Origin of the sequence: Dokdonella sp. (genome assembly GCF_019634775.1) — a bacterium.
Classification (GTDB): domain Bacteria; phylum Pseudomonadota; class Gammaproteobacteria; order Xanthomonadales; family Rhodanobacteraceae; genus Dokdonella.
Genome location: NZ_JAHCAS010000003.1, coordinates 1 through 115,343 on the forward strand (window position 1 = coordinate 1; position 115,343 = coordinate 115,343).

General features: G+C 66.6%; 100 protein-coding genes, 3 tRNA genes, 1 other RNA gene and 1 pseudogene (1 of these 105 running past the window's edge). 36 read left to right on the forward strand and 69 right to left on the reverse strand.

What is annotated here, in order from left to right; translation table 11 throughout:
• Positions 1-1,347 (forward strand): S8 family serine peptidase (locus tag KF907_RS13820; RefSeq protein WP_291221272.1); only part of this gene is annotated, 1,347 nt, incomplete at its 5' end.
• Positions 1,348-2,559: 1,212 nt separating this feature from the next.
• Here KF907_RS13820 and KF907_RS13825 read toward each other — a convergent pair.
• The 3 genes from KF907_RS13825 to KF907_RS13835 form a co-directional block, all read right to left on the reverse strand.
• On the reverse strand, positions 2,560-2,913 hold the full coding sequence (locus KF907_RS13825) for a carboxymuconolactone decarboxylase family protein (protein ID WP_291221274.1): 354 nt from the start codon (positions 2,911-2,913) through the stop codon (positions 2,560-2,562).
• Between the two features lie 151 nt (positions 2,914-3,064).
• Positions 3,065-3,415, reverse strand: a complete 351-nt coding sequence (locus KF907_RS13830) for an ArsR/SmtB family transcription factor (RefSeq protein ID WP_291221275.1) — start codon at positions 3,413-3,415, stop codon at positions 3,065-3,067.
• Positions 3,416-3,417: 2 nt separating this feature from the next.
• Positions 3,418-3,807: a rhodanese-like domain-containing protein gene (locus KF907_RS13835; RefSeq protein ID WP_291221277.1), complete on the reverse strand. Its 390-nt coding sequence runs from the start codon at positions 3,805-3,807 to the stop codon at positions 3,418-3,420.
• A gap of 156 nt (positions 3,808-3,963) precedes the next feature.
• Here KF907_RS13835 and KF907_RS13840 point away from each other — a divergent pair, with 156 nt between their 5' ends.
• The 3 genes from KF907_RS13840 (at position 3,964) to KF907_RS13850 (ending at position 8,510) form a co-directional block, all read left to right on the forward strand.
• Positions 3,964-4,167 carry a YgaP family membrane protein gene (locus tag KF907_RS13840; protein ID WP_291221279.1) on the forward strand — a complete coding sequence of 68 codons (204 nt, stop codon included), beginning with the start codon at positions 3,964-3,966 and terminating at the stop codon, positions 4,165-4,167.
• Positions 4,168-4,275: 108 nt separating this feature from the next.
• Positions 4,276-5,256: an efflux RND transporter periplasmic adaptor subunit gene (locus tag KF907_RS13845; RefSeq protein WP_291221281.1), complete on the forward strand. Its 981-nt coding sequence runs from the start codon at positions 4,276-4,278 to the stop codon at positions 5,254-5,256.
• The gene (locus KF907_RS13850) at positions 5,253-8,510 is read left to right on the forward strand and encodes an efflux RND transporter permease subunit (RefSeq protein ID WP_291221283.1); all 3,258 of its coding nucleotides are present in this window, start codon (positions 5,253-5,255) and stop codon (positions 8,508-8,510) included. Before KF907_RS13845 ends, KF907_RS13850 begins: the two co-directional genes overlap by 4 nt.
• 214 nt (positions 8,511-8,724) lie before the next feature.
• Here the strand turns inward: KF907_RS13850 and orn are convergent, their stop codons facing one another.
• Positions 8,725-9,303, reverse strand: a complete 579-nt coding sequence (gene orn, locus KF907_RS13855) for an oligoribonuclease (protein WP_291221285.1) — start codon at positions 9,301-9,303, stop codon at positions 8,725-8,727.
• Between the two features lie 94 nt (positions 9,304-9,397).
• On the opposite strand from orn, the gene sbcB reads away from it, so the two are divergent.
• The 3 genes from sbcB to KF907_RS13870 are packed head-to-tail and all read left to right on the forward strand — an operon-like array spanning position 9,398 to position 12,721.
• Entirely contained in the window at positions 9,398-10,828 is a 1,431-nt protein-coding gene (gene sbcB, locus KF907_RS13860; protein WP_291221287.1) for an exodeoxyribonuclease I, read from the forward strand.
• Positions 10,829-10,850: 22 nt separating this feature from the next.
• Positions 10,851-11,540, forward strand: coding sequence for a DUF2461 domain-containing protein (locus KF907_RS13865; protein WP_291221288.1), 690 nt, complete (start codon positions 10,851-10,853; stop codon positions 11,538-11,540).
• Positions 11,537-12,721, forward strand: a complete 1,185-nt coding sequence (locus KF907_RS13870) for an MFS transporter (protein ID WP_291221290.1) — start codon at positions 11,537-11,539, stop codon at positions 12,719-12,721. The genes KF907_RS13865 and KF907_RS13870 overlap by 4 nt, the downstream gene beginning before the upstream one ends.
• A gap of 132 nt (positions 12,722-12,853) precedes the next feature.
• Here the strand turns inward: KF907_RS13870 and KF907_RS15460 are convergent.
• Both KF907_RS15460 and epmA read right to left on the reverse strand, forming a co-directional pair.
• Positions 12,854-12,946: pseudogene (locus KF907_RS15460) on the reverse strand (amino acid--tRNA ligase-related protein); the annotation flags it as partial.
• Between the two features lie 170 nt (positions 12,947-13,116).
• Positions 13,117-14,073: an EF-P lysine aminoacylase EpmA gene (epmA, locus tag KF907_RS13880; RefSeq protein WP_291221292.1), complete on the reverse strand. Its 957-nt coding sequence runs from the start codon at positions 14,071-14,073 to the stop codon at positions 13,117-13,119.
• A 153-nt stretch (positions 14,074-14,226) separates the two neighbouring features.
• On the opposite strand from epmA, the gene ahpC reads away from it, so the two are divergent.
• Together ahpC and ahpF are read left to right on the forward strand one after the other, a co-directional pair.
• Positions 14,227-14,790: an alkyl hydroperoxide reductase subunit C gene (gene ahpC, locus KF907_RS13885; RefSeq protein ID WP_291221294.1), complete on the forward strand. Its 564-nt coding sequence runs from the start codon at positions 14,227-14,229 to the stop codon at positions 14,788-14,790.
• A 149-nt stretch (positions 14,791-14,939) separates the two neighbouring features.
• Positions 14,940-16,520, forward strand: coding sequence for an alkyl hydroperoxide reductase subunit F (gene ahpF / locus KF907_RS13890; RefSeq protein ID WP_291221296.1), 1,581 nt, complete (start codon positions 14,940-14,942; stop codon positions 16,518-16,520).
• 145 nt (positions 16,521-16,665) lie between these two features.
• Here the strand turns inward: ahpF and ligA are convergent, their stop codons facing one another.
• Positions 16,666-19,029 (reverse strand): NAD-dependent DNA ligase LigA, encoded by a 2,364-nt coding sequence (gene ligA, locus KF907_RS13895; RefSeq protein WP_291221298.1) that lies wholly within the window; start codon positions 19,027-19,029, stop codon positions 16,666-16,668.
• 84 nt (positions 19,030-19,113) lie between these two features.
• Between ligA and KF907_RS13900 the strand changes: the two genes are divergently transcribed.
• Genes KF907_RS13900 through KF907_RS13920 form a run of 5 tightly spaced genes read left to right on the forward strand, consistent with a single transcriptional unit; the run spans position 19,114 to position 23,922 of the window.
• On the forward strand, positions 19,114-19,956 hold the full coding sequence (locus tag KF907_RS13900; RefSeq protein WP_291221300.1) for a tetratricopeptide repeat protein: 843 nt from the start codon (positions 19,114-19,116) through the stop codon (positions 19,954-19,956).
• Between the two features lie 49 nt (positions 19,957-20,005).
• Positions 20,006-20,599, forward strand: a complete 594-nt coding sequence (locus tag KF907_RS13905) for an RNA polymerase sigma factor (protein WP_472843882.1) — start codon at positions 20,006-20,008, stop codon at positions 20,597-20,599.
• Complete coding sequence (locus tag KF907_RS13910; protein WP_291221302.1) at positions 20,596-21,510, forward strand: hypothetical protein; 915 nt, start codon at positions 20,596-20,598, stop codon at positions 21,508-21,510. Before KF907_RS13905 ends, KF907_RS13910 begins: the two co-directional genes overlap by 4 nt.
• On the forward strand, positions 21,507-22,109 hold the full coding sequence (locus tag KF907_RS13915; protein WP_291221305.1) for an IMPACT family protein: 603 nt from the start codon (positions 21,507-21,509) through the stop codon (positions 22,107-22,109). Before KF907_RS13910 ends, KF907_RS13915 begins: the two co-directional genes overlap by 4 nt.
• A 52-nt stretch (positions 22,110-22,161) precedes the next feature.
• The gene (locus tag KF907_RS13920) at positions 22,162-23,922 is read left to right on the forward strand and encodes an ABC transporter transmembrane domain-containing protein (RefSeq protein WP_291221307.1); all 1,761 of its coding nucleotides are present in this window, start codon (positions 22,162-22,164) and stop codon (positions 23,920-23,922) included.
• A 34-nt stretch (positions 23,923-23,956) separates the two neighbouring features.
• Here KF907_RS13920 and KF907_RS13925 read toward each other — a convergent pair whose 3' ends face one another.
• From KF907_RS13925 to rlmD, 4 genes are all read right to left on the reverse strand, one after another.
• On the reverse strand, positions 23,957-24,697 hold the full coding sequence (locus KF907_RS13925; protein WP_291221309.1) for an S-methyl-5'-thioinosine phosphorylase: 741 nt from the start codon (positions 24,695-24,697) through the stop codon (positions 23,957-23,959).
• Between the two features lie 13 nt (positions 24,698-24,710).
• The gene (locus tag KF907_RS13930) at positions 24,711-25,250 is read right to left on the reverse strand and encodes a hypoxanthine-guanine phosphoribosyltransferase (RefSeq protein ID WP_291221311.1); all 540 of its coding nucleotides are present in this window, start codon (positions 25,248-25,250) and stop codon (positions 24,711-24,713) included.
• Between the two features lies 1 nt (position 25,251).
• Entirely contained in the window at positions 25,252-26,268 is a 1,017-nt protein-coding gene (nagZ, locus tag KF907_RS13935) for a beta-N-acetylhexosaminidase (RefSeq protein WP_291221312.1), read from the reverse strand.
• 89 nt (positions 26,269-26,357) lie between these two features.
• Complete coding sequence (gene rlmD, locus KF907_RS13940; RefSeq protein ID WP_291221314.1) at positions 26,358-27,665, reverse strand: 23S rRNA (uracil(1939)-C(5))-methyltransferase RlmD; 1,308 nt, start codon at positions 27,663-27,665, stop codon at positions 26,358-26,360.
• 145 nt (positions 27,666-27,810) lie between these two features.
• On the opposite strand from rlmD, the gene KF907_RS13945 reads away from it, so the two are divergent.
• Positions 27,811-28,539, forward strand: a complete 729-nt coding sequence (locus KF907_RS13945) for a response regulator (protein WP_291221316.1) — start codon at positions 27,811-27,813, stop codon at positions 28,537-28,539.
• Here KF907_RS13945 and recO read toward each other — a convergent pair.
• The 12 genes from recO to KF907_RS14005 form a co-directional block, all read right to left on the reverse strand.
• Positions 28,505-29,215, reverse strand: a complete 711-nt coding sequence (recO, locus tag KF907_RS13950) for a DNA repair protein RecO (protein WP_291221318.1) — start codon at positions 29,213-29,215, stop codon at positions 28,505-28,507. The two genes, KF907_RS13945 and recO, sit on opposite strands and share 35 nt — an antisense overlap.
• Before the next feature lie 12 nt (positions 29,216-29,227).
• Positions 29,228-30,127, reverse strand: coding sequence for a GTPase Era (era, locus tag KF907_RS13955; protein WP_291221320.1), 900 nt, complete (start codon positions 30,125-30,127; stop codon positions 29,228-29,230).
• On the reverse strand, positions 30,124-30,801 hold the full coding sequence (rnc, locus tag KF907_RS13960) for a ribonuclease III (protein ID WP_291221322.1): 678 nt from the start codon (positions 30,799-30,801) through the stop codon (positions 30,124-30,126). Before rnc ends, era begins: the two co-directional genes overlap by 4 nt.
• Before the next feature lie 4 nt (positions 30,802-30,805).
• On the reverse strand, positions 30,806-31,195 hold the full coding sequence (locus tag KF907_RS13965; protein ID WP_291221324.1) for a DUF4845 domain-containing protein: 390 nt from the start codon (positions 31,193-31,195) through the stop codon (positions 30,806-30,808).
• Between the two features lie 14 nt (positions 31,196-31,209).
• Positions 31,210-32,121, reverse strand: coding sequence for a signal peptidase I (lepB, locus tag KF907_RS13970; RefSeq protein WP_291221326.1), 912 nt, complete (start codon positions 32,119-32,121; stop codon positions 31,210-31,212).
• Between the two features lie 44 nt (positions 32,122-32,165).
• Positions 32,166-33,956, reverse strand: a complete 1,791-nt coding sequence (lepA, locus tag KF907_RS13975) for a translation elongation factor 4 (protein WP_291221328.1) — start codon at positions 33,954-33,956, stop codon at positions 32,166-32,168.
• A 152-nt stretch (positions 33,957-34,108) separates the two neighbouring features.
• The gene (locus KF907_RS13980; protein ID WP_291221329.1) at positions 34,109-35,542 is read right to left on the reverse strand and encodes a DegQ family serine endoprotease; all 1,434 of its coding nucleotides are present in this window, start codon (positions 35,540-35,542) and stop codon (positions 34,109-34,111) included.
• 93 nt (positions 35,543-35,635) lie between these two features.
• Complete coding sequence (locus tag KF907_RS13985) at positions 35,636-36,601, reverse strand: MucB/RseB C-terminal domain-containing protein (protein ID WP_291221331.1); 966 nt, start codon at positions 36,599-36,601, stop codon at positions 35,636-35,638.
• 31 nt (positions 36,602-36,632) lie between these two features.
• Positions 36,633-37,280, reverse strand: a complete 648-nt coding sequence (locus tag KF907_RS13990) for a sigma-E factor negative regulatory protein (RefSeq protein ID WP_291221333.1) — start codon at positions 37,278-37,280, stop codon at positions 36,633-36,635.
• A complete protein-coding gene (gene rpoE / locus KF907_RS13995; protein WP_291221335.1) occupies positions 37,277-37,873 on the reverse strand; it encodes an RNA polymerase sigma factor RpoE in 597 nt (198 codons plus the stop codon). Before rpoE ends, KF907_RS13990 begins: the two co-directional genes overlap by 4 nt.
• A 91-nt stretch (positions 37,874-37,964) precedes the next feature.
• Positions 37,965-40,544 carry a GGDEF/EAL domain-containing response regulator gene (locus tag KF907_RS14000; protein WP_291221337.1) on the reverse strand — a complete coding sequence of 860 codons (2,580 nt, stop codon included), beginning with the start codon at positions 40,542-40,544 and terminating at the stop codon, positions 37,965-37,967.
• Positions 40,541-41,029, reverse strand: coding sequence for a hypothetical protein (locus KF907_RS14005; protein WP_291221339.1), 489 nt, complete (start codon positions 41,027-41,029; stop codon positions 40,541-40,543). The genes KF907_RS14000 and KF907_RS14005 overlap by 4 nt, the downstream gene beginning before the upstream one ends.
• A 129-nt stretch (positions 41,030-41,158) precedes the next feature.
• On the opposite strand from KF907_RS14005, the gene KF907_RS14010 reads away from it, so the two are divergent.
• The gene (locus KF907_RS14010; RefSeq protein WP_291221341.1) at positions 41,159-43,210 is read left to right on the forward strand and encodes a 3-hydroxyacyl-CoA dehydrogenase NAD-binding domain-containing protein; all 2,052 of its coding nucleotides are present in this window, start codon (positions 41,159-41,161) and stop codon (positions 43,208-43,210) included.
• A gap of 57 nt (positions 43,211-43,267) precedes the next feature.
• Here the strand turns inward: KF907_RS14010 and panE are convergent, their stop codons facing one another.
• The 13 genes from panE to KF907_RS14075 all read right to left on the reverse strand — a co-directional run bounded on the left by panE (position 43,268) and on the right by KF907_RS14075 (position 54,775).
• Entirely contained in the window at positions 43,268-44,179 is a 912-nt protein-coding gene (gene panE / locus KF907_RS14015) for a 2-dehydropantoate 2-reductase (RefSeq protein WP_291221342.1), read from the reverse strand.
• Positions 44,179-44,529, reverse strand: a complete 351-nt coding sequence (locus tag KF907_RS14020; protein ID WP_291221668.1) for a PilZ domain-containing protein — start codon at positions 44,527-44,529, stop codon at positions 44,179-44,181. Before KF907_RS14020 ends, panE begins: the two co-directional genes overlap by 1 nt.
• Before the next feature lie 13 nt (positions 44,530-44,542).
• A complete protein-coding gene (gene holB, locus KF907_RS14025) occupies positions 44,543-45,505 on the reverse strand; it encodes a DNA polymerase III subunit delta' (RefSeq protein WP_291221344.1) in 963 nt (320 codons plus the stop codon).
• Positions 45,502-46,140 carry a dTMP kinase gene (tmk, locus tag KF907_RS14030; RefSeq protein WP_291221346.1) on the reverse strand — a complete coding sequence of 213 codons (639 nt, stop codon included), beginning with the start codon at positions 46,138-46,140 and terminating at the stop codon, positions 45,502-45,504. Before tmk ends, holB begins: the two co-directional genes overlap by 4 nt.
• Positions 46,137-47,177, reverse strand: a complete 1,041-nt coding sequence (gene mltG / locus KF907_RS14035) for an endolytic transglycosylase MltG (protein WP_291221348.1) — start codon at positions 47,175-47,177, stop codon at positions 46,137-46,139. The genes tmk and mltG overlap by 4 nt, the downstream gene beginning before the upstream one ends.
• 605 nt (positions 47,178-47,782) lie before the next feature.
• A complete protein-coding gene (locus KF907_RS14040) occupies positions 47,783-49,117 on the reverse strand; it encodes an aminodeoxychorismate synthase component I (RefSeq protein ID WP_291221350.1) in 1,335 nt (444 codons plus the stop codon).
• A 44-nt stretch (positions 49,118-49,161) separates the two neighbouring features.
• Positions 49,162-50,400: a beta-ketoacyl-ACP synthase II gene (fabF, locus tag KF907_RS14045; protein ID WP_291221352.1), complete on the reverse strand. Its 1,239-nt coding sequence runs from the start codon at positions 50,398-50,400 to the stop codon at positions 49,162-49,164.
• Positions 50,401-50,563: 163 nt separating this feature from the next.
• Positions 50,564-50,803 carry an acyl carrier protein gene (gene acpP, locus KF907_RS14050; protein ID WP_291221354.1) on the reverse strand — a complete coding sequence of 80 codons (240 nt, stop codon included), beginning with the start codon at positions 50,801-50,803 and terminating at the stop codon, positions 50,564-50,566.
• Positions 50,804-50,931: 128 nt separating this feature from the next.
• Positions 50,932-51,675: a 3-oxoacyl-ACP reductase FabG gene (fabG, locus tag KF907_RS14055; protein ID WP_291221356.1), complete on the reverse strand. Its 744-nt coding sequence runs from the start codon at positions 51,673-51,675 to the stop codon at positions 50,932-50,934.
• Positions 51,676-51,851: 176 nt separating this feature from the next.
• On the reverse strand, positions 51,852-52,793 hold the full coding sequence (fabD, locus tag KF907_RS14060) for an ACP S-malonyltransferase (RefSeq protein ID WP_291221358.1): 942 nt from the start codon (positions 52,791-52,793) through the stop codon (positions 51,852-51,854).
• 164 nt (positions 52,794-52,957) lie between these two features.
• A complete protein-coding gene (locus KF907_RS14065) occupies positions 52,958-53,923 on the reverse strand; it encodes a beta-ketoacyl-ACP synthase III (protein WP_291221360.1) in 966 nt (321 codons plus the stop codon).
• A gap of 73 nt (positions 53,924-53,996) precedes the next feature.
• On the reverse strand, positions 53,997-54,194 hold the full coding sequence (gene rpmF, locus KF907_RS14070; protein ID WP_291221362.1) for a 50S ribosomal protein L32: 198 nt from the start codon (positions 54,192-54,194) through the stop codon (positions 53,997-53,999).
• Between the two features lie 68 nt (positions 54,195-54,262).
• Positions 54,263-54,775 carry a YceD family protein gene (locus KF907_RS14075; protein WP_291221364.1) on the reverse strand — a complete coding sequence of 171 codons (513 nt, stop codon included), beginning with the start codon at positions 54,773-54,775 and terminating at the stop codon, positions 54,263-54,265.
• Positions 54,776-54,930: 155 nt separating this feature from the next.
• Between KF907_RS14075 and KF907_RS14080 the strand changes: the two genes are divergently transcribed.
• Positions 54,931-55,356, forward strand: coding sequence for a hypothetical protein (locus tag KF907_RS14080; protein WP_291221366.1), 426 nt, complete (start codon positions 54,931-54,933; stop codon positions 55,354-55,356).
• Between the two features lie 97 nt (positions 55,357-55,453).
• Here the strand turns inward: KF907_RS14080 and KF907_RS14085 are convergent, their stop codons facing one another.
• Complete coding sequence (locus tag KF907_RS14085) at positions 55,454-57,085, reverse strand: ArnT family glycosyltransferase (RefSeq protein WP_291221368.1); 1,632 nt, start codon at positions 57,083-57,085, stop codon at positions 55,454-55,456.
• A gap of 22 nt (positions 57,086-57,107) precedes the next feature.
• Between KF907_RS14085 and KF907_RS14090 the strand changes: the two genes are divergently transcribed.
• Genes KF907_RS14090 through KF907_RS14105 form a run of 4 tightly spaced genes read left to right on the forward strand, consistent with a single transcriptional unit; the run spans position 57,108 to position 61,600 of the window.
• Positions 57,108-58,067, forward strand: a complete 960-nt coding sequence (locus KF907_RS14090) for an AAA family ATPase (RefSeq protein ID WP_291221370.1) — start codon at positions 57,108-57,110, stop codon at positions 58,065-58,067.
• Positions 58,064-59,047, forward strand: coding sequence for a DUF58 domain-containing protein (locus tag KF907_RS14095; protein ID WP_291221372.1), 984 nt, complete (start codon positions 58,064-58,066; stop codon positions 59,045-59,047). The genes KF907_RS14090 and KF907_RS14095 overlap by 4 nt, the downstream gene beginning before the upstream one ends.
• Positions 59,034-61,010, forward strand: coding sequence for a transglutaminase TgpA family protein (locus KF907_RS14100; protein ID WP_291221374.1), 1,977 nt, complete (start codon positions 59,034-59,036; stop codon positions 61,008-61,010). Before KF907_RS14095 ends, KF907_RS14100 begins: the two co-directional genes overlap by 14 nt.
• A 26-nt stretch (positions 61,011-61,036) precedes the next feature.
• Positions 61,037-61,600: a Slp family lipoprotein gene (locus KF907_RS14105; protein ID WP_291221376.1), complete on the forward strand. Its 564-nt coding sequence runs from the start codon at positions 61,037-61,039 to the stop codon at positions 61,598-61,600.
• Positions 61,601-61,694: 94 nt separating this feature from the next.
• Here KF907_RS14105 and KF907_RS14110 read toward each other — a convergent pair whose 3' ends face one another.
• From KF907_RS14110 to dnaX, 4 genes are all read right to left on the reverse strand, one after another.
• Positions 61,695-62,039, reverse strand: a complete 345-nt coding sequence (locus tag KF907_RS14110; protein WP_291221377.1) for a histidine triad nucleotide-binding protein — start codon at positions 62,037-62,039, stop codon at positions 61,695-61,697.
• 11 nt (positions 62,040-62,050) lie between these two features.
• A complete protein-coding gene (gene recR / locus KF907_RS14115) occupies positions 62,051-62,650 on the reverse strand; it encodes a recombination mediator RecR (protein ID WP_291221379.1) in 600 nt (199 codons plus the stop codon).
• A 170-nt stretch (positions 62,651-62,820) separates the two neighbouring features.
• Positions 62,821-63,144, reverse strand: a complete 324-nt coding sequence (locus KF907_RS14120) for a YbaB/EbfC family nucleoid-associated protein (protein WP_291221381.1) — start codon at positions 63,142-63,144, stop codon at positions 62,821-62,823.
• Positions 63,141-64,769 carry a DNA polymerase III subunit gamma/tau gene (dnaX, locus tag KF907_RS14125; protein ID WP_291221383.1) on the reverse strand — a complete coding sequence of 543 codons (1,629 nt, stop codon included), beginning with the start codon at positions 64,767-64,769 and terminating at the stop codon, positions 63,141-63,143. Before dnaX ends, KF907_RS14120 begins: the two co-directional genes overlap by 4 nt.
• 632 nt (positions 64,770-65,401) lie before the next feature.
• Between dnaX and KF907_RS14130 the strand changes: the two genes are divergently transcribed.
• Positions 65,402-65,494 (forward strand) — tRNA-Ser (locus KF907_RS14130).
• Positions 65,495-65,612: 118 nt separating this feature from the next.
• Positions 65,613-65,709, forward strand: an RNA gene (gene ffs, locus KF907_RS14135) — signal recognition particle sRNA small type.
• A gap of 195 nt (positions 65,710-65,904) precedes the next feature.
• On the opposite strand, the gene KF907_RS14140 is transcribed toward ffs, so the two are convergent.
• Genes KF907_RS14140 through KF907_RS14165 form a run of 6 tightly spaced genes read right to left on the reverse strand, consistent with a single transcriptional unit; the run spans position 65,905 to position 69,637 of the window.
• A complete protein-coding gene (locus tag KF907_RS14140) occupies positions 65,905-66,339 on the reverse strand; it encodes a molybdenum cofactor biosynthesis protein MoaE (protein WP_343214762.1) in 435 nt (144 codons plus the stop codon).
• Positions 66,336-66,575: a MoaD/ThiS family protein gene (locus KF907_RS14145; protein ID WP_291221385.1), complete on the reverse strand. Its 240-nt coding sequence runs from the start codon at positions 66,573-66,575 to the stop codon at positions 66,336-66,338. Before KF907_RS14145 ends, KF907_RS14140 begins: the two co-directional genes overlap by 4 nt.
• Positions 66,572-67,090 (reverse strand): cyclic pyranopterin monophosphate synthase MoaC, encoded by a 519-nt coding sequence (moaC, locus tag KF907_RS14150; RefSeq protein WP_291221387.1) that lies wholly within the window; start codon positions 67,088-67,090, stop codon positions 66,572-66,574. Before moaC ends, KF907_RS14145 begins: the two co-directional genes overlap by 4 nt.
• Positions 67,090-68,133 (reverse strand): GTP 3',8-cyclase MoaA, encoded by a 1,044-nt coding sequence (moaA, locus tag KF907_RS14155; RefSeq protein WP_291221389.1) that lies wholly within the window; start codon positions 68,131-68,133, stop codon positions 67,090-67,092. Before moaA ends, moaC begins: the two co-directional genes overlap by 1 nt.
• Positions 68,133-68,903, reverse strand: coding sequence for an MBL fold metallo-hydrolase (locus KF907_RS14160; protein WP_291221390.1), 771 nt, complete (start codon positions 68,901-68,903; stop codon positions 68,133-68,135). Before KF907_RS14160 ends, moaA begins: the two co-directional genes overlap by 1 nt.
• Positions 68,900-69,637 (reverse strand): 3-deoxy-D-manno-octulosonic acid kinase, encoded by a 738-nt coding sequence (locus KF907_RS14165; RefSeq protein ID WP_291221392.1) that lies wholly within the window; start codon positions 69,635-69,637, stop codon positions 68,900-68,902. Before KF907_RS14165 ends, KF907_RS14160 begins: the two co-directional genes overlap by 4 nt.
• Positions 69,638-69,696: 59 nt before the next feature.
• On the opposite strand from KF907_RS14165, the gene KF907_RS14170 reads away from it, so the two are divergent.
• From KF907_RS14170 to mfd, 3 genes are all read left to right on the forward strand, one after another.
• The gene (locus tag KF907_RS14170) at positions 69,697-70,767 is read left to right on the forward strand and encodes a glycosyltransferase family 9 protein (protein WP_291221393.1); all 1,071 of its coding nucleotides are present in this window, start codon (positions 69,697-69,699) and stop codon (positions 70,765-70,767) included.
• 194 nt (positions 70,768-70,961) lie between these two features.
• The gene (locus tag KF907_RS14175; protein WP_291221395.1) at positions 70,962-71,495 is read left to right on the forward strand and encodes a GNAT family N-acetyltransferase; all 534 of its coding nucleotides are present in this window, start codon (positions 70,962-70,964) and stop codon (positions 71,493-71,495) included.
• 80 nt (positions 71,496-71,575) lie between these two features.
• Positions 71,576-75,052 carry a transcription-repair coupling factor gene (mfd, locus tag KF907_RS14180; protein ID WP_291221397.1) on the forward strand — a complete coding sequence of 1,159 codons (3,477 nt, stop codon included), beginning with the start codon at positions 71,576-71,578 and terminating at the stop codon, positions 75,050-75,052.
• 162 nt (positions 75,053-75,214) lie between these two features.
• Here mfd and KF907_RS14185 read toward each other — a convergent pair whose 3' ends face one another.
• From KF907_RS14185 to KF907_RS14195, 3 genes are all read right to left on the reverse strand, one after another.
• A complete protein-coding gene (locus KF907_RS14185) occupies positions 75,215-76,075 on the reverse strand; it encodes a dimethylarginine dimethylaminohydrolase family protein (RefSeq protein ID WP_291221399.1) in 861 nt (286 codons plus the stop codon).
• A 74-nt stretch (positions 76,076-76,149) separates the two neighbouring features.
• Positions 76,150-76,887 (reverse strand): sulfurtransferase, encoded by a 738-nt coding sequence (locus KF907_RS14190; RefSeq protein WP_291221401.1) that lies wholly within the window; start codon positions 76,885-76,887, stop codon positions 76,150-76,152.
• A gap of 65 nt (positions 76,888-76,952) precedes the next feature.
• Positions 76,953-77,222, reverse strand: coding sequence for a DUF2024 family protein (locus tag KF907_RS14195; protein ID WP_291221403.1), 270 nt, complete (start codon positions 77,220-77,222; stop codon positions 76,953-76,955).
• Positions 77,223-77,449: 227 nt separating this feature from the next.
• Between KF907_RS14195 and KF907_RS14200 the strand changes: the two genes are divergently transcribed.
• Together KF907_RS14200 and KF907_RS14205 are read left to right on the forward strand one after the other, a co-directional pair.
• Positions 77,450-77,536 (forward strand) — tRNA-Leu (locus KF907_RS14200).
• Between the two features lie 170 nt (positions 77,537-77,706).
• Positions 77,707-78,390, forward strand: coding sequence for a 2OG-Fe(II) oxygenase (locus KF907_RS14205; RefSeq protein WP_291221405.1), 684 nt, complete (start codon positions 77,707-77,709; stop codon positions 78,388-78,390).
• A 9-nt stretch (positions 78,391-78,399) separates the two neighbouring features.
• On the opposite strand, the gene dapB is transcribed toward KF907_RS14205, so the two are convergent.
• From dapB to hrcA, 5 genes are all read right to left on the reverse strand, one after another.
• Positions 78,400-79,176: a 4-hydroxy-tetrahydrodipicolinate reductase gene (dapB, locus tag KF907_RS14210; protein WP_291221407.1), complete on the reverse strand. Its 777-nt coding sequence runs from the start codon at positions 79,174-79,176 to the stop codon at positions 78,400-78,402.
• 76 nt (positions 79,177-79,252) lie between these two features.
• Positions 79,253-80,380, reverse strand: coding sequence for a molecular chaperone DnaJ (gene dnaJ, locus KF907_RS14215; protein WP_291221409.1), 1,128 nt, complete (start codon positions 80,378-80,380; stop codon positions 79,253-79,255).
• Positions 80,381-80,499: 119 nt separating this feature from the next.
• Entirely contained in the window at positions 80,500-82,422 is a 1,923-nt protein-coding gene (gene dnaK / locus KF907_RS14220; RefSeq protein WP_291221411.1) for a molecular chaperone DnaK, read from the reverse strand.
• A 191-nt stretch (positions 82,423-82,613) separates the two neighbouring features.
• Positions 82,614-83,150, reverse strand: a complete 537-nt coding sequence (gene grpE / locus KF907_RS14225; RefSeq protein WP_291221413.1) for a nucleotide exchange factor GrpE — start codon at positions 83,148-83,150, stop codon at positions 82,614-82,616.
• A 96-nt stretch (positions 83,151-83,246) separates the two neighbouring features.
• The gene (hrcA, locus tag KF907_RS14230) at positions 83,247-84,302 is read right to left on the reverse strand and encodes a heat-inducible transcriptional repressor HrcA (RefSeq protein ID WP_291221415.1); all 1,056 of its coding nucleotides are present in this window, start codon (positions 84,300-84,302) and stop codon (positions 83,247-83,249) included.
• Positions 84,303-84,489: 187 nt separating this feature from the next.
• Here hrcA and recN point away from each other — a divergent pair, with 187 nt between their 5' ends.
• Positions 84,490-86,166, forward strand: coding sequence for a DNA repair protein RecN (recN, locus tag KF907_RS14235; RefSeq protein ID WP_291221417.1), 1,677 nt, complete (start codon positions 84,490-84,492; stop codon positions 86,164-86,166).
• A 1-nt stretch (position 86,167) separates the two neighbouring features.
• Here recN and KF907_RS14240 read toward each other — a convergent pair whose 3' ends face one another.
• The 12 genes from KF907_RS14240 to KF907_RS14295 all read right to left on the reverse strand — a co-directional run bounded on the left by KF907_RS14240 (position 86,168) and on the right by KF907_RS14295 (position 97,545).
• Positions 86,168-87,325, reverse strand: coding sequence for a DUF1501 domain-containing protein (locus KF907_RS14240; RefSeq protein ID WP_291221418.1), 1,158 nt, complete (start codon positions 87,323-87,325; stop codon positions 86,168-86,170).
• Positions 87,326-87,327: 2 nt separating this feature from the next.
• The gene (locus KF907_RS14245; RefSeq protein ID WP_291221419.1) at positions 87,328-88,698 is read right to left on the reverse strand and encodes a DUF1800 domain-containing protein; all 1,371 of its coding nucleotides are present in this window, start codon (positions 88,696-88,698) and stop codon (positions 87,328-87,330) included.
• The gene (locus KF907_RS14250; protein ID WP_291221421.1) at positions 88,695-89,171 is read right to left on the reverse strand and encodes a periplasmic heavy metal sensor; all 477 of its coding nucleotides are present in this window, start codon (positions 89,169-89,171) and stop codon (positions 88,695-88,697) included. The genes KF907_RS14245 and KF907_RS14250 overlap by 4 nt, the downstream gene beginning before the upstream one ends.
• On the reverse strand, positions 89,159-89,545 hold the full coding sequence (locus KF907_RS14255; RefSeq protein WP_291221423.1) for a hypothetical protein: 387 nt from the start codon (positions 89,543-89,545) through the stop codon (positions 89,159-89,161). The genes KF907_RS14250 and KF907_RS14255 overlap by 13 nt, the downstream gene beginning before the upstream one ends.
• A 13-nt stretch (positions 89,546-89,558) precedes the next feature.
• Positions 89,559-90,479 carry an RNA polymerase sigma factor gene (locus tag KF907_RS14260; protein WP_343214765.1) on the reverse strand — a complete coding sequence of 307 codons (921 nt, stop codon included), beginning with the start codon at positions 90,477-90,479 and terminating at the stop codon, positions 89,559-89,561.
• On the reverse strand, positions 90,418-90,720 hold the full coding sequence (locus tag KF907_RS14265) for a hypothetical protein (protein ID WP_291221425.1): 303 nt from the start codon (positions 90,718-90,720) through the stop codon (positions 90,418-90,420). Before KF907_RS14265 ends, KF907_RS14260 begins: the two co-directional genes overlap by 62 nt.
• A 464-nt stretch (positions 90,721-91,184) precedes the next feature.
• Positions 91,185-91,277: transfer RNA gene (locus KF907_RS14270), tRNA-Ser, on the reverse strand.
• 477 nt (positions 91,278-91,754) lie between these two features.
• Positions 91,755-91,958, reverse strand: a complete 204-nt coding sequence (gene csrA / locus KF907_RS14275) for a carbon storage regulator CsrA (protein WP_291221427.1) — start codon at positions 91,956-91,958, stop codon at positions 91,755-91,757.
• Between the two features lie 329 nt (positions 91,959-92,287).
• Positions 92,288-94,924 carry an alanine--tRNA ligase gene (gene alaS, locus KF907_RS14280; RefSeq protein WP_291221429.1) on the reverse strand — a complete coding sequence of 879 codons (2,637 nt, stop codon included), beginning with the start codon at positions 94,922-94,924 and terminating at the stop codon, positions 92,288-92,290.
• A gap of 61 nt (positions 94,925-94,985) precedes the next feature.
• On the reverse strand, positions 94,986-95,474 hold the full coding sequence (locus KF907_RS14285; protein WP_291221431.1) for a regulatory protein RecX: 489 nt from the start codon (positions 95,472-95,474) through the stop codon (positions 94,986-94,988).
• Between the two features lie 347 nt (positions 95,475-95,821).
• Entirely contained in the window at positions 95,822-96,853 is a 1,032-nt protein-coding gene (gene recA, locus KF907_RS14290) for a recombinase RecA (RefSeq protein WP_291221433.1), read from the reverse strand.
• 140 nt (positions 96,854-96,993) lie between these two features.
• Complete coding sequence (locus KF907_RS14295) at positions 96,994-97,545, reverse strand: CinA family protein (protein WP_291221672.1); 552 nt, start codon at positions 97,543-97,545, stop codon at positions 96,994-96,996.
• Between the two features lie 288 nt (positions 97,546-97,833).
• Here KF907_RS14295 and KF907_RS14300 point away from each other — a divergent pair, with 288 nt between their 5' ends.
• Positions 97,834-99,369 carry a hypothetical protein gene (locus tag KF907_RS14300; RefSeq protein WP_291221435.1) on the forward strand — a complete coding sequence of 512 codons (1,536 nt, stop codon included), beginning with the start codon at positions 97,834-97,836 and terminating at the stop codon, positions 99,367-99,369.
• 521 nt (positions 99,370-99,890) lie between these two features.
• Here the strand turns inward: KF907_RS14300 and KF907_RS14305 are convergent.
• The gene (locus tag KF907_RS14305) at positions 99,891-102,848 is read right to left on the reverse strand and encodes a proprotein convertase P-domain-containing protein (protein WP_291221437.1); all 2,958 of its coding nucleotides are present in this window, start codon (positions 102,846-102,848) and stop codon (positions 99,891-99,893) included.
• A gap of 446 nt (positions 102,849-103,294) precedes the next feature.
• Here KF907_RS14305 and KF907_RS14310 point away from each other — a divergent pair, with 446 nt between their 5' ends.
• Together KF907_RS14310 and KF907_RS14315 are read left to right on the forward strand one after the other, a co-directional pair.
• A complete protein-coding gene (locus KF907_RS14310) occupies positions 103,295-105,010 on the forward strand; it encodes a sigma 54-interacting transcriptional regulator (RefSeq protein ID WP_291221439.1) in 1,716 nt (571 codons plus the stop codon).
• A complete protein-coding gene (locus tag KF907_RS14315; RefSeq protein ID WP_291221441.1) occupies positions 105,007-107,694 on the forward strand; it encodes a serine/threonine-protein kinase in 2,688 nt (895 codons plus the stop codon). Before KF907_RS14310 ends, KF907_RS14315 begins: the two co-directional genes overlap by 4 nt.
• A 25-nt stretch (positions 107,695-107,719) precedes the next feature.
• Here KF907_RS14315 and KF907_RS14320 read toward each other — a convergent pair whose 3' ends face one another.
• A complete protein-coding gene (locus KF907_RS14320; protein WP_291221443.1) occupies positions 107,720-108,721 on the reverse strand; it encodes a helix-turn-helix domain-containing protein in 1,002 nt (333 codons plus the stop codon).
• On the opposite strand from KF907_RS14320, the gene KF907_RS14325 reads away from it, so the two are divergent.
• The 4 genes from KF907_RS14325 to KF907_RS14340 all read left to right on the forward strand — a co-directional run.
• On the forward strand, positions 108,685-109,977 hold the full coding sequence (locus KF907_RS14325) for a Gfo/Idh/MocA family protein (RefSeq protein WP_291221445.1): 1,293 nt from the start codon (positions 108,685-108,687) through the stop codon (positions 109,975-109,977). The two genes, KF907_RS14320 and KF907_RS14325, sit on opposite strands and share 37 nt — an antisense overlap.
• Positions 109,978-110,123: 146 nt before the next feature.
• Positions 110,124-112,688: a DNA mismatch repair protein MutS gene (gene mutS, locus KF907_RS14330; protein ID WP_291221447.1), complete on the forward strand. Its 2,565-nt coding sequence runs from the start codon at positions 110,124-110,126 to the stop codon at positions 112,686-112,688.
• A gap of 112 nt (positions 112,689-112,800) precedes the next feature.
• Positions 112,801-114,897 (forward strand): acyltransferase family protein, encoded by a 2,097-nt coding sequence (locus KF907_RS14335; RefSeq protein ID WP_291221449.1) that lies wholly within the window; start codon positions 112,801-112,803, stop codon positions 114,895-114,897.
• On the forward strand, positions 114,887-115,343 hold the 5' end (the start) of the coding sequence (locus KF907_RS14340) for an acyltransferase family protein (RefSeq protein WP_291221451.1). Its footprint extends 1,619 nt past the window's final position; 457 of the gene's 2,076 nt are visible here — the first part of the coding sequence; it begins with the start codon at positions 114,887-114,889; its stop codon lies beyond the right edge, outside the window. Before KF907_RS14335 ends, KF907_RS14340 begins: the two co-directional genes overlap by 11 nt.

Consider the following 115,343-nt stretch of genomic DNA (forward strand, 5'->3'; position numbering starts at 1 on the left):
CGTGTAGTTGCAGCAGGCGGCTACGATCCGAACATCGCTTTTTGGGATGAGTCGCCGGGGAGTCAGACATTCTGCCCAACCCCAGGAAGCGAGCGCGAATGCGGGTCAAACTATACAAACAACTTCGGCGAGCCCCCGCAGGAACTCGTAGCTGCTGCAAAGTCCGTTTTCTCGACGATCTATCCCGGCAAGGACTGGGCACCAACGCTTGAATGTGGTGATTCCTTCGGTACGCCGTCCGGTGACGGTCTTGGCCTTTGCACCGGCACGTCCATGTCCGCCCCCCAGATCTCCGGCGTGGTCGGCATCCTGCGCTCGATCAATCCGCTCGCAACGACCAGCAAGCCCGTTCTCGGCTTTGGCGATGTGGCTGGTATCCGTAGCGTACTCGCGCAGACCACGTTCGAGGCGCAGATCGCACAAGGATGGACGCCGACGTTCGGCCATGGTCGCGTCGATGCGGCCGCAGCAGCCCGGCGCATGCTCGGAACGGTTCAAGGGCGCACCGTGAAGAACAGGGTAACTCCGCTGTTTCGGCTGTACGGCGCCAACGCGAAGGACTATGCCGACACGACCTCTCCCCAGTTCGCAATCGCAATTGCGATCAACCAGGCGGGTGCCTATCAGACACAAGGCTCTCTGATCCCCGGCTATGACGAATTCCCGCCCGACCCGGGAGCCGAAACGCCGCTGCCCACGCCGCGCGCCGCGATCTACGTGCTCACCACGGAATACAAACCGCGCCCCGAATGGCCGGCGCTCGTTCCGCTCTACCAGATGGACCGGTCACGAAACTATCCGATCGGATGCACGCCGCCGACGCCAGGCTGTAACACCAAGAATAGGGACTACATCCTCGTCACGACGACGGCACATATCGAACAGGCGTATGCGGATGGGTACAAGCTGCGCACCATTCAGGGCTACATCTACCAGCCATGCACCGTGGAGCCGGCCTGCATCCCGCCTGGTACCGAAAAGATGTATCGCGCCTGCAAGACAGCAGATGACGATTGCGCGACGTTCCTCGAAAGCGAGCGCACCACGTTCGAGGCCGCTGGCTATACCGCAGCCTATCCGAGCGGCAGCAACAAAGTGCTGGGCTACGCCTATCCCTATGCCGACAACGACCCTCCGCGTTTCCCTGGTGGTCCGGTAGGCGATGGACTGGTCGACGGTTTCGAGTGGGTGATCGGCACGAAGATCGACTCTTGGGATTCCGACGGAGATGGGGACGGCGATGTCGAGGAGTTTCCGATGGTCGGTGTCGCTGTAAGCGATCCCTGTAGTGGCTTGGGTGGTTACAGCTGTCCAGCGGATGTGATCTTCAAGAACGGGTTCCAATAGTCGGCAAAACTCATCGGCGTTCATGACCAGCAGGCTACATGCGGTGCCGAATCAATTTCCCTTTGCTACGGATTGCGCAGACATCGCTTCAAAGTTCTCCCTGGCAGCGACACTTGGTATCGATCCGTTGCAACACGAAATCGCCTCGCAGTTCGACTCGCTCTATCCGAGTTCCGTATGTCAGCGCGAAATCTCAGAGTGGTGATCGAATGTCTTCCCCGTAGTCGAATCCGAATATCCATATTTTGAGCTAATAGGCCGCCTCGCCGCCTCGCGGCCTCAGCGCCTTGCTGATAAAAAAACACGTAAAATCAAAGGCATGGGGCGTAAACTGCGAATTTCTCAGGAATCCCTGCCAACCCTCAACTACTACCGGCAACTCGCCGAGAGGCCCGTTGCCGAGCTGGTCTGACTTAAACCAAACAGCCTCCACGAAAGCCGGGGCGGTTCACGACGCTAGTATGCATCAAAGTAGCTCCAACGTAGTGCCGAATTTGGGCGCTCATAGGACATTAAAATCGGCGGCAAACAATGGGGCTTTGTTGGGGTATCTGCCGACTTCGGGTTAGTTATTTGGACGATTTGGAGTGCCTTGTTGACCGAACTGAGGGCGATTGATTGGAAGCAGACACCGATGGCCCGCATTTTTCGGCGTTGCGTTCCCAATGGCCCGCATTTTTTGGCGTTGCGTTCCCAATGGCCCGCAATTTTTGACGGCAGTTCTCGGTGGCACGGAGAAAATTGCGTCGTTGGCCCGCATTTGTGGCGTTGGCGGCACACATCGGATTTCCGGGAACAACGAGGACAGTGAAAATGTCGAAGTCCGTTGGGCCAACGGCAACTTGGAAGAGCGCGCGCGTCCTGGAACCGGTTCTGGCTGGTCATTGTGCGCATAATGCATATTATGTCAAATACAGAATCGCCGCGGAATACTTCTCGCGCCGTTGCTCGCCGCCGTGCCGCGCTTCGCCGCATGGCAGGAATTCGTATGCGCGGCACCCTGCCTGCGGCGCATCCGGCAACGAGCAACGCCGCACCTGCCGCCACCGCGCTGGCCAGGAATGTCCTGATCAATCCCACAACGGCGTGACCGTCCTGTGCGGGCGCAGATCAAGGCGCGACGGCGAAGCCAGACTGGCCGTCCGCCGAGCCGGCGCGAAGCAGTTTTCGGTGACAGCTTGTTGAGCAGCGAAGCAGCAACGGTTGCAACAGTCACCCCGCCGCCGAGAACTCCTCATAAGCCGCCAAGGCGTTGGCGGCATACATCAGCGACGGGCCACCACCCATGTACACGGCCACGCCGAGCATCTCCCTGAACTCCTCGGCTGTAGCGCCGAGACGGACCAGTGCCTTGGCATGAAAGCCCAGGCAGGCATCGCAGCGGTTGGCGACACCGATCGCCATGGCGATCAGTTCCTTCGTCTTCTCGTCGAGCGCGCCGGGAGCGAGCGCGGCCTTGCTGAGTGCGCCGAAGCCTTGCATCACATCGGCGTTGTGGGTGCGCAGCGGCGTAAGGTTCCTGGAGACATTGCGGGTCAGGTCGGTGTAGGAGGTTGTGGCTGACATGGAGGGTCTCCGTTACGGGATGGTCGGGAAAGTCATGGAGCAGGAAATTGCAGGGACGGGGCGAGCAACGAGTTCGGGGCGAATTGAACGCGCCGGCTGCAATCCGCGCGGGTAGCCGGCTCCACGCTGCGCGGCCAAGTCAAGAATGCGATCACGCCGCCCTCTTCCTGCCACGTGTGCGCAGCGGCGCGCAGTAGATGCCGTGCAGGGCACCCATCACTTCCGCCCCTGGGCCGGGCATCAGCGAATAGAAGATCGTCTGCGCCTCGCGTCGCGTCTTGACGAGGTTCTCCTCGCGCAGCACGGCCAGGTGCTGTGACAGTGCCGACTGGCTGAGATCGAGCAGGTCGTTGATCTCACCGACTGAACGTTCGCCATCGGCCAGCAGGCACAGGATCTGCAGGCGCTTCTCATTGGCCAGGGCCTTCAGCAGGCGCGCGGCGTCGCCGGCATGAGCCTGCATGGCCGAGAGATCGAACGTTGTCTTGATTTGGGTTGCCATCGTCACTCCGTAGGGATCGCCGGATTGGCGTTGCGCCATGCCTCGAAGCCGCCGGCAAGCGAAAGGACGTCGGTGAAGCCGAGTTCCTGCAGGCTGTCGGCCGCCAGCGCGGAGCGACCGCCCGTGCGACAGTACAGGACCAGTCGGCGCGAGGTATTGGCCAGGGATTCTTCCGCGACGCAGGCCATGGCCGGATGCGCGTGGATCTGGAATTCGAGCACGCCTCGCGGGATGTTCACCGCTCCCGGCAGGTGACCCTGCGCGTATTCGCCTGGCTCGCGCACATCGATCAATACGACGCCACCTTGAGACATGCTGCTCAGATCGGTCGGCGAGACCTCTCGGATACGTGCGCGGGCTTCGGTCACGAGTTGTTCGACGGTGCGTGTCATGGCGGCCCTCCGAATATCAGTTGAAATTAAAATAAGACGATACTAAATTAGTGTCAACCGGCGGTACGGCGCCCAGCCCCTACCCCCGGCACCTTCGAGTCCGAACGCATGGCCGAAGGGAACGCACGACAATCACACGACCCGGGAGACATCACCATGAACATCGACCGTGCCATTCTCGCCTTCGCCGGCGTGATGATCCTCGTCAGCCTCGCGCTCGCCCATTATGTTTCACCGTTGTGGCTGTGGCTGACGGCCTTCGTCGGCGCCAACATGCTGCAGGCCAGTTTCACTGGCTTCTGTCCGACGGCGTTCGTTTTCCGCAAGCTCGGCCTGTCCAGCGGCTGCGCGTTCAAGTAGGGCTCCGACGTGAAGCCTGGCGTCATTGGTGCCCGCCGTTCTGCCCTGCCCTTGCTGTTGGCCTCCGCGCTGGCGGCCTGCAGTGGCTCGGGCGAGCCCGTATCGGTCATGACGATCGGCAGTCTGGACACGCTGGAGGTCCGCGCGGCCGATCACACGCAGGGACGCGCCTGGGATGGCGTGGTCGAGGCGGTACGCCAGGCCACGCTGTCGGCACAGACCAGCGGCCGCGTTGCGGAAGTGCTGCATGACGTGAACGATCGTACTGCAGAGGGTGCGGTGCTGGTTCGGCTGAGCGCTGTGGAGCAGCAGGCCGGCGTGGACACCGCGCGCGCGCAATTGCGTGCCGCGGAGGCCGTTGCTGCCGAAGCCGAAGGCAACTACCGCCGTTACCTGGAGCTCTCGCAGGCACACCACGTATCGAAAGCACAGCTCGATCAGATGCAGCGCGCACGTGATTCAGCCTTCGCCACGCGTGATGCCGCGCGGGCGCAGCTCGCGGCCGCGGGCCAGCAGACCCGCTACACCACCATCCGCGCCCCCTGGCCTGGCATCGTCAGTCGTCGCGACGTCGAGCCAGGCGAAAGTGTCGGCGTCGGCCAACCATTGATGACGCTGTTCTCGCCCGATGCCCTGCGCGTCGAGGTCGGCATTCCTCAGTCGGATGCCGCCGAGGTGCGCGCACGGCCGAGGGCGGATCTCGTCTTCGATGATGGCCGTCGCGTCGAAGCCGCCGAGGTGATCGTGTTTCCCGCCGCCGATCCGGCGACGCATACAGTCAGGGTGCGCGTGCAACTGCCGCCCCTCGATCCGGTGCCGGTGCCGGGAACCACGGCCAAGGTCGTGTTCCCCGCACTGGGCGGCGCGACGTATGCGCAGGTACCGCTGGCGGCACTGATCCGGCGTGGCGAGGTCAATGCGGTATACGTGCTGACGGACGGGAGGTTGTCACTGCGCCAGGTTCGACTCGGCGAACATGCAGGCGATCGTGTCGACGTGATCGCCGGACTGCGGCCGGGCGAGGCCATCGCCGCCGACCCGGTCGCCGCGGCGCAGGCGCTCGCGGCGGCACGCAAGGGCATGAAATGAGCACGCGGGACGCCACGTCGCGGCTGGATGTTTCCGGCCGCATCGCCGCGCTCTTCCAGAGCAATCCGCTGACGCCGATTCTTGCGCTGATCGGCCTATTGCTCGGCCTGATTGCGGTGGCAGTCACGCCGCGCGAGGAAGAGCCGCAGATCGACGTCACCATGGCCAATGTCATCGTGCCGTTCCCCGGAGCCGACGCGCGCCAGGTCGAGCAGATGGTGACGTATCCGCTCGAACAATTGTTGTCGGAAATCGAGGAGGTGAAGCACGTCCACTCGATCAGCCGCCCCGGCATGGTGGTGGCGACCGTGGAGTTCGAGGTCGGCGTGAAGCGCCAGCCAGCCCTGGTACGGCTGTACGACAAGGTGTACTCGCACCAGGACTGGATGCCGGCGAATCTCGGTGTCGGCCAGCCCATCATCAGGCCCAAGGGCATCGACGACGTGCCGGTAATGGCGCTGACCCTTTGGACCGACGATACGCAACGTGGTGCGCGCGAGCTGGCCGAAGTCGCACACACCCTGGAAACCGAGCTCAAGCGCATCCCCGGCACGCGCGACGTGTTCACGATCGGTGCGCCGGAGCGCGCGTTGATGGTGGAGCTCGATGCGACGCGCTTGGCCAGTCATGGCCTGACCGTGCACGACCTTGCCGGCACCTTGCAGGCGGCGAATCTTGCCCGCCAGGCCGGCGAGCGTGTCGGCGCGGATGGTGTGGTGCAGGTGACGTCGGGCCGGTTTCTCGCCGACCGTGGCGAAGTGGCCAACCTCGTGCTCGGCATGGCCAACGGACAGCCGGTGCGATTACAGGACGTCGCCAGCGTGCGCGATGCCACCGATGCGCCGTCGAGTTACGTCTGGCACGGCGCGCCGCCGGGTCGAGAAGGCCCTGCCAGTGGCGTTGCGCCAGCAGTCACGCTGGCCATCGCCAAGAAGCCGGGCAGCAATGCCTCGGACATCACGCGCACCGCCCTGGAACGGATCGACGCCTTGCGCGGACAGATCATTCCCGAGGGTATCCACGTTGAAGTCACACGTGACTACGGCCTTACCGCCAGCGACAAGGCATCGACCCTGATCCGCAAGCTCGTGTTCGCAACCGGCTCGGTGGTGCTGCTGGTGCTGTTCGCGCTCGGCCGTCGTGAGGCCATCGTGATCGGTACTGCCGTGGTGCTGACGCTTGCGCTGACCTTGTTCGCCTCGATGGCGATGGGTTTCACGCTCAATCGCGTCTCGCTGTTTGCTCTGATCTTCTCGATCGGCATCCTCGTCGACGACGCCATCGTCGTGGTCGAGAACATCCACAGACACATGGCTCGTGGCGGGTTGTCGCTGCGCGAAGCGATCCCGCCTGCGGTCAACGAGGTCGGTGGCCCGACCATCCTCGCCACATTCACCGTGATCGCTGCACTGATGCCGATGGCCTTCGTCTCCGGGTTGATGGGTCCGTACATGCGCCCCATTCCGGTCAACGCCTCGGTCGGCATGTTGCTGTCGCTGGGCATCGCACTGGTGGTAACGCCGTGGCTCTCCTTGAAACTGCTGCGTCGCCACGCCAGCAGCGGTGGCGACGCGCAGGACGCAAGCGCGCATGCCCACGGCACCATGGCCGCACGCCTGCATCGAATGTTCGAACGGTTGATGCGGCCGTTCCTCGATGACCGGAGCGGCGCGCGCCGCCGACGCTTGCTGTTCGTGGCGATGGGGATGCTGGTGCTGCTCGCCGCGAGCCTGGCAGGCTTCAAGTTGGTCGTGCTGAAGATGTTGCCGCTGGACAACAAGTCGGAGTTCCAGGTCGTGGTCGACCTGCCCGAGGGGCGCACGCTCGAGGACACGGGAGCATTGCTGGCTGATCTCACCGCCGTGCTCGATCGTGTTCCCGAGGTTCGGCACTATCAGGTTCACGCCGGCACCGCTGCACCGATCAACTTCAACGGCCTGGTGCGTCAATACGACCTGCGCACCGGCGCAAACGTCGGCGACGTGCAGGTGAATCTGGTCGACCGCCACGAACGCCGACGCAAGAGCCACGAAATCGCGGTCGCACTGCGTCCGTTGCTGGCCGACGTTGGCCGGCGTCACGATGCGTCGGTCAAGCTGGTTGAAGTACCCCCGGGTCCGCCGGTGCTGTCGCCAATCGTCGCCGAGATCTACGGTCCCGACTATGCACGCATGCGCGAGGTCGGTCGTGCACTCGGGCAGCGCTTCCTCGAAACCGAAGGCATCGTCGACGTCGACACCAGTGTCGAAGCCGATGCGCCGCGCGAGCTGATCCTCATCGATCGTGTGCGTGCCGCACGTCTCGGCGTTGCACAGTCGGAGATTGCCGAAGTCATCGCCGCCGGCCTCTCTGGCCTGGACGCGACCCATGTCATCGATGACAGTTCGAAGTATCCGCGCCCGATCCGCCTGCGCCTGCCGGTCTCGGACCAGGCCACGCTCGATGGCCCGCTCGCGCTGCGCGTGCGCGGCAGTGATGGCCGACTCGTGCCGCTGTCCGAGCTGGTGACCGTTCAGCGCACGGCGTGGGATGGCGCCATTCATCACAAGGATCTGCTGCCGGTGGTCTACGTGATGGGTGATGAAAGCAGCCGCATCGACAGTCCGCTGTACGGCATGTTCGATCTCGTCGACCAGATTGCCGGCAGCGCCATCGAGGGGCAGCACCTGGCGCAATCCTTCATCCGCCAGCCGGCAGACATCACGGGTTTCGGCATCAAGTGGGATGGCGAATGGCAGATCACCTATGAGACCTTCCGCGACATGGGGCTGGCCTATGCAGCAGGCATGATCCTGATCTACCTGCTGGTGGTGGCATGGTTCCGCGACTACGTGCTGCCGCTGGTGATCATGGCACCGATTCCGCTGACCGTGATTGGCGTGATGCCGGGCCACGCCCTGCTCGGCATGCAGTTCACCGCCACCTCGATGATCGGCATGATCGCGCTGGCCGGCATCATCGTGCGCAACTCGATCCTGCTGGTCGACTTCATCAACCACGAGCTCGCTCGCGGGCGTTCGCCGGCCGACGCCGTGGTGGACGCCTGCGCCGTACGCGCGCAACCGATCGCGCTGACCGCATTGGCGGCCATGGCCGGCGCGCTGTTCATCCTCGACGACCCGATCTTCAACGGCCTGGCGATCTCGCTTGTGTTCGGCATCCTGGTTTCGACCGCGCTGACCTTGGTGGTCATTCCCCTGCTCTACTACGGCCTGCTCGCGCACCGCAGCCGGCTAACGGATGCCGCGCCATGACCCGTCCGCTGCAGCGACGACGTGGCGTCATGCTGATCACCGTGCTCGTGCGCTGAAGGCAGCCGCACCGGTCCAGCGCAATCGCCCGCATCGAATGGATCCCACGATGCGGACGATTGCCTGGCTCCCGCTCCCCGAGCGATATCGGCGACGCCGCAACGCAGCACCAGGACTGCACAAGATTCGATGCTCGGGATGAACCACTCCCAGAGTTTCAGTCCGGTGATCCGCCCAGCTTGCCCATGAACGCCCGGTAGTAACGCAGCTCGGCGATCGAGTCACGCACGTCGCTCAGGGCGGTGTGGGCGGATTCCTTGGTGAAGCCCTTGTACGCATCCGGCGCCCAGCGCCGCGCGAGTTCCTTGATCGTCGACACGTCGAGGTTGCGATAGTGGAAGAAACGTTCGAGACGCGGCATCAGGCGGTGCAGGAAGCGGCGGTCCTGACAGATTGAGTTTCCGCTCATCGGCGACTTGCCTGGCGGCACCCATTTCACGAGGAACTCGACGGTCAGCGCCTCGGCTTCGGCGAGACCCACCTGCGATTCGAGGACGCGTTTCCACAGCCCGGACTTGCGGTGCTGGTTGCGGTTCCACTCATCCATCGCGAGCAGGCGTTCCTCGTCATGGCGGATGGCAAACTCCGGCCCTTCGGCGAGCACGTTGAGTTCGCGGTCGGTAACGACCGTGGCGATCTCGAGAATCGAATCGGCATCGGTATCGAGCCCGGTCATCTCCAGATCGATCCAGACAAGGTGATCCTCGCCGACGAACGGCGCGCGTTCCACAGACATCGCAATCCCCAAGGATGGAATGGGGCCGATTATTGCGGCCGCATGACGCCGCGCCAAGCCTCGCCACCGGCCGGCACGGTGTAGCATGCGGTCAATGACCGCGACGACGCTGTTCTGGCACGACTACGAAACCACCGGGGCCGATTCGCGCCGCGACCGCATCGCGCAGTTCGCCGGGATCCGCACTGACCTCGAACTGAATCCGATCGGCGAGCCGGTGATGGTGTTCTGCAAGCCGGCTGCGGACGTGCTGCCGCATCCGGATGCCTGCCTCATCACCGGCATCACGCCACAACAGATGGAGCGCGAAGGTCTCATCGAGGCCGAATTCGCCGCGATTGTGCAGGACGAGCTCGGTGCGCCAGGCACCTGCGGCGTCGGGTACAACTCGTTGCGTTTTGACGACGAATTCACCCGTCACCTGCTCTACCGCAACTTCCACGACCCCTACGAACGCGAGTGGAAGGACGGCAATTCGCGCTGGGACCTCATCGACCTCGTGCGCATGTGCCAGGCCTTGCGTCCGGATGGCATCGAGTGGCCGCGGCGCGAGGACGGCACGCCGAGCTTCCGCTTGGAAGATCTCGCGCGCGCCAACGGCCTCGGTCATGTGCGCGCGCACGATGCGCTGTCAGACGTCGAAGCCACGCTGGCCCTCGGCCGCCTGGTCCATCAACGCCAGCGCAGGCTCTTCGACTACTACTTCGCCTTGCGCCGCAAGCAGCGCGCATTCGAGCTGCTCGACGTTGCCCACATGACGCCGGTCGTGCACGTGTCTTCGCGCTATCCGGCCAGCCGCGGCTGCCTGGCCGTGGTCGCCCCGCTCGCCATGCATGCAACCAATGCGAACGCGGTCATCGTTTTCGATCTCGATGCCAACCCGGATCCTCTGGTCGAGCTGGATGCCGAAGCAATCGCCGAGCGCGTGTTCGCGCGCCGCGAGGACCTGCCCGAAGACATCGAGCGCATCCCGCTCAAGCTCGTGCACGCCAACCGTTCGCCGGCGCTTGCACCATTGAGCGTGCTGAAGTCGGTTGACACCATGCGCATCGGCCTCGACGTCGAGCGCGCACTCGGCAACCTCGAACGGTTGCGCCATGCCGAAGGACTCGGCGCGAAGCTGCAACGCGTGTTCGCCACCAGTACCCCGGAGGGCGTGCCCGACCCGGAGCTCGCGCTGTATTCGGGGTTTCTGCCCGATGCCGATCGTCGATTGCTGCGCGAAGTGCGTGGCTCGACACCGGAGCAACTTGCCCTCGCACCGCCACGCTTCCGCGACCCGCGCTATGCCGAACTGCTGTTCCGCTACCGTGCACGCAACTGGCCGCAGTCGCTCACGAACGACGAGACGTCGCGCTGGTCGCAGTTCATCGAGTCGCGCCTGACCCGCGAAACGACCTTGACCACGCTCACGCTCGAACAGTGGTTTGCGACAATCCGCAGCAGGCGCACGACGGCAACACCCGAACAGCACGTTCTGCTCGACGCGCTGGAAGCCTGGGGTCGGGCACAATTCCAATTCTGACGCCGGACCCTCCCTGCCCCGAATGGCCACCCCTTACTTCACGACCGCCACATTCCGCTTCCTGCGCGAACTGGCTGCCAACAACACGCGCGAGTGGTTCAGCGCGAACCGCGCGCGCTACGAGGAGACGGTGCGCGAACCCTACCTCGCCCTGCTCGCCGACCTGCAGGCACCGCTGGCGAGGATCAGCCCGCACTACGTCGCCGACCTGCGCCGTCAGGGTGGCTCGCTGTTCCGCATCCACCGCGACACGCGCTATGCGCACGACAAGTCACCGTACAAGTCCTGGGCCGGCGCGCGACTGTTCCACAAACGCGCGCGCGAGACCGAGGCGCCGTCGTTCTACATCCACATCGAACCCGGGCACTGTTTCGTCGGTGGTGGCCTCTGGCATCCTCAGCCGGAGACCACCCGGCGCATCCGCGACTTTCTGGTCAACAATCCGTCTTCGTGGAAGAAGGCGACACGTTCGAAGACATTCCAGGCAAGTTTTGCCCTCGGCGGCGCCAGCCTAGTGCGTCCGCCGCGCGGCTATGAACCACACCATGAACTCATCGAAGACCTCAAACGCAAGGACTTCGTCGCCACGGCGGCGTTCACCGGGAAACTCGCCACCTCGACCGAACTGCACCCTTATCTGGTCGAGCACCTGAACCGGGTCGCGCCACTGGTCGACTACCTCTGCGCGAGCCTGGACCTCGACTTCACGTGAGTACGCACGCGCCGATCCCGTTCCTCCGTCTGTCCGGCTTCTACCTCGCCTACTACGCCGCGCTCGGCGCCTTCACGCCGTTCTGGAACCTGTTCCTCAAGGCACGCGGTTTCGACGTCGCCGCGATCAGCGTGCTGATGAGCCTGTGGTACGCGACGCGCATCGTCGCCCCCTCGACCTGGAGCTGGCTGGCCGGGCGCTCGCCGCGACCGGTGACGTGGCTGCGCCTGGGCTGCCTGCTCACGCTGCTCACGTTTGCGGTTTTCCTGCTCCCGCTCAACCTCGCGGCGATGTTCCTCGCGATGAGCGCGTTCTGCTTCTTCTACAACGCCGTCATGCCGCAATTCGAGGCGCTGACCCTGTCCCACCTCGGCGGGCGCAGCGAATCCTATGGCCGCATCCGCGTGTGGGGTTCGATCGGCTTCATCGGCGTGGTCCTCGCCCTCGGCGTGCTGTTCGATCATGTGTCCGTGCAGTGGTTGCCGGCGCTGATGCTGCCTCTGTACGGCGCCCTGCTCGCCAGCGCCTGCGCCAACGACTACGCACCGAGCGCGAATCAGCCCGCTGAAGCCGCATCGGATGGGTTCGGCGAGCGCCTGCGCCAACCCGGCGTCCTCGCATTCTTCGTCGTCGCCCTGCTCATGCAGGTTTCGTTCGGACCGCTCTACACGTTCTTCTCGATCTACCTCGAGGAACACGGCTACCGCGCGGCCACGCTCGGCCTCTACTGGGGCCTCGGCGTCGCGGTCGAGATCGTGATGTTCTATGCCTCGGCGCGCCTGCTGCGCCGCTTCGGCGCACTGGCCCTGCTGTTGGCCTCGTTGTTGGCGGCGGCGCTGCGCTGGACGTTGACCGGACTGTGGCCGGGGCAACCGGCCATCCTCGCCCTCGCCCAGATCCTGCATGCGCTGTGCTTCGCCGCGTTTTTCGCCGCGAGCATGCAATACCTCGCCGTGTACTTCCCGGGGCGGCACAACGGCCACGCCCAAGGCGTGTTCTACGGGTTCTCCTCCGGGGTCGGTGGCGTGCTCGGCGCGCTCGGCTCGGGGTACGCGTGGCAGTACGGCAACGGACGCCTGGCCTTCCTGCTTGCCGCCGGCGTGGCGCTGGTCGCGGCACTTGTTGCGGTGATCTGGTTGCGACCGAAACGGGACAGGCAGCAACAGAGGAAACAGCCGTAGGAAACGGCTTCAGCCGTGATGCTTTGCTTTGGGGCGATGCTTTTGCTCTGGGGCGTTGTACGGCCGAGGCATCACGGCTGAAGCCGTTTCCTGCAGCGGTGATCGTGATTCAAAGGAGTCCCGTCAGGTCGTTCAGGCCTCGTCAAAGGCAAAAGCCAGCACATCGCGGATGTCATCGCTGCCGGCGAGGCACATGAGCAGCCGTTCGATGCCCAGAGCGCGACCGAAACGGGACAGGCAACGACAGAGGAAACAGCCGTAGGAAACGGCTTCAGCCGTGATGCTTTTGCTTTGGGGTGATGCTGTTGCTCTGGGGCGTTGTACGGCCGAGGCATCACGGCTGAAGCCGATTCCTGCAGCGGTGTTCTTGATTCAAAGGAGTCCCGTCAGGTCGTTCAGGCCTCGTCAAAGGCAAAAGCCAGCACATCGCGGATGTCATCGCTGCCGGCGAGGCACATGAGCAGCCGTTCGATGCCCAGGGCGACCCCGGCACAGTTCGGCAGGCCGCTGCGGAGGGCGGCGAGCATGGCCTCGTCGAGGGGCGGCTCGACCTGGCCACGGGCGCGGCGACGCTCAAGGTCGCGAGCGAAACGCTCGCCTTGCTCGGCGGCATCGGTCAGCTCGTGATAGCCGTTGGCCAGTTCGTGCGGGCCGAGGTAGAGCTCGAAGCGTTCGGCCACCGGCGGATCGCCGGGGCGGACCCGGGCCAGCGCACACTGCGAAGCCGGCCAGTCATGGACGACGGTGATGCGGTCGCGCGGAAATCCGGGCTGGATGCAGTGCGTGAACGCGAGGTCGAGCCAGTCGTCGCGCTCCAGCCCCTCCGGGTCGATGCGCGTCGCGCCGAGTGCTGCACGCAGTTCATCAACCGGCGCGCACCACGGATCCAGCATGAGACTTGACACGAAGAGTTCTTTGTAACTAACGGAATATAAATCATATTTTTTTGAAACCAGCATGCCTGCTTCGCGCACCAGCGCGACCGTCTCCTCGGCCAGGTCGCGGTGGTCCCAGCCGACCCGGTACCACTCCAGCATGGTGAACTCGGGGTTGTGCCGACCGCCGGCCTCACCGTTGCGGAACACCCTGCCGAGTTCGTAGCAGTCGCCGATGCCGGCCGCGAGCAGGCGCTTGAGCGCGTATTCGGGCGAGGTGCGCAGCCATCGTTCGGCCGGACCGGCGATGCCAGGCCCCTTGAAGCGCGTGCAGAAACTCTCGATGTTGGGTTCGCTGTTGCCGGCGCGCGAGAGGATCGGCGTCTCAACTTCGAGCACACCACGCCGGGTGAAGAAGTCACGGATACAGGTATACACCCGGGCGCGCAGGCGCAGCGCCGCCAGCTGGCCGCTCACGGTGTCATGGCCAGCATCGCGGGGCTCGACCAAATAATAGTTCTCATCAATCGTTACGATCCCATCAATCGATTTTACGAACATCCCTCCGGCGACTAGGATGCCTGTCCAGTTCCCGGCCCACCCGTCCATCCCACACAGAAGGAAGCACCGATGTCCCTGATCAATACCACCATCCAGCCGTTCAAGGCCCAGGCCTTCCACAACGGCAAGTTCGTCGAGGTCTCCGACAAGAGCATGAAGGGCAAGTGGTCGGTCGTCATCTTCATGCCGGCCGCGTTCACCTTCAACTGCCCAACCGAGGTCGAGGACGCGGCCAAGCACTACGCCGAGTTCCAGAAGGCGAATGCCGAGGTCTACGTCGTCACCACCGATACGCACTTCTCGCACAAGGTATGGCACGAAACCTCGCCGGCCGTCGGCCAGGCGCAGTTTCCGTTGGTCGGCGACCCGACCCACCAGCTCACACGCGCCTTCGACGTGCATATCGATGAAGCCGGTCTCGCCCTGCGTGGCACCTTCATCATCGACCCGGACGGCGTCATCAAGACCCTCGAGATCCACGACAACGCGATCGCGCGCGACGTGACCGAGACCCTGCGCAAGCTCAGGGCCGCGCAGTACGTCGCAAGCCACCCGGGCGAGGTCTGCCCAGCCAAGTGGAAGGAAGGCGAGAAGACGCTGAAGCCGTCGCTCGATCTCGTCGGCAAGATCTGATTCGCGCTCCATCCGTCCCCGCAGCCAGCCATCGCCAGCCACGGGGACCCACCGAAAACGGATCGATCCCTCCCGTCGATCCGCCCGCGGCACCCCGCCCTCTCCCCGGGGTGCCGCATCTTCCCTACTGCGCACGGACACCGAGACCCATGCTCGACCAGGACCTCAAGACACAGCTCAAGGCCTACCTCGAACGCGTGACCCAGCCGATCGAGCTTGCAGCCGCCCTCGACGGCAGCGAGAAATCGGCGGAAATGCACTCGTTGCTGCAGGACATCGTCTCGTTGTCCGACAGGATCACTCTCGTCGAGCGCGAGGAACCCGGCGTGCGCACGCCGTCGTTCACGATCGGTCGCCCGGACGGAAGCGTCCACCTGCGCTTTGCCGGTATTCCGATGGGCCACGAGTTCACCTCGCTGGTGCTCGCCCTGCTCCAGGTCGGCGGCCATCCGTCGAAAGAGGCGGCCGATCTGCTCGAACAAGTGCGCAACCTCGACGGCGACTACGCCTTCGAAACCTATTTCTCGCTGTCCTGCCAGAACTGCCCGGACGTCGTGCAGGCGCTGAACCTGATGGCCGTGCTGAATCCGCGCATCAGCCATGTCGCCATCGACGGCGCGCTGTTCCAGGACGAAGTCGAGCAGCGTCAGGTCATGTCGGTGCCGACCATCTACCTCAACGGCGAACCGTTTGGCCAGGGCCGCATGGAACTCGCCGAGATCGTCTCCAAGATCGACAGCGGCGCGGCAAAGCGCGCCGCTGAGAAGATCGCTGCCAAGCCGGTCTTCGACGTGCTCGTCGTCGGCGGCGGCCCGGCCGGCGCCGCCGCGGCGATCTATGCCGCGCGCAAGGGCATCGTCACCGGCGTCGTCGCCGAACGCTTCGGCGGCCAGGTGCTCGACACGATGGGCATCGAGAACTTCATCTCCGTACAGGAAACCGAAGGCCCGAAACTGGCCGCGCAGCTCGAACGGCATGTGCGCCAGTACGATGTCGACATCATGAACCTGCAACGCGCGCAGAAGCTGATTCCGGGCGATCTGATCGAGGTGCAGCTGGAAAGCGGCGCCTCGCTCAAGGCGCGTAGCGTGATCCTGTCCACCGGCGCACGCTGGAGGCAGATGAACGTCCCGGGCGAGAACGAATACCGCAACAAAGGCGTGGCCTACTGCCCGCATTGTGACGGACCGTTATTCAAGGGCAAGCGCGTCGCCGTGATCGGTGGCGGCAACTCCGGCGTCGAGGCGGCGATCGACCTCGCCGGCATCGTCAGTCACGTCACCCTGATCGAGTTCGACCACCAGCTTCGCGCTGACGAGGTGCTGCAGCGCAAGCTGCGCAGCCTGCCAAACGTGAAGGTCATTGTTTCCGCGCAGACCACCGAGGTCACCGGCGATGGCCGCAAGGTCAACGGCCTCGTTTATCAGGATCGCCCGAGCGGCGAATCGCATCACGTGGAACTTGAGGGCGTGTTCGTGCAGATCGGCCTGCTGCCGAACACGGAATGGCTGAAGGACACGGTGGCGCTGTCCAACCGCGGCGAGATCGAAGTGAACGCGCGTGGCGAAACCTCGGTGCCCGGCGTGTTCGCCGCCGGCGACTGCACGACCGTGCCGTACAAGCAGATCGTCATCGCCATGGGCGAGGGTTCGAAGGCCGCATTGAGTGCGTTCGATCACCTGATCCGCACCTCGGCCCCGACGCAGGATGCGACGCGTGCGGCGGCGTAATCCGGCCTCGCGCCAAATCCGTGGCAATCGGTCGTCGGAAACGGTCGTGGGGAACAGTCGCAGGAAACGCCTTCAGGCGTGATGCTCCTTCGTTGCGGCGTCGTCCAGAACGGGCATCACGCCTGAAGGCATTTCCTGCAGCGTCCTATCGATTCCCGTCGAGCAACGCCTGCAACCGTGCCTCATCCCAGATCTCGATACCGAGCTCATGCGCCTTGGCCAGCTTGGACCCGGCTTCCTCGCCAGCAACAACGAAGCTCGTCTTTTTTGACACGCTGCCCGCGACCTTGGCGCCGAGCCGTTCCAGCCGTTCCTTCGCCTCGTCGCGACTGAGCGACGACAGGGTGCCGGTCAGGACGACGGTCCGGCCGTCCAGCGGCAAACAGGAATTGTCGCCGCCATCGAGAGTGGCAAGTTCGTCGAGCAGGGCTTGCGTGGCGACGAGCGTACGTTTGAGTAGTCCACGATGCGCGGGCTGCGCGCGCCATTCGAGGAATGCGCTGGCGACGGCCTCGGGCATGCCGAGCGTCGCCAGGCCTTCGGCATCGATGGAGGTCGCGGCCGCAGCACCGTCCGGGCCGGCGACGAGCTGTGCGGCGCGCTTCTCGGTGAGTTTCGGAATACCGAGCGCCGCAAGCACGATGGCCGGGGCGAGACGAGCGCGCAGCTTCGTTGACGGCGCATGCGTGTCTTCGATGCGCACGCCACCGGCCAGCAGGGCGTCGATGACGCGCTGATTGCCCTCCTGTTCGAGGAAATGGCCGATCGCGCGCGCGACCTCACCGCCGATATCGGGCACCACGGTCAGCAGAGGCCATGGCAGGTGGCGAATGCATTCGAGGCTGCCGAACCAGGTCGCCAATGCCTTGGCCGTACTCTCACCAACGTGCTCGATGCCCAGTGCATGGAGAAAGCGGTCGAGCGTAGTGACGCGGCTGCGGTCGATCGCCTCGACAAGATTGTCGGCCCATTTCGTCGCGACCTTGCCGGCCTTGACGCTTTCCGGCGTGGTGCCGTCGCGTTCGTCGGCCTGGCGGCGCATCTCGACGAAATCTGCGACCGTCAACGCATAGAGGTCGGCCGGCGATTTCACGAAACCGAGCGCAACGAGATCGTCGATCAGGCGCTCACCGAGCCCTTCGATGTCCATCGCGCGGCGGCTGGCGAAGTGGAAGATCGATTGCACGCGCTGGGCCGGGCAGACCAATTCGCCCGAGCAGCGTGCGACCACCTCGCCTTCCTCGCGCACGATCTCGGAACCGCAAATCGGGCAATGCGTTGGCATGCCCCAGGGCTGCGTGCCGTCGGGCCGCAACTCGGGCACGACGCGCACGACTTCGGGAATGACATCGCCGGCGCGGCGCACGATCACGGTGTCGCCGATGCGCACATCGAGCCGTGCGACCTGGTCGGCGTTGTGCAGAGTCGCATTGGTCACGGTGACACCGCCGACGTGCACCGGCACGAGCACCGCGGCCGGCGTGGCCGCGCCGGTGCGGCCGATGTTGACGATGATCGCCTCAACGCGCGTCTGTTGTTCCTGCGCCGGGAACTTGTGCGCGATCGCCCAGCGCGGCGTGCGGCCGACGGAGCCGAGTTCGCGCTGACCGGCGAGATCATCGAGCTTGTAGACGACGCCGTCGATGTCGAACGGCAGGGCATCGCGCTCGGCGCCGATGCGCCGGTAGTAGTCGAGGCAGCCCTGCGCGCCACGCGCGGTGCCAGCGAGTTCCGCCACCGGAAATCCCCAGTCGCGCAGCCGCTGCATGACCTGCGAATGCAGCGGCGGAAGGTCCACGCCTTCGACGACACCGACCGCATAGGCATAGAACGCCAGCGGACGCGCGGCGGTGATGCGCGGATCGAGCTGGCGCAGCGAACCGGCCGCACCGTTGCGCGGATTGGCCAGCACCTTGCCACCTGCCGCCCGGGCCTTCTCGTTCCAGGCCTCGAAGGCCGCGCGCGGCATGTAGATCTCCCCACGCACTTCGAGCACGTGCGGCCAGTCGTCGCCGCGCAGGCGCAGCGGCACGGTCTTGACGGTGCGCAGGTTGGCCGTGACGTCCTCGCCAGTCTCGCCATCGCCGCGGGTTGCGCCCTGCACGAACCGGCCGTCCTCGTAGCGCAGGCTGATGGCGAGGCCGTCGAACTTCGGCTCGACCGCAAACGACGGTTCGCGGATATCGAGCTGCTCTTCGATGCGGCGCACGAACTCGGCCACTTCCTCATCGCTGAAGGCATTGGCCAGCGACAGCATGCGGATCGCATGGCGCACCTCGGCGAATTCACGCGACGGCGCGGCGCCGACGCGTGCGGTCGGCGACGCCGGGTCGGCGAGCTCCGGATGGGCGGTCTCGAGTGCTTCCAACTCACGCATCAGGCGGTCGTATTCGATATCGGCAATGGCCGGATCGTCGAGCACGTGATAGCGGTAGTTGGCGTCGTCGATCAGTTCACGCAACTCGGCGACACGGGCAGCCGGACTGGCGGGCGGGGTGTGTGCGGTCATGCGGCGAGTGTAGCGGCTTGCCGGCCGGGGCCGCCCGGTGCAGGATGCGCGCTCCACCGTGCGCAGACACTTTACGAGGACATCATGGCAAAGAAGGGCTGGGCACCGTTTCCGCATCCGGACAAGGCGTTCGACTATTCCGGCGACAAGCTCGCCAAGGCCTGGCCGAAGCTGCACGCGGGCGATCAGGAGCCGTTCCCGGACGAGGCCGTCGTCGCCGCTTGGCTCAAGGCCCATCCAAAGGCCGGCAAGGATCCGGCCAGGCTCGCCGCCGGACTGCAGGACGCCTGGCGCGCATTCCATCGCGGCGATTTCCAGCAGGCGTTCGACGCCGGCATCGCGCTCGGCCCTGCAGGCCACTCGGTCGCGATCAAGGCAGGTGGCATCCATGGCAGTCATCTGGTCGACGACGATGCCGCCAGGACCAAGCGCTACGAAGATCTCGTGCGCCTGTCCGAAGAGGCTGTCGCCGCCCTGCCCGGCCTCGCCAACAGCCATTACCGACGTGCGTTCGCGATCGGCCGCCTGAGCCAGTCGATCTCGATTACCAAGGCGCTCGCCCAAGGCCTTGCCGGCAAGGTGCGCGAATCGCTCGATGCCACGCTCGAACTGGCACCGAAGCATGCCGAGGCGTACACCGCGCTTGGTCTTTACCATGCCGAAATCGTCGGCAAGGTCGGCGGCATGCTGGCCAAACTGACCTATGGCGCCAGCGCCGCCGAGGCCGAGAAACACCTCAAGCAGGCGCTCAAGCTGACTCCGGATGCGCCAATTGCCTGGATCGAATACGGCAACGGCCTGCTGCTGCTCCACGGCGACAAGCGCGAGGATGACGTCGCCGAAGCCTGGGACAAGGCGGCAAAGCTGAAACCACGCGACGCCATGGAAGCACTCGACGTGGCCTGGGCGCGCGAACAGCTCGAATAGCCCCTGCGCAAACCCCGCTCACGGCACCGGTGCGTTGCACGACCCCACCATGCCGATGACGCTTCCCGTGGATTGTCTTAACCTCGCATCCATGGGGGCCGACCGAACGGACGAAGAACTGATGCTCGCGTATGCCGGGGGCGATACAGTCGCCTTCGAAATACTGTATCGACGCCACCGCGGCACCCTGTACCGCTTCCTGTTGCGTTCGCTGCGCCAGCGCGCCGATGCCGACGAGGTGTTCCAGGAAACCTGGAGCCGCGCGATCGCCGCACGCGCGCGTTATCGCGTGGAAGCAAAATTCACCACCTGGCTGCTGCAGATCGCGCACAACCTCGTCGTCGACCGTTTCCGCCGCGCCCGTCCACACGCCGGCGAGGAAGAGACCGAAGCGGTGTTCCGCGGCCTCGACGCCCCCGAAGAGGAGCGCCCCGAACGCGTTCTGAGTGAGTTCGAACAGCGCCGACGGCTTCAGCTCGCGCTGGAGGAATTACCTGAAGAACAGCGCGTAACATTCTTGTTGCGCATGGAAAATGGCCTCGGACTTGAGGAAATTTCCGAAGTCACCGGCGCCGGTCGGGAGACCGTCAAGTCGCGTCTGCGCTATGCCTTGGCGCGCATCCGGGCGAGGTTCGAGACATGAGTCGGCGCAATCCCGAACAGGATCTCGAGCGCCTGCTCGACGACGATCGTGGTGAGTTCGGCGCACTGTACGGTCGCCTGTCGCGCGCCGAACCACCGCGCCGGCTCGACCGCGCCATCCTCGCCGAGGCTTCGCGAGCGGTGCTCGGAGCGCGTCCGCCACGCGCGCAGCGCTGGCTGTTCGGCCTCGGCTCGGCGGCCGGACTCGTGCTCGCCGCCGGTATCGCATGGCAGGTGGGCCAGCAGATCGACTCGAAGCCGAGCGACGCGGCGGCCGGCGCGTCGCGGCCGAGCGCGCCCCAGGTCGTTCCCGTGCAACCGATCGCGCCGGCCCCGGCCCCGGCCGAGCCATTTCCGCCGCCGGCCGTCGCACCGCCGGCTGCGTCCGCTACGGCTGCCCGCGAAGTGACCACGCAGTCGTCGACCGACTCCGAACGCGTGCGCCGTGAAATGCGTGCCAAGGTGGCGACACCGGCGCCTCCTCCGGTCGCGCCGCAAGCCGAACAGGCTGTGCCGGCCGCGTCCCCGATGTCCGCCGAGGAGTTCGCACCGCCGACCGGCATGGATGAAGCCGGGGAGGATTCCGCGACGGCAACCGGACACGCTGCGCCTCCGGCATCGGACGCCGGCGTGACCACTGGCGGCAGCGTGCCGGTGAGGACCGACCATCATTCAGACCTGCAACAGTCCAGGCAGCGGCCCAGAGACAGCCATGCGGGCAAGCCGGGAACACCCTCCACTTCGTTGCAGATCCGCAACAACATGCAACTCCAACCTGCCGCGTGGATCGCCGAGATCCGCCGCCTCGTCGACGCCGGCCGACACCAGCAGGCGATCGAGAACCTGCGCCTGTTCCGCCGCGCGCATCCAGACTGGCCGCTGGACGAAGACCTGCGTCGCCTCGACGAATGAGTGCCAGGCACACCCTCGTGCGTGCATGCACGCACACCGAGGAAATTCGCAAGAGCCGCTTCGTCGCCCAGGCCGCACCGGTCGACACGCCGGCTGCGGCGCTGACCTTCGTCGCCGCGGCCAGTGATGCCACCGCCACGCACAACTGCTGGGCCTACCGCATCGGTCAGGAATACCGCTTCAACGACGACGGCGAACCGGGCGGCACGGCCGGGCGACCGATCCTGCAGGCGATCGACGGCCAGCAGGTCGATCGCGTGGTGGTCGTCGTCACGCGCTGGTTCGGCGGCATCAAGCTCGGTGCCGGCGGACTCGTGCGCGCCTACGGCGGTTGTGCCGCGGAATGCCTGCGCCTGGCCGAGCGCGCAGCGATCGTCGAGCGCATCGGACTGCGTGCGCGCTGCGACTTCGCCACCCTGCCCATCCTGCAGGCGCGCCTTGCCGACTTCGCCGCCGAAACGCGTAACCTGCGCTTCGACGTGGATGGCATCGAACTCGACTTCGGCGTGCCTGGCGAGCACGTCGAAAGGGTGCGCGAACTCGTGGGCGACCTTACGCGCGGCCGAGGCAGCGTCGAGGAAATTCACACAACCGCTTGAAATCCCTGCGCCACGCATCCATCCGTGCCGCGAACCCCTGTAACGCATCCGCATGCCCGATCCGAAACCCGCAGCACCCAGCCTCGGCGCCTGGCGTCGCCTCTGGCCCCTGCTGAGCGAACAGCGCCGCCTGATCACGGCCTGGTTGTTCTTCCTCGCCCTGTCCTCGGCGGCCACGCTGACCCTGCCGGCGGCGGCACGCTTCATGATCGACCGCGGCTTTGGCCAGACCGATCCGGCCCAGCTCGATGCCGGCTTCATCGGTCTGTTCGGCGTCGCCGTGATCATGGCGATCGCCGGCGCGGCACGCTACTTCAGCGTGACCCTGCTCGGCGAGCGTATCGCCGCGAACCTGCGCACGCGCCTGTACCGGCATTTGCTGACCCTCGACCAGAGCTTCTTCGAGCGCACGCGCTCGGGCGAACTCGTCTCGCGTCTCGCTGCCGACACCGAACTCGTGCAGACCGTCGTCGGCTCGACGCTGTCGCTGTCGCTGCGCAGCGTGGTCATGCTGATCGGTTCGACGGTCATGCTGGTCATCACCAGCCCACGCCTGGCTGGCCTCACCGCGCTGGTCATCCCGGCGGTGATCCTGCCGATCGTCTTCCTTGGTCGGCGCGTCGAGAAACTCGCCCGCGAGAGCCAGGACCGCATCGCCGACTCGGCCGCGATCGCTTCCGAATCGCTGGTCGCGATCCACGCGGTGCAGGCCTACACACGCGAACCGCACGAGGGCGACCGCTACGCGGGTGCGGTCGCACGCGCGCTGGCAACCGCACGCAGGCGCATCGGTACCACCGCCCTGCTCACCGCCCTCGTCATTCTGCTTGGCTTCGGCGCGATCACCCTCGTGCTGTGGGCCGGAGCCCATGCCGTCATCGCCGGCGAGATGAATGCCGGCGTGCTCGCCCAGTTCGTGCTGTACGCGGTCGTCGCCGCCGGATCGGTCGGCGGTCTGACCGAAGTCTGGGGCGAACTGCTGCGCTGTGCCGGTGCGCTCGGTCGCATCGGTGAACTGCTCGACACCGCGCCGGCGATCACTGCGCCGGCCGCGCCGCACGACCTGCCCGTCCCGGTGCGTGGCGCGCTGCAACTCGAAGGCGTCTCGTTCCACTATCCGTCGCGCCCCGGACGGGCTTCGCTCGAAGGTATCGATCTCACCATCGCGCCGGGTGAAACCGTCGCCCTGGTTGGGCCGTCCGGTGCCGGCAAGACCACGGTGTTCCAGTTGCTGCAACGTTTCCACGATCCGCAGCAGGGACGGATCACGCTCGACGGCGTGGACCTGCGCGACCTCGATCCGGCAGAACTGCGCCGGCATTTCGCCCTTGTTCCGCAGGATCCGGTGCTGTTCGGCGCGAGCATCGCCGACAACATCCGTTTCGGTCGCCTCGACGCCGGTCAGGCCGAGGTCGAGGCTGCCGCATGCGCCGCCGAGGCGCATGAGTTCATCACCGAATTGCCGCAGGGCTACGCCACCTACATCGGTGAACGCGGCGTGCGCCTGTCCGGCGGTCAGCAGCAACGCATCGCCATCGCCCGCGCCCTGCTGCGCAACGCACCGGTGTTGTTGCTTGACGAGGCAACCTCGAGCCTCGACGCACAATCCGAGCGCAGCGTGCAACTCGCCCTGGAGAAACTCATGCAGGGCCGAACGACCCTGGTCATTGCCCACCGCCTCGCTACCGTGCAGAAGGCCGACCGTATCGTCGTGCTCGAACACGGCCGCATCCTCGCCCAGGGCAACCATGCCACCCTGCTCGCCGGCAACGGCCTGTACGCCGAACTCGCGCGGCTGCAGTTCGCCGCTTGACCCATCGTTCCGCCACTCGTGCGCGGCGGAACGATCAAGCCAGCAATTCGGCAATGATCGGCGGAAGTTGCGCGGTGGCGTATTCGAGGTTGGCGAAGATCTCGTCTAGGGAAATCTCGGCGGTGTCGCCGCACCCGGCGGCCCAATTGGCGACCAGTGAGATGCAGGCGTATTCGAGACGGATCTCGCGGGCAAGCGCCGCTTCGGGCATGCCGGTCATGCCGACGAGATCGCAACCATCGCGGCGCATGCGCGCGATTTCCGCCCGTGTCTCAAGGCGTGGGCCCTGGGTGGCGCCGTAGCAACCACCAGCGACAACAGCGATGCCGGCACGCGCCGCGGCGGCAAGGATCGCCGCACGCATCGACGCCGAGTACGGTTCGCTGAAGTCGATGTGCTCAACCTTGACACCCTCGGCATCCGAATAGCTGGTGATGCGTCCATGCGTGTAGTCGATGATCTGGTCAGGCACGACCACGGCTCGCGGGCCCATGTCATCACGGATGCCGCCGACCGCATTGACACCGATGATGTTGCGCGCGCCGAGCGAATGCAGCGCCCACAGGTTCGCGCGGTAGTTGACCCGGTGCGGAGCGATGGAATGTCCGCTGCCATGGCGGGCGAGGAAAGCGAGCGTGCGTTCGCCGACGCGCCCGCGCGTGATCGGATCCGAGGGAGCACCGAACGGCGTGTCGACGACGATCTGTTCGGCATCTTCCAGACCGGGGAAACGATACAGGCCAGTGCCGCCGATCAGGGCGAGATCAATGCTCATCGGGAGTCCTGCTTCACAGCGCGTAGATGGCAGGCAGGTTGCGGCCCTGCTCATGGAAATCCATGCCGTAGCCGAATACGTAACGATCCGGCACGACGACTCCACAGAAATCCGAGCGCAGTCCCGGCACGGTGCGACCATGGTGCTTCTCGCAGAGCACGGCGAGCAACACGCGCGCGGCACCGACGGCGAGTACGTGGTCACGGATCGCCTTCAACGTGTGCCCCTCGTCGAGGATGTCGTCGACCAGCAACACGGTGCGTCCGGCCAAGGGCACGCCCGGATGGCGCAGCCATTCGAGCTGGCCGCCCTCGGTGCCACCGCGGAAGCGTGTCGCATGCACATAGTCGAACTCAAGCGGTGCGTCGATGCGTGTGGCCAGCTCGCCGGCGAACGGCAGCGCGCCCTGCATGACGGTCAGGAACACCGCCGGCTGACCCGCAAGCACACGCGTGATCTCGGCACCGACACGAGCGATCGCCGCACGCAGGGTGGCCTCGTCATGCACGAGATCGGCATCACGCAGCGCCTTGGAAAGGTCATGTCGGGTCATTTCAGCCCTGTGGATGGACGCAGTACTCGGCGAGACGGCGCGCGCATTCGTCACGCTTGGGATCCTCGGCCAGCGATTCCCAGGTCGGCGCGACGGCGCCGCGCAGGCTTTCGACGCGCTCGGCCGCGCACGCGGGGAGGTCGGCACTGACACCGACCGCTTCCTCGACGATGCTAGGGCTGCACGCCAGGATGAGGTCGCAGCCGGCAGCCCGATGCGCCTCGATGCGCTCGGCAATGCCGCCGATCGACTCGGCCGCAGCCATGCCGATATCGTCGCCAATGACGATGCCGGTGAAGCCGAGCTCGTTGCGCAGGATGTCGGTGATCCAGGTGCGCGAGTAGCCTGCGGCAAAGGTGTCGATTTCCGGATAGGTCACATGGGCGAGCATGACCGCCTCGGCACCGGTCGCCAATCCGTCCACGAATGGCACGAGATCGGTCGTGCGAAGTTCGTCCAGCGTACGCGGATCGCTGGCGACGTCGAAATGCGTGTCGGCGGTGACCGAGCCATGTCCAGGAAAATGCTTGAGTGTGACCGCCATGCCGGCCAGATGCATGCCGCGCGCATAGGCCTGCACGAGTTCGGAAACGACCGCGGGGTCGGCATGGAAGGCACGCTCGCCGATCGCCAGGTTGCCGCGCGCCAGGTCGGCGACCGGCGCGAAGCTCAGATCGATGTCGATCGCGCGCATCTCGCTGGCCATGAGCCAGGCGTGCTCCTCGGCGAGCGCAACGGCAAGCTTCGGGTCGCGATCGAAGATCTCTCCGAGGCGCGCCAGCGCCGGCAGCCGGGTGAAACCTTCACGGAAACGCTGCACCGGGCCACCTTCCTGATCCACGCAGATCAGGAAGGGGTCGTCCGGACGCTCCATGCGGATGTCGTCGATCAGCGTCGTGATCTGGTCGAGATTGGCGTAGTTGCGCGTGAACAGGATGACGCCGCTGACCTGCGGCGACGACAGCCAGATGCGGTCGTCGTCGTTCAGGGTCTTGCCATGGATGCCGATGATCAGCATGCGGGTGTCGCCTCGTCTGCTCTGGCCAAACGGAAACGGATACGGTGGTCCATCCTGCCACGACCCCGGGGCGTCGCGCCATGCGCCAATCAGCGCATGAACAGGGCGATCGATTCGACATGGGCAGTCTGCGGGAACATGTCCATCACGCCGGCCCGGGCGAGTTCGAAACCATGCCGCTCGACGAGGATGCCGGCGTCGCGCGCAAGCGAGCCGGGGTGGCAGGACACGTAGACGATGCGGTCGGTGCCCCTGCGCGGCAGATGCGCGAGCACGCCGGCGGCGCCGGAGCGCGGCGGGTCGAGCAGCAGCTTGCCATAGCGCGCGCGCGCCCACGGCGTGGCCGAGTTGTCGAGCGTGAGATCGGCTGCATGGAAGCTCGCGTTGTCGAGGCCGTTGCGGCGTGCATTCGCCTCGGCGCGTGCGACCAGGCCAGCCTCACCTTCCACGCCGGTCACGCGCGCAACCCGCCGCGCGATCGGCAGGGTGAAATTGCCGAGGCCGCAGAACAGGTCGAGCACCTCGTCGGCGGGCTGCGGATCGAGCAGTTCAAGAGCGCGCACAATCATGCGCTGGTTCATGCCGGCATTGACCTGGACGAAATCGAGCGGCTCGAACTGCAGTTCGAGCTGGTCGCCATCCACGCGAAACGCCAATTCAACCCGTTCCGGCCACAGTGCATGCACGCTGTCGGGGCCCTTCGGCTGCAGCAGGATGGCCAGGTCGTGCGTGCGACCGAAGGCGCTGAGCCGCTCGCGATCGGCTTGGTCGAGCGCCACCAAGGTGCGGAACACCAGGGCCACCGTTGCATCGCCCGCCGCGATCTCGATCTGCGCGATCTCGCGACGCGCGTCGAGCGAGCCGACGAGTTGCGACAGCGCCTCGATGCGCAGGCCGACCTCGGGCAGCAGGGTGTGGCAGACGCCGAGATCGGCGACGAAGCGCGGATTGTCCTCGCGGAAACCGACCAGCGCCTTGCCCTTCTTGTCGACCCATTTCACCGACAGCCGGCCCTTGCGGCGATAGCCCCAGGGCTGATCGGTCAACGGCGCCAGCCACTCACGCGGACTCACCTTGCCGATGCGCTCGAAGTTCTCGGCCAGCACGCGCTGCTTGGCCTCGATCTGACGCTCGGCCGGCAAGTGCTGGAGTGCGCAGCCTCCGCAGCCACCGAAATGCGGGCAACGCGGCTCGACACGGTCCGGTGAACGCCTCAGCAGTTCCTCGACCTTGCCCTCGTCGTAGTGGCGATGGCGCGAAGTCAGGCGCACGCGCGCGCGTTCGCCCGGCAGGCCGCCGGTCACGAACAGCGCCTTGCCATCCGGGCGGGCAACGCCGCGGCCGTCGTGGCTGAGATCGGTGATGTCGACTTCAAGGACCGGATATCGTTCGCGCATCGTCACGAGTCAGGCTTGGGGGCAATCGCGCGACAACCGTACTCATCGCACCCGGGAATGCTATACAGCAGATTGCTGAAGCACCACCGCAAGCGTCATCCGCGCTCCGGTTTTCATTGCTTTGCCGCTCACACCGCCCTGCCCCATGCCCAAGGCACTCGTCGTAGAGGACAACCAGCTGACGCTGCGCTTCTTCATGGACGCGCTGGCTTCCTTCGGCATCGATGTCGTCGGCGCGGTCGATGGGCGCGAGGCGTTGGCTGCGTGCACAAGCACCGCCTTCGATCTCTTGCTTGTCGACGCGAACCTGCCGGATCAGCCTGGCACTGCCGTGCTCGCCGCGATCCGGGCCGGTGATGGTCCGTCGAGCCGTGCACCGGCGATCGCGACGACCGCAGCGGATGGCGACGCCGCTGCGCGATTGCGTGGCGCCGGCTTTGACGCGGCGGTGGGCAAGCCGGTGAGTATCGAGGTCCTGCGCGTCGCCCTTGCCGATCACATCGAACTGCATGGTCCGGCCGGCCTGCTGGACGACACCCGTGCCGCGGCGAGCGCCGGGGGCGATACCGGGATCATCGCCGCACTGCGTGGCCTGTTCGCGACCGAACTCGACACCCTGCCCGACGAACTTGCAGGGTGGGTGCGGCACAATGACCGCAACGGTCTGCGCGAACGCCTGCACCGGCTCGCCGCATCGGCCGGTTTCTGTGGCGCAGTGGCCCTTGCCGCGGCAGTCGGCAAGCTGCAGCTCATGCTCGACGAGGACTCGACCGACCTTGATATCGCGCTCACCGGTTTCCTTGCCACGGTCCGCGCGACGCGGGCGGCACTGACGGAATTCAACGCCCCGCGTCAGCCAACGCCCAGGCGTTGAGGCGGCGTCCGCCGAGCAGGTGACCGACCATGGCGCGGCTCAGACGGCGCAACTCGCCGAGCGATTCTGCGCCGGGCTGACGGTCGGCGGCGAGCGCGCGCAAGGCCATCCCGCCGACACGCACGGCATCGCGCTGGCCATGCCAACGTTCGGGTCCGGCATCCGGCCGGTACGCGTAGTCGAGATCGTCCTCGATTGGCGTTGCATGATCGTGCTCGGTGTCGAGCACGAGTGCGTAGCCGAGCTCGGCGAACAGGTCACGCTCGAAGCGGCGCAGGGTCCAGCCCTCGTGCTCACCGCCCCCGAGTCGACGCAGGCACAGCGCATATTGTTCGTACAGTGTCGGCTGCGGGTCGCCGCGCCCGGTCAGGCGCAACACGAGTTCGTTGAGGTACATCGCTGCATACAGGCGCCCGCTGGCCAGCACGAATGGCGCACCGGCTGCCTCGGCGCCGGTCAGCGTGACGAGTTCGCCTTGCCCCGCCCAGCTCAGCAGCAGCGGTTGCAGGGCTTGCAGCAGCCCGCGCGGCAAGCGCGTGCGTTCACGGCGCACGCCTCGCGCGACGAGACTGATGCGGCCGTGGTCGCGGGTCAGGCAATCGAGCAGCATCGAGGTTTCGCGCCAAGCCCGCGCGTGCAGGATCCAGGCGGGTTGGCTTTCGATGCGGGCGGCCATGGCGCCGCGCCTTCAGTCGCCGTAGCCGAACTGGCGCAGCGCGGCCTCGTCGTCGGACCAGTTTTCGCGCACCTTGACCCACAGTTCGAGGAACACGCGCGTGCCGAACAGTGACTCCATGCGCCGGCGCGCCGCGCTGCCGATCGCCTTGAGTCGTTCACCACCGTTGCCGACGACAATGCCTTTCTGCCCTTCGCGCTCGACCCATATTGCCGCGGCGATGCGCGCGAGTCCGCCTTCCTGCTCGAAGCGTTCGATCTCGACCGATGTTGCGTACGGCAGCTCTGCATCGAGGCGCAGCATGAGCTGTTCGCGGATCATCTCGGCGGCGAGGAAACGTTCGCTGCGGTCGGTCAGTTCGTCGTCCTCGTAGCGTGGCCCCCCTTCCGGCAGGTGGGCGACGATGTCGCGCAGCAGGGCCTCGTTGCCGTCACCACGATTCGCACGCAGATAGTGCACGCCAGCATAGTCCCGAGTGGCGGTGATGCCGGCTACGAACGGCAGCAGGGCCGACTTGTCGGGAAAGCGGTCGATCTTGTTGATTGCCAGCAGGCGCGGCGCGCGATGCCGCGAGACGAGCTGCCAGACTTCCTCGTCCTCGTCGGTCCAGCGCGGCGCGGCGACGACGTGGACGAGCACGTCGGCCTCGTCCGGCACCTGGCGGGCGACGCGGTTGAGCTGTCGATTGATTGCACGCTTGCCGCCGAGGTGCAGACCCGGGGTGTCGAGGAAGGCGATCTGAGCGCCGTCGAGCGTAACGATGCCGAGGATGCGGTGACGCGTGGTCTGCGGCTTCGGCGAAACGATGCTGAGCGGCGATCCGACCAGGCTGTTGAGCAGAGTGGACTTGCCGACGTTGGGCCGTCCGAGCAAGGCGACCTGGCCGAATCGGTGCGGGTGCGCGGGTTTCACGCGGTGCGCTCCGCCGTGCTGCGCGTGAGCAGCGGCAGCGCCTCGGCGAGCACGCGCTCGGCGGCCGCTTGTTCGGCGGCGCGGCGGCTCAGGCCCGAACCCTGCGCGCGCAGGCCGAGGTCCTCGACCGCGCACACCACGGCGAAAACCTTGGCGTGGTCCTCGCCCGTGCTCGAGACGAGTTCGTACGACGGCAAGGCGATTCCGTTCGCCTGCAACAGTTCCTGCAGGCTGGTCTTGGGATCCTTGGCACTGGCAATCCCGCCTTCGGCTATGCGCCTGGCGAACTGGCGGCGCACGCAGGTTCGACAGGTTTCCCAGCCGGCATCGAGGTAGATCGCCGCAACCACGGCCTCGAACGCATCGGCAAGGATCGAGTCTCGACGGAAACCACCGCTCTTGAGCTCGCCGGGACCGAGCCGCACGACATCACCGAACTCCTCGGCGCGCGCCAACTCGGCCAGCGCGGTGCCGCTGACCAACGAAGCGCGCAGGCGCGTCATCTCGCCCTCGCTGGCGCGCGGCCAGGTCTCGTAGAGGTACTCGGCGACGATCAGGTTGACCAAGGCGTCGCCGAGGAACTCGAGCCGTTCGTTGTTGCGCCGGCCGGCGCTGCGATGCGTCAGCGCCTGCTCGAGCAACTGCGTGTCGGCAAAGGCGTGGCCGAGCAGCACGTGATCAGTCGCCCGCCGCACCCGACAGGTTCACTGACTTGTCGAAGCTGGCCAGAAGATCGACGTTGTAGGCGAACGGGATGCGCCGCTCGTAGCGGATGCGCAGCACCTGGGCATTGCCCTCGCGGATGACCTGGATAGCCTGCGGCGGGATGGCATCGTCGGAGACATACTGGGTATTGAACTTCAGGCTCAAGGAGCGGCGGATCTGCTCGGGCGAGGCCTGCGCCGAGCCGGATTCGTTCTTGACCTGCTCCATCGCCTTGACCACGTTCATGTACTCGAGATACGCCGGTACCAGGCGCATCGCCAGGTAGACGAAGAAACCGACGACGACGAGCAGGATGAGGAACCCGATCAGCGTGATGCCACGTGTGCGCTGATGCAATGACATGTGACGCCCTCCGTTCATTTGATGACCGTGCCTATGCGGCTGAAATCGATGCCTTCTGTGCAGAATCTTCCCGAGCAGCTCATCCATACCACGAATGCGCGGCCGACCAGGTTCTCCTCGGGCACCATGCCCCAGACGCGACTGTCGGCGCTGGCATCGCGATTGTCGCCCATGGCGAAGTAGTGGCCCTCCGGCACCCGCCAGGTCCCCTCGGGGGTGCCGCTGTCGGTCGCCAGCGTCATCATACGATGTTCGACCTCGCCGAGCTTTTCGTCCTTGACCTGTGCTCCGGCGAAGTTGCGTCCGGGCTCGGAGGGGCCGGTGTACGGGCCGACGTAGGATTGCTCGACCTCGACGCCATTCACGTAGAGCACCTTGTTGCGATAGGTGATCTCGTCACCCGGCAGGCCGATGACGCGTTTGATGTAGTCCTGTTCGGGTGGCGGCGCATACGGCTGGAAGCAGGGGTTGCCGCTGCGCACGAGCTTGCCGCCGCGCTCGCATTGATAGCCCGGATAGCGGAACACGAAGACGTCGCCACGCTGCGGACTGCCGAGGTCGAGGATGCGCGTGTTGAGCACCGGCAGACGCAGTCCATACGAGAACTTGTTGACGAGGATGAAGTCGCCGACCAGCAAGGTCGGCATCATCGAGCCGGAAGGGATCTTGAACGGCTCGGCGATGAACGAACGGAACACCAGGATCAAGGCCAGCACCGGGAAGAACGAGCGCGCGTATTCGGTCACGACCGGTTCGCGCAGCGCTTCCTGCAGGCGCGCCTTGCGCTCGGACTCGCTCAGTGCCACCGTGGCCTCGATCTCGCTGGCCCGGCGCCTGCGTCCTGGAGCGAAGGCGAGCCTGTCGATGAGCCAGATCAGGCCAGTGGCAAACGTCAGCACCACGAGCAACAAAGGCAGGAAGTTCATGCGGTCCCCATCAGCAAACGCGGCCCGGACAGCGGGCCGCCTGGTCATTTTTCAGTCTGCAGCACGGCCAAAAAGGCCTCCTGCGGGATGTCGACACTACCGACCTGCTTCATGCGCTTCTTGCCTTCCTTCTGTTTCTCGAGCAGCTTGCGTTTGCGCGAAACGTCGCCGCCGTAGCACTTGGCGAGCACGTTCTTGCGCAGCGCCTTGACCGTCGAGCGGGCGATGATCTGCGCACCGATCGCGCCCTGGATGGCCACGTCGAATTGCTGGCGCGGAATCAGATCCTTCATGCGCTCGACCAGTTCGCGCCCCTTCCGGTCGGCCGCCGAACGGTGCAGGATCAGGCTCAGTGCATCGACGCGCTCACCGTTGATCAGCACGTCCAATCGCACCAGCGGCCCGACCTGGAAGCGGTCGAAGTGGTAGTCCATCGAGGCATAGCCGCGCGACACGGATTTCAGCTTGTCGAAGAAGTCGAGAACGACCTCGGCCAGCGGCAGCTCATAGCTGATTTGCACCTGGGTCGACAGGTAGTTGATCGAGCGCTGCACGCCACGCTTTTCTTCGCACAGTTTGATCACCGCACCAATGTGATCGGGCGGGGTGAGGATATTGGCGACGATGATCGGCTCGCGGATCTCCTCAATCATCTGTGTTGGCGGCAGCCGTGCGGGGTTGTCGAGCGAGATCACCTCGCCGTCGGTTTTGACCACTTCGTAGACGACGGTCGGCGCGGTCGAGATCAGGTCGAGGTCGTACTCGCGTTCGAGCCGCTCCTGGATGATGTCCATGTGCAGCAGGCCGAGGAAGCCACAGCGGAATCCGAAACCCATGGCTTCCGAGCTTTCCGGTTCGAAGTTGAGCGCGGCGTCGTTGAGCTTGAGTTTCTCGAGCGCCTCACGGAGCGATGGATAGTCGTCGGCCGAAACCGGGAACAGTCCGGCGAACACTCTCGGCTGCACCTTCTGGAAGCCCGGCAACGGATGCGGCGCGGGATCGGCATTGAGCGTCAGGGTGTCGCCGACCGGCGCGCCGTGCACGTCCTTGATCGACGCGGTAACCCAGCCGACCTCGCCGCCGGCGAGCTTGTTCTTGACCAAGCGCTTCGGCGTGAACACGCCGACCTGATCGACTTCGTGCCAGCGGCCGGTCGACATGACGAGGATCTTGTCCTTCGGCTTGACCTCCCCCTGCATGACCCGAACCAGCGAAACGACACCGAGGTAGTTGTCGAACCACGAGTCGATGATCAGCGCCTGCAACTTGTCGGTGTCGCGCGGCTTCGGCGGTGGGATGCGCGCAACGATCGCCTCAAGCACCTCGGTGACGCCCTGCCCCGTCTTGGCACTGATCGCGACCGCCTCGCTCGCATCGATGCCGATCACGGCCTCGATCTCGGCCTTGGAGCGATCGACATCGGCGGTCGGTAGGTCGATCTTGTTGAGCACGGGAATGACCTCGAGCCCCTGCTCGACGGCCGTGTAGCAGTTCGCCACCGACTGCGCCTCGACGCCCTGGGCGGCGTCGACGACAAGCAACGCGCCCTCGCAGGCGGCGAGCGACCGGCTGACTTCGTAGGAGAAGTCGACGTGGCCCGGCGTGTCGATGAAGTTGAGCTGGTAGGTCAGCCCGTCGCGCGCCTTGTAGGGCAGCGAAACGCTCTGCGCCTTGATGGTAATGCCGCGCTCGCGCTCGATCGGGTTCGAGTCGAGCACCTGCGCCTCCATCTCGCGCTCCTGCAGGCCGCCGCAGATCTGGATGATGCGGTCGGCCAGCGTCGACTTGCCGTGGTCGACGTGGGCGATGATCGAGAAATTTCGGATGAGGTCCATCGGATCCTGTTCGGAGCACGCGCAACGCGCCCGGCGGGCCTGCGCAAAACGCGGATTATCGCAGAAAGCCCGCCGCTTTGGCTGCACCGCAGCAGGCGCCAACAGGACGACGGGGCCGAAGCCCCGCCGTCGATGGAACATGGCCGATGGGCTCAGTCGGCGCCGGCGCGCGGCACCGTCAGGGCAATGAAGCTGGTCACATCGTTGCGGCGAACCAGCAGCATGACCGAGTCGCCCGGCTTGAGGTCCTTGACCGCAGCCTGGAACGCCGCCACCGACTTGACCGGAGTGCGCCCGACCCTCAGCACGATGTCACCCTGGCGCAAGGCGGCGCGGCGCGCGGCAGCGCCGGTGATGCGCGTGACGACCACGCCTTCGTCCTTGAGATCGAGCTGCTGGCGCTGTTCGGCGGTCAGGTCGTCGACGACGATGCCGAGCGGATTGCTGGCCTGGGCGCGTGATCCCGTGGAAGCCGCCGCGGTGACGGCGTCACGCGGGAGTTCGGCCACGGTGATCGGCAGGGTCAGGGTCTTGCCATCGCGGAAGATGGTGAGCTCGGCCTTCGTGCCGGGTGGGGTCAGGCCGACCATCGGCGGCAGGTCCGAGGAACTCACCAGTTCGCGCCCGTTGAAGGCAAGGATCACGTCGCCGACCTTGACCCCGGCCTTCTCCGCGGCACTGCCCGCGGTCAGGCTGTTGACCAGGGCGCCGCCGCTGCGCGGCAGGCCGAGCGACTTGGCCATTTCGCGGTCGACGTTCTGGATCTGCACGCCGATCATGCCGCGCGACACATGCCCCTTTTCCTTGAGCTGGCGGACCGTGTTCATTGCCACGCTCATCGGGATCGCGAACGACACCCCCATGTAGCCGCCAGTGTTGGAAAAGATCTGCGAATTGATGCCGACGACTTCACCGTCAAGGTTGAACAGCGGGCCGCCGGAATTGCCCGGGTTGATCGGCACATCGGTCTGGATGAACGGCACGTACTGCTGGCTGCGGTCGTAGCCGCGGCCGAGCGCGCTGACGATGCCATGAGTCACCGAGTGGTCCATTCCGAACGGCGAACCCACCGCCACGACCCACTGCCCGGGCTTGAGCTTGCCGGAGTCGCCGATGCTGACCACCGGCAGGCCGCTGGCCTCGATCTTGAGCAGGGCGATGTCGGTCTGCTCGTCGGTGCCGATGACCTTCGCGTCGAGTTCCCTGCGGTCGGACAGGCGCACGGTGACCTGGTCGGCGTCGCCGACGACATGATTGTTGGTCAGCACGTAGCCGTCGGCCGAGATGATGAAGCCGGAGCCGGCCGATCGGCGCTCGCCACCCTGCGGCCCGCGCGGGATCGGGCCCGGACCGAAGAAGCGGCGGAAGATCTCCGGTACGTCCTGGTCGTCGAAATCGGGGGCTTGGTTGCGCGAGGCCGCCTGCGGCGAGACGGTCGCCTGCACGTTGACGACAGCCGGGCCGTTCTTCTCGACGAGGCTGACGAAATCGGGCAGATCGGCGGCACCGACCGGCGTGCTGGCGACGGCGACTGCGCCGGCGACGGCGAGCACGGCAGCGAGTGCGCGGTTCGAGGCATTTCTCATGGTCTGCATTCCTCGGAATGGTCTGACGGGGTTGAACAGGGCGCCGGATGGGCGACGCTTGGGTGGATACACTGTTTTGAAGTCGGCCCGCGTTCAGTTGCGCTGCAGGCCCTGGCCGATCGCCTGCACGGTGGCCAGCGGCACTTCGCCGAGTACGGTGATGCGCCAGGTGTCCTCGACGCGACTGAAGACGTTGACGATGCCACGGCCGGCCAAGGTGTCGAAACCAGGTTGCGCGTCGCCGCGCGGCTCGACGTAGATCGACACCGAAGCCAGTCCGTCCGAATACACGAGATGCTCGACGCCTTCCGGGCCCTGTTTCGGCCGTCGTGCCGACACGAAGGCGAACCCTGGCGGGACCGGGTCGACACGCCAGTACGGCTTGCCGCGCACGACCAACTCGTTCGCAGGCGCGGCCGAGGTGGTACGCAACTCGGATCGCTGCGGCACGAGATCGACCTCGCTCGGCGCCGTGCCGATATCCAGCGACACGAACATGATCTGTTCAAGCGGACGACGTTCCGGATCGGTGACGACCGAACGCAGCAACAGGCGTGTGTTGCGCTCGAGCCAAAGGCGGTAGCCGTAGCGGTAGCGATCACGCGGGGTGACATCGATGACGTCAGCCGCATAGCCGGCCACCCGATCGCTGCCGGAAACGCGGATCTCGTACTGCGCATCGAGCAACGGGCGGCTGGCATCAGGAACCAATGGCACCAGACCACGACCGCTGCCGGAGAAGACTGTCGCGCTGCCGTCCGCCTGGATGCTGGTGACGTCACTGCCACTGCGGATGACTTCGCTGCGCGGGCCATTGAGGCTGACCAGGCGCTCGCGCTCGAGCGGCGCGCCGGCATGGAAGATGCGCAGGGTGTCGGTCCGACCGGAATGCTCGTAGGTGAACGAGCCCTGGTAGTCCAGCCGACGCATCGCCTCGGCCATGCCGGTCAACGCGACGCGCGCCTCGTCGGCTTCGGCTGCGGCCAGCGCGGGACTGGCAGCAAGGGCCGTCAGCGTCAAGGCCAGCCAGGCACGATGGCGCATCGGGCGCGCAGCCAACGGTGGCATCCTCCGTGCGTGCCGCATCCGCCTAGCGCCGTCCCTCCACCACCTCTTCACGGGGTGGAGGGGTCGCAGCCTGAGGCTGCGACGGCACGACAAGGAGGACATACGGCATCAATGCGGACTGGCCGACTGTACCGGCCGCGTCATAGTGCCTGACCAGATACGACTGCAGGCGCGGATCGATTGGCGCACCTGGAGCGTTGAAGCCGGCGGTCGTCGCCGACACGGGCTGGGCGGACAAAGGTTGGGCGAGCAAGGGCGCGCGGAACTCGGATGGAGCCTCGCCAAGCGTGCGCGTTGATGGCGCTGCCGGCACGCCGACCAGTGGTGCCACTCCCGGACTGGCGACCTCGCGCGGCGCGGTCAGCACGAGCGCAGCCACCGCCACCGAGGCGGCGATCGCTCCGCCGGATGCCCAGCGCAACCAGGGTGTCTGCCGCGGACGCACCGGTGCGGCTTCGCTCTCGACCTGGAGGAGGATCGCCCTGGCGAAGCCCGGCCGCAACGGCTGGCCTTCCTGTCGGCGCAGGGCATGACGGGCAACGTGCCAGCGACTCCAGCGGGTCGCAATGCCCGGATCATGGCCGGCGCGGCGCAGGAGGAACAGGGTTTCCTCGCGTGTCAGTTCACCGTCCATCAAGGCGGAGAGCTGCTCGTGGATCTGCTGGCTCATGGGCTCGGGTCCTCGTCTTCAGACAGCAACGGGCGGAGTTTCTCGTCAATCGCCTCGCGCGCCCGGAAGATGCGCGAGCGCACCGTTCCGATCGGGCAGTTCATCGCTTCGGCGATTTCCTCGTAGCTGAGCCCGTCGACCTCGCGCAGCGTGATCGCCGTCCTCAGCTCCTCAGGCAGTGCTTCGACCGTATCCGCGACGGTTCGTTCAATTTCCTGGCGAAGAAGTTCGCGCTCCGGGGTCGCGCGGTCGCGCAGTTGCGACGCACCATCGAGCTGGACTGCATCGTCGATCGTGATATCGCCGATCGGCGGACGTCGCCCCCTGGAAACGAGATGGTTCTTCGCGGTGTTGATGGCGATCTTGTAGATCCACGTATAGAACGCGCTGTCACCGCGGAACGCGCCGATCGCGCGGTAGGCCCGGATGAAGGCTTCCTGGGCGACATCCTGCGCCTCGCTCCAGTCGGACACGTAGCGGGTGACGACACTGACGAGCTTGTGCTGGTACTTGCGCACCAGCAGGTCGAACGCCCGGGTGTCACCAGCCTGTACACGCTCGACCAGCGCCTGGTCCAATTCGGTTTCGCCCATGCGGGCCTGTCTCCTTGCCTCGGACGCAGCCCAGTGTGGACAGCATCCGCGCGGAATAGTTTCACCGCCCCGCCCGATTCAACCCATACCGTCAGGTCGTACCGTCCGGGACCGCGAGGTTGCGCATCAGGCGCTCGCGCTCGACCAGAAGATTCTCCAGGCTGGCCGCCGGCAGCGGCCGGCAGAACAGATACCCCTGCAGCACCTCGCAGCCGAGCCCGCGCAGGAAATCGAGGTGGGCCTCGATCTCGACGCCCTCGGCGACGACCGAACGGTTCAGATTGTGCGCCATTCCGATGGTCGCCTGCACGATCGCCTCGTCGTCGGGGTCGACGCCGATGTTGCGCACGAAGGCCTGGTCGATCTTGATTCGATCGGCCGGGAAACGCTTGATGTAGTCGAGCGAGGACTGGCCAGTGCCGAAATCGTCGATCGAAATCTGGCAGCCAAGCTCGCGCAGCGCCTGCAAGGTCTCGAGCAGATTGGGAATCGACTTGACGCTGATGCTCTCGGTGACCTCGAGGTCGAGCAGGTGCGGCGGCACGCCGGTTTCCTCGAGCACGCTGGCGACCAGGGCCACCAGGTTCGGCTGGCGCAGCTGCAGTGGAGACAGGTTCACGCTGATGCGCAGTGGCAGCGAGAAGCGTGTCTGCCAGCGCCGTGCGTCGGCGCAGGCGGCACGCAGCACCCATTCGCCGATCGGGATGATGAGCCCGGTTTCCTCGGCGAGCGGAATGAAAAAGCCGGGACTGATCATGCCGAGCTCGGGGTGCTCCCAGCGGATCAGCGCCTCCATGCCGACGATGTCCTCGCTGCGCGTGTCGACCTGCGGCTGGTAGAACACGCGCAACTCGCCGTTGCGCTCAGCCTGACGCAGCTTGGCTTCCAGCGCGAGGCGCTGCTGGTGGGAGTCCTCGGGCACGGCGACGTAGGCCTGGTAGTTGTTGCGACCCATGCCCTTGGCCGTGTACATCGCAACATCGGCCTGCTTGAGCAGCCGCTCGCTCGTGGTCGCGTCGTCCGGGTAGAAGCTCAGGCCCAAGCTCGCGGTGATCTGCAATTCGAGGCCGCCCGGCAAGGTCAATGGCGCCTCCATCACGCGCACGATCTTGTCGGCGATGCGCATGACGTCCTCACGCTGGACGATGTGGCGCAGGATCATCGTGAACTCGTCGCCGGCGTAGCGTGCCACCGTGTCGGAAGCACGCACGCTGGCACGCAAACGCCGCGCGACCGCGACCAGCACGTGGTCACCGACATTGTGGCCGAGCGAATCATTGATGTTCTTGAAGCGGTCGAGGTCGACGAACAACACGGCGAACATCTCGCCGGTCCGGTGCGCTTCCTGGATCACCGATTCGAGTCGATCGTTGAACAGCAAGCGGTTCGGCAGGCCGGTCAACGAATCCTGCAGGCCGCGCACGCGACCCAGTTCACGCGTGCGGCGCAATTCCAGCTCCAGCGCCATCCGCTGCCCGACCACGCGCAAGGTGTCGAGCGCCGGCGTGGTCTGTGTCAGCGGCTCACGACGGGCGACGACGAGCGCGCCGAGCACGACGCGGCGCTCGTCACAAAGCGGCACTCCGAACACGCATTCGAAACGGCGCTCACGCACGAAACCATCGTCGGCACACAGCCGCCAGGCATCCGCGGCAAAGATCACCTCATCGCCGTCGAGTACGTGGCGCAAGGTCGGCTGGCGCAAGGGATCGGGCGTTTCGTCGTCCGGGCTGAAGCGATGGTAGACGACCAGCGGTTGCGTCTCGCCGGACTGGTCGGGTCGCGCCGAGACGAGGGCGACGAAATCGAGCGAGAGCCAGTCGATCAGACTGCGCATCGCGGCGTTGAGGCTCTCGTCACCGCCACCGGCCTGGCCGAGACCGGCGATGAGCGCGAGCGCCTGCTGGTAACGACCGAGCTCGCCGAGTTCACGGAACGCATAGAAGTGCACGAGGCGCCCTTCCTGCGAGGACAGCTGCACGCAGACATCGACCGGATAGGTGCTGCCGTCGGTGCGCGGCTTGGCGGCGCGGAACTGAATGCTGCCCTCGCGCGCAAGGCGCAGGCCAAGCTCACTGCGCTGGTCGGGTGACAGCAGGGCGTCGAAGCCGTCGATGCGCCCGCCAATGAGTTGTGCGCGCGCGAATCCGCTGCGCTGCACGAAGGCCGTGTTGACATCGAGCACGCGCCCGGACTTCGGATCGACCAGGGCGAGTTCGTCGAGGCTGCCATCGAAGGCGAATCGGTAACGTTCGCCGCTGTCCGACATGGCGGCATCGTGTCCCACACGCCGGCCGAGCAGCGAAGTCACGCGCGCCAGCGCCTCGGTCGGATCCACCGGGCTTGCCAGCCACGCGACCACGCCAGCCGGTTCGATCACCAGGCCCTCGCTGCCGGGACGGCGGATACCGATCACCGGTACCTCCTCCGGTGCGCGGTAGCGCCGCAGCTCCGAACAGAACGCAACCGAATCGGCCGCCTCGCCGACGAACTCGAGCAAGACGAGGTCGATGTGCGGCTCCTGTTCGAGCAGGGCGCGCGCCTGGCCGATGTCCTTGGCCGTGTAGATCGCGTCGAATTCCTGCGCATCGAGCGCGTCGAACAGGATTCGGCGGTCGTCGCGGTCGGTGGCGACGATCAGTACGGCACCGTTGCCGGTCTCGATGCTCAAGCGGTCACCCAGCGGCCGTCACGCAAGCGCGGGCGCGTGGCGGTATCACCGGCCCTGTTCATACGTTCAACGAGGGCATCGATGGCTTGTGGAAGGGCGAGCTTCTGGGCGAGGAAGACCAGCTTGCGCTCGTTGTCGGTGCGGATGCGCGCGATGCGCTGCAACAGCGCCGTGTTCGGCGGACGCACGTGTGGCTCGAAGTCGCGCAGCAGGTAGACGCCAAACTGCACGCTCTGCAGGATGAAGCGCAGCGCATCCGGGAAACGCTTCGAGCCCGGCACGCGCATCTCGCTCTCGCGCAGCGCGGCGATGCCGTTTTCCGGATCCCACAGGTACACCGACTGGCCACTGCGGATGGCCAGTTGACGGAATTGCGCGATGGTTTCGTCGACGTTCGGCGTCTCGATCCCGACCAGGTTGCCCTCGGCCTTGACGATCTGCTCGAACAGCTTCGGCGTCACCAGCAGTTCGGTGGACTCCTGCACGACCCGCGTTGCCCCGTGCCTGGTTGATCGGCGCACCATAGCCGTGTCGAAGCGCATTGACCAGAGCCGCCACCAGCCCGGATCATGGGCGTTCCCGCGCCAGCGCGTCGAGTCACCGAGGTCTCCCCCATGTTCGAAGGTCTGCGCTTCAAGCACTGGAGCAGCGAACGCGATGCGGAAGGCATCGTCGTCCTTGCCCTCGACCGTGCCGCCAGTTCGGTCAACACCTTCGCCCGCGAGGTGCTCGATGAACTCGACGAAATCCTCGAGCGCCTGTCGTTCGAGCCGCCGAAGGGCCTGGTCATCCGTTCGGCCAAGGCGGCCGGCTTCATCGCCGGCGCCGATATCCGCGAGTTCGAGGGCTACGGGCGTTCCGGGCGCGTGCTCGACGCGATCAGCCACGGCCAGCGCGTGCTAGACCGCATCGCCCGCCTGCGCTGCCCGAGCGTCGCCGCGATCCACGGCCACTGCATGGGCGGCGGCACCGAACTGGCCCTGGCCTGCCGCTACCGCGTCGCCAGCCGCGATCCGTCGACGCGCATCGGCCTGCCCGAAGTCAAGCTCGGCATCTTCCCCGGCTGGGGCGGCAGCGCGCGCCTGCCCTACCTGGTCGGTGCACCGAAGGCGCTCGAATTCATGTTGAGCGGGCGCACCGCCTCGGCCGAGAACGCGCGTGCGATGGGCCTGGTCGATGCGGTGACCTCGGCCGAACTCCTCGTCGAACGCGCCAAGGAACTGATCCGCAAGCCACCACAGCGCCCGCTCGCACAACGCGTCACGGCCTGGGCGACGAATACCTGGCTGGCGCGCCAGATCCTCGCGCCGATGGTGCGCAAGCAGACCGCGGCGAAGGCGCGACCCGAGCACTACCCTGCTCCATTCGCCCTGATCGACACCTGGCGCAAAGGTGGCGCGCTCGGCACACGCCTGCGCAACGAGGCGCGCGCCGTCGCCAAGCTTGCCGGCACGCCGACTGCGCGCAACCTGATCCGTGTGTTCTTCCTGCAGGAACGCCTCAAGGGCCTCGGCAGCGGTACCGCCCACGGCATCCGCCACGTCCACGTCATCGGCGCCGGCGTGATGGGCGGTGACATCGCCGCCTGGTCTGCGCTGCGCGGCTTCGACGTGACCCTGCAGGACCGCGAGTCCACGTACATCCAGCCCGCTCTCGAGCGCGCGCGCGACCTGTTCGCCAAGCGCCTGAAGACCGCCGACCGCATCGACCCGGCGCTGGCCCGCCTCAAGGCCGACGTCGAAGGCCATGGCGTCGCCGATGCCGACCTCGTCATCGAGGCGATCTTCGAGAACGCCGAGGCCAAGGAGGCGGTGTACCGCGCCACCGAACCGCAGATGAAGGACGACGCCCTGCTCGCCAGCAACACCTCGAGCATTCCGCTCGACGAGCTGCGTGGCGCGGTGGCCAAGCCCGCGCGCTTCCTCGGCCTGCACTACTTCAATCCGGTCGCGTTGATGCCGCTGGTCGAGATCGTGCGCCACGACGTCCTCGATGCCGACATCGAGAAGCGCGCGCTGGCCTTCTGCAAGGCGATCGACAAGCTGCCGGTGCCGGTCAAGGGCACCCCGGGTTTCCTCGTCAACCGCATCCTCATGCCGTACATGCTCGAGGCGGTGCGCCTGTACGGCGAAGGCGTGCCGGGCCCCGTACTCGACAAGGCAGCCAAGAAGTTCGGCATGCCGATGGGACCGATCGAACTCGCCGACACGGTCGGCCTCGACGTCGCCGCCTCGGTCGGGCGCGAGCTTGGTCCGTTTCTCGGCCTCGAAATCCCGCCCGGCATGGAATCGCTGCTCGCCTCGGGCAAACGCGGCAAGAAGGACGGCGAAGGCTTCTACCGCTGGGTCGACGGCAAGCCGGTCAAGCCCGAGGTCGACCCGAACTACGCCGCGCCGTCCGACATCGAGGACCGCATGATCCTGCCGATGCTCAACGAAGCCGTGGCCTGCCTGCACGACAGCGTGGTCGACGACGCCGACCTGCTCGACGCCGGCGTCATCTTCGGCACCGGCTTCGCCCCGTTCCGCGGCGGCCCGATCCAGTACATCCGCGACACCGGCGCCGATGCACTCAAGGCCCGCCTCGAACTGCTCGCCCAGCGCCACGGCGAACGCTTCACGCCGCGGCCGGGCTGGGATGATGCGGGACTGCGGGTGGAGCGGTGATGCTTGATCGGTGATCCGTAAAAGCTGCTTTTGCTCTTCCGAATCACAAATCACCAATCACAGGCCCCGCTCGTATATGCGCATGTGAGTGCACGCCGCGGCCAGCAGCGGCGTGTCGACGCCGAGTGCCTGGGCGCGGGCGAGCAGGTCGCCGAGGATGTGTTCGGTTTCGGTACGCGCGCCGCGTTCGAGGTCGCGCAGCATCGAGGCCTTGAGCGGTGAGCCTTCGGCGGTCAGGGCCGCCAGCGCTTCGACGATCAGTTCATCGGTCGGCGCATGGCTGCTGCACCGCGCGGTCTCGGCGCATTCGAGGTAGAGGCGGCGGACCAGTGCCGCACCATCGGGCGTGGCCGCGATGTCGCCGACGCTGCCACGGAACAGGCAGGTGCTGCCGGCAAGCGCGGCGATGAAGGCAAACTTGGCCCACATCGCGTCGAGGATGCGCTCGTTCTCGCGCACTTCGGCACGCATCGATAGCAGCGCATCGCGCACCGCGGCCGGTATCGCCTGTCCACCCTCGCGACGACCGAACTGCAGGCGATCGAGCGTGCCGATCTGGCGGATCGAACCATCGGATTGCAGGGCGACCGAGATATGGCAAAGCCCGCCGAGAACGCGCTCGCGGCCGAAGGCCGCATCGAGTGCGTCGAGATGGCGCAGGCCATTCAACAGCGGCAGGATGAGCGTGTCGGGACCGACCGCTGGCGCGATCGCGACGATCGCGCTGTCGAGGTCATAGGCCTTGCACGACAGGATGACGAGATCGAATCGCCCGACCGGATCGACCGCGGTGATCGCCGTGACGGGCGTGGTCGTCGTGCCCTGCGCGGTGACAAGACGCAGGCCATCACGGGCAAGCTGGGCGGCACGTGCCGGCCGCACGAGGAAGCGCAAGTCCTGGCCCGCAGCGACGAGGCGGCTGCCGAAATAGCCGCCGATGCCACCGGCGCCAAGGACCAGCGCGCGCATCACATCGTGTGCGTGGCGCGTTCCTGGCCGAGGATTCCGGCCAGGATCGTCTCGATCTTGGTGCGTGCGGCCTCGCCGTCGCTCGATTCGTTGAACTGCACGCCGATGCCGGCCGTGCGGTTGCCCTGCGCACCGGGCGGCGTGATCCACACGACCTTGCCGGCCACCGGCAGGCGATCGGCCTCGTCCATCAGCGAGAGCAGGATGAACACCTCGTCACCGGGGTTGTAGCGCTTGGTGGTCGGCACGAACAGGCCGCCGCCCTTGATGAACGGCATGTAGGCGTTGTACAGCGCGCCCTTGTCCTTGATCGCCAGCGACAGGATGCCCTGCCGTGGCATGCCCCCCATGGGAGTCGACATGTCAGGTTCTCCGCGACGACGGCCAGCCGTGCAGCAGTTCGAGCACGACGAGCTCGCTGCGCAACGGCGTATCGAGTTGTTCACGCGCCCGGTTGGCGGCGGCGAACCACGCCACTAGCTTCGGGATTTCGCCGGGATCGGTCAAGCCGAGCGGCCCGCGCGTGCCGCGCGCAAGCTGGCAGGCCTCGTCGCGCACGACCACCGCGGCATGCCAGAGGCGCTCGGCCGGGCGATCGGCGACCCAGGCATCGGCCATGGCCAGCGCGCTGCCGCCACGTCGCAGTTCGGCGAGATCGCGCGTGCAGGCGGCGCGCAGTTCGAGCGCATCGCCCTGGGCGGCGGCGAGCGCCTGGCCTGGATTGCCGAGCATGGCGACAAGCGCGGCGTCGACCTTGGCGGCAGCGACACCCTGCGTGCGCAGCCAGGCCTGCGCCTGCGCGGCCGGTGGCGCCTGCACGTCGATGCGCTGGCAGCGGCTGCGGATCGTCGCCGGCAGGCGCGTCGCGCGATCGGCCACGAGGACGATCAGCGTGCTCGCAGTCGGTTCCTCGAGCGTCTTCAGCAGGGCATTGGCCGTGCTCGTGTTCATCGCATCGGCCGGATCGATGACGGCAACCTGGCGACCGCCGAACTGGCTGGCCAGGGCGAGGCGCTGCGACAGCGCGCGGATCTGGTCGACGACGATCTCGCTGCGTACCTTGCCGTCATCGCGCGTTTCCAGGCCGACGTCGATGCGGTCAGGGTGCGAACCGGCGACGAGCAGCCTGCAGCCACGGCAATGCCCGCAGGCATGGCCGTCCATCTCGCGCGATTCGCAGAGGATCGCGCGCGCGAAGGCATCGACCAGGGCGCGCTTGCCGAGCCCGGCGGCGCCGGCGACGAGCAGCGCATGCGGCAGGCGGTCGGCGGCGAGGCGCGCGGCCAGCGAGCGCCAGGTTTCGTCGAGCCAGGGCGCCAGCGTCACTGCCCTGCCCTCCATGCCAAGACGAAGGCATCGATCGCCGCCAACGCATCGTCGCGCACGTGTTCGACCTCGCGGCTCGCGTCAATCACGCGGAAACGTTCCGGTTCCGCCGCCGCGCGTTCGCGGTAGCGCGCACGCACGCGCTCGAAGAACGCGGCCTGCTCGCCTTCGATGCGGTCGGGTTCGCCGCGCGCCTGGGTGCGTGCGAGGCCTTGCTCGACCGGCAGGTCGAGCAGCAGGGTCAGGTCGGGCCGAATGCCGGCCGCCCAAGATTCAAGTTCCGCGATGCGTTGCCCGGGCTGGCCACGCCCGCCGCCCTGGTAGGCGAAGCTGGCGTCGGTGAAGCGATCCGACAGCACCCAGTCGCCGCGCGCGAGGGCGGGTTCGATGCGCTCGCGCACGAGTTGGGCGCGCGAGGCGAACATCAGCAGCAGTTCGCTTTCCGCGCAGAGGCCGGCATGGGCGGGATCAAGCACGAGCGCGCGCACCGCCTCGCCGAGCGCGGTGCCGCCGGGCTCGCGGGTGACTTCCACGTTCAGGCCGTGCGCGGCAAGGGCATCGCGCACGGCGGCGAGCACCGTGCTCTTGCCGGCGCCTTCGCCGCCTTCGAGCGTGACCAGCGCGCCGCGGTTCATCGGCGGATCCGCCGCAGGTACTCGGCGACCGCGCGGTTGTGCTCGGCCAAGGTCGCCGAGAACACGTGGCGTCCGCTGCCGTCGCCAACGGCGACGAAGTACAGCGCATTGCCGCCGGCAGGATGCAACGCGGCCTCGATCGCCTTCGCGCCGGCCAGTGCGATCGGCGTCGGCGGCAGGCCGGCGCGCGTATACGTGTTGTACGGCGTGTCGGTGTCGAGATCGCGGCGACGGATGTTGCCGTCCCAGGTCTCGCCGAGGCCGTAGACCACACTCGGGTCGGTCTGCAGGCGCATGCCGAGCCTGAGACGACGCGCGAACACGCCCGAAATCTCGGCGCGCTCCTCGGCAATGCCGGTTTCCTTCTCGATGATCGAGGCGAGGATCAGCGCCTCGTACGGCGAGGCCAGCGGCGAACCGGGATCGCGCGCCGGCCACAGCGCATCGAGGGTCGCCCGCGTCGCTGCATGCGCGCGGCGCAATACGTCGATGTCGGCCTCGCCCTTCACCCAGGCATAGGTCTCGGGCAGGAACCAGCCCTCCGGCGAGCCGTCGATGCCGAGGCGCGCGGCGACGGTCGAGTCATCGAGGCCCGGCAGGGTCTGTTCGAGCCCGCCTTCGGCACCGAGCGCGAGGCGCAACTGGCGGAAGGTCCAGCCGTCGACGATCGTGAAACTGTGTTGGATGACGCGACCGAAGGCCATCGTCGCGAGCAGTTCGCGCGGCGTCGTGCCTGGCTTGAGCGCGTACTCTCCGGCCTGGAGTCTGGAAGAGACACCCATCTCGCGCGCGAGCAGGCGCCAGTAGAACGGCGACGCGCGGGTGATGCCTTCGCGGCGCAACTGGCGCACGAGTTCCTTGTACGGCGTGCCACGCGTGAAATCGAGCGAGCGCACCTCGGCGACCGCCAGCGGCGCGTCAGCGAAGCGCTGGAAGTCGCGCCAGGCGAATACGCCGGCAGCCGCCACGGCGGCAGCGAGGACGAGCAGGAGCAGCAGCCAGAAACGCACGCCGCCGCGGGACGTCGATGCAGGCATCGGCAAACCGGACCCAGGCAATCCAAACCCGCGCAGGGTAGCAGGATCGGCATGCCGCGGGCTCGGCTGTAGGAAACCCCTTCAGGCGTGATGCTGTTTTCCAGACATCAACGCGCTGTAGGAAACGCCTTCAGGCGTGATGCTTTTCCGGGCATCAACGCGCTGTAGGAAACGCCTTCAGGCGTGATGTTTTTCCGGGCATCGATGCGTTGTAGGAAACGCCTTCAGGCGTGATGCCCTGCTCCTGACATCAATGCGCTGTAGGAAACGCCTTCAGGCGTGATGCTTCTTCGTTGGGGGGTTGTACGGAAGGAGCATCGCGGCTGAAGCCGCTTCCTACAGCCGCTTCCTACGGCCGCTTCCTACAGCCGCTTCCTGCGGCCGCTTCCTACGGGCGTTTCCTGCGGGACGGGGCGGCACCGGTTCTGTAGGAAACGCCTTCAGGCGTGATGCTTGCCGGGCATCAACGCGCTGTAGGAAACGCCTTCAGGCGTGATGCTTCTTCGTTGGGGGGTTGTACGGAAGGAGCATCGCGGCTGAAGCCGCTTCCTACAGCCGCTTCCTACAGCCGCTTCCTACAGCCGCTTCCTACAGCCGCATCCTGCTCACCCATCGAGCCCGAGCGCGCGCAGCAGGCCGCGGGCCTTGGCGCGGGTTTCGGCGAGTTCGGCTTCGGCGATCGAGTCGACGACGATGCCGGCGCCGGCACGGAAACGCACGCGGTCGCCGACCTGGGTCAGGGTGCGGATCAGGATGTTGAGGTCGAGGTCGCCGTTGCGGTCGAGGTAGCCGAGCGATCCGGTGTAGGCGCCGCGCGGCGCGCGTTCCAGTTCGGCGATGATCTCCATGCAGCGCACCTTCGGGCAGCCGGTGATCGTGCCGCCCGGAAACACGGCACGGATGACCTGGCCCGGCGTGACGCCTTCGCGCAGGTGCCCGCGCACGTTCGAGACGATGTGATGGACGTGCGCGTAGCTCTCGACCGCCATCAGTTCATCGACCGCGATGCTGCCTGGCACGCAGACGCGGCCGAGATCGTTGCGCTCGAGGTCAATCAGCATGACGTGTTCGGCGCGTTCCTTCGGATGACCGACCAGTTCGAGGATGCGCGCAGCGGTGTCGTCGCCGTCCAGGCGCGGGCGCGTGCCGGCGATCGGCCGCGTCTGCACGGCGCGGCCGCGCGTCTCGACCAGGCGCTCGGGCGAGGAACTCGCCACGGCGAAGCCTTCGTACTGGAAGAAGCCGGCGAACGGCGCTGGATTCGCGCGGCGCAAGGCCGCGTGGATGTCGATCGGCCGCGTGCCGGGCGCCAGCGCGACGCGCCATTCGCGCGAGAGGTTGACCTGGAACACGTCGCCGGCCCGCAGGTACTCGTGGGTGCGCGCGACGCCGTCGAGGAAACGTGCCGGCGCATCCTCGTCGACGCCGACGACGCGCGGCGCAACGGCGTCGAGCGGCGCGCAGGCGGCGAGGTCCGCGACCAGCTTGTCGAGCAGGTCTTCATGGCCGGCTTCGGCGACGAGCACGGTGCGCTGCTCGCGATGATCGAACAGGATCGCCGCCGGGCAGCGCAGGGCGAGCGCGACTGGCAAGGGCGACGGCGCGAGCCGCGAGCGCAGGCGCGGCTCGATCTCGCCGGCCAGTTCGTAGCCGAGATAGAGCAGCCAGCCGCCGTGGAACGGCCAGTCGTCGGGGGATTCACTGCTGCCGCCCGCGGCCGACCATGCCGCATCGAGCGCATCGAGGAACGGCAGGCCAAGCGCGCAACCGTCACCATCGCGCGTCACGCCATCGGCGTCGAGCCGCAAGGTTTCCTGCGGGAAGGCGAACAGGATGTCCCAACGCGCCTGTGGCGTGCCGGTGGCGACGCTTTCGAGCAGGCCCGGATAGCGTGCCGGTTCGGCCGCGGCGAGCGCGGCGAGGTCGTGGCGAGCGGCCATGACACGCGCCGTCGCCATGTCGCCACGTCGATTCGTCGTCGTGTTCAGATGCGCCGGAAGACGAGCGTGCCGTTGGTGCCGCCGAAGCCGAAGCCGTTCGACACGGCGACGTCGATCTTCTTCTCGCGCGCCACGTTCGGCACGTAGTCGAGGTCGCAACCCTCGCCCGGATTCTCGAGGTTGATCGTCGGCGGAATGATGCCGTGGTGCAGGGCGAGGATCGTGAAGATCGCCTCGACACCGCCGGCCGCGCCGAGCAGGTGGCCAGTCATCGACTTGGTCGAGCTGACCATGGTCCTGTAGGCGTGCTCGCCGAGCGCGCGCTTGAGTGCCAGCGTTTCGGCGACGTCGCCGAGTGGCGTCGAGGTGCCGTGCGCGTTGAGGTACTCGACCTGGTCCGGGTTGATACCGGCGTCCTTCATCGCCGCCGCCATGCAACGGGCCGGGCCTTCGCCGCTCTCGCTCGGCGCGGTCATGTGGAAGGCATCGCTGCTGCTGCCGCTGCCGGCCAGTTCGCAATAGATGCGCGCGCCGCGCTTCTTCGCCGATTCGTATTCCTCGAGCACGAGGATGCCGGCGCCGTCGCCGAGCACGAAGCCGTCGCGGTCCTTGTCCCACGGCCGGCTGGCGCGCTGCGGGTCGTCATTGCGCGTCGACATCGCCTTCATCGAGCAGAAGCCGCCGACCGCGGTCGGGACGGTGGCATATTCGGCGCCGCCGGCCACCATGATGTCGGCATCGCCGTACTGGATCAGGCGCATGGCCATGCCGATGCTGTGGTTCGAGGTCGCGCAGGCCGACACCGCAGAGAAGTTCGGCCCCTTGATGCCGGTCATGATCGAAAGGTGCCCGGCGACCATGTTGATGATCGTCGACGGCACGTAGAACGGCGAGATCTTGCGCGGCCCGCCTTCGTGCCAGGCCACCGTGGTCTTCTCGATGCCGGCGATGCCGCCGATGCCGGAGCCGATCAACGCACCGGTGCGCTCGGCATTGGAGTCATCGATGACCAGGCCGGCGTCGGCGATCGCCATCAGTGCTGCGGCGACGCCGTAGTGGATGAAGGAATCCATCTTCTTGACGTCCTTCGCCGGGATCCACAGCGCCGGATCGAAATCGCGCACCTCGCCGGCGATGCGGGTCGGGAACGCCGAGACATCGAAGTTGGTGATCGGCCCGATGCCGCTGCGCCCTGCGACGATATTGCCCCAGGCGGTATTGAGGTCATTGCCGACAGGGCTGACGATGCCGAGGCCGGTGACGACGACGCGACGCTTGCTCATGCTCGGGAATCCACGGGCGGGGAAGCGCAGCCACTACATACGGCGGCGTAGCGTTTCCGGTTCTGGAAATGAAAGCTGCGCCTCGAGGGCGCAGCTGGGCGGAACATCCGGGAACGGGACCGTCGCGGTTCGCCCCGCGTGCAGCCCCGCTCCAACGCCGGCATCAAGACTTGACGTGGGCCTTGACGTAGTCGACGGCCTGCTGGACGGTGGTGATCTTCTCGGCTTCCTCGTCCGGGATCTCGCACTCGAACTCCTCCTCGAGCGCCATCACCAGCTCGACCGTGTCGAGCGAATCGGCGCCCAGATCGTCGACGAACGACGCGCTCGGCGTGACCTCGTCCTCCTTCACGCCCAACTGTTCGATGACGATTTTCTTGACGCGTTCTTCGATAGTGCTCACGAGTTGATCTCCCGAGGGATGCTTGTTCGATATTCGACCACGCGGCAGCGGACAGCGGTCCGGCCACGCGGGGGCGGGGCATTGTAGAGGAAGCCGCCAGAGCAAGCCAGCAAGGGCCGGCCCGCCTTCTAGGCCATGTGCATGCCGCCATTGACATGCAGCGTCTCGCCGGTGATGTAGGCCGCCGCCGGCGAGGCGAGGAAGGCCACCGCCTCGGCGATGTCCTCGGGCGAGCCGAGGCGCTGCAGGGCGATCTGGCCGACCAGCGCGTTGCGCTGCTCCTCCGGCAACGCGCGCGTCATGTCGGTGTCGATGAAACCCGGCGCGACCACGTTGACGGTGACGCCGCGCGAGCCGATCTCGCGCGCCAGCGATTTCGAGAAGCCGACGATGCCGGCCTTGGCCGCCGCGTAGTTGGCCTGGCCGGCGTTGCCGATCGAGCCGATCACCGAGGCGATGCTGATGATGCGGCCTTTGCGCGCCTTCATCATGCCGCGCATCACGGCCTTCGAGGCGCGGTAGACGGAACTGAGATTGGTGTCGAGGATGGCCTGCCAGTCGTCGTCCTTCATGCGCATCAGCAACTGGTCGCGCGTGATGCCGGCATTGTTGACGAGGATCGTCACCGCGCCGAATTCCTTCGTGACGTCCTCGACCAACGCCTCGACCGCGGCGCCGTCACGCACGTCGAGCACGCGCCCTGCCCCACCCTGCGCGGCCAGCCGCTCGCCGATCGCCGCCGCACCGGCCTCGCTCGTCGCCGTGCCAACCACGATCGCACCACGCGCCGCCAGCGCCGCCGCGATCGCCGCGCCGATGCCGCGGCTCGCGCCGGTGACGAGGGCGACTTCGCCCCCCAACACGCCCGTCATTTCGCAATTCTCCAAATACCAGGAATGTCAGATCACGATAGCGCAGTCCGAGCCAAACGAGCCATCGCAAGTTCGCGATCGTATTGACGCATCGCATTGTTGCGCGAGATCCGTCGTGCTTGGGCAACACTCCCCGCGTGCTCGGTGTGTTCCGTGTTTCAGGCTTTTGCGTACGCTCAGGCCCATACCGCTCGGGCGTCTTCGTGTTCCGCCGGCGTGCCGAGCGCACGTGCGTCGAGGCTCTTGTCGATGCGCTTGACCAGGCCGCACAACACCTTGCCGGGACCGCATTCGCCGATGCGCGTGATGCCGGCAGCGGCGAGCGCCTGCACGCAGCCGGTCCAGCGCACCGGCAGGTAGAGCTGGCGCACGAGGGCATCGCGGATCGCATCGACGCCGTGCTCGATGCGCGCGTCGACGTTCTGCACAACCGGGATTTCCGGTGCCTTCCACGCATAGGCCGACATCGCTTCGGCGAGGCGGTTCGCGGCCTCGCGCATCAGCGGCGTGTGCGAGGGCACGCTGACGGCGAGCTTTACCGCCTTGCGCACGCCGTTCTCGGCGAGCTTCGCGATCGCCGCGTCGACGGCGGCAGCATGGCCGCCGATGACGATCTGGCCCGGCGAGTTGTAGTTGGCCGGCACGACGACGTGGTCGCCGGAGACTTCCTCGCAGATGCGCGCGACGAGGTCATCGTCGGCGCCGAGTACGGCGGCCATCGCACCGACGCCGGCCGGCGCGGCGGCCTGCATGGCCTGGCCGCGGATGCGCACAAGATGGGCCGCGTCGCGCAGGGCGAGCGCGCCGGCGGCGACGAGGGCGGTGTATTCGCCGAGGCTGTGCCCGGCCAGCAGCGCCGGACGCGGGCCGTGTTCGGCCTGCCAGGCGCGCCAGGCGGCGATGCCCGCGGCGAGCAGGGCCGGTTGCGTGTATTCGGTGCGGTTGAGCATTTCCTCCGGGCCGGACTGCGACAGGGTCCAGAGGTCGGTGCCGGCACCTTCGGAGGCTTCGTCGAAGGTCGCGCGCACGAGGGCGTGGCGGTCGGCCAGGTCGGCGAGCATGCCGACCGATTGCGAGCCCTGGCCGGGGAAGACGAAAGCAAGGTTGGCTGAACTCATGCGTGGCCTCCAAATGGATTCTGCCGGTGGGTTGGAGACTTCCGGCCTGGGAACGTCCCGATCTTCCCGATCGCGTCTGCAGCCGCTCCCACAAAAGCCACTCCACCGGCTCAGGAGCTCTGCGGGAGCGACTTCAGTTGCGAATCGGCCTTGTCAGGGCGCCTTCAATACTTGAGCAGGGCCGAGGCCCAGGTGAAGCCGCCGCCGAAGGCTTCAAGCAGGATGGTCTGTCCGCGCTGCACGCGGCCCGAGCGCACGGCTTCGTCCAGCGCCAGCGGCACCGAGCCGGACGAGGTGTTGCCGTGGCGGTCGACGGTGACGATGACGCGTTCCATCGGCAGCTTCAGGCGTTTGGCGGTCGCCTCTATGATGCGCAGGTTGGCCTGGTGTGGAATCAGCCAGTCCACTTCCGATTCGTGCATGCCGGCCGCTTCGAGCGTCTCACCGACGATGCGGTCGAGCGTCTTCACGGCCACCTTGAACACCTCGTTGCCGGTCATCATCACGCGCACGCCGTGGTTTGGCTCGTCGCGGAACCCGGCGGAAACGCCGACCGGGTTGTACAGCAGGTGCTTGTAGCCGCCATCGGCGTGCAACTTGGTGGTCAGGATGCCGGGCTCTTCCGAGGCTTCCAGCACGACCGCGCCGGCGCCGTCGCCGAACAGCACGCAGGTGCTGCGGTCGTTCCAGTCGAGCATGCGCGTCAGCGTTTCGGCACCGACGACGAGCGCCTTCTTCGCCTGCCCGCTGCGGATGAAGGCATTGGCGACGCCGAGCGCGTAGACGAAGCCCGAGCAGGCCGCGTTAACGTCGAACGCGGCGCAGCCGTTGGCACCGAGGCGGTGCTGCAGCAGGCAGGCGGTCGACGGGAAGATGATGTCGGGCGTGGTCGTGCCGAGCACGATCAGGTCGATTTCGGCAGCCGCCACGCCGGCCGCCTCGAGTGCGCGCGTGGCGGCGTGGAAGGCGAGGTCGCAGGTCGTCTCGCCATCGGCGGCGACACGGCGCTCGCGGATGCCGGTGCGCGTGCGGATCCACTCGTCGCTGGTCTCGACGCGCTGTTCGAGATCGGCATTGGTGACGATGTTGGCCGGCAGGTAGCTGCCGGTGCCTGCGATGCGTGAATACAAGACGGCCGTCTCCCGGAAAGCGGAAAGCGGCCACCGCCGGGGGCGGAAGCCGCCGCGCAGGATCGAACGGGACTCAGTCCTCGTCGGAGACGACGGCGCCCTTGGTCTCGATGACCTTCTTGCCGCGGTAGTAGCCGTCCTTGGTGACGTGGTGGCGCAGGTGCACCTCGCCCGAGGTCGGGTCGGTCGACAACTGCTTGGCGGTCAGGGCGTCGTGCGAACGACGCATGCCGCGGCGGGACGGGGTTTTGCGACTCTTGGCAACAGCCATGGTGACTCTCCAGGTGGATCGGTGCTTGCGGGCAAGCGGTGGGGTTGGGAAATGGTGCAGGGGCGCCGTCAATGGCGCGGATTCTTCAGTTGGGCCAGCGCGGCGAACGGGTTCGCCGCCGCTTGCGCGGTTTCCGGCAGGCTTGCCAGCACCACGTCCTCGATCGGCGCGCCCGGCCCCAGGGCGACGACGGGCAGCGCAAGTATCAGTTCGTCTTCGATGACATCCTTCAATGCGAGCTGGCCGCCTTCGACCAGCAACGCTTCATACGGTGGCGGCAACCCGGCCTCGTCGGCTTCGTCGGCGATCAGGCCGAGCGCCTGGTCGATCGCGACCGGCAGCATGAAGACGTCGAGCGTGCGCTGGCAGACCAGGGCGACCTCTCCATGCAGCTGCATGCGCAACCAGGCGACGCCGAACTCGTCCGTGCCGAACTCCAATCTGTATTCGATCCCGCCTTCGCCATTGGCGAGCGCTTCGCGCAGGCGCGGCATCGAATCGATGGCCAGCCGCCCCTCGAAGACCCGGCGCGCCTGCACGATGCGCCACGGATCGACACTTTCAGGCAGGGCAGCGGACATGGGCGCGCGATGGTAGGTTCGCCCCCCTGCGATGTCAACCTGAACGCGTGGAAATCCATTGTGCCGGCGCAGGTTTGCATCGTTGTCATGGCCGAATCCGCAGACCGCGTCAGGGGCAAATTGCCGGGGCTGCGCGCATTCGGCAGACTGCCGCCATGATCTACGTGTTCGCCGTCGCCGCTGTCCTCGTTCCGCTCGCCCTCGCCTTCTGGTGGCGCGAGCGCCGCTCGCTCGCGCGTACGCGCACGCTGCGCACCATCCTCGACGAGGCCGACGCACTCGAACGAGAGTTGCAGGACTGCCGGGCGCGCCTGCGCGAGATTCCCGCCCTCGTGCACGGCCTGGCTCCCGGCACGGCACTGTCCGCCCATGCAACCCTGGCTGCCGAACCACAGGTCCAGCAGGCCCTGCACGATCTGCTGCAGCATCGCCTGTGGCTGCGCGAGCACGCCGCGTCCGCTCCGCTGCCGGCCCTGCAGGCGGCCTCGGCAGCACTGGCCGAATCGCGGCGAAAGCTGGCCGTCCAGCTCGTTCGCCTCGCCGAGGTCAGCGAAGAGCTCGCCAGCGCCCGGGCGCGTTGAACATTTCGACAGAGCCACGGCGTAGGAAACAGCTTCAGCCGTGATGCTCTGGTCGTACAACGTCACAAAGAAGGAGCATCACGCCTGAAGGCGTTTCCTACAGGCGCCGGGAACCCGTGGCCGCGAATGGATACGCGCAGCCCGGCGCGCCATGCTGGCCCGGCACAACGCCGGTCAGGAAGGCGATGCGCTTGCGCCCGCCGTAGAGGTCGAGGCGTTCGACCGGTTCGAGCGCGGCGATGCGCGTACACAGGCCGGCCAGCCAGGCCGCACGATCGCGTTCGCGCAGGGCGGTTTCGTCGACGGCAAGCAGGACGCGCGAACCGGCCAGTGCGCGCAGCGCCTGCTCGTCGCGCTGCCACAGCGAAAGCTGCATGGCGCGGCCGTGCCTTGCGTTCAGTGGACTGTCGAGGACGAAAACCGGTCGCTTCCCGCCGAGAGCAAAATCGAGTTCGGCGGCGAGCATGAAGTTGTCGGCGACGAGCACAATGCGCGCCCGGGTGTCGTTGGCGATCAACCGGCGCGCAGCTTCGCCAGCCTCGTTCCAGCCGACGAAACGGTTCGGGAAGACCTTGCCCTGGGCAAGTTTGGTCACAGCCCACGGCTGCGTGGCCGCGGCGAACCAGGCCAGCACGATCACGCCGCCAATCGCGGCCAGCAGACCGCCAGCGATGCCGAGGCCACGGCGCAGGCCCGGCGGCCATGCGCGCATCGCCATCGGCAGCACGGCGATCAGGAACAACCAGGCCTGCAGGGGCCAGTGCACGCGGAAGCGTTCGCTGTCGGCGAACAGGCCGAGCACGAACCAGGCAAGCAGGGTCGCACCAGCGATCGAAGCAATCAGATCCCAGGGCGCGCCTTCGTGGCGACGTCGCCAGGACGACACCAGGGCAGCGAGCAGGGCCGCAAACAGCACGGGCGTAACCACCAGCGCCTGCTCGAGCGGCTGTACGAGCGCATCGGCGTGGAAGGCCCAGGGATGGCGCTCGACGAACTGGAAGCCGAGGCCACGCCAGGCATGCGTGACGTTGAACACGAGCAGCGGCAACAGGCCGAGCGCCGAAATCGCCAGCGCGAGCCACACGCCGACACGCCTCCATTGAGCCCGCCCACGCGGCATGACCACGAAGAACACCAGCCCTGCAGCGAGCAGCATGGCCGCGCGGTAGTGCGCCAGCCAGGCCAACGCGAGGGCGAAGCCAACCAGACTCCAGGCACGCACCGATCCACTGCGCAAGGCACGATCGAGCGCGAGCAGCGCAAGCAGCGCAGCCCAAGTCAGCGGCACGTCTGGCAGCGCGAGCACGCCGAGCGTACCGGCTAGCGGCATCGCCAGCGTCCACAGGCCGGCCTGCCAGCCTGCGCGTGCGTCGAAACAGGAGCGCACGAAGACGACCACCATCCAGGGCAGCGCAGCGCCAAGCACGAGGAACATCGAACGCATGCCCAGTGGTGAATGGCCGAACAGCGCTTCGCCGGCGGCGATCAGCCAGGCGGTGAGGCCCGGCACGTCGCTGTAGGTCCAGGCGAGGTGGCGGCTCTCCTGCCAGTAGAAGGCTTCGTCGACGAACGGTGGCAGGGTCGCCGCGATCCACACCTTGGCGATGCCGATGAGCAGGAATGCGGCAGCGAACAGGCGATCCCAGGGCCGCGCATCGTGCCTGCGCGCGGACCCGCTCGCGGCCGCTACACTGGTCGCTCCCCGCGCCGCGATTGCGCCTTGATCCATTCCAACGAACCCCTTGCCGACGATGCCCGATACTCCGACGACGCCACCCAACCTGCTCCTGCCCGCCCTGCGCCAGGCGCTCGCGCGCGGTATCGACCAGGTCAACACGGTTCTGCTCGGCAAACCGCGCGAAGTGCGTCTCGCATTCGTCAGCCTGCTCGCCGGTGGCCACCTGCTGATCGAGGACCTGCCCGGCGTCGGCAAGACCACGCTCGCACATGCCCTGGCGGTGACGCTCGGCCTGGACTTCCAGCGGGTGCAGTTCACCAGTGACCTGCTGCCGTCCGACATTATCGGGGTCAGCATCTACGCGCGCGAGCCCGGCGAGTTCCGCTTCCATCCTGGCCCACTGTTCACGCAATTGCTGCTGGCGGACGAAATCAACCGCGCTTCACCAAAGACACAGAGTGCCCTGCTCGAGGCCATGGCCGAGGGCCAGGTCACCGTCGACGGGAGTACACACGCGCTGCCGGCGCCGTTCTTCGTCGTCGCCACGCAGAATCCGGTCGACTTCGCCGGCACGTTCCCGTTGCCCGATTCGCAACTCGACCGTTTCATGCTGCGCATGAGTCTCGGTTATCCGGACCGCGCGGCCGAGTGCGCGATGCTCGCGGCCATCGACCGCCACCGATTGCTCGAAACACTGACCCCATGCCTGTCGCCGGGGGACGTCGCCGCGCTGCGTACGGCGACCACGCGCGTGCTCGTCAGCACCGCCCTGGTCGAGTATGTGCAGCGCCTGCTCGAAACGAGCCGTGCGCACGGAGAGATCCGCGTCGGCCTGTCTCCGCGAGCCGGTCTCGCCCTGCTCGCCGCAGCGCGGGCGCATGCGCTGATCGCCGACCGCGCCTACGTGCTGCCCGAGGATGTACAGGCGGTGTTCCCGTTCGTCGCCGCGCACCGCCTGACACCGGGCTCGAATGCACGCCGCGGCCGTGACGAACTCGCAGTGGCCGTGCTCGAAGCCACGCCGGTCGGATGAACACCACCGCGGCACGCATTTCGCTGCGCCAGCGGCTGCTGGCTGTGGCCGAACGCCGTCTGCCGGCATTGACGCGCCTGCGTGCCGCCGAGGCCGTTCCGATCACCCTGCACCGCGGGCGCATCTACGTGCTGCCGAGCAGGTTCGGCATCGCCTTTGCGACCCTGCTCATGGTCATGCTGGTCGGCGCACTCAATTATTCGAACAACCCTGCCCTGCTGTTGACCTGCGTGCTCGCCGCCGCGGCCTGGATGAGCCTGTTCGTCGGCTTCCGCACGCTCGCCGGTCTGCAGCTGATCGGCGTCAGCGCCGGGGAATGCCATGCCGACGCCAGCGTCGAATTGCACCTGCGTTTCGACACCGGCACGCGCATCCGACCACACCTGCGCCTGCGCCGCGAAACGGCCGAAACCGCGTTCGCCCTGTCCGCCGGCTCCGTGTCCGCCGTCGGCCTGACGGTGCCAACCGGGCAGCGCGGCTGGCTCGCGGTCGGGCGCATCCGCCTGTGGACGACGCAGCCGCTCGGCTTGTTCACGATCTGGAGCTGGCTGCACCCCGATGTGCGCGTGCTGGTCTATCCGGCCATCGAACAGCCGACGCCGGCCTTCCCGGAAGGTGATGGCGGCCATGGTCAGCAGGCAACCAGGGGCGGCGACGAGTACGCCGGCCTGCGCGACTACCGCGCCGGCGACCCACCGCGCCGGATCGCCTGGAAGGCCTCGGCCCGCGGCGACACGCTGCGCGTGCGCGAGGATGAGCACCTGGTCGACCGCAGTCTCGTGTTCGATTACGACGCCGTGCCTCTCACCGATACCGAGGCACGCATCCGCCGCCTCGCCGCCTGGGTGCTGGCGGCTGAGTCGGCCGGGCGCAGCTATGCGCTCCTGACACCGCAGCAGACCATCGGCCCTGGTCTCGGCACACACCATTGCACGGCCTGCCTGCGCGCCCTCGCATTGTTGCCGCATGCGTCTGACTGAGCGCCAGTTCGACTTCACCAGCCTTTCCGCGCTGGCTGCCGTGGCCGCGCACCTCGGGCACCTGCCGGTGTGGCTCGGTCTGGCATTCGTCACCATCGTGCCCCTGCGTTGGTACGGACGACGTCGTGGTGCCGGCATCGTGCCGGCCTGGCTGCGCGTGCCGCTGGTATTCGTGCTGGTCGCTGCCGTAGTCCTGCAATACGGCAACATCTTCGGCCGTGACGCGGGCAGCGCCCTCGGCTGTGGCCTGTTGACGCTCAAACTGCTCGAAACCGACCGCTTGCGTGACGCGCGCGCCGTTCTCGGCTTTTCCGCCTTCGTGCTCATGAGCGCGCTGCTGTTCACACAGACGCTCGCGTTCACCGCCCTGTTGTGCGTGGTCGTGGTCGTGCTGCTCGCCTCGCTCAACGCGCTCGAACCGGCACCGACCGATCCCGCGCATCCGTGGCGCGAGCGCCTGCGTGCAGGCACCCTGATCGCCATGCTTGGCCTGCCGCTGGCCGCGGCCTCTTTCCTGTTCATCCCGCGCCTGGCCACGCCACTGTGGGGCGCACCGGGCTTCGATGCCGAGGCCCGTACGGGCTTGAGCGACCGCATGGCGCCTGGCTCGATGACCGACCTGCTCATCGACGACAGCCCGGCCTTGCGCGTCACTTTCGACGGCGCAGTGCCGGCGCCGGCCGAGCGCTATTTCCGCGCGATCGTGCTGTGGGATTTCGACGGGCATGCCTGGACGCGCGATGGTGCCTGGGGGCGCGTGAGCACCGAAACCGTCGATATCGAGGGTACGCCGGTCGCTCACGAAATCTCCCTGGAGCCGACCGACCGGCCGTGGCTGGTCGCGCTCGACGTGCCGCTGGCCGGCCCCGACGGCGTGCGCATGACCAGCGACCGCAGCCTGGTCAGCCCGATGCGCGGGCCGCCACCGCGACACTACCGGGTGGAATCGGCGACCCGCTATCGCCTGGCCTCGTCGTTGACCGACTTCGAGCGCCGTCGCGCCCTGCGCCTGCCAGCCGACTTCAATCCGCGCACGCACGAACTGGCCGCGCGTTGGCGTGCCGAAGGCGCCGACGATGTGGCCGTCATGCGCAAGTCGCTCGAACTGTTCCGCGACGAGTTCACCTACACCTTGTCGGCACCGCTGCTCGGTCGCGATACGGTCGATGATTTCCTGTTCTCGACCAAGGCTGGCTTTTGCGAGCACTACAGCTCCGCCTTCGTGTATCTCATGCGCGCCGCCGGCATCCCCGCCCGCGTCGTCATCGGTTATCAAGGCGGGTGGCACAACACGCTCGGCAATTATCTGCTCGTACGCAATTCCGACGCACATGCCTGGGCCGAAATCTGGCTGCACAGGCGCGGCTGGGTGCGCGTCGATCCAACCGCCGCGGTCAGTCCGGATCGCGTGCAGCGCGGCACCGGCGGTGGCTCGGGCGGAGCCACGGCCGGCGAATGGTGGCGCAACCTGCGCAACCACCTCGACGTCGTCAATCGTCTGTGGACGCAGACGATCGTGCAGTTCAACGCGATGCGTCAGCAGAGCTTGCTGACGCCGTTCGGCATCGACAAGGCCAGTCGCAGGGATCTTGTCCTTGCACTGGCCACGCTGGTCGGCCTGGTGCTGGCTGGCGCCACCCTGTGGGTAATCCGTTCCGGACGCCGCCGTGTCAGCGACCCGCTCGACGAGGCCTGGAAAACCCTGCGCTCGAAAGCCGCGCGCGCCGGCATCACCGATCTTGCCGCCGAGGGCCCGCTTGATTACCGCGCGCGTCTCGTCGCCGCACATGTCGATGCCGCGGCCCGCCTGGTCGACGATTTCATCGAACTGCGCTACGCGCATGTCGAACCGCCGGCTGAACGGGTGCTTGCGTTCGTCGACGCAGTGAAGCAATTGCGCTTGCCGCGCACGCCTCGAAAGGACGAACATCAGCGACGGAACGTGGCTCCGCCGCGTCCATGAGAACCGAAGTCTCGCGGAGAAGCACCATGTACAAGTCCCTGCTCCCGTTGCCGCTGGCCCTGCTTCTTGGCGCCTGCGCCACGACGCCGCAACCGATCGCCGGCGAATTCACCGCTGTCACGCCGGCGCAGAGCGTCGCCAGCGGCCGCACCGGCGAGCGCGTGCGCTGGGGCGGCGTGATCATCCGGGTCGAACCGCGCGCCGACTCGACCTGTTTCGAAGTGCTCGGCCGCGAACTCGACTCGCAATCGCGCCCGCGTCCACGCGATCGCAGCGAAGGCCGCTTCATCGCCTGCCGCGCCGGTTTCTACGATCCGGAAGTGTTCGTGCGCGGTCGCGAGCTGACCGTCACCGGAACCGTCACCGGCAGCGAGCGCGGCAAGGTCGGCGAATACGAATACACCTATGCGCATGTCGCCGCCGACGCGATCCATCTGTGGCCGAAGCGCCCGGTCGTTGTCGAACAGCGTTACTGGGGTCCCGATCCATTCTGGGGTCCGGGCTGGGGGCCGTACTGGGGTCACGGCTGGTGGGGTCCACCGCCGGTAGTCATCGTCAAACCACGTCCGCAGCCACAACCGAAGCCTTGATCGGGGTCCATCGTCAGGGGCGATGCTCTCGCCTACGGGCACCACGAAAAACATCGCCCGTGAACGGGCTCCTGCGCGTGGGGCAGGATGCGCCTCAACCCGGTGGCCACGTCATCTGTCGACCGGCCAGCAGGTGCAGGTGCAGGTGGTAGACACTCTGCCCGCCGTGGCGGTTGCAGTTGATGACCAGCCGGTAGCCGTCCTCGGAAAATCCCTGTGCCTTCGCGTAGCGCGTCGCGGCCAGCACGAGCTTGCCGACCAGCGGGGCGTCGCCTTCCTCGAGGTCGTTCAGCGTCGGGATCTGCCGGCGCGGGATGAACAGCACATGCGTCGGCGCCTGCGCGGCGATGTCGCGGAAGGCGAGGATTTCCCCGTCTTCGTGGACGATGTCGGCGGGAATCTCGCGTCGGATGATCTTGTCGAAGATGGTCTCGCTCATGTCGGCCCTCCTCAGGCGATGGTCTGGCGACCGCCGAAGGCATGCGCCAGCGTGCCGCGGTCGATGAATTCGAGCTCGCCGCCGAGCGGCACGCCATGCGCGAGCCGCGTCGCGCGCACATTCGCGGCGCGGGCGAGCTGGCCGAGCATGTGCGCGGTCGCTTCGCCTTCGACGGTCGGGTTGGTGGCGATGATGAGTTCCTGCACTTCACCCTCGGCGAGTCGTGCAGCGAGCAGGTCGAGGCCGAGTTCCTTTGGCCCCAGTCCGTCCAGCGGCGAGAGCCGTCCGAGCAGCACGAAGTAATGGCCGCGATAGCCTGTGGCCTGCTCGATCGCCAGCTGGTCGACCGGCGATTCGACGACACACAACAGGTGCATGTCGCGCGTCGTATTCGCGCAGACCGCACAGACTTCCTGTTCGCTGAAACTGCGGCAGCGCCGGCAGTTGCCGATGCGTTCGCTGGCCTGCACCAGCCGCTCCGCCAGTCGTTTCGCCCCCGGCCGGTCGCGCTCCAGCAAATGGAAGGCCATGCGTTGCGCCGTCTTGTTGCCGACTCCCGGCAGGCAGCGCAGTGCTTCGATCAATTCGGCGAGAAGCGGGGATGACGACATGAAGGGGAGGCTTGGAGAAATGAGTCCGACTGACGAAGGGAGCGCTGTGGCCGCGGCAGGGTGGGAGCATGAACTGGGCAGGCAGCGGCACCGTGGCACACGGCCCTGCCGCAATGCGGTGCGTGACGGGGCCGTCCGCGAAGGCCTCGCCGCCGCACCTCAATCGAATATCAAAACGGCATCTTGAACCCGGGCGGCAGATTCAAGCCGGCAGTCATGCCACTCATGCGCTCCTGCGATTCCGCGGCGATGCGGTTGACCGCATCGTTGAAGGCGGCGGCAACGAGGTCTTCGGCCATTTCCGGGTCGTCGGCGAACAGCTGGCGGTCGATCGTCACGCGGCGCACCTCGTGGCGACCACTCATGACCACGCTGACGAGGCCACCACCGGCCTGGCCGGTGACTTCGAGCCGGGCGATCTCCTCCTGCGCGCGCTGCATCGATTCCTGCATGCGCTGAGCCTGTTGCATCAGGCCGGCGAGCGGACCTTTCATGGCGTGTCCTCCTGTGGGCGCACCGAATCGGGAATGAGCCGGCCGCTGAACGTATCGATGAGGGACTGCACGGCGGGATCACCCTGCAGGGCTTCATGTGCCTCGCGCCGGCGCGAAGCCTGCGCACGTGCGCGCTGGTCGGCCGGGCTGTCGACGACGGCAGCAACCATCTCGAAACGCACCTTGACGGGGCGCGCCAGCGTCTCGCCGAGCTTCTCCTCGAGCTGAGCAACCATTCTCGGCGCGGCAAGGTGCTCATGGATCGCGGCCAGACCAAGACGCAGCAAGGAACCCTCGGTACCGAGCAGGACCGCTTGCTGGGCGAGTTGCCCCACCGGGCCACGCAGGTCCGTACGCGCGATCAACGCTGCCCAGTCGTCGATCGCCAGCGCTCCGGTAGCTGTCGCTTCCGGCGCGATCGAGCGCGCCGGTGGCTGTTCACGCCCAGCCGCCGGCGTATGGTTCACATCGGGCCTGGCGCCCGCTGCCGGACGTGCCGGCGCGGTCGCAGGCCGCGTGGGCGTCGGTGCCGCGACCGCACCACCCCCCGTTGTGGCCGGCGCGAACGCGAGCATGCGCAGCATCGCCATCTCGAAGCCGGTGCGTGCGGTCGGTGCAAGAGCGAGGTCACGCCGCGCGTTGATCGCGATCTGGTAGTAGAGCTGGATTTCGCGTGCATCGATGCCTGCCGCCAACACGGCGATGGCCGGGTCGTCGGCCACGGCGGTCTCGACGAGCTGGCGCAACTGGATCGCGTGCAGCAGGCCGGCCAGTTCGTCGAGCACCTGGGCGAAATCGGGCGAGAAGCCGGCGATGCGTTCGATCTCCTTGAGCAGCGCCGCCGCGTCGTGGGCAACCAACGCCTCGAGCAGCACGCACACGCGCGCGCGCTCGACCGTGCCGAGCATGGCGTGCACCTCGAGCGCGCGCAGCTCGCCGCCACCATGCGCGATCGCCTGATCGAGCAGCGACAAACCATCACGCAGCGAGCCGTCGGCAGCACGCGCGAGCACGTTGACCGCCTCATCCTCGAAGGCGATGCCCTCGGCGTCGAGAATGTGGCGCATCTGGCCGATGATCTGCTCGGGTGTCAGGCGCTTCAGGTTGAACTTGATGCAGCGCGAGAGCACGGTCACCGGCAATTTCTGCGGATCCGTCGTCGCGAGCAGGAACTTGACGTGCGGCGGCGGCTCCTCGAGCGTCTTCAGCAGCGCATTGAACGCCGCCTTCGACAGCATGTGCACCTCGTCGATCAGGTACACCTTGTAGCGCCCGCGGGTAGGCGAGTACTGCGCGTTGTCGATCAGCTCGCGCACATTGTCGATGCCGGTGTTGCTGGCCGCGTCGATCTCGAGCAGGTCGACGAAACGCCCCGCATCGACCTCGGCGCAGGCCCCGCACTCACCGCAGGGCTGTGAGGTCGGTCCGTTCGCGCAATTCAGCGACTTGGCGAAGATGCGCGCGATCGTCGTCTTGCCGACGCCGCGCGTGCCGGTGAACAGGAAGGCGTGGTGGATGCGACCACCATCGAGCGCATGCGCCAGCGCACGCACGACGTGTTCCTGCCCGACCAGCTCGGAAAAGCGTCGCGGGCGCCATTTGCGCGCAAGGACCTGATAGGACATCGGAGCATCCGCTGGCGAAGCCGCGATTGTGCCGCGCTTGGGGCCTGCGCGGTAGAAGCAATCGAGGCGAGAAGGTCGCCGTCGTGGACTTGACAGTAGGAACGCACCCTGTGCGCAGTCATCCCTTGTTGCCACCCCAATCACGCCCAGGGTGCGCTCCTGCAGCCCCTTGTTCTTGTCGCAGCCAGCCCATACGGGTATTCTGCGCGGCCCGTTGCACCCGACCAGGACGCGGCGGGGCGCAGGATGCGGAGAGATGTCCGAGTGGTTGAAGGAGCACGCCTGGAAAGTGTGTAAGCGGCTTATCCCCGCTTCGCGAGTTCGACGGATTCGCCGGGAGCGAATCCGGACAGCCGCCAGGCTGGCCCCGAGCGCGAGCGAGGGGTGAGGCGCAGGAGGCGCCGAACCATCCCGCCCCGCACGTCGGGTCGGTGCTGTAACGGAGAGATGTCCGAGTGGTTGAAGGAGCACGCCTGGAAAGTGTGTAAGCGGCTTATCCCCGCTTCGCGGGTTCGACGGATTCGCCGGGAGCGAATCCGGACAGCCGCCAGGCTGGCCCCGAGCGCGAGCGAGGGGTGAGGCGCAGGAGGCGCCGAACCATCCCGCCCCGCACGTCGGGTCGGTGCTGTAACGGAGAGATGTCCGAGTGGTTGAAGGAGCACGCCTGGAAAGTGTGTAAGCGGCTTATCCCCGCTTCGCGGGTTCGAATCCCGCTCTCTCCGCCAACAAGTAGTCCAGTGAAAAACCCCGCTCGGGGCCAATCGAAGCCAGGACGCCCGAAGGCTGCCTTGGCTTTTGTCAAAAACCGATGCCCAAAGCATCGCACACGTCTCACGGCGACCCCGTCGGTCCCCTCGCGACGATAGCTTGCAAACCCCGCCAGGTCCGGAAGGAAGCAACGGTAGCGAGTGATTCGGGTGCCGGGGTGTGGCTGGCGGGGTTGCCACCCCAAACTTCGGTCGCCGTCTCGGGCAGGAACCGCCTCCGGCTTGTGGTCGCGCACCCCACTCATTTGCAACCACCGAACAAGGCGAGCACGAGCGATCTTGTCACTGAGGCCATCCAGCCGGTCGGAATGGTCCTCGCTCCAATCGACGGTGAACACGGGTCACTGCATCCACACGGATACACCCCTTCAAACCTTCGCTTCCGTCCCATCCGGATGCAACCACCCGGATACCCCACCGGCGTAGTGCTCGTTCTTCCAGATCGGCACGCGTGACTTGATCTCGTCGATGATCCAGCGGCAGGCATCGAATGCCGCGCCTCGATGGGCGGCACTGACGCCGACCCAGACGGCGAGGTCGCCGATTGCCAGCGAACCGACGCGATGCACCGCCGACGCCGCACACAGGTCGAAGCGCTGGCGCGCTTCGGCAAGGATTGCCAGCCCCTCGGCTTCGGCGAGCGGCACATAGGCCTGGTAGTCGAGCCGGAGCACACGGCGACCGTCGTTGTGATCGCGCACGCGGCCCTCGAAGCTGACGCAGGCACCCGCGGCGGGATCCTCGAGCGTGCGCATCTCGATGCGAGCGTCGATCGCGGTGTCGGCGAGGCGGAAGCCGCTCATCCGCCCGACACCGGCGGCACGAACACGATCTCGTCTCCGTCAGCCAACGCCTGCGTCCAGGCTGCGAAGGCGCCATTGACGGCTACACGCAAGCGCTCAGGCGCAAACACGAAGCCGTGGCGCGCGGCGAGCTCGGCATAGAGCGCGGCGGGATCAGCGGCGGCGCTCTCCAACGTCTCGCCATCGCAGCCAGCGCGATCGGCTAGGCTGGCGAAGTACAGCAATCGATACTTCATGGCGTGTCCTCGGCGGTGCCGACGTCACGACGTCCACCACGCTTGGCAATCAGGCGCAGGTCGGCGATGACGATCTCATGGCTCAAGGCCTTGCACATGTCATAGACCGTGAGCGCAGCGACGCTGGCACCGGTCAGCGCCTCCATCTCGACGCCGGTGCGGTGCTCGACGCCGACCTCGCAGCGGATCACCAATACCTGCGGCGTCTCGAAACGCGCATCGAGACGGCAACGCTCGATCGCCAGAGGGTGACAGAACGGAATCAATTCGTGCGTGCGCTTGACCGCCATGGTTCCGGCGACGATGGCGGTATCGATGATCGGCCCCTTGGGTGATCGCAGACCGGCCGCGTGCAGAGCGGTGGCGACCTCACGCGGAAAGTGCAGGCGCGCCTCGGCAACGGCGAGGCGCCGGGTCATGCGCTTGGCACCGACATCGACCATGCCGGCGCGTCCCTCGGCATCGACGTGCGTCAGCTTGTGCGGCTTCGCGGACGGGCGGGATTTGGCGCTCATCAGCCACCGATCTCGTACATTTCAATGCGTTCGCGCGGCATGGCCGAAACCCGGTTGCGCATCTCGCTGTAGCGGTCGTCTCGTGCCGACCAGGCACCGGCGATGATTGCGGCGAGCTCGGCATCGCTTGCGCCCGCGCGCAGCGGACCGCGCAGGTCGTGCCCCTGGCGCGCGAACAGGCAGGTGTAGAGCCGCCCGTCCGCAGACAAGCGCGCGCGCGTGCAATCGCCACAGAACGGCGCGCTGACCGAACTGATGAAACCGATCTCACCGCCGCCATCGGCGTAGCGCCAACGTTCGGCGACCTCACTGCCACGTCCACGTGGGAGCGGGACCAGCGGCCAGCGCCGTGCGATGCGCGCGCGCAGTTGTGCACTCGGCACGACGAGATCGTCGTTCCAGCCATTGCAGGTACCGACATCCATGTACTCGATGAAGCGCAGCACATGGCCGCTGCCACGAAAATGCGCGGCCAGCTTGTCGACCTCTTCGTCATTGATGCCGCGCATGACCACGCAGTTGATCTTGAGCGGACCGAAACCGGCGGCGCATGCCGCATCGATCGCGGCCAGGGCCTCCGCAACGTCGCCACGGCCGCCGGACAGACGCCGATAGATGTCGGCATCGAGCGCATCGAGGCTCAGCGTGATGCGCCCGAGACCGGCCTCGCGCAGGCCGGGGGCCAGAGCCGGCAGCAGGCTGCCGTTGGTGGTCATGGCGAGTTCGTCGATGCCGTCGATTGCGGCCAGGCGTGCCACCAGTTGCGGCAACTCGCGACGCAGCAACGGCTCACCACCGGTCAGGCGCAGCCTGGACACGCCGAGCCCGGCAAACACACGCACGATACGCTCGATTTCCTCGAAGCGCAGGCGCTGCGCCTTGCCTAGGAACTCGTGGTCACGTGGATAGGCATCTTCCGGCATGCAGTAGGGACAGCGGAAGTTGCAGCGATCGATGACCGAGATGCGCAGGTCGGTGAGCGCACGCGCGCGACGGTCGCGTGGCGGCGCGATGTCGATACGCAGCGGGATCGGCGAGGCCATCAGACGGCATCCGCCTGCGCGAGCATGACGTCGGCCCGCGGCGTCGCCAGTTCGAACCGGCTGCCCTGGCTGGCAACGCGATAGCCAAGCCGGGCGAGTGCCTGCCCTTCCTCCGCCGAACCATAGTGGTAGAGCACGAGGCGCGCACGCAGTTCCTCGGCGTATTCGCGCTCGATGTCGGCGATGCCGGTATGCGAGGGATTGCCCGCAAGCACGCAATCGTGGGCGACGATTTCGCCGTGCGCGGCGTGCATCGCCAACATCTCCGGCACCGGACGCGTGTCACCCGTCCAGACGATACTGCCGCGCAAGGCGAGGCCGAACGAGGTCATCGGCGCGTGGTGGCGAGTCGGGAACACGTCGAACCAGACACCCTCGTGCCAGAAGCCGCGCGACACCGGCACGAGGCTGAACGCATCCCAGAAATTGGCGCCGCCCTCGGCGAGCACCTCTGGATAATCGGCGACACGCGATTGCAGCACGGGCACGAGCGCGGCGTGTGCGTAGAGACGCACACAGCCACGCAAGGCCGCATCGAACCAGACCCGGAAGAACAGGCGCTCAAGACCGCCGATATGGTCCATATGCGCATGGGTCAGAAAAATCGCACGTGGTGGCGCGCCGTAGCGGGCCAGATAGGCAGTCAACGCATCGGGGCCGCAGTCGATCATCAGCAGCGGCGCGTGCGCGCGCTCGATGACCGCCGACGCCGAACCGAGTTCGACGGCGTTCGCGCTGCCGACGCCGAGGAAATGCAATGCCCAGCTCATGCCTCGCTCCCGGTCGCAGCCCGATCCGCCAAGGCATGCTGATAGGCGGCCAGCAACGGACGCCAGAACGCGGCATCGAACTCGGTCGGCGCCGAACCTGCCCCGATCTTCAGGAACGATCGATGCAGACGCGCGAGATTGGCCTGCTGCCAGGCCATGGCCGGCGCACGCAGGCGGCCGCGATCGAAGTCAATCAGCCAGATCGCGCCACTGGCATCGACCATGATGTTGTGGGCGTTGAGGTCGGCATGCCAAACGCCTCGCGCATGAAAGGTCGCAATCGTTTGGCCGGTGCGTGTCGCGCAGGCCGCATCGAGCTGGCCGACGGCAAAACGCTCGGCCAACGTCGTCGCGCCAACGATGCGTCGTGTGACCAGGTCGGCGCGATACCACAGACCCTCTCGCCGGGTGCGCGCGGCGACCGGCGCGGGCACGTGCAGGCCGGCGTCATGCAACCGCGCAAGCAGGGTGAATTCGCGAAAGCCACGTGTGCGTTCCGCGCCGGTATAGAGATAGCGATCACGGTTGAACCGCGCGACCAGGCCACCGCGCCGGTAGTGGCGCAGCACGCAGGGCCCGAACGGCGCATCGAACAGGTGCACGCCGCCACGCCCGCCGCTCTGCGTGCCGGCGCCGCCGTGGGCATTGAACCAGGCATCGTCGACGCGTTCGGGCAAGCGCGCATCAAAGATGATCGCGCCACCTTGCGTCAGCTGGACTTGCGCCTCGATCATCGCTCTGCCAAGGTGCCGCCGCCGCACGGCGGCCAATCGGTGGGAGTCTAGCAATAACCATGCGTCGCGCATCGAACCCGGCATCGGCCGCGCCGCCATCCTCGCTGTGCATCCTGCGCACCTCGGCGATCGGCGACGTGACGCATGTCGTGCCGCTGGTGCGCACCTTGCAGGCGCAATGGCCGCAGACGGCGATCACCTGGCTGGTCGGCAAGCTCGAACATCGCCTCGTCGGCGATCTTCCGGGGGTCGAATTCATCGTGTTCGACAAGGCCGCTGGCCGTGAAGGCTTCCGCACAGTGCGCGCGAAGCTCGCCGGCCGCCGCTTCGACGTCCTGCTGCACATGCAGGTGGCCCTGCGCGCGAATCTCCTGAGCATGCTGGTCAAATCGCCGCTGCGCATCGGCTACGACCGGCGCCGCTCGAAGGACCTGCACGGACTGTTCGTCAACTGCCGCATTCCCGAGCGCAGCGGCGAACACGTACTCGATGCGATGGCCAGTTTCCTCGAACCACTCGGTCTCGCGCAGACCGAAGTGCGCTGGGACATCCCGGTTCCCGAGGAAGCGGCTGCATTCGCCGAGCGCCATCTTCCGGCCGGGCCACGCACCCTGATCATCAGCCCGACCTCGAGTCACCGCCTGCGCAACTGGCGGCCCGAGCGCTACGCCGCGGTGGCCGACCATGCCGCGCACGAACTCGGCTGGCGCGTCGTGCTGTGCGGTGGTCCGAGCACGTTTGAACGCGAATTCGCCGACGCCATCCTCGGTCACATGCAGGCGCACGCGCTCGACCTCGTCGGCAAGGACACGCTCAAGCAACTGCTGGCCCTGCTGCGTCGTGCCGACCTCGTGCTTGCCCCTGATTCCGGACCGATGCACATGGCCAACGCGGTCGGCACGCCTGTGCTCGGCCTGCACGCGGCCAGCAATCCACACCGCTCCGGCCCGTATTCCGAGCGTCGCTGGTGTGTCGATCGCTACGACGCCGCCGCACGCAAGTACCGCCACAAGCCCGCCGAGGCCCTGCCCTGGGGCACCAAGCTCGAGTACAAGGGCGTCATGGACCTCATCACGGTCGAGGACGTCATCGAACGGTTGGAGGCTTTCAATGGCGGGATCGGGGATTAGGGATTCAAAAGACTGGGGCCGTCCTGTGCGGGATTGATCAGAGCATCCTTGAACCAATCCCGAATCCCAAATCTCCAATCCCGGTTTTTTGAGTGCAAACTCGATTTGTGCGGCGCATCATCGCCCCCGTGAACACATCTGCCCCGAAGCTGCTCCGATTCCCGGCACGGCCTGCGGCCACCCCGAGGGCCGCGTTGCATGCAGTCGCGCCGCCCGAGCCCCCTGCGCTGGGCACGCCATTCCTTTCGCGTGACGGCGATGCGTTGCGCCTGCGCCCGATCCACGCCGACGACGTGTCCGCGCTGTTGCGCGCGTTCGGCCGCATGTCGCCCGAGCAGATCCGCATGCGCGTGTTCCACGCCCTGACCGAACTGCCCGAACCAGTCGCGCGCTATCTGTGTACCCCACACCCGGACAAGGTCGCGGCCTTCGTCGTCACCGATGACGACGGCGGTGAAATCCGTGGCGAGGCGCGCGTGCATTTCGATCCGATCAGCGAAGGTGCCGAGTTCGCCATCGCCATCGACCCGGCCTTCACCGGCAAGGGCGTGGGTTGGGCCTTGATGACCCGTCTCATCGAAGCCAGTCGCGAACACGGCATGCGCGAAATCTGGGGCCATGTCCTCGCCGAGAATGGCGCCATGCTCGACCTCGCCGATCGTCTCGGCTTCGAACGCGCGCCGATCGCCGGCGAACCGGGGCTGCTGCTGGTGCGCATGGCACTCTGAGGGTCGTACTCTGCGATTGCGCTACACTCCGCGGCCCGCGCGCGCCCCGCCGCGCCGGCGATTCTCCCGCGCTTTCGTCCATGACCTCCCCGATCCCGAGCACACTCCCGCTGCCGACCCAGCCCAGGCTCCGGCGCTACTGGCATGCCCCGCACGGTTCGTCACTGGCCCTGCTCGTCGCTGAAGCGGGGCGCCGACATGACTCGCTGGTCGTTGCGGTCACGCACGACACCCACTCTGCGCATGCGCTGGAATCCGAGCTGGCCGTGTTCGCCGGCGACGGACTCGAGGTGCTGCATTTTCCGGATTGGGAAACCCTGCCCTACGACTTGTTCGCACCGCATCCGGATATCGTTTCGCAACGCGTAGCCACGCTGTACCGCCTGCCCTCGCTGACGCGCGGCGTGCTCGTCGTGCCGGTGGCGACGCTGATGCAGCGGCTCGCCCCGCGCAGCTACATCTCCAGCTCCAGCCTCGTTCTCGCGACGCGCCAGCGCCTCGACCTTGGCGTCGAACAGCGTCGCCTTGCCGCCGCCGGCTACCGCAGCGTTCCGCAGGTGCTCGAACCGGGCGACTTTGCCGTGCGCGGTGCGATCCTCGACATCTTCCCGATGGGCACGGCCGAGCCGTACCGCATCGAGCTGTTCGACGACGAGATCGACTCGATCCGCAGCTTCGACGCGGAAACGCAACGTTCGGCGGCCAAGGTCGAGCACGTGCGTCTGCTGCCGGCACGCGAGTTCCCGTTGACCGAGGACACCGCACGCAGTTTCCGCAACACCCTGCGCGAACGCTTCCCGATCGATCCACGCCGCTGCCCGCTCTACCAGGACATCCGCGAAGGCGCAGCGCCCGCTGGCATCGAGTACTACCTGCCGCTGTTCTTCGACGAGGGCCGCGCGGGCTCGACCGACACCTTGTTCGACTATCTCGCCGACAAGGCGCTGTTCATCCTTGGCGAAGGCGTACTCGATGCCGCCGAACAGTTCTGGCAGCAGGCGAGCGAGCGCTACGAGCAGCGCGCGCACGATGTCGAGCGTCCGATCCTGCCGGTCGCCGAACTGTATCTGCCACCACAGCAGTTGCGTGAGCTGTTGAACCAGCGCCTGCGCATCGACCTGGTTGCCCGCGGTGGCACCGAGCCCGCCACGGATCCTGGTACCGCACCCGCACCGAACCTGCCGATCAATGTGCGCCACGACGAACCGCTCGCCGCGTTCGCCGATTTCCTGCGTGCCTATCCGGGCCGCGTGCTGATCGCCGCCGATTCGGCCGGTCGCCGCGAACTGCTGATCGAGCAGTTCGCCGGCGGCGGCCTGAAACCGACCGTGGTCAGCAGCTGGAACGCCTTCGTCGCTGGCGACGAACGCCTGGCCATCACGGTCGCGCCGCTCGAGCGCGGTTTCGCCCTGGTCGAGCCGGCTCTCGCCGTGCTCAGCGAACGTGAACTACTCGGCGAGCGGGTCGCGCAGACGCGCCGGCGCAAGCGAGCGGCGCGCGATCCCGAAGCGGTCATCCGCGACCTCGGCGAACTCGCCATCGGTGCGCCGATCGTCCACGTCGACCACGGGGTCGGCCGCTACCAGGGCCTGCTCAAACTCGATGTCGGTGGTCAGGACGGCGAATTCCTCGCCATCGAGTACGCCAGAGGTGACCGCCTCTATGTGCCGGTCGCACAGTTGCATCTGGTCAGCCGCTATGCCGGGACAGCACCCGAGTTCGCTCCCCTGCATTCGCTCGGCGGCGACGCTTGGGAGCGTGCCAAGCGCAAGGCTGCCGAGAAGGTGCGCGACGTCGCCGCCGAACTGCTGGCGATCTATGCGCAGCGCGAGGCGCGCGAAGGCACCTCGATCGTGGTCGATCGCCTGCTCTATGACCAGTTCGCCGCGGCCTTCCCGTTCGAGGAAACGCCCGACCAGGCGCAGGCGATCGAAGCAGTCATCGCCGATCTCGCGCGCACCCGGCCGATGGACCGCGTGGTCTGTGGTGACGTCGGTTTCGGCAAGACAGAAGTCGCCCTGCGTGCGGCCTTCGTCGCCGCCACCGCCGGCCGCCAGGTCGCCCTGCTCGCACCGACCACCCTGCTCGCCCAGCAACACCATCAGAACTTCCGCGACCGCCTCGCCGACTGGCCGATCCGCGTCGAGGTGCTGTCGCGCTTCAAATCAAAGAAAGAAACCGAAGCCGCGCTTGCGCAGATCGCCGAGGGCAAGGTCGACATCGTCATCGGCACGCACAAGCTGCTGCAGAACGACGTGCGTTTCAAAAGCCTCGGCCTGGTCATCGTCGATGAGGAACAACGCTTCGGCGTACGCCAGAAGGAGCAGCTCAAGAAGTTGCGCGCCGAAGTCGACCTGCTCACCCTGACCGCCACGCCGATCCCGCGCACCTTGAACATGGCCATGTCCGGGCTGCGCGATCTGTCCATCATCGCCACGCCGCCGGCGCATCGCCTTGCCGTCAAGACCTTCATCGGCAACTGGGATCCGGCCCTGATCCGCGAGGCCTTCCAGCGCGAACTGCAACGTGGCGGTCAGGTGTACTTCCTGCACAACGAGGTCGAGACGATCGAGAAGACCGCACGAGAACTCGAAGCAATGGTCCCCGAGGCGCGCATCCGTGTCGCCCATGGCCAGATGCCGGAGCGCGAACTCGAGCAGGCCATGCTGGACTTCTATCGGCAGCGCTACAACGTGCTGGTGTGCACGACAATCATTGAATCCGGCATCGACGTGCCCAGTGCGAACACCATCGTCATCGATCGCGCCGATCGCTTCGGCCTTGCCCAGCTGCACCAGTTGCGCGGGCGTGTGGGTCGTTCCCACCATCGCGCCTATGCTTACCTGATCGTGCCGGACACGCGCGCCATGAGCGCAGATGCCGAGAAGCGCCTGGAAGCCCTGGCCTCGCTGGAGGAACTCGGCGCCGGGTTTGCCCTGGCCACGCATGACCTGGAAATCCGTGGTGCGGGCGAGTTGCTCGGCGAGGACCAATCCGGCCAGATCGAGGAAGTCGGCTTCTCCATGTACCGCGACATGCTCGACCGCGCCGTGCGCGCACTGAAGTCCGGCCAGGTTCCCGACTTCGACCTGACCAGTGAACACGAGGCCGAGATCGAGCTGCACCTGCCGGCTCTGATTCCCGACGACTATCTGCCCGACGTCAACGCGCGCCTGACCCTGTACAAGCGCATCGCCGGCGCGCGCGATGACGAGGCCCTGCACGAGTTGCAGGTCGAGATGGTAGACCGCTTCGGCGTGTTGCCCGAGGCGCTCAAGAACCTGTTCGCGGTCACCGCGCTCAAGCTGCGCGCGACCGCGCTCGGCATCCGCAAGCTCGAACTCGGCGCCAACGGCGGCCGCGTGCTGTTCATCCCGAAACCGGCCATCGATCCGATGACGGTGATCCGCATGATCCAGACGCTGCCGAAGGTCTACGCGCTCGACGGCCAGGACAAGCTGCGCATCAAGCTCAAGCTCGACGGCGCCAGCGAACGCCTGCGCAGCGCGCAGGACATCGTCACGGCGCTCGGCAAGCGCAGCGACAAGGCCGCCTGACCCCGGTTCGGCATCGTCGCGCCAACGAAACTTCTACGAAAGCTCCACGCTTTCTCCATCGCGGCTGACGTTTCCCTGCACGCTGCGCATGCAGGCTGGCTTCGTGGACGTTCGCGTTCATGACCGAAACAGCGTCTCCCACGTCATTCGCAGGAGGAATGATCATGGAAGGTCGCCGCGCGACCCATCCGGGCCGTCGGTTGCGGCCGCAAGCGTGTGTTGGCCACGCGGCTCCCGCCAGCGCAGCGACAGGCAACTCAGGCCACCGTCGAGTTTGGCGTACTCGCCGATGTCGACGACCAGCGGCTGCAGGCCGAACCCGGCAAGCTGCGCGGCGAAAAGAGGATGACCGGCAGCGACCAGGACACGACCACCGATGCGCACGGCGTTCGCAGCGGCAGCTTCTCCGGCCACGGGCACGACCGGCTCGAAATCACGCAACAGCGGGTGGCTGCACAATTCCTCGACGACCGCGATGCGGCCGTCGCCGAGCCAGGCCAACCCGCTCTTGAGATGCAGGATCGAATCGAAGCCGCGAATGTCGATCGTTGCCGCATCAATCCCGAAACCCGCGAACCAGGCACCGAGCTGGTCGGCACCCGCTGCATTCGTGCGTTCCGACAGCCCGATGAAGGCACGCTCGCCGGCCAGGCAGACGTCGCCACCATCGAGCGTGGCCGGCGCCACGATCCCGGCACACGCAAGGCCGAGATCCACCAACGCGGCATGGACGGCATCAACCTCGCCGCGACGGCTCGGCGCACCCGGGCGTGCCAGCATCGCCGCCGTGCCAACAAGAACGGCCGTATCCTCGACGAAACACGCGTCCGCATGCCGCGGATCGGCCGGCAACTCGATCGGTTCGACACCGCAGGCACGCAGCGCTGCCACATAGCGGCGATGCTGGGCCAATGCCGTCTCGAGCACCGGCACGCCGGCTTCCACGCGCCGCAAGCCATCGACGAACGAAGCCGCCGGTGCTCGCACGAGGGCCCGCGTGAAACTCGTCGAGAGATCACTCATGGTCGTCCCCGGAGCACCGATCCGGTGCACGATCGATCGTCTGCACGCATGTCAAGGATCTCCGGGGAAACGCCTCAAGCCACATCGACCAACGGCACGAGATCGCTGTCGAGGGCAACCCGACCGTCGAACACGAAGCAGCGCCCTGCGTAGCCATGCCCTCCGACCCGTTCGAAGTAGCCGAGGATGCCACCCTCGAGCTGCCAGACGTGGTCGAAACCGTTGTCCTGCATCCACAGCGCCGCCTTCTCGCAACGGATGCCGCCGGTGCAGAAACTGACCACCGCGGCGCCAGCCAGTGCCTCACGCTCACGCTCGACGGCTGCGGGAAAGTCGCCGAAGCGCGTGATCGGCAGGGTCATCGCGGCTACGAACGTGCCATGTTCGACTTCCTCACGGTTGCGCGTATCGAGCAACACGAGCCGACGCCCGTCGTCGTCGCATCCGCGTTCGATCCAGCGCGCCAGCCGTTCCGGCGTGATCGCCGGCGCACGGCGCGCCAACGGCGCGGTGTCGTCGTGGCGGAACGCGATGATCTCGCGCTTGCGCCGGACCTTGAGCCGCGCGAACGGCACGCCGTGGCTGCGGCTGCGCTTGACCACGATGTCGCGGAACCTGGCGTCATCGCGCAGGGCGGCGATGAATGCGTCGATCGCCATCCCGTCACCGGCGAGGAACAGGTTGATGCCTTCCCCGGCAACGAGCACGGTGCCCTTGAGGTCGCCCACCTCGGCGAGTGCGCGCAGGCGAGTGACCAATGCATCCGCATCGTCGATCAGCGTGAAGTGGTAAGCGGCGATGTTGTCGATCATGGGGCGATTGTAGATCGCGCCCAGCCGATCACGTCATCCGCTTGCACAATGGGCGCGACTGGCGGTCAGTCGCAGTTTTCCATCTCGATGATGGCGAAACCCGTCTGGCGGATCTCCGCCTCGACCGCCGGCACGGCGAACTCGGTGTGGCAGAAACGGCATTCGCGTGCCTGCAGGGTCTCTGCCGGCACGCCCTTGGCGGCGAGGTAGCGACGCCCGTGGGCCAGCACGACGGCTTCCTGCCGGTCCGCGTCCTGGTCTGGCACGAGGATGTCGAAATGCATCCGGCGCCCGTCCGGGCGCACCACGTAGGTGTCGAAAACGGCGATTTTCATGAGGACTCCAACTGTCAGGCCGACCCGGATCGTTGCAGGGTATGCCACCCTGCGGCTGCTCCAGTGTGCACGCCTGCGCCAAGGGATGGGAAATCACGCGTACGCAATGCATGTCTTTCCGTTCAAGCCGAGGACTGCGCTGCACCTCGCGGCCCTTCCACATCGATCTGGTCGTTCCGACGCGCTTCGTGCATCCTCCGCCTCCGGATGCGTGCGCAGGCTGTTCGGCCCGGGTGGCGAAACTGGTATACGCAAGGGACTTAAAATCCCTCGGCCGCAAGGCCATGCGGGTTCGACCCCCGCCCCGGGCACCATTCGGCGTATCGGCATGACAGCGGGCGCAGCTCAAGGCGCGACGACGAAGGCAGGCTGGCCGTCTGTCGAGCCGACGCAACGCCGAGCTGCGCCCGCACAGGACGGTGACGCCGTTGTGGGATTGATCAGAGCATCCCTAGAATCACCGCTTTTCGATACGACCTTCCGCATGGCCATCCTCGACACTGCTGCGCTCGAAACCAATGCCGAGGTGAGGCGCGAACCGTTCGCGTTCATGCTTTCCAGGGATGTGCTGCCGGCGGCCGCGCAGGCTGCACTTGCAGCCGACTTCCCGCGCTATCCAAATGCCGGATTCTTTCCTTACGAAGAGCGCGACTGCGGCCCAGCGATCAACGCCCTGATTGCCGAGCTGACCGCGCCGGCCTTTGCCGACTGGATCGGCGCACGGCTCGGCCTGGAAGGGCTCGGGGCACGCCCGAGCCTGGTCACGATCTGCCGTTCGCTGAACCGCCGGCACGGTACCATCCACACCGACAGCCGCTCGAAGATCGCCACCGCCCTGCTCTACCTCAACCCCGACTGGCCGGAGACCAGCGCTGGCTGTCTGCGCTTCCTCGCTCGCGACGACAGTATCGACGCCCTCGTTGCTGAGGAAATCCGTCCGATCTATGGCAACTTCGTCGTGTTCGCGCGCGCCGACAACTCCTTTCACGGACATCTGCCCCACGAGGGTGAGCGTCGCGTGATCCAGGTGGCCTGGCTGACCAGCGAGGAAGAGAAACTGCGCAAGACGAAGCGTGGTCGTTTCGCGCGCCTGTTCAAGCGTCTGTTTGGCCGCATCGATCGTCGCATCGGCGCCAGCCGCAAGGACGACGCGGCGCACCTGGACTGAAGCTCCCGCTCAGACGTCCAGTACATCATCCATCGCGTAACGACCGGGTGTGCGACCCGCGATCCACGCCGCCGCCACGAGCGCGCCACGGGCGAAAACGTCGCGGCTGGTCGCACGGTGGGCGAGTTCGATGCGTTCGCCGTCGCCGGCCAGCCAGACCGAGTGTTCACCAACGATGTCACCAGCGCGGATGACCGCATAACCGAGTTCGCCCTTGCCGCGCGGTCCGCAGCGTGCCGGACCAGCCACCGGCAATGCGGCCTGGCGTCCCTGCCCGACCGCGTCGCCGAGCAGCAGCGCGGTGCCTGACGGCGCATCGCGCTTGAGGCGATGGTGCGCCTCGACGATCTCGACATCCCAGTCCGGCAGGGACCGCGCCGCCTGCGCGACGAGCCGGGTCAGCACGGCAATGCCGAGACTGAAGTTGGCGGCGAGGAGAACCGGAATCCGTCGCGAGGCGGCATCGAGTGCAGCAAGCTGTGTCGTCGACAGGCCGGTCGAGCCGCTGACGAAACCGATGCCGCGCGCGCATGCGGCGGCGAGTGCGTCGTCGAAACCATTCGCGCCGGTGACGTCGAGCACGACATCGCCGACCACGTCGGTCGGAAGCGCCTGGAGGTAGCTCGATCCGGGTGCGAAGGCACAGGCCAGCCCGGCGCTCGGCGAACCACTGCGAACGATCGCCGCGGCAATGTGTGCGCGGCCCTCGGCGCCGGCCAGGCGCATGATCGCCTCGCCCATGCGACCGGCGGCACCGAACAGGAGAATGCGTGTCGTCGTCGCCATGCCGGTCACGATCCACTCGACGGGCGGAAATGCCCGTGCGCGAGCATCGACGCTGGCGTGCGCTGGTGCAAGCCGGTCAGGACGTCACCCGGTCCCAGAACTGCTTGACGCCATCGAGCCAGGAGCGGTTGCGTGGCGAATGGGTTCGGCCTTCCTCGCCCTCGAAGGTGGCTTCGAAGCGCTCGAGCAATTCGCGCTGTTCGGCAGTCAGCTTGACCGGGGTCTCGATCACGACGCGACACATGAGATCACCAGTGCGCCCGCTGCGCACGGACTTGACGCCCTTGCCACGCAGGCGGAACAGCTTGCCGGTCTGTGTTTCGGGCGGAATCGTCACCGTGGCTTCACCGTCCAGCGTGGGCACGGCGAGCTCGCTGCCGAGCGCGGCCTGGGCGAAGCGGATCGGCAGCTCGCAGTAAAGATCGTCGCCCTCGCGCACGAAGATCTCGTGCTCACGCACACGCACCTCGACATAGAGATCGCCGGGAACGGTGCCGGCCGGGCCGGCTTCGCCCTGCCCGGTCAGGCGGATGCGATCACCGGTGTCGACGCCGGCCGGAATCTTGACCTGCAGGGTCCGCTCATCGTGCACGCGCCCCTCGCCCCGGCACTCCTTGCACGGGTTGGCGACGGTCTTGCCGCTGCCCGCGCAATGCGGGCAGGTCTGCTGCACCGAAAAGATGCCGTTCTGCATGCGGACGCGGCCCTGGCCACGACAGGTCGAGCAGGTCGAGGTCTTGCCGTCCGCGGAGCCGCTGCCTTCACACTTGCCGCAGGCGACGAGGGTCGGCACCTCGATCTGCTTCTCGATGCCGAACACGGCTTCCTCGAGGTCGAGTTCGAGCAGGTAGCGCAGGTCCGAACCACGCCTCGGACGGCCGCCACGGCTGCCGCCCATGCCGAAGATGTCACTGAAGATGTCGCCGAAGATGTCGCCGACGTCACCGCTGAAACCGCCACCGCCACCGCCCATTCCGTGCTCGAATGCGGCGTGGCCGTGACGGTCGTAGGCGGCACGCTTCTGCGTGTCGGACAGCACCTCGTAGGCCTCCTTGGCCTCCTTGAATTTCTCCTGCGCCGCCGGATCGTCCGGGCACCGGTCAGGGTGGTACTTCATCGCCAGGCGGCGGAACGAGGTCTTGAGCTCGCTCTCACTGGCCGTGCGTTCGACCGACAGGACTTCGTAGTAGCAGCGCTTGGCCATGAAAGTGCCGGGGTTGGAGATTCGGGAGTCAGGGCCCGCAAGAGCGTGGCGCCATGGCGATCACAGGCAGGCCGGGAAAGCGGCCAAAAGCGCCGCCCTCCCGTGTCCCTGGCGATGAATCAGGATGCCTTGCCCTTGTCGTCCTTCACTTCGGTGAATTCCGCATCGACGACGTCGTCGCCGGCCGACCCTTGCGAGTGCGCACCAGAATCGGCACCTGGCTGGGCGCCGGCCGACGCGGCGGCGTAGAGCGACTGCGCGACGGATTCGACGTGAGCGATCTTCGCCTCGATCTGCGCCTTGTCATCGCCCTTCATCGCCTTGTCGAGATCCGACAGCGCTTCCTCGATCGCGCCGAGTTGCTCGCCCGGTACCTTGCCGCCGTGTTCCTTGAGCGCGCTGCGCGTGGCGTGCACGAGCTGGTCGGCCTTGTTGCGCGTGGTGACGAGCTCCTGGAAACGCTTGTCCTCCTCGCGGTTGGCCTCGGCGTCTGCGACCATGCGCTGGATCTCGTCGTCCGAGAGGCCGGAGCCGGCCTTGATCTCGATGCGCTGCTCCTTGCCGGTCTTCTTGTCCTTGGCCGATACGTGCAGGATGCCGTTGGCGTCGATGTCGAAGGTGACCTCGACCTGCGGCATGCCGCGCGGCGCCGCCTCGATCCCGGCCAGGTCGAACTTGGCCAGTGACTTGTTGAAGCGGGCCTGCTCGCGCTCGCCCTGCAGCACGTGCACGGTGACCGCGCTCTGGTTGTCTTCCGCGGTCGAGAACACCTGGGTGTTCTTGGTCGGGATGGTCGTGTTCTTCTCGATCAGCTTGGTGAACACCCCGCCGAGCGTCTCGATGCCGAGCGAGAGCGGAGTCACGTCGAGCAGGAGCACGTCCTTGACCGTGCCGGAGAGCACGCCACCCTGCACCGCCGCGCCGATCGCCACCGCCTCGTCCGGGTTGACGTCCTTGCGCGGCTCCTTGCCGAAGAAGTCCTTGACTGCGTCCTGCACCTTGGGCATGCGCGTCTGCCCGCCAACGAGGATGACCTCGGCGATATCGGACACCTTCAGCCCTGCGTCGGCGAGGGCCGTACGGCACGGCTCGATGGTGCGCTTGACCAGGTCATCGACCAGCGACTCCAGCTTGGCCCGGGTCAGGCGCAGTTCCAGATGCACGCCTTCGTTGTTGACCTGCGTGATGAACGGTTCGTTGATGTCGGTCTGCTGACGCGAGCTGAGCTCGATCTTGGCGCGTTCTGCAGCCGAGCGCACGCGCTGCAGCTGGATCGGGTTCTTGCGCAGATCCACGCCGTGCTGCTTTTCGAACTCGTCGATGATGTAGTCGATGATGCGCTTGTCGAAATCCTCGCCACCGAGGAAGGTGTCGCCGTTGGTGGCCAGCACTTCGAACTGCTTCTCGCCATCGACTTCGGCGATCTCGATGATCGAGATGTCGAAGGTGCCACCGCCGAGGTCATAGACGGCCACCTTGCGGTCGCCACCCTTCTTGTCCAGCCCGTAGGCCAGCGCGGCAGCGGTCGGCTCGTTGATGATGCGCTTGACTTCCAGGCCTGCGATGCGGCCGGCGTCCTTGGTGGCCTGGCGCTGGCTGTCATTGAAATAGGCCGGTACGGTAATGACGGCTTCGGTCACCGGCTCGCCGAGATAGTCCTCGGCCGTCTTCTTCATCTTCATCAGCACTTGTGCGGACACTTCCGGCGGCGCCATCTTGCGGCCTTCGGCGGTCTCGACCCAGGCGTCGCCGTTGTCGTGCGCGACGATCTTGTAGGCAACCAGATCGAGATCCTTCTTGACCTCGGCGTCACTGAATTTGCGACCGATCAGGCGCTTGACCGCGGAGAAGGTGTTCTTCGGATTGGTCACCGCGCCACGGCGCGCGGTCACGCCAACCAGCACCTCGCCGTCCTTGAATGCCACGACCGATGGTGTCGTGCGGTCACCCTCCGAATTCTCGATGACGCGTGCAGCGCCACTCTCCATGACTGCGACACACGAGTTGGTCGTGCCGAGGTCGATACCGATGATCTTGCCCATTGTTCTGCTCTCCCGGAAAGTTGTCTGGTCTGCTCGACCACTGGCGCGAAACGTGGGGTTTTCGCCTCACCTTTCAAGCGCCTGCAAGAAGAAGAAATGTCCTGGTCAGGTCTGTCGCGGCCACCGCGCCCATGGATCGGGGCCCTGCGCGAGCAACCTCATACGCGCGCGGACCGATCCGCCTGCCGCCCTCAACCACCCGGCGCCTGGGCGACGCTGACCATCGCTGGACGCAGCAGGCGTTCGTTGAGGAGGTAACCCTTCTGCAGCACGGTGACGACAGTGCCGGGGGCCTGCGCATCGGTATCGACCATCGTCATCGCCTGGTGGCGCTCGGGGTCGAAGGGCGCGCCGGCCGGGTCGACGACGGCAAGGCCGAAGCTCGCGGCGATGCGCAGGAATTCCTTGAGGGTCAGCTCGACGCCGCTGCGCAGCCCACCCGCCTCCCCCCTGTCCGCAGCAAGGCCACGCTCAAGGTTGTCGAGCACCGGCAGCAAGTCGCCGAGCAGACGCTCGTTGGCGAACCTGCGCGCCTGTTCAAGGTCGCGTTGCAGGCGCTTGCGCTGGTTCTCGAGCTCGGCGCGTTCGCGCAAAAGGATGTCGCGCATCTCGCCGAGCTTGGCCTCGTACTCGTTGATGAGCTGGCCGAGCGCCTCGTTGCCGCCGGCCGCGGTTTCGTCCACCGCGGGCGCGTCGGCCGGATCCGGCACCGGATTCGTGTTCTCCATTTCGCCTCCAAACCAATTGAGTGGCCCCCGGACGGGTGGTCCACGTTTGCCCCTCGCAAGCCCGCCGACCCCTGCCAGCCGGCGATCCCGCCCCCGCTATTGGGGCGCGCCGGAGCGGTTCAAGGCACCGGAAATAAGCTGGGCGGTCGCCGAGACGACCGGGATCACCCGCTCGTAGGCCATGCGCGTCGGCCCGATCACGCCGAGCACGCCGAGCACGCGGCCCTCGACGCCGTACGGCGCGGTGACCAGCGAGTAGCCGTCGAGCGCGGCGAAACCGGCCTCCTCACCGATGAACAGGCGCACACCGTCGGCACGCGCGCAGCGCTCCAGCAGCTGCAGCAGGTCACGCTTGCGCTGGAATGCGTCGAACAGCTCGCGCAGGCGATCGACGTCAGCGGCCTCGTGCACGCCCATGAGGTTGGTTTGCCCTGACACCAGCATGTCGTTGTCCGCCGGAGCCTCGAACGCCTGGCGAGCCACTTCCACGGCGGTTGCCAGCAACCGATTGAGGCGCGCGCCTTCGTCGCGCATTTCGCGCAGCAGGCGTGCGCGGATCTCGTCGAGGCGCATGCCCGCGTAGTGGGTATTCAGATAGTTCGCCGTCTGTTCGAGCTCGGTCGATGTGTGTGGCTGCAAAGTCTCGATCACACGGTTCTGCACCTGACCGTCGGTAAAGACGAGGATGACCAGCACGCGGTTGGCATCGAGGGCGACGAAATCGATGTGGCGGAACGGGAACTCGTCGTGCCGCGGCACGCTGACCACGCCGACGAAGCGCGTCATTTCCGACAGCAGCGCACTGGCGCTGCCAAGCAGGGTCGGGGTCGCCGCCCCGGTCGGCAGCTCGCGGCGCAGCTGCTCGACCTGCGGCTCGCCGAGCGGGCGCACCTCGAGCAGGCTGTCGACGAACACCCGATATCCCTGTGCAGTCGGCACACGGCCGGCCGAGGTATGCGGCGCGGCGACCAGACCGGCCTCCTCGAGGTCGGCGAGGATGTTGCGGATCGTCGCCGGGCTGACATCGAGCCCCGAGGACTTCGACAGCGTGCGCGAACCGACCGGCTGGCCCTCTGCGATGTACTGCGAGATCAGCGTCCGCAGCAGGTGGCGCGAGCGTGGATCGAGCGGATGGTCGGAGTGGAATGACATGACGGCGCAGGATACACGCCGTCACCACATCACCGCGAGCAGGCAACCGCGCAGCGATGCCCCCAAGCCGGATCGTCCCGCGGCAATTCCAGCAACGATCGTCCAGTTAACCCGACGCGCGCGCCGGCGGGCTTGCGGCCATGCGTCGGGGCCACGACACTGCGCACCTGCCTCCACGGGTGTGCGCATGCTCCGCTCGCTGTACGTCAAGGATTTTGCCGTTGTCGACGAGGCCGAGATCGGCTTCGACCAGGGACTGACCGTCGTCACCGGCGAGACCGGCGCGGGCAAGTCCCTGCTCGTCGACGCCCTGCTCCTGCTCGCCGGTGGCCGCGCCGACGCGGCGATGGTCCGCCATGGCTGCGAACGCGCCGAACTGTCCGCCGAGTTCGACCTCGATGGCCATCCCGAGCTCGCCCGCTGGCTGCGCGAGGAAGAACTCGACGAGGACGGTGCCTGCCAGGTGCGCCGCGTGATCCGTGCCGAGGGCAGTTCGCGTGCGTGGATCAACGGCCGTCCGGTCACCCTGGCCCAGCTCAAGACCCTCGGCGCAGGCCTCGTCGAGATCCACGGCCAGCACGAACATCAGGCCCTGCTCGACCGCCACCAACAACTCGCCCTGCTCGACGCCTTCGGCCGCCACGAGGCCGAGCGCGCCGCTGTCGCCGAAACCGCGCGGGCCTGGCGGGACGTCGGTGCACGCATCGGCGCCCTGCCGCATGGCGAGGATGCCGCTGCGCGCATCGAGTGGCTCGAACACCAGGTCGCCGAACTCGAAGCGCACGCGCTCGCACCATCCGAACTCGAAGCCCTCGAACACGAACACCGCCGCCTCGCCAATGCCGGCCAGCTGGTGCAGGGTGCAGCCGGCATCGGCGAGAGCCTCGACGGCGACGGCGAATACGCGCTGACCCGCGTGCTCGGCCGCGCCCAGTACGAAGCGACGCGCCTCGCCGGACTCGACCCACGCCTCGGCGACCTCGTCGAACGGCTCGCCGAGGCACGCATCCAGCTCGAGGAAGCGGCCGATGCGCTGTCGCGCTACCGCGACGGCCTCGACCTCGATCCCGAGCGCCTCGCCGAGATCGACGACCGCCTCGCCCGTTTGCACGAACTCGCCCGCAAGCACCGCCGGCCGATGGCCGAACTCGCCGCCCACGGCGCGCATCTGCGCGAGGAACTCGACATCCTGCGTGGTGCCGGGACTGCCCTCGCCAAGCTGCAACGCGAACGCGAAAACCAGGCCGCTGCGTGGGCCACCGCTTCAAAAGCGCTCACTGCAGCGCGCCACCGCGCCGCCGACGGACTCGGCGCTGCGGTCGCCATGATGCTCGGCGAGCTTGGCATGGGCAAAGGGCGCTTTGAAGTCGTGCTCGAAGCCACCGATGGCAACGAACCCACCCCGCTCGGCGCCGAGCGCTGCGAGTTCCTCGTCAGCGCCAACCCCGGCCAGCCACCGCGCCCGTTGCGCAAGATCGCCTCGGGTGGTGAGCTCTCGCGCATCAGCCTGGCCATCGAAGTTGCCGCGCTCGGCCTTGATGAGGTCGGCACGATGGTATTCGACGAGGTCGATTCCGGCATCGGCGGCGCCATCGCCGAGGTCGTCGGCCAGAAGCTGCGCCGTCTCGGCAGCCAGCGCCAGGTGCTCTGCGTGACCCATCTCGCCCAGGTCGCCGCGCAGGGTCACGCCCACCTGAAGGTCAGCAAGTCCAGCGACACTGCGCAAACGCACACGCGCATCGACAGGCTCGACGAAAACGCCCGCGTGGATGAGCTCGCGCGCATGCTCGGCGGCATCGAGATCACTGCCACCACACGCGCTCACGCCAGCCAGATGCTGGCCCAAGCCCAGAACCAGCGCTGAGTCAGGCTGCGCGGATCAGGCCGTCCAGCGGACGCAGGCCTTTGCATGCCGGGAACAGCACGGACGCCACGCGCCCCGGATCGAGGCCGAAGGTCTGCGCCGCCGCGCTGGCAAGAACGGCATCGAGTTCGATGGTCGGTTTGAGGTCGCGACCTTCGTGGAGCGACGCGGTGTCGAGGCCAGGCCAGTCGGTGACTACGCGACCGCCATTCACCGCGCCACCCAGGAGCATGGCCACCGAAGCCGTGCCGTGATCGGTACCTTGGGTGCCGTTGACCGCCACCGTGCGGCCGAACTCGGTGGCGACCACGACCACGGTGTCGCCCCATGCGGTGCCCAGCCCGGTACGCAGCGCCGCCAGCAATTCGTCGAGACCACGCAGGCGCAGCGCCAAGCGCGGATTCTGTCCGTTGTGCGTATCCCAACCTCCGGTTTCGAGCATGGCGATGCGCGGGCCGTTGGCTTGCGACAGAAAGGTCGCCGCCAGCTTGCCGAGTCTGGCCGGTGTCTGCCGCGCAGACCCGTCGTCACCGGCCAGCGCACGAGCGGCCATGGCCGACGCCCACAACTCGTGCAACTGTGCATCGTCGGCGTAGAGGCGTTCGACGCGCATGAGGAGATCGTCGCTCACCTCCGGCAGGGCCGAATCGGCATAGGAACTGACCGGCGCGTTGCCACGCAGGGCCAGCGGTACGGTCGGCGACACGGCGATGGGTTCGGAGTCTCCCGCTGGCAACAATGCGCTCAAGCGATTGAGCCAGCCATCGCGTACCGCATAGGGTTGATCGGCACCGGATTCGAGCACGTTCTGGCCATCGAAATGCGAGCGTTCGCGGTATGGCGAAGCCACCGCGTGCACGAACAGGGCTTCGCCCGCGGCGTAGCGCTTGCCGAGTTCGCCCAAGGCAGGATGCAGGGCAAACGTGCCATCCAGCTTGATCGCATCGGCACTCGCAATAGCCAGACTGCCGCGCAGGCGCGCGTAACCCGGATCGGCGTATGGGATGACGGTATTGAGGCCATCGGCTGCGCCACGCTGGATGACGAACACGAAGCGACGTTCACTGCCGGCGCTGGCCATGGCTGGACGGGGCAGCAGCCACAGGCTGCCGGCCGCGGCACCCAGTCCATGCAGGAATCGGCGACGGGAAATGCTCATGCTCATCTCCTCAGGAACTCGGGCGCGACCAGCAGCAGCGCGAGACCCGTGCTGCGACTCTCCGCCGATGCGATCGCGCGTGCCGTCGACTGACCCAATCCGCCGTGCAACAAAGCCTCGCCGAGCGTGCGCGGATCGAAGCGGTCGCCGATACGTTCGGCGATCCGCTGAGCCACTTCGACGCGTCGCACCAGCGCATCGGGGCCGGCCCAACTGGCTGCCACGTCATCAAAACCGGCCGGCGAGCCGGGTTGCCAGACCGCCTGCCCGAGCTGCTGCAGCACCGCTGCGGATCTCATCTCGCCCACGTCGCGCACATCGATGCCACGCAAAATCGAAATCAGCCATTCCCAAGGCGTCTTGAACTTGCGCGCCGCAGGATTGGCACTCTCCGGTGCGTCAACGAGGGCGCGATACACACTGGGCAGGTCGCCATGCGTCTCGTCGAACACGCGTGCAAGACGATTGACCAGGACTGGCGACGGTTCATCGGCCACGAAATGTCGGACCAGCTTGGTCGCGATGTGCCGCGCCGTCGCCTCGGCCATGGCGAGATCATGCAACACGGCCAGCGCCTGCGCTTCGCCTTCCTGGGCGTAGCGACGGCCACGGATGGTGCGCACGCCTGGCTCGTGCAGGGCGTTGCGGAACATGAACTGCCCGGCCGCTTCCGCCTCGGCGCGACGCCCGATACCGCCAAAGCTCCAGCCGGTCAATGCGCGCGCAAACTCGGTGACATCTTCCTGGCTGTATCCACTGCGCACACCGAGCGTGTGCAGCTCCAGGATCTCACGGGCCAGGTTCTCGTTGAGCCCGGCCTTGCGTTCGCCGTTGCGATCGTTTCGGCGCCTTGCCAGCGGACTGTTCGGTCCCACCGACTGCACCTGGTCGAGATACAGCTGCATGGCCGGATGCCTTTCGACCGCCAGCAGCATGTCTTCGAAGCGTCCGAGCACATGCGGACGGATGGCTTCGAACTCGAAGGCGCCAGCCAGCGGCGCAACCACGAGCTTGTCCACCGAAATCGCAAAATGGTTCGACCAGAAGTGCACCAACCGTTCGACGAACGGCGTGTCAGTGGTGATTGCGGCATGGATGCGCGCATCGACAGCCTGACGGTATGTGTCACGCGCATCACGGCGCTGCTTGCGACGAGCGTCCTTGCGCGTGTCGTCACTCTCGTCGCGCATCGACAGGCGTGCCGCGCGCAACTCGCCAGCGAGCTCTGCGCTGCCTGGCAATGATTTCCACATCGATGGCCTGGGTTCGTAGCGTTCAAGCTGGTTGAGCAGCCACCGCCGCGGCGCCATGGAAATCGCGTCACCCGCCCGCGCGCCCAAGCCAAATCGATTGACGGCAATCAAGGTTTTCATGGTTGCTTGCGCTGGCGAGGCTTGGCGCGCTTCAGCGCATCGACCAACACGATGCGCTGGTCCGCCGGCAGGGATGCGGCAAATTCGACGACACCGGCTTCGATCCGTACGCGAATCGCCTGCTCGGCCGCCCGCGCCCGTTCCAGTTCCGCTTCAAGGGCGGCGCGATCCAGTCGCTCCGCACCGAGCAAGCGCGCAGCCTCAATGCGTGCCGCTCGTGCAGTTTCGCCTTGTTCTTTCATCTCGCGCATGGCCTCGCCGAGCATGCGCCGGAGAGTGCGCCGATGATCTGGTTCCAATTGCATCACGGCCTGACGCAAATGACCGCGACCTGGGTTGAACCCGGTCATCGCAACGGTCTCGGCACGCTTGTGCACCAGCACTCGGCTGACCAATGCCCCGAGCACGAACACATTGAGTGCGAGAGAGACGATCAGCAGGATCTGCAAACGACGACTCATCATGGCTGCCATTCCTCCCACTCGTACGCGCCAAATGCCGTGGCCTGGTCATCCGCCCAGTTCAGCGCAGAGGAGTCGTCCTGCGGCAGCGCCACCGGCAACAGCACACCGCACGCCGCCCCGGCCGCTGCCGCGCTGCCGAGGGCCAGCCCGAGCCACCATTCGCGCAACAGCGAATGCGACGCGCGTGGCCGAAATCCCAGGTTGACGCGGCGGATCAGATCCGCATCCGGCCCTGCCAGCACATAGGCATCCAGCAGTTCGTCGAACTCGAGCGCGACACTCTGCTGGCGTGCCGCCTCGGCATCGCCAGCCAGGAATCGCTTTGCCGCCTCACGCTCGGCTGCCGGCCATCGTTCCAGCCTGCCTCCATAGCTCGCCAGCAATTGCGCAAATCGCTCAGGTTTCACGTTCTTCCTCCAACAGCTGCTGGCGCAGATTGCGCCGTGCTCGGGACAGCAGGCTTTCCAGCGCCTCGACACTGATTTCCATCGCCGCCGCAGCCTCCTGGTTGGAAAGCCCCTGAAAGTGCTGCAGCACGATCGCCTCACGCTGCCGCTCCGGCAGCGCATGCAGAGCCTCCTCGACGCGCTTGCCGCGCTCGTCAGCCGCGATGCGCTGCTCGGGCAGCGGGTCCGGGTCGATGCGGTCCGGCACCTCGGCATCCGGGTGCGTGCGTCTGCGCATGCGCAAACGATCGTGGCACAGGTTCAGAGCCACCTGATGCAGCCAGGTATCGAACCTGGCAACGCCTGGCCGCCATGCCGATGCGCGCTGCCAGACCCGAAGCATGCATTCCTGCGCCACATCCTCGGCCTCGCTGCGATCACCGAGCATGCGTTGCGCCAACGCCAGCAGGCGCGGCAGCTTGCGCGACACCAGGGTCCGCGCCGCATGTCCCTCGCCCCGCCCAACGCGGGCGACCAGATCGATGTCCGGGTCGATGGCGTCGTGCGGATTCAAGCTGCCACCCTGTTCCAATGCCGTGTCCGCGCTCGGCTGCAACCGACGGCACACGGATGCCGCAACGCCATCCGTCCGATCATTCGGCACCTCCCGCAACACCCGAGTTGCTCCCAGCCCATCGTAGTCATTCACATGGGTACCGGCGACGTTCGCATCGATCGCCCGCCACTGCGGGACGGTCGACGCAGATCGAGATGACCCGCTCGACATTGACATGGACCGTCGGTGTGTTCGCATCGACCTGCACCGGCATGGACATGCACCCTTCGCCGCACGCGGCGCAGGCGTGACTTCAGAACTGACGATCGTTGCGTTGACGGAAGATGTTCGCGCTGGCGCGATCCTGACGCACATGCAGGCGCGCACGTTCGATCGCGTTCAAGCCACCACCGTCGGCACGCATTCGGGCTTCGGCCCGATCGATCCGGGCTTGCTGGTGGCTAAGGCGCGCCGCTTCCAGCCGGGTCAACTGACCGGCAGCCCGACCGTTCTCTATGCGCTGCTGCTGAACAGCCTGCCGGCCGTCGATACCAGCGTACGCCGGCATGGAAAGCATCCCCGTCAACGCAAGCGCCGCGCAGGTCTTGATCATCATCTTCCGTTCTCCTCTGATCATTCGTTCAAACCAGGCCAGCACGTGTGCGTGGCAACCCTTGAACGGCGCAGCGGGCGAATTCCGTCGCGAAGGATTCGATCGGGATTCAGGTACGGAGCCTCGCGGCCAAGCCGAATGGAGTTGCTCCATCCGCACGGGTGACCGCTACCCGGTTCCGTACCGGTGGTGACTCAGGAAGTCCGCCGTCCGTCCTGGGCCATCGATCGGGCTCGACGCCGCAAGTCCAACCCGGTGAACGTTGTCGCTGGAGTTCACTTGCTCTCCCCGTCCCGTCAATCGGAACGGACAGCGTCGCAGGCAATGGCCCGCACGGTCAGGGCCGGGACAGGCCCGAATCAACTGGTCGAACCCTCGGGATGCCCTGATCAATCCCTTGGGGGTTCGTCCATGCCTCATCCCTGCCAGATACGAAAAAAGCCCCTTGCGGGGCTCATTTTCGTATCTGGCGGAGAGAGAGGGATTCGAACCCTCGATAGAGTTTTTGACCCTATACTCCCTTAGCAGGGGAGCCCCTTCGGCCTCTCGGGCATCTCTCCGGAATTCTGTGGCTGGGCTTTGCAGTGCTGGCCGCCAGCACTCAAGCGTGACGGGGCCGCGACTTTACCGCACCCGCCAGCCTGCGCCAACCCACCGGCGGAAACGCCATGAACAGCCGCCGGCGCCGGCAGATCCTCACCGGCACTGAATGCGCAAAAGCCCGGATTGGGAACCCTGCCGTCTTGAGCGTGTTCTGGTTATCACGCAACGGCGTCACCGTCCTGTGCGGGCGCAGATCAAGGCGCGACGGCAAAGGCAGGCTGGCCGTATGTCGAGCCGACGCAGCGCCGAACTGCGCCCGTACAGGACGGCCCCAAGCTCTTGATTCCCTATGACGGGGTGACATCTGCAAGCCACTCACCGAGATTCACGCAATGCACGAATGCCGGCGGAGGAGTCTGTGTGACCTGTTCAGAGCGGTGCCACGACATCCGGTGGGATCACGCGACGCCAGGGAAACGCATGCGCCGGCAGGATCAGCTTTCACCAGTCGACGATACATCACCGCCTGAATGCTGTTCGCGCTTGATGCGCTGGTAGATCTCTTCACGATGCACCGCGACATCCTTCGGGGCGTTGATGCCGATACGCACCTGATTCCCCTTCACGCCGAGCACAGTCACGGTCACCTCATCGCCGATCATCAGGGTTTCTCCGACGCGGCGGGTCAAAATCAGCATGTTCTACTCCTTGGAAACACTTGTCGTCGATCCGGCATGTCTGCCCCGCGCGGGTACCCGTGAGCGCAACGGCGTCATGTCCTGAGACCAAGGCCAGTCTCCCTGACTGGTCCCGCGGCCCGTCCCCCAATGCGAAGCCTCGACCGGATCATCAGCGAAACCATTTGCAGCCTGCGCAGGCTCCGCTGAAACACCAAGCCTCGCGATACTAAGACATGCTCTCGAAGGGGCGCAACGGACGATGGTCATGGTGTGGCCATCCGTCCAGGGCGGGATCAATGCCCTGGCGCGAACGGAGTGCAACTCCATGAAACATCCACGATTCCCGCTCAGGCAGCGCGCTCGGCCACCCATTGGGGAACACCGGCGAGCGCGCCGGTGAGCTGTGGTGAGTCGACTCCGCCCCCCTGCGCCATGTCGGGGCGCCCACCGCCCTTGCCGTCGATCGCCCTGGCCACGTGAGCGACGATGTCGCCGGCCTTGATGCGGCCGAGCGCGCTGCCGCCGACACCACCGACGAGGGCGATCTTGCCTTCACTGCCGGAGGCCAGCACGATGACGCAGTCACCGAGCTTCTGCTTCAGCGTATCGACGCCATCACGCAGGGCCTTGGCGTCGAGGCCGTCGACACGCGCGGCGACGACCTTGATGCCGGCAACATCGACTGCCGTGCCGGCCAGATCCGAGGTCGCCGCACTCGCCGCGCGCGCCTTCAAACCGTCGAGTTCGCGCTCGAGCCTCTTCTGGCGATCGAGCAACTGGCGCAACTTGTCGACCACGTCAGCGGCGGATGACGACAGCAATGCGCCGATCTCGCCGAGACGCGACTCCTCATCGGTCACGTAGGCGATCGCCGCCGCACCGGTCAGGGCTTCGATGCGGCGTATGCCGGCAGCGACGCCGCTCTCGCCGACGATCTTGAACAGACCGATGTCACCGGTGCGTGAAACGTGCGTACCACCGCACAGCTCGGTCGAGAAGGCGCCCATGCGCAGCACGCGCACCTCGTCGCCGTACTTTTCACCGAACAGAGCCATGGCACCGGCTGCGATCGCGTCGTCATAGGGCATGTGGCGGACATCGACTTCGACATTGCCACGGATCTCGGCATTGACCAGCTCCTCGATGACGCGCAATTCCTGGCGCGTGACCGGCTGGAAGTGCGCGAAGTCGAAGCGCAGTCGGTCGGGTGCGACCAGCGAGCCCTTCTGCGTCACGTGCTCACCGAGCACCTTGCGCAGCGCCGCATGCAGCAGGTGGGTTGCCGAATGGTTGAGCACCACCGAGCGGCGGCGTTCATCGTCGACCATGGCGACGACCGGCTCGGAGGGCGTGAGTGCGGCCTTGCCATGCCAACGCCCGACATGACCATGGAACACGCCACCCAGCTTGATCGTGTCGCCGACCTCGAAGCGTCCAGCAGACGTGGCAAGCACACCGGTATCGCCGACCTGTCCGCCCGACTCTGCGTAGAACGGTGTGCGGTCGAGCAGCACGATCGCCTCCTCGCCATCAGCCAGCGTGGCGAGGCTGCGCCCGCCGCGGATGATCGCGACGACCTTGCCAGCGTCGGCGTGGATGGTCTCGTAGCCAAGGAACTCGGTCGGCGCAAGACTGCTGGCGACCTCGGCCGGCAACTGGCCCTTCGACTCGAAATGACTGGCTGCGCGCGCACGTTCGCGCTGTTCTTCCATGGCCTTCTCGAAACCGGCCATATCCAGCGAAAGCCCGCGCTCACGCGCGATGTCGGCCGTGAGGTCGACCGGAAAACCGTAGGTGTCGTAGAGGCGGAATGCGTCCACCCCGGGGATCGTGTCGCCTGCCCGGGCAGCGACGTCCTCGAACAGCTTCATGCCCTGTTCGAGCGTTTCACCGAAGCGTTCTTCTTCGGCCCTGAGTGCGCGCTCGACGAGCTCGCGCCTGGCCGGGAGTTCGGGATAGGCAGCGCCCATCTCGGCACACAGCGGCTCGACCATCTTCCAGAAGAATTCGCCGCGCACGCCGAGCATCCAGCCATGGCGCAAGGCGCGGCGGATGATCCGGCGCAGCACATAGCCCCTGCCCTCGTTCGAAGGCAGCACACCATCGACGATCAGGAACGCACAGGCGCGGATGTGATCGGCGATCACACGCAGCGACTTGTTCTCGAGATCGCTCGTCGCGGTCAGTTCGGCCGCGCGCCGGATCAGGGCCTGGAACAGGTCGATCTCGTAATTCGCATGGACGTGCTGCAGTACCGCAGCGAGGCGTTCGAGACCCATGCCGGTATCCACGCAGGGCGCGGGCAGCGGCGTCAGCGTACCGTCGGCGGCACGGTCGAACTGCATGAAGACGAGATTCCAGATCTCGATGAAGCGGTCGCCGTCCTCGTCCGGCGAGCCGGGTGGACCGCCGGCGATGTGTGCACCATGATCGTAGAAAATCTCCGTGCACGGACCGCAGGGGCCGGTGTCGGCCATCTGCCAAAAGTTGTCGGAGGCAAACGGCGCACCCTTGTTGTCGCCAATGCGCACGATGCGTTCGCTGGGAATGCCGACTACGTCCTTCCAAATTGTCCAGGCCTCGTCGTCGGTGTGGTAGACGGTGACGAGCAGGCGATCCTTCGGCAGCTTCCAGACGCCAGTCAGCAACTCCCAGGCCCAAACGATCGCATCGCGCTTGAAGTAGTCGCCGAACGACCAGTTGCCGAGCATCTCGAAGAAGGTGTGATGACGTGCCGTGTAACCGACCGAATCGAGATCGTTGTGCTTGCCGCCCGCACGCAGGCAGCGCTGCACATCGGCGACGCGTGCACCCGGTGGTTTCTCGCTGCCAAGGAACATGTTCTTGAACGGGACCATGCCCGAATTCGTGAACAGCAGAGTCGGATCACTCGACGGTACGAGCGAGGCCGATGGCACGATCGCGTGACCCTTGGAACGGAAGAATTCGAGGAAGTCGGAGCGGATTTCGGCGCTGGATTTCATGGAATCGGGCTGACAGGTGGCATGACGGACACGACCGACATGCGTCCGCGACAACCACCTCTCAATCGAAGTCGTCGTCCGGATCGCCGCACTCGGCGCGCGTGAGGGCGCTCACTGTGGCGGCATCGAAGCCGCGGCGCAAGAGAAAACCGGCGCGACGGGCACGCTCGGCGGACTCGACGGCCGGTTTGCGGCCGTAGCGACGCTCCATCTGACGGCGAGCGTTGTCCAGCCAGTCGGCTTCGACATCGGCCAGGGCGGAAGCGACCGTGGTCGGATCGAGGCCATGTGATCTCAACTCGGCGGCGATGCGCCGCGGACCGTAGCCCGAGGCAGCGCGACTGCGCGCGAGCACGGCCGCAAAGCGGGCGTCATCCTGGTAACCGCGTTCGACGACGCCATCGAGCGCTCCCTCGACCTCCGCCGGCGCATAGCCGCCACGTTTGAGCTTGTCGCCGAGTTCGCGCCGCGACTGCTCGCGCCGGGCAAGCAGGCTCAACGCCTTGCCGAAGGCGTCGGGTTTCGGACGCGGAGGCTTGGGCGCGCGCATGCCTACTCCGGCAGGTTCGGATGGATCGGGCGCCTGGTACCGACGCACCGCCGGACAATAGCCGGAAACGGGTACCGGCGCCGCATGCTTCCGCCCGGCTGGCAGCACTGATCCCGCCCGGAAAGTTCGATCAGTGGCCCGCTCCGATCGAGTGTGCAGGTCAATGCAAGAGCACGTTCAAACAAGACGGCCGCGCGCGAACGCCCCTTTCGCGACCGCCCTTCGACGGCGATGCAGGCCTGCCCCCCTCCGGCCTCGAAACCCGGCGATCGACTTCGCGCGCGACCGGAAGGGCCCAGGGCGTCCGTTGGCGACCTGGCGCAACGACCACACCGCCTCGCACCGACTCAGGCCTCCTCGACCTCGACCGCGGGCAACGGCGAGGCGCCACCCTTGACCAGCAGCTTTTCGCGCAACGCGGCGTCGATCTCGTTGGCGATCTCGGGGTGTTCCTTGAGGTATTGACGCACGTTGTCCTTGCCTTGGCCGATGCGGTCACCCTTGTAGCTGTACCAGGCACCGGACTTTTCGACGAGGTTGTGCAGCACGCCGAGTTCGATCAGCTCGCCTTCGCGCGAGGTGCCCTCACCGTAGAGGATCTCGAACTCGGCCTGGCGGAACGGCGGAGCGACCTTGTTCTTGACGACCTTGACGCGCGTTTCCGAGCCGATGACCTCGTCGCCGCGCTTGACCGCGCCGATGCGGCGGATGTCCAGGCGCACCGAGGCGTAGAACTTGAGCGCATTGCCGCCGGTGGTCGTTTCCGGGTTGCCAAACATGACGCCGATCTTCATGCGGATCTGGTTGATGAAGATGACCAGACAACCGGACTTCTTGATGTTGGCGGTGAGTTTGCGCAGCGCCTGGCTCATCAGGCGCGCTTGCAGGCCGACATGCGAATCACCCATCTCGCCCTCGATCTCGGCCTTGGGCGTCAGCGCAGCGACCGAGTCGACCACGACCACGTCGACCGCGTTGGAGCGCACCAGCATGTCGGCGATCTCGAGCGCCTGTTCGCCGGTGTCCGGCTGAGACACGAGCAGATCGTCGACCTTGACGCCGAGTTTCTCGGCATAGGTCGGGTCGAGCGCGTGCTCGGCGTCGACGAAGGCCGCGGTGCCCCCGGCGCGCTGGCAGGCGGCGATGACCTGCAGGGTCAGCGTGGTCTTGCCCGAGGATTCCGGGCCATAGATCTCGACCACGCGCCCACGCGGAAGGCCGCCGATGCCGAGCGCGATGTCGAGGCCGAGCGAACCGGTCGAGACCGTCTCGATCGACTCGTTGGCCTTGTCGCCCATGCGCATGACCGCGCCCTTGCCGAACTGCTTCTCGATCTGCGAAAGCGCGGAAGAAAGCGCGCGGCGCTTGTTGTCGTCCATCGGGGTCACCCTTGTTGAAAGTCGGCGAAGGAAAACGCGCGGCGTTCTCAGCGATTGAGACCCGGCGACATCGAGCGTGCGTGCACACCCGGGCTTGATTATCCCATACGGTCGCGCAGCGACCAGCGGTGATCGCCGCGTCAGCTTGTAAGAATTCGCCGCACGCCGTCGAGTGCGGCAGCAACGGTCTGCCGGCGCACAGACTCGCGGTCGCCGTCGAAATGGAACAGTTCGGCATGCGCATAACCGCCGCGGCGCTTCCAGCCGATCCAGACCGTGCCGACCGGCTTGCCGGGTGTCGCGCCGGTCGGCCCGGCAATGCCGGTGACGGCCACAGCGACCGTCGCGCCGTAGCGCGCGAGCGCGCCTGACACCATCTCGACGCAGGTTTCCTGGCTGACCGCGCCAGTGCGTTCGAGCGTCTGCGGCTGCACGCCGAGCAGGGCTTCCTTGGCCTCGTAGCTGTAGGCGACGACGCCGCACTCGAACCAGCCCGAACTGCCGGCGATGTCTGTCAGCACCTTGGCTATCCAGCCGCCCGTGCACGATTCGGCCGTGACGATGGTCTGGTTGTGCGAGATCAACAGTTCGGCAATCGTGTTGCCGAGCGCAAACAATTGCGCATCGTCGGCGATGTCGGGGTTCATGATCGCGGTCGGGGCCGGCACGCGGCACAGGGAAAGTACGATCATACCCGACATGGCCGGCAACACCGGCGACTTGCCTCGACGATCCGTGCGCGGGGCATGCCTGTGGCCACTCCTCTCTCAAGCCCATGCGCCATTGGAAGAAGCGTTGAACGTGGGTACGGGCTGCCATAGCATTCCTGCCGCCGGGAGTCCGATCGCCTGCCCCGTGCGGGCGGCGCGGCGAATGGCAACCCGGAGACGGTGCCGCGGCCGACGCTCATCGCCGCACCAACGACCGTCCGTGTGAGCAGGCCGCCCGCTGACGGTGGGAGGAATAGCATGCAACGTGGATTGACAACCCTTGGCGCCATGGCACTTGCCGGTTTGCTGGCAGCCAGCGACTGCGGCGCACAGGGCTTGCCGAGTTTTCCGGGTGCTGAGGGGTTTGGCGCGGTGGCGACCGGCGGGCGCGGCGGACAGGTACTGTTCGTGGACACGCTGGCTGCCGATCCGGGCGGAACGCTGGGCTCGGGCAACCACGGCTCGCTCAACTGGGCACTGCGCCAGCCCGGCGCGCGCACCATCGTTTTTCGGGTCAGCGGCGTCATCGACGGGCCGGCGTGGGTGCGCTCGGGCGATGTCACGGTAGCCGGACAGACCTCGCCGGGCGGCATCATCGTGCGCGGCCTGATCTGCGGTGTGCATTACGGCGGCGAGGCCTGCGACAACCTCATCGTGCGCCATCTGCGGCTGCGTCCGGCCTGTCATCTGGCGCCGCCGGGCAACTGCCCCGGGGCGGACGACGCGCTGCGCCTGGACGGCGTCAAGCGCGCGATGATCGACCACGTTTCGCTGGCCAATGCCAGCGACGAGGCGCTGCAGCTGAGCTGGGCCTCGCAGGTGACGATCCAGAACTCCATCCTGGCCGAGACCGAGGGCGGGCACGCCATCTACGGCGGCATCCTCATCAACTATTCCAACGGCGACTGGCCACTGGACGGGATCAGCATCGTTCGCAACCTGTTCTACCGCATCAAGGGGCGGCTGCCGGAAATCAACTGCGAATCCAGTTCGCAGGACGACATTCCCCCGCGCCTGATCGATGCCTGCCAAGACATCCCGTTGCGGTTGGAAGTGTCAAACAACGCCTATTTCGATCCCTACTACTACCTCACCTACAACCCGTGGGTGGACGGTGACGAGGCCAACGGTCCGTTCCGGCTGCAGCTCAATCTGGTCGGGAACCGCTTCCGGGTACGGCCATCGTTTCCCTACGGCATGGTCGACCACGTCATGCTGGGCGTCGATGGCCACACCAGCCAGAACAGCCTTTACGTCAGCGACAACCGGATCGACCTGTATCCGGGCCTGGCCGACTATGCGCTGTTCTACTGCTGCAACGACTTCTCCACGACCCTGCCCGGCGGCAACACCGACCTCGGCAGCGCCACGCGACGCAGCACGCGGCACGCGTTTCCGCCGATCAGCTATCAGCCCGGCGACGGCCTGTTCGCGCTGCTGGCCCCGAGCGTCGGCGCGCATCCGCACGACCCGATGGACCGGCGCATCGCCGCCTCGGTGGCCAGCAACGTGATTCCCGCGGTGCCGCACGAACAGCCGGTGGCCAACGATGCGCTGGATCTGGATTTTCCTGCCGGTTCACCGCCACCGCCGCCGGTGGACAGCGACGAGGACGGCATGCCCGATGCCTTCGAACAGGCCCATGCCACGCTCGGGCTGAACCCGAACCTCGCCGACAACAACGGCCTCACCCTGTCCCTGCCCCTTCTGGGCGTGGCCGGTTACACCAATCTCGAGGTGTATCTGGCCTTGCTCGGCGGCGGCGGAAACGACCGCATATTCGACGACGGATTCGAGGGCGGCTGACCGGCAGCGACCCTGGTCGCATACCCCAAACGGATCGTGCGCAGCCGACAGGTTCCACAGTGGCCACGGGCATCGGTGCGGCAGCGGGACACGATCGCAGCCCACTCGATGCCGAGGCGGCGCAGGCATCAACGCCCCCAGGCGGCGACGCCGGCGACTTGCCGCGACGGTGCGCGCGCGTGGAATACCTCGCGTTTGTCGCGAACACGCGCCGCGATGGGCGAAACCGCCCTGCGCGCGAACCTGCTGCACCTGACCATTGGCCGAGAACACATGCTGTCCCGCGATGTTCAGCCCGTGGCGGAAGCAGACGGCCGGCGCGGCGGGACTCAATGAATCCTGCGTCGTGACCCGTTCCCCGGCGCGGGCAGCGCCGGGGAAGACTGGCAGCGCTAGGGATGTTCTGATCAATCCCACAACGGCGTCACCGTCCTGTGCGGGCGCAGATCAAGGCGCGACGGTCACTGTCGAGACTTGCATCGCATTGCGCCTGGTCGTGTTTGGACATTGCCTCGAAGCCATCACTCGAATCCATTGCTGAAAATGATGTCACCGGCCGATGGCCCGCTGATGGTGTAGGTGGTTGTCGCACCATCGTCAGTGTCGATGGCGGTGGCATCGGTGAAGGTGCGAATGGTCATGTCGCCGGGGGCACCGACGCCGTTCCAGGTCGCCGTCAGGATGGCGGTGTACGGCGTGCGATTGGGCAGCAGGCCGTTGCCATCGGTGAGCGAGATCAAGTGGCCTCCACCGGCGGTGAAACCATCGTTGCAGGGCAGATTGCCGCGACGACACTCCGCGTTGGTGATCTGCATGCCAACCGGTAGTGCGAAATCGGCGGTGAAGCTGAGGTTCTGACTCGGGCCAAGGTTGCTGATGTCGATTTCGACGGTAACCGTATTGCCTTGCCAACTGTGCCGCGTACCGGTCACTGCGAGATCGGTGATGCGCTGGATCGGCATCAGCAACTGCGCGCTGTCGTTTTCCGGAGTGTTGTCGCGGGTGCCACCGATGGCCAGCGGAACACTGCTGCGACCATTGATCACAAGCGTGCCATCGCCGGCCAGTTCGGTGAGGGTGCCGATGGCGACAAAGGTCGCCGTGCCGCCCACCGGCAGGCTGAGGGCGGCGTCGATCTCGTTGCCGAGGCAGGCGCCGAAGCAGGGAATGACCGGCGTGCAACTGCCACCCGCGGACGTGGTGCAGCCCCAGGCCGCGTTGTCGATCGAGTCAGTGAGGCCGGTGGGAAGGCCGGCGCGGAAGCGACCATTGCTCGTCGCCATCGGCCCGTTGTTGGTGACCGTCCAGGTGATCACCACGCCGTCGCCGGGAACCGCCTCACCCGTCCCACTGACCAGCGGATTGTTGGACTGCCCACTCACGGCGACGGAAAGATCGGAAATGGCCGGCGCGCTGGCACTGCAGTCGATGTCCAGCGACCAGTCGTGGAGCTGGCCGCTATCGCCGTTAGCGAGATCTTCGATCTTCAGTGTCCACAGGCCGCTGGCATCGGCGCCGTTGTTGCCGGTGGTGCGTCGGCCAACCAGTTCGGACAATGGATTCGCGGGAACCACATCGCCGGACAAGGCTGGATACCCCACCGGTGTGCCGCAGGCGGTCTGGGCCGGCGTGACCGCTGCATCGTCGAAGCTGGCCACGATATCGTCATGACCGCAGCTGCCGCTGGCAGCGCTGGCCGAGGCAGCCGGTCGATTCAGCAGTGTCACGATGCCCTCGCTGCCACCGATGAAAATCTGGCCGTTGGGATCGGTCAACGTCACGCGCAGGTCACCGATGTAGGTGTGCTCGATATCGAGGCCGACACGCACCCTCTGCACGTAGTTGCAGCTGCCGCCATTGAGGAAATTGATGGTGCTGGTGACCGAGCTGTTGTCCGCAATCGTTGCGCTGCAGTTGGTGTTGAAACCACCGCTGCTGCAGCGTGCACCTGGCAGGCTGGGCATGCTCGCGGCAATCACGAAGTCGGCCTGGATGCGCTGTCCCAGCGAATCCCAGCTGTTGTGGCCGCGGATGCCGCCGACAAGCAGGCGTACGGTCCGGCTGTTCCCGATGCTGGAGGGGGCAACGCCGCGCACCTGCAGCCAGTCGCCGTTCTTCACCCAGCGTGCGTTGCCCCAATCGCCGAAGCCGATGCGCAATTCGCCACCCAGCACCAGCGCCGGAACGTAGGCGCCGTTGTCAAGCCCGGTCACCTGCACCCAATCGGATTCACCAATGCTGTTCGGTCGGGCGCTGGCGGCGGCGAAGCTCACCGAGTTCGGCAGCGTGTCCCAGGGTTCGGCGCCGAAAGCTTCGCCGACGCGCATGGATAGCAGTGGCCGTTTGTTGGAGGATCCGATGTCGGTGTGGTTCGGCCAGCCCTGCGAAATCGTGTACAGGCTGAAAATCCTGCCCTGTCGCGACAGCGCCACGTCGTTGGCATTCAGGACGCCCTGGTGGCACTGATTGGAGAAGTCCGCGACTGGCTGCCAGTCGAACTGGCCGCTGCTCGAAAAGCCCGTGTCAGGCTGGCCGTTGGCCAGCAGCCGCGCCAGTCCCAGCGAGGCGTCATTGCGCATGCAGCTCCGCGGCGACAGATCGGACCGTGTGGCGTAGATCACCTTGCCATCCGGAGCGAGCGCGGCGCCGCCGAAGTCGAGGCTGCTGTTGGCCTGATCGTGCCCGAGTGTGGTCACGACCGGGTAGGGCAGAACGTCGCCATCCCGCGGTGCGTCCAGCCAGTAAAGCTCGCCGAGGTAGCCGCTGCCCTGCGAGTGGTGCGGCATGGCCTGCCGGATGTGGCCATTCGGCAGCGGCCACATCAGCTCGCTGGCCGGAGGACGGTAGAAGCCCACGAACGGGGCCGCTTGGAGATTTCTGAAAGGAGCGAAGGTGGTGTCGAACTGGCCGTCATAGCCCAGTCGCAGCGTGTTGATGTCGCGCCCGCCACTCCCACCAAGCTCGCCCAGCGTCACGAGGATGCCGTTGCCGGGCTGCTCGGCGACCGCAAACACCGTGTTGAAGCTGTTGTTTTGGGATAGCGGGAATTCGACCACGCCGTTCTCACCGAAGCCCAGGTCCTTGTAGCCATCGGCCTTGCGCAGCTCCACCAGTCCGTGTCTCTCGGTGCCCAATCCAAAGGGGCCCGGACGGGTGATTTCTCCACCCGCCACGATGCGCCCATCGCCAAGTTGATCGACCACCAGGCAGCGGGTTCCGATGTATGAACCTTCCCCGCCGAGGATCAGCACCCCATCCTCCGAGCCCGGCGCCCAGTTCAGGTCCTGCTGGCCGTTGGCGTCGAGCCGGGCGACATAGCCCATGGTACGGTCGGGGAACACGGCGTCGCCGCAGATCAGGGCGCTACCGTCGGGCAGCACCAGCAGATCGTTGACGGTCATGCCGTCCACGCCGTTGCGGCTCAGCGATGCCAGGCCGCTGACGCCGTAGGTGGCGTCGGCAAATCCGCCGGACATCATGCGGCCGATCAGTGCGACGGGTGCTGCGGTGTCGCCGGCGTCATCGCCACCGATGAGGATGCGGTTGTAGGCGTCCCAGGCAGCCACGCGAAACTCCCGGTCGGCGTCGATGTTGAGCTGGGTCGGGAACGGATTCTCGCGTTCACCATCACCGTCGAAGCCGGTGTCGGGATCGGTGGGCGCAGCATGGCCGATGGAGGCCGAGAGGACGAGCGCGATGAACGTGGTCAGGGACAGCAGGCGTCGTTGCATGGAGATGGCTCTTCGTGGTGATTTGCGAATGTCATTCCACGTTCCATGCCAACGGTATCTATCCTTTCTAATCAATTACCTACGCACGCTTGGTTCGTGATCGCGAACGGAAATCCACACGCATTCCGTCGTCGGGTTCGCAAACGCGAACGCATGCGCTAACCTGCGACCTTGACCGGTCGGGAACCATCGGCATGCAGCGGATCCGTGTCCATCTCGACGTGCTGGAACCTGCCGGCGCCGAACTCTCCCGTCGGCAGTTGGATGTCGGTCGCTACCGGCTGGGGCGCGGCGCCGATTGCGAGATTCGCGCAGCGCTGAATGGCCTGTCGCGTGAGCACGTGCTGCTGGAGGTGCTGCCATCCGGTGGCGTGATCGTCGAGGATCTCGGCTCCACCAACGGCACGCGTGTCGATGGCCTGCCGGTGCAGCGTGCGGCGATCCGCCATGGCGCCACACTGCAGGTCGGACCGCTGCAACTGTTCATCACGGAAGCCGATCCGCAACTGGATGGCCTGGCCTACCGCACCGGCGATGCGCCGGCGCCGACGGCAACCACCGATCCGGTGGAGCAAGGCACCCAGCTTCACACCCTGCGTGAACGCCTGCGTGATGCGCTGTGGGGTGGCGATGCCTCCTGGGAAGCCGCGCTGAGCCGACGCATCACGGCAATCGCCGAGATGCTGGGTGTCGAAGGCCTGCGGCTGACGCGCGTCGGTGCCTCGCCCTCGGCAACGACGATTGCGGCGGTCGGAGATGTGGAGAGCGCAAGCGAAGCACTGGCCGATGATGGGCGCTACCTCCTGTGTGCCACTAATGGAACGTTGAAGCGCCACCTGGGGCTCGCCGAACTCGCAGCGACCTGGCTGTCCTGGTTGCCCGATCCGCCGCCGACACCTCCAACCGCGTCGCCGCCGTTGCCATCCCTGCCCGGCATTGCGACAGCGGACGCCGGACTGCGCCGGCAAATGGATGCGCTGGCACGCCTGGCGCGCTCGCGCGTGGCAATTCTGCTGCTCGGTGAAACCGGCGCAGGCAAGGACGTGGTGGCGCGCTGGGTGCATGCCTGCTCACCGCGTGCCGGCGGGCCCTTCGTTGCGATCAACTGCGCCGCGCTGCCGCGTGATCTGCTCGAGGCCGAACTGTTCGGCGTGGAGAAGGGCGCGGCCACCGGCGTTGCCGAACGCCCGGGTGTATTCGAACGCGCTGACGGTGGCACCCTGTTCCTCGACGAGCTGGGTGACATGCCGCCGGAAACCCAGGTGCGCCTGCTGCGCGCGCTGGAGGACGGGCGCATCCATCGTGTCGGTGGCCGCAACTTGATCGCCGTTGACGTGCGTCTGGTCAGCGCCACCCATCGCGACCTGGAGCAGGCGGTGGCAGATGGCGAGTTCCGCCTCGACCTGTTCCACCGCATCGCCGGCTTCGAGGCACGAATTCCACCCTTGCGCGAGCGTCGCATCGACATCTCGCCGCTGGCGATCCATTTTTTCCACGAGGCGTTGGCGGAGTCGGGCATCCACAGCCCGGGCATCACCGAGGCCGCCCTGCGCGACCTGCAGGCCGCGGACTGGCCAGGCAACGTGCGCGAGCTGCGCCAGGCCATCCACAGCGCCACCGCGCTGCTGGCCGCTGGTGATGCGCTGGATCGCCAGCACCTGCCACCGCGACTGCGTGGTGTCGGCAGCGCCCGGCCGCTGATCGAACATGCGCCCGCTGGCGGAGACGTTGTCACCCTGGCGCATGCCACGGCGCAGGCCGAACGCAATGCCATCCTGCGTGCCATCGATGCCGCCGAGGGTGATGCGGAGCATGCCTGGACGCTGCTCGGCATCGGCAAGACCACCTACTACAAGAAGTTGAAGGAGCTCGACATCGGTCGCGGCGGCGACGGAGCGCTGCCCGCATGATTCCGGCAACTGCAGATGAGAACTTCGCCACCGAGCTGCTTGACCTGACCGAGTCGCTCGCACGAGAGCCCGAAGCCAGCGCGGACACCTTCGTCGGTCGCCGATTCGGCCGATTCCGTCTGCTGCGCGAACTTGGCCGAGGCGGCATGGGGCGCGTCTTTCTTGCCGAACAATCCGGCCCGGTGACAAGGCGGGTGGCGATCAAGCTGCTGACCAGTCGCCGGCTGGATGCCGAGGCCCGGCACCTCTTCGATATCGAGCGCGCAGTGCTGGCGCGCATGCAACATCCGGCCATCGCGCGGCTGATCGAAGCAGATACCACCGCCGATGGCATGCCCTTCTTCGCGATGGACTACGTGGATGGCCCGCCGCTGGATCGATACCTGCGTGAACAGGCGCCGACGCTCGACGAGCGCGTGTCGATGCTGGTCGAGGTGGCGAACACCGTGGCGCATGCGCACCGACAAGGCCTGGCACATTGCGACCTCAAGCCCAGCAACGTCCTGGTGCAAGCCATCGATGGGCGCTGGCAGCCGCGCCTGATCGACTTCGGCATCGCCCGCAGCGTGGATATGGCCGATAACGGGGAAGAGGCCGGCACGCCGGCCTACATGAGCCCAGAACAGGCCACGCCTGGTGCCATTGTCGATATCAGGGCCGACGTGCACGCACTGGGCGCGTTGCTGCTGGAGGCAGCGACCGGTCAACGCCTGCGCGACCCGTTGGATCTCAGCGGGCAGCCAGCAGCGCTGGTCAGGCAACGCATTCGCGAAGGTTGGCGCGCTCCGTGGCCGGCGCTCCCGCCGCAGGCCCTGCATGTGTCCCGCTTCCGCTGGCGTGAGCTGGGATGCATCGTCGACAAGGCCCTGGCCCATGATCCCGAGGCGCGCTATCCCGGTGCCGACGCCTTTGCCGCGGACCTCGTGCGCTGGCAGCAGAGCCGGGCGCTGATCGCCATGCCCTCCGGCTTTGGCTACCACCTGTACTGCTGGGTGCGGCGGCATCGCGCCATTGCGGCGTTGTCGCTGGGCCTGCTGCTGGCCGTGATCGTTGGCTCCGTCGCCACGCTCAATGCCTTGCACGAGGCGCGCCAGCAACGTGACGAAGTGATCCGGCGCGAGCAGGCGCTGGCCGAGACGGTGCGTTACCAACGGGCGCTGCTGGAAGGCATCGATCTGCGCCGCTTCGCCTCGCAGCTGGTGGGTGGCCTGGTGGAGAAGCAGGCTCGGCTGGATGCGGAAACCGGTGACGCCACTGCCGTGGCGCTGGGACAACAGCTGCAGAAGCTGGCGCCTGTGGACGTGGCGCGTTCGCTGCTCGGCTCACAGTGGCTGGATCCGGCGGCGTCACTGCTGGTCAGCACCGACGCCGATCCCGGCCTGCTCGCCGACATGCACTTGCTGCTCGCGCGCATCAATCGCCGCTTCAGTCGGCTGGACGAGGCGGCGGCCGAAGTGGCAGCGGCCCGCAAGGCCTATCGGCATTCCGGCAATGCGGAAGGCGAGCTGGCGGCGGATTTCGAGTCTGCGCGGATCGTGCAGTCGCGAGGCAACGCCGTGGACGCGCTGGCGCAGCTTGAATCGGTGCTGGCGACCATCCGCGAACGCCTGCCCGAGATGTCGCTGTTGCGCATGGAAGCCGAGGAAGCCTACGGAACGGCACTGGTCAACCAGGGGCGCTATGCCGATGCACTGGTTGCGTTCCAACTGGCGATTTCGCTTGGCATCGAAAGCGGGCGCAACGACAGCCAGTTCCAGGGCCTGGTTTCGCTGGAGGAGCGCACACAGCTGTACGCCGCCGGGCAATGTGATGGGGATCTGCTCTTGCGCATGCAGCGCAGGAGTGACGACTGGGCAGGACTGGACGATCCTTCGGCGCAAGCAGGCGCCCACTACAACCTCGGCAGCTGCCACTACTGGCGCGGCGAATACCGGGCCGCGCTGTCCGAGTTCGAGCGGTCGGTGGCGCTCTACCGGCAGTTTGGCGGTGACTACCATCCGTTGTTGCCGTCCCTGCGCTCGATGCGCAATCTGTCGGCATTGGGCGCGGGGAAACTTGAAGGACTGGAGCCGGCCCTGTCCCAGGCCGCGGTGGATGCCGAGCGCAGCAGCGGCAGCGACAGCGTTGCGGCACTGGTGGCGCGGCAGGCACTGGCCGAATTGTGGTCACGCCAGGGCAGCCATGAGCAGGCGCTGGCTGCCTACCGGCGCCTGCTGCAGGATGCTGCGGACCTGGAGCAGGCCAACCCTGCGCTGGTCATGGGCTGGCAGATCTTCAATGGCCAGGCGCTGCGGCGCGCAGGCAAGCTGAGCGAGGCGCGTGCGGCGTTGGCGAATGCCGCAGCCGCCTGCGAGAAACTGCAGGGCGAAAACCACATGGACTGCCTGTCGGCCCGCGTAGACGAGCTGGACCTGCACCAACGCGAGGCGCCGGTGCCCGTGGCGAGTGCTGCCGCGCTGTGCGCGCGCATCGATGCCGTGGCCATGCCGGATGCACTGCTGCGCAGTCGCTGCTCGGCGCTATGGTTGGCAACTCTGGAAGCCGACGGCGCAGGGCCGGAACGGATCGAGGCACTGCGCGTCGAGCGGCTGGGCTGGCTCGACGCGGCGCAACTCGACCAATACGCCGAAGAGGATGCCGCTGTCCTCCGTGCTTGGGTCCGCATCCACGACAGTACCCGATAGCGCCGTCGCTGCGAGGCACGCCAGTTCAAACGTCGGCACCCGCGCGCCATGTTGACGGCGACACTCCCGCGACCGTGCGGAACGCCCTGGAGAAGGCCGATGGCGAGTTGTAGCCGACCTCCATGGCCAACTCGGTGATGGACCCATTCCAGCCTGCGCGCAAGGCGGCTTGTGCCGCCCGAATGCGAATGCCGTTCAGGTGCGCGCGGAAGTGGAACGGCGGAATGCTTGCGAGCAAGGTGCTTGCCTGCTTCTCCGGCACGCCGACGCGGCGCGCAAAGCGTCGCAGGGTGAGGTCGGGGTCGCGGAAATGCTGGTTCTCGCCCAGTGTCCGCAGCAGGTCCGCGGCGGCATCGGCAAGCTCGGGACCTCGGATGAGACTGCGCAGCAAACGGGTGTAGTGGTCACCGAGATGACGCGCACCGAACCAGTGCATCGCCAGGATCGAGCTGGCAAGGGCGAACAACGTGCACCAGGCGACATAAAGAACGTTCGAACCGATCAGGAATACCAGCAGGAATCCCGCCCAGACGGCTGCCAGGATGCCCCGCATCACACGACCCCAGTGCGCCATTTCTGCCGGCGCCTGTGCATTTCCCGGCAGCAGGACGAACATGAATCCCCAAGCCAGCAGGGCCGTATACACCCACATCGATGCCGGGTCGCCGCGCTGGTTGGGTATCCAGGGCGACGCGACGGCGAAGCCAAGGGCGAGGCACAGCCCAAGCACTGATGCGGGTGTGAAACGCTCGCCACCCAGCGCCCTGCAATGGCCGAAGACGGCCGGCGGAACGAGAATCATGCCGGCCAGTCCGATGTTGAGCAGCCAGTCGGGCAGCACCACGAACGCGTTCAGGGAGGACTTGCCCATGCGCACGGCGAGCCCGCACAGGGCGAGGCACAACCAGAACGTCGCTGGATGCCTAAAACGCGGAGCGGTAGCCAGGTGCACGGCCAGCCAGAGCAATTGCAGCGTGCCCGCCATCAGCAATGCGGCCGCCACCAGACCCGGCATTTCAGGATTCATGCGTTGACAACTCCGGTTTCGTGAAGCTTGGGCGATGGCTGCGTGCCAGCCTCCGGAGACACCCCCGATGGAGTTGCACCATGCACATGAACCGAACCCGCCGCGACTTTCTGAAGACGGGCAGCCTCGCCGCCGCAGCCCTCGCCCTGAAGTCCAGGGCCGTGCTGGCAGACGCTGCGGGCAGCCCCGCCGGACCATCCCGTCGAATCGGCATTGCCGTCGTCGGACTCGGCAATTTCGCGGACATCGCGCTGCCACGCATCGCATCGTCCCGCCGGGCGCGAATCACCGCCCTGGTGAGCCGTGATGGCGACAAGGCCAAACGCTACGCATCGATCCATGGCATCGACCGGCAGCATCTCTACACCTATGACGATTTCGATCGCATCGCCATGGATGATACGGTCGACCTGGTCTATCTGACCTTGCCGGTCGGCCTGCACGCCGAATTCGCGATCCGGGCGATGAAGCTTGGCAAGCATGTGCTCAGCGAGAAGACGCTGGCGGCGTCGGTGGCGCAGGGCGAAGCCATGCTGGCAGTCGCCCGCGAGACCGGCCGGCATCTCATGATCGCCTACCGCACCTGCTTCGGACCGGCCTATGCGGCGGTAAGCGCCTTGATCGAAGGCGGCGAGCACGGCCGCGTCGTGCACGTCGATGCGCACAAGGGCTTCCCCATCAGCGTCCCTGGCGACAACTGGCGGTTCGACCGTCGTCTTTCCGGCGGCGGCAGTCTCGTCGACGTGGGGGTCTACAGCATCCAGGCGGCACGCATGTTCGGGGGCGGCATGCCGGTCGAAGTGAGCGCCCAGGCCAGCTCGCCGCGGGACCGGCGCTTCCGCGAAGTGGAGGACACCATCGCCTTCACCTTGCGCTTTCCCAATGGGGTCCTGGCCAGTGGTTCGTCGAGCTGGTCCTATCGCCTGCAGAATCGCCTCCGTGTGGGGCTTGAGCGCGCCTGGGTCGATCTGGAACCCGCATCGCCACTGCTGAACCAGGTGCTCACCATCGCCACCATCGAAGGCGGACATGCGGGGGAATCACGTCCCTTGCCGCAGCAGGATCAGCTGCCACTGATGTTCGACCACATGGCAGAGGTGATCATCGACGGACTGCCGTCCAAGGTTCCCGCGGCCGATGGCCTGAGTGATCTCTACATCATCGATGCGATCCATCGCGCGGTGTCCGGTACCGGTGTCGCCACGGTCCAGGCACGCCAGGCGGGGATGGCACCCGACGCCGCTGCCCGTGTCTGACACCAGGCCGAACCGCGTCGTGCGGCCGATGGGGGTGCAGCGCAGGGAAAGCGGAAGCATCACCGACGCAGGCGGCAACACCGGCGACTTGCCGTGGTGGCGCGCGCACGTGGGATACTTCGCGTTTGTCCCGAACACGCGCCGCGATGAGCGACTCCGCCCAGCACACGCCCCTGATGCGCCAGTACTTCGCCGCCAAGGCCACGCATCCGGATGTGCTGTTGTTCTTCCGCATGGGCGATTTCTATGAGCTCTTCTACGACGATGCGCGCAAGGCCGCGCGGCTGCTCGACATCACCCTGACCCAGCGCGGCACATCGGCCGGCGCGCCGATCCCCATGGCGGGCGTGCCCTACCACGCGGCCGAAGGCTACCTGGCCCGGTTGGTCAAACTCGGCGAGTCGGTGGCGATCTGCGAGCAGATCGGCGATCCGGCCCTGGCCAAGGGTCTGGTCGAGCGCAAGGTCGTGCGCATCGTCACGCCAGGCACGGTGACCGACGAGGCCCTGCTCGAAGAGCGCCGCGACAACCTGCTGTTGGCGGTGAGCGCCGGCAAGAGCGGCTATGGACTCGCCTGGGTCGATCTCGCCGCCGGACGTTTCCTGCTTGGCGAGGTCGCCGGGGCCGAAGCGCTCGCATCCGAACTCGCGCGGCTGCAACCCGTCGAGACCCTGGTCGGCGAGGATGTGGCGTGGCCGAAGTTCGTGACCGCCCTGCCCGGCCTGCGCAAGCGTGCGCCCTGGCATTTCGATAGCGAGACCGGGCGCCGCGAACTATGCCGCTTCTTCGGCACACGCGATCTTGTCGGCTTCGGTGCGGAAGGCCTGACCCTCGCCATCGGCGCCGCCGGCGCCCTGCTCGGCTACGTCGAGGAAACGCAGAAATCCGCATTGCCGCATCTGGGCGGACTTGCCGTCGAGCGCAGTGATGACACCATCGCACTCGACGCGGCGACGCGGCGAAATCTGGAACTCGACACGCACGTCTCGGGCCAGCGCGGCGCGACCCTGCTCGGCGTGCTGGACACCAGCGTCACGCCGATGGGCGCGCGCCTGCTGCACCGCTGGCTCAACCGACCCTTGCGCGACCGCGTGACCCTGCGCCAGCGTTACCACGCCGTGCGCGCCCTGATCGAAGCGCGCCGCATCGAGGCGCTGCGCGATGAACTGCGTGGCATCGGCGACCTCGAACGCATCCTCGCCCGCGTCGCGCTGCGTTCGGCACGGCCCCGCGATCTATCCACGCTGCGTGATGGCCTGGCGCGCACGCCAATCCTGCGTGCCCGCGTCAGCGGCATCGACAGTCCGCGCCTCGACGCCCTGCTCGACCGTCTCGGCGAACACGCCGGCACCGCCAACTTCCTCGCTGCGGCGATCGTCGAACAACCGCCGGCGCTGCAACGCGACGGCGGCGTCGTGCGCGCCGGCTTCGATGCCGAACTCGACGAACTGCGCGCGCTGGCGACGAACGCCGACCAATTCCTCATCGACTTCGAAGAACGCGAGAAGGCGGCGACCGGCATTCCGACCCTCAAGGTCGGCTACAACCGCGTGCACGGCTACTACATCGAGATCAGTCGCGGCCAGGCCGACAAGGCGCCGACCCACTACACGCGGCGGCAGACGATCAAAGGCGCCGAGCGCTACATCACCGAGGAGCTGAAGTCGTTCGAGGACAGGGTGTTGTCGGCTCGCGAACGCTCGTTGATGCGCGAGCGCGCGCTCTACGAGCAGGTGCTCGACACGCTCGCCGCCCAACTGGAAGCGCTGAAGTCGGCTGCCGCCGCGGTCGCCGAACTCGACGTGCTGGCCTGCTTTGCCGAACGTGCCGACACGCTCGACTGGAACGAACCGGAACTCGTCGACGAAGCGGGCATCCGCATAGGGCGTGGCCGCCATCCGGTTGTCGAGCAGGTGCGCGAGGAGCCGTTCGAGCCAAACGACCTCGCCCTCGACGACAGTCGCCGCATGCTGATCGTCACCGGCCCGAACATGGGTGGCAAGTCGACCTACATGCGCCAGGCCGCGCTGATCGTGCTGCTTGCTCACATCGGCAGCTACGTGCCGGCCGCGCGCGCCGCGATTGGGCCGATCGACCGCATCTTCACGCGCATCGGCGCCGGCGACGACCTCTCGCGCGGGCAGTCGACTTTCATGGTCGAGATGAGCGAGACGGCCAACATCCTGCATAACGCAAGTGAGCGCAGCCTCGTGCTGATGGACGAGATCGGTCGCGGCACCAGCACCTACGACGGTCTCGCATTGGCCGAGGCCTGCGCGCGCCATCTCGCCACGGTCAACCGCGCATTCACCTTGTTCGCCACGCACTATTTCGAGTTGACCGAACTGCCAACCCGGCACCCGACCATCGCCAATGTGCACCTGGACGCGGTCGAATACGGCGACCAACTCGTGTTCATGCACGCGGTCAAGGACGGCCCGGCCAACCGCAGCTTCGGTCTGCAGGTGGCCGCGCTGGCCGGCCTGCCGAAGAACGTGATCGCCGACGCGCGCCGCGTGCTGCAGTCGCTCGAAGACGGCACGCATGCGATGGCGGAGACTGCGGCGAAGTCGGATACAGCACAGCTCGGCCTGTTCGCGGCAGCGCTGCCTTCGCCGGTGGAGGAAGCCCTGCGCCGCATCGATCTCGATGGACTCAGCCCCAAGGCTGCGCTCGATGCGCTCTATCGTCTGCAGAGCCTGCTCGAATGAGGCATCGGCAGCAGCCCGATCGACATCCTCCTGACGAACTGGCGCAACGCATCGCCGGTTCCGCGACGCATCAATGCATCTCCAGCCGTTATCCGGCAAGCGATCGGTCGACATGAACGCACACCCAAGCCACGCATCCGCGCCGCACCCCTATTTCGCGTACATCGATGGACTGCGGGCCATCGCCGTGCTCGGCGTGATCGCCTACCACCTCGACAGCGGCTGGCTGCCCGGCGGCTTTGCCGGCGTCGATGTGTTCTTCGTCATCTCCGGCTTCGTGGTCAGCGCTTCCGTCGCCCGCTGGAACGGATCCGGCCTTGGCGGCTTTCTCGCCTACTTTTATGCGCGGCGCATCCGGCGCATCGTGCCCGCTCTCGTGTTTTGCCTGTTGAGCACAAGTCTGGCGTGCACCTTGTTCATTCCGTTCGCCTGGCTGAGTTCGGCGATCGAGACGACCGGCCGATACGCTTTCTTCGGTCTGAGCAATCTGTATCTGGCCAGCCACAACGAGAGCTATTTCTCGCCGACCGCCGAGTTCAACCCATACACCCACACATGGTCGCTGGGGGTGGAAGAGCAGTTCTACCTGCTGTTCCCGCTCCTGTTCTTCGCCTGGTTGCGCCTGGGGCACTGGCGTCGCTTCGCGGTCGTCCTGTTCGTGACCGCGGCACTGGCATCGCTTGCCGATGCCTGGATCCGTGGCCGGTCGGACCCGCCGGCCGCCTTCTACCTGATCACCTCGCGATTCTGGGAACTCGGCCTGGGTGTCCTCGTGTTCATGGCCGTCCATGGCACCGGCGCCTCCCGGGTACGGGAAGCCCGCTGGTACTGGCTCGTGCCTGCCGGCGCCTGGATCTCGCTCGCGCTGATCGCGCTGGCCCTGTTCATGTCACGGGAGCGCACCTTCCCGTTTCCGGGTGCCATGCTGCCAGTCATCGGCACGGCAGGCGCTCTCGCGATCCTGCAGTGGGCGCGCACCGACGCGGTGCCGGCGCGACTGCTCGCCAGTGCGCCCATGCGCTACGTCGGCACGCGCTCCTATTCGCTCTATCTCTGGCACTGGCCCGTGTTCGTGATCATGCGCTGGACCTGTGGGCTTGACGGGCCGGGCCCGACGACCGTGGCGCTCGTCGGCACATTCTGCATCGCCGAACTGTCTTACCGGCTCGTCGAGCAGCCTTTACGGCAGACACGCCGTCTGCACGCCATCCCCCGCATGGCGGTCGTGGCTTCCGGTATCGCCCTGGTCGTCGCCGCCTGGGCTGCGTCGGACCGCCTCATCGCGCTCAAGCCCAAGCTGTCGATGAGCACCGTGGCCCGGCATGCCACGGACTGGTACCCGCAACTGGTTCCGGTGATTCCGCAGCTTCCCGGCTGCCACCTCGTCGTAGGCACGGAAAGCGAGGGCGCGCGACACGCCCAGGTGTTTTCGCGCGGCGGTTGTGCCGAAACTCCAGGCGATCCGCGCCAGATCTTCGTCGTCGGCGACTCGCATGCCATGGCCTACAGCACCTTGTTGACCGAGCACGTCCTTCGCAGCGGCTCGACGGTGCGGCTCTATCCGAACATCGGCTGCACGTTTCTCAGCCTGCAGCCCGAACGTGAGCCTCCCGCATGCGTGGCGAACGGTCGCGAAGTGGTCGAGGACATCCTGTCGCGGGCCCGGCGTGGAGACATCCTGTTTCTCGCCGCCCTGCGACTGACCCGGCTGAGCACACAGTTCGCCATGGTCGACGAAGCGCAGGCCAGAGCGTCGATGCTCGGCGCGAACGCCCTGCAACGGCGCGCGCAGTCAGAAGAGGCCGCCATTGCGTTGCTCTCGGGCATTGCCGGCAACGGACTCGACATCCTGATCGATGCCCCCAAACCGGTGTTCCGCACACCGCCGTTCCGTTGCGCCGATGCGTTCAATGCCGGCAATCCGATCTGCGCCGCGGGCCTGCGGGAATCACGCAAGGACATGGAGGCGTATCGTGCGCCGGTGATGCGCAGCCTCGAACGAATCTCGACAGCGGTTCCGGCAGTACATGTGTGGGATCCCCTGCCCGAACTCTGTGGGGACGAATGGTGCGACTCCATGCGGGATGGCAAACCCGTGTTCTTCGATGGCGATCATCTGAGCGCCCATGGCAACAAGATCCTTTACCCGGCATTCGCGCAGGCGTTGCCGCTGCGCTCCGATGCGCCATCGGCGACGCATGCCGAGTGATCCCGCAGGGCGGACGACGGCACCCGGCGTACCGACGACGCCCCAGGAGCACGTTGCCCACATCGACGGCCTGCGTGCGCTTGCCGTCGTCGCGGTCATCGCCTACCACCTGCATGCACCCGCCATGGCCGGCGGACTGCATGGCGTCGACCTGTTCTTCGTGATCTCGGGTTTCGTCGTTGCCGCCTCGGCCCAACGCGGGGCGGTGGTGGATCTGCGTGGTTTCGCCGGACAGTTCTACCGCCGCCGCTTCCTGCGCATCGCACCGGCGCTGCTGACCTGTTTGCTCACCACCGCACTCGTCAGCATGCTCGTGGTCCCGTTGGCCTGGCTCAGTGACGCCAACGAGAAGACCGGCCTGTACGCCTTCTTCGGCCTGTCCAACCTGTTCCTCGCCTACCGGACCGACGGCTATTTCGCCCCGCGCGCCGAGTTCAATCCGTACC

Coding starts and splice junctions, on each gene's coding strand:
- recN (WP_291221417.1), top strand. CDS start 84,490: ATGCTCCGCTCGCTGTACGTCAAGGATTTTGCCGTTGTCGACGAGGCC.
- ahpF (WP_291221296.1), top strand. CDS start 14,940: ATGCTCGACCAGGACCTCAAGACACAGCTCAAGGCCTACCTCGAACGC.
- KF907_RS14020 (WP_291221668.1), bottom strand. CDS start 44,529: ATGGGGGGCATGCCACGGCAGGGCATCCTGTCGCTGGCGATCAAGGAC.
- KF907_RS13825 (WP_291221274.1), bottom strand. CDS start 2,913: ATGTCAGCCACAACCTCCTACACCGACCTGACCCGCAATGTCTCCAGG.
- rpoE (WP_291221335.1), bottom strand. CDS start 37,873: ATGGGCGAAACCGAATTGGACCAGGCGCTGGTCGAGCGTGTACAGGCT.
- KF907_RS13910 (WP_291221302.1), top strand. CDS start 20,596: ATGAGTCGGCGCAATCCCGAACAGGATCTCGAGCGCCTGCTCGACGAC.
- KF907_RS13965 (WP_291221324.1), bottom strand. CDS start 31,195: ATGTCATTGCATCAGCGCACACGTGGCATCACGCTGATCGGGTTCCTC.
- KF907_RS14080 (WP_291221366.1), top strand. CDS start 54,931: ATGATCTACGTGTTCGCCGTCGCCGCTGTCCTCGTTCCGCTCGCCCTC.
- KF907_RS13945 (WP_291221316.1), top strand. CDS start 27,811: ATGCCCAAGGCACTCGTCGTAGAGGACAACCAGCTGACGCTGCGCTTC.
- dapB (WP_291221407.1), bottom strand. CDS start 79,176: ATGGCGACGACGACACGCATTCTCCTGTTCGGTGCCGCCGGTCGCATG.
- KF907_RS14265 (WP_291221425.1), bottom strand. CDS start 90,720: ATGATGATCAAGACCTGCGCGGCGCTTGCGTTGACGGGGATGCTTTCC.
- tmk (WP_291221346.1), bottom strand. CDS start 46,140: ATGAACCGCGGCGCGCTGGTCACGCTCGAAGGCGGCGAAGGCGCCGGC.
- KF907_RS14100 (WP_291221374.1), top strand. CDS start 59,034: ATGCGTCTGACTGAGCGCCAGTTCGACTTCACCAGCCTTTCCGCGCTG.
- KF907_RS14010 (WP_291221341.1), top strand. CDS start 41,159: ATGTTCGAAGGTCTGCGCTTCAAGCACTGGAGCAGCGAACGCGATGCG.
- alaS (WP_291221429.1), bottom strand. CDS start 94,924: ATGAAATCCAGCGCCGAAATCCGCTCCGACTTCCTCGAATTCTTCCGT.
- fabG (WP_291221356.1), bottom strand. CDS start 51,675: ATGACGGGCGTGTTGGGGGGCGAAGTCGCCCTCGTCACCGGCGCGAGC.
- KF907_RS14165 (WP_291221392.1), bottom strand. CDS start 69,637: ATGATCGAGGCGCAAGTCCAGCTGACGCAAGGTGGCGCGATCATCTTT.
- moaA (WP_291221389.1), bottom strand. CDS start 68,133: ATGGCCTCGCCGATCCCGCTGCGTATCGACATCGCGCCGCCACGCGAC.
- KF907_RS13990 (WP_291221333.1), bottom strand. CDS start 37,280: ATGAGCCAGCAGATCCACGAGCAGCTCTCCGCCTTGATGGACGGTGAA.
- fabD (WP_291221358.1), bottom strand. CDS start 52,793: ATGAGTTCAGCCAACCTTGCTTTCGTCTTCCCCGGCCAGGGCTCGCAA.
- KF907_RS13900 (WP_291221300.1), top strand. CDS start 19,114: ATGGCAAAGAAGGGCTGGGCACCGTTTCCGCATCCGGACAAGGCGTTC.
- nagZ (WP_291221312.1), bottom strand. CDS start 26,268: ATGCTGATCATCGGCATCCATGGCAAGACCCTGAACGACGACGACCGC.
- KF907_RS14315 (WP_291221441.1), top strand. CDS start 105,007: ATGATTCCGGCAACTGCAGATGAGAACTTCGCCACCGAGCTGCTTGAC.
- KF907_RS13835 (WP_291221277.1), bottom strand. CDS start 3,807: ATGACACGCACCGTCGAACAACTCGTGACCGAAGCCCGCGCACGTATC.
- KF907_RS13930 (WP_291221311.1), bottom strand. CDS start 25,250: ATGACCCGACATGACCTTTCCAAGGCGCTGCGTGATGCCGATCTCGTG.
- recA (WP_291221433.1), bottom strand. CDS start 96,853: ATGGACGACAACAAGCGCCGCGCGCTTTCTTCCGCGCTTTCGCAGATC.
- KF907_RS14320 (WP_291221443.1), bottom strand. CDS start 108,721: ATGAATCCTGAAATGCCGGGTCTGGTGGCGGCCGCATTGCTGATGGCG.
- dnaJ (WP_291221409.1), bottom strand. CDS start 80,380: ATGGCCAAGCGCTGCTACTACGAAGTCCTGTCGGTCGAACGCACGGCC.
- KF907_RS14110 (WP_291221377.1), bottom strand. CDS start 62,039: ATGAGCGAGACCATCTTCGACAAGATCATCCGACGCGAGATTCCCGCC.
- dnaX (WP_291221383.1), bottom strand. CDS start 64,769: ATGTCCTATCAGGTCCTTGCGCGCAAATGGCGCCCGCGACGCTTTTCC.
- csrA (WP_291221427.1), bottom strand. CDS start 91,958: ATGCTGATTTTGACCCGCCGCGTCGGAGAAACCCTGATGATCGGCGAT.
- rpmF (WP_291221362.1), bottom strand. CDS start 54,194: ATGGCTGTTGCCAAGAGTCGCAAAACCCCGTCCCGCCGCGGCATGCGT.
- lepA (WP_291221328.1), bottom strand. CDS start 33,956: ATGGACCTCATCCGAAATTTCTCGATCATCGCCCACGTCGACCACGGC.
- hrcA (WP_291221415.1), bottom strand. CDS start 84,302: ATGTCATTCCACTCCGACCATCCGCTCGATCCACGCTCGCGCCACCTG.
- ahpC (WP_291221294.1), top strand. CDS start 14,227: ATGTCCCTGATCAATACCACCATCCAGCCGTTCAAGGCCCAGGCCTTC.
- KF907_RS14335 (WP_291221449.1), top strand. CDS start 112,801: ATGAACGCACACCCAAGCCACGCATCCGCGCCGCACCCCTATTTCGCG.
- KF907_RS14295 (WP_291221672.1), bottom strand. CDS start 97,545: ATGATCGTACTTTCCCTGTGCCGCGTGCCGGCCCCGACCGCGATCATG.
- KF907_RS14105 (WP_291221376.1), top strand. CDS start 61,037: ATGTACAAGTCCCTGCTCCCGTTGCCGCTGGCCCTGCTTCTTGGCGCC.
- KF907_RS14085 (WP_291221368.1), bottom strand. CDS start 57,085: ATGGATCAAGGCGCAATCGCGGCGCGGGGAGCGACCAGTGTAGCGGCC.
- KF907_RS14205 (WP_291221405.1), top strand. CDS start 77,707: ATGGCCATCCTCGACACTGCTGCGCTCGAAACCAATGCCGAGGTGAGG.
- KF907_RS14160 (WP_291221390.1), bottom strand. CDS start 68,903: ATGAGCTGGGCATTGCATTTCCTCGGCGTCGGCAGCGCGAACGCCGTC.
- mfd (WP_291221397.1), top strand. CDS start 71,576: ATGACCTCCCCGATCCCGAGCACACTCCCGCTGCCGACCCAGCCCAGG.
- fabF (WP_291221352.1), bottom strand. CDS start 50,400: ATGAGCAAGCGTCGCGTCGTCGTCACCGGCCTCGGCATCGTCAGCCCT.
- KF907_RS13905 (WP_472843882.1), top strand. CDS start 20,006: ATGCCGATGACGCTTCCCGTGGATTGTCTTAACCTCGCATCCATGGGG.
- KF907_RS13915 (WP_291221305.1), top strand. CDS start 21,507: ATGAGTGCCAGGCACACCCTCGTGCGTGCATGCACGCACACCGAGGAA.
- KF907_RS14140 (WP_343214762.1), bottom strand. CDS start 66,339: ATGAGCGGCTTCCGCCTCGCCGACACCGCGATCGACGCTCGCATCGAG.
- KF907_RS14305 (WP_291221437.1), bottom strand. CDS start 102,848: ATGATGTCCGGCGGATTTGCCGACGCCACCTACGGCGTCAGCGGCCTG.
- KF907_RS13840 (WP_291221279.1), top strand. CDS start 3,964: ATGAACATCGACCGTGCCATTCTCGCCTTCGCCGGCGTGATGATCCTC.
- KF907_RS14190 (WP_291221401.1), bottom strand. CDS start 76,887: ATGATCGACAACATCGCCGCTTACCACTTCACGCTGATCGACGATGCG.
- KF907_RS14170 (WP_291221393.1), top strand. CDS start 69,697: ATGCGTCGCGCATCGAACCCGGCATCGGCCGCGCCGCCATCCTCGCTG.
- KF907_RS14260 (WP_343214765.1), bottom strand. CDS start 90,479: ATGTGCGTCAGGATCGCGCCAGCGCGAACATCTTCCGTCAACGCAACG.
- KF907_RS13830 (WP_291221275.1), bottom strand. CDS start 3,415: ATGGCAACCCAAATCAAGACAACGTTCGATCTCTCGGCCATGCAGGCT.
- KF907_RS13925 (WP_291221309.1), bottom strand. CDS start 24,697: ATGAGCATTGATCTCGCCCTGATCGGCGGCACTGGCCTGTATCGTTTC.
- KF907_RS14325 (WP_291221445.1), top strand. CDS start 108,685: ATGCGGCCGCCACCAGACCCGGCATTTCAGGATTCATGCGTTGACAAC.
- sbcB (WP_291221287.1), top strand. CDS start 9,398: ATGACCGCGACGACGCTGTTCTGGCACGACTACGAAACCACCGGGGCC.
- KF907_RS14185 (WP_291221399.1), bottom strand. CDS start 76,075: ATGAGTGATCTCTCGACGAGTTTCACGCGGGCCCTCGTGCGAGCACCG.
- grpE (WP_291221413.1), bottom strand. CDS start 83,150: ATGGAGAACACGAATCCGGTGCCGGATCCGGCCGACGCGCCCGCGGTG.
- KF907_RS14075 (WP_291221364.1), bottom strand. CDS start 54,775: ATGTCCGCTGCCCTGCCTGAAAGTGTCGATCCGTGGCGCATCGTGCAG.
- mltG (WP_291221348.1), bottom strand. CDS start 47,177: ATGCCTGCATCGACGTCCCGCGGCGGCGTGCGTTTCTGGCTGCTGCTC.
- rlmD (WP_291221314.1), bottom strand. CDS start 27,665: ATGCGCGAACGATATCCGGTCCTTGAAGTCGACATCACCGATCTCAGC.
- KF907_RS14040 (WP_291221350.1), bottom strand. CDS start 49,117: ATGGCCGCTCGCCACGACCTCGCCGCGCTCGCCGCGGCCGAACCGGCA.
- lepB (WP_291221326.1), bottom strand. CDS start 32,121: ATGAACTTCCTGCCTTTGTTGCTCGTGGTGCTGACGTTTGCCACTGGC.
- KF907_RS13865 (WP_291221288.1), top strand. CDS start 10,851: ATGGCCACCCCTTACTTCACGACCGCCACATTCCGCTTCCTGCGCGAA.
- KF907_RS14310 (WP_291221439.1), top strand. CDS start 103,295: ATGCAGCGGATCCGTGTCCATCTCGACGTGCTGGAACCTGCCGGCGCC.
- moaC (WP_291221387.1), bottom strand. CDS start 67,090: ATGAGCGCCAAATCCCGCCCGTCCGCGAAGCCGCACAAGCTGACGCAC.
- KF907_RS14250 (WP_291221421.1), bottom strand. CDS start 89,171: ATGGCAGCCATGATGAGTCGTCGTTTGCAGATCCTGCTGATCGTCTCT.
- KF907_RS13850 (WP_291221283.1), top strand. CDS start 5,253: ATGAGCACGCGGGACGCCACGTCGCGGCTGGATGTTTCCGGCCGCATC.
- KF907_RS14195 (WP_291221403.1), bottom strand. CDS start 77,222: ATGAAAATCGCCGTTTTCGACACCTACGTGGTGCGCCCGGACGGGCGC.
- recO (WP_291221318.1), bottom strand. CDS start 29,215: ATGGCCGCCCGCATCGAAAGCCAACCCGCCTGGATCCTGCACGCGCGG.
- KF907_RS13980 (WP_291221329.1), bottom strand. CDS start 35,542: ATGAGAAATGCCTCGAACCGCGCACTCGCTGCCGTGCTCGCCGTCGCC.
- KF907_RS13845 (WP_291221281.1), top strand. CDS start 4,276: ATGACGATCGGCAGTCTGGACACGCTGGAGGTCCGCGCGGCCGATCAC.
- orn (WP_291221285.1), bottom strand. CDS start 9,303: ATGTCTGTGGAACGCGCGCCGTTCGTCGGCGAGGATCACCTTGTCTGG.
- KF907_RS14285 (WP_291221431.1), bottom strand. CDS start 95,474: ATGCGCGCGCCCAAGCCTCCGCGTCCGAAACCCGACGCCTTCGGCAAG.
- KF907_RS14240 (WP_291221418.1), bottom strand. CDS start 87,325: ATGAGCATTTCCCGTCGCCGATTCCTGCATGGACTGGGTGCCGCGGCC.
- KF907_RS14145 (WP_291221385.1), bottom strand. CDS start 66,575: ATGAAGTATCGATTGCTGTACTTCGCCAGCCTAGCCGATCGCGCTGGC.
- panE (WP_291221342.1), bottom strand. CDS start 44,179: ATGCGCGCGCTGGTCCTTGGCGCCGGTGGCATCGGCGGCTATTTCGGC.
- recR (WP_291221379.1), bottom strand. CDS start 62,650: ATGTCGTCATCCCCGCTTCTCGCCGAATTGATCGAAGCACTGCGCTGC.
- mutS (WP_291221447.1), top strand. CDS start 110,124: ATGAGCGACTCCGCCCAGCACACGCCCCTGATGCGCCAGTACTTCGCC.
- KF907_RS14095 (WP_291221372.1), top strand. CDS start 58,064: ATGAACACCACCGCGGCACGCATTTCGCTGCGCCAGCGGCTGCTGGCT.
- KF907_RS14245 (WP_291221419.1), bottom strand. CDS start 88,698: ATGAAAACCTTGATTGCCGTCAATCGATTTGGCTTGGGCGCGCGGGCG.
- ligA (WP_291221298.1), bottom strand. CDS start 19,029: ATGACCGCACACACCCCGCCCGCCAGTCCGGCTGCCCGTGTCGCCGAG.
- KF907_RS14120 (WP_291221381.1), bottom strand. CDS start 63,144: ATGAAAGGTCCGCTCGCCGGCCTGATGCAACAGGCTCAGCGCATGCAG.
- KF907_RS14090 (WP_291221370.1), top strand. CDS start 57,108: ATGCCCGATACTCCGACGACGCCACCCAACCTGCTCCTGCCCGCCCTG.
- dnaK (WP_291221411.1), bottom strand. CDS start 82,422: ATGGGCAAGATCATCGGTATCGACCTCGGCACGACCAACTCGTGTGTC.
- KF907_RS13920 (WP_291221307.1), top strand. CDS start 22,162: ATGCCCGATCCGAAACCCGCAGCACCCAGCCTCGGCGCCTGGCGTCGC.